The following is an 84,856-nucleotide window of genomic DNA, read 5'->3' as shown; positions in this document are numbered from 1 at the left end:
GGTTCTGGGTCACCAGGGCCATTTGAAAGGAAAACACCGTCTGGGTTCAGAGCAAGTACTTCTTCAGCAGAAGTTTCAGCAGGAACAACCGTTAGGCGGCAGCCGCGGTCAACAAGCATTCGTAAGATGTTTCGTTTTGCACCGAAGTCATAAGCAACAACGTGGTATGGCAATTCAGAGTCTGCTTTCGCTTCAGGAAGTCCACCCGTAAGCGTCCACGAACCTTGTTTCCATTGATACGCTTCTTTTGTTGTAACTTCTTTCGCAAGGTCCATACCTTTCAGGCCAGGGAATTCTTTTGCTTTAGCTAGAGCCAAAGCTTCGTCTAAATTTCCATCGTTTACTGAAGAGCCAGCTACGATACAACCGTTCTGTGCGCCTTTTTCACGAAGAATACGCGTCAGCTTACGAGTATCGATATCAGCGATACCAACAACGTTTTGCGACTTAAGGTAATCAGAAAGGGATTGTTCATTACGGAAGTTAGAAGCGATTAGAGGGAGATCGCGAATCACAAGGCCTTGAGCGTGGATTGAAGAAGATTCTTCGTCTTCGGAATTGGTTCCGGTATTGCCAATGTGAGGGTAAGTAAGGGTAACGATTTGTTGAGAATAGGAAGGATCAGTGAGGATTTCTTGGTACCCCGTCATCGAGGTATTAAAAACGACTTCACCAACTGCAGAACCTACAGCGCCAATGGCTTCACCGTGAAATACTGTCCCATCTTCTAGGACGAGTAGTGCTGACTTCTTCAAGACAACCTCCAGAAATAAAAATGCATTAAAATTGATTTAATTTGCAAATCTACCTTCCTGCAACACCAAAAACTGCGTGTTTATGGAAATTAGACAAATTGGCGGTATTTTAGTGATCTGCGTGATACGTGTCAACATTTAACGCAAAAGAAATTAAACATTTGTAAGAACTAATTCAATTTCCTTTACCAAAGCTTCAAAAGTTCAACTTTCATACTCAATTAATAGGAATATTACGATTTTCTAATTTTCACCCGTCATTTTAGCTAACCATAGAGTGCCAAAAATATCAGCGACAAAACGCAATCGATAAATACCAAGAGAAAACATAATAATTTAAAGATCTAAAACAAAAAACACACTAAGGCCTGCATAAATAGCATAAAAATAGAGGGGAAATGGCGATAAGAAGAAAGTAGAAGGAAGATTGTAGAAGAGAGATTATTAAGGAAAAGCCACCAAATAAAGAAAGCGCCGGCAATTGCCAGCGCATAAATATCTATTTATAGATCGTTTAAACCAAGGACGTCTGTCATGGTATAAAAGCCTGCTGGCTTATCATTTAGCCAAACAGCTGCCTTTATCGCACCATTAGCAAAGGTCATTCTATCCGTTGCTTTATGGGTAATTTCAACGCGCTCACCAATATCAGCAAACATTGCGGTATGCTCGCCAATGATGTCACCGGCACGGATTGTCGCAAAACCAATCTCATCTTTGGTACGCTCGCCCGTAATGCCTTCGCGTGACCATACAGCGACATCGTTTAGCTCATTGCCCATCGCACCAGCGATCGCTTCGCCCATACCAATCGCAGTACCTGACGGTGCATCGACTTTATGACGGTGATGAGCCTCTACGATTTCAACATCACAGTAATCGCCCATCACTTTAGCAGCCTTCTCTAACAGCTTAAAAACCAAGTTCACACCAACGCTATAGTTCGGTGCCATTACGATAGCCATCTCTTTTGAAGCCGCATCGATAACCTGCTTTTCTTCTTCAGAGAAACCCGTAGTGCCGATGATCAGTTTTTTACCGTGACGTTTACAAAGTTCAATATTCGCTAATGTGCTTACAGGTGCGGTAAAGTCGACGATCACGTCAAACTGTTCAATCGCTTTCGAAAGGTCATCAACTAGAGCCACATCAAAACGACCTTCACCGCATAACTCGCCGACGTCAACACCGACCAAAGATGATTCTGGACGTTCTGAACCAGCACCAACGCTTGCTTCTGAATTATGGTGAGCGGCTTTCACCAAGTTACGACCCATACGGCCAGCTGCTCCTGCAATTGCAATTCTTACCACTGCGAATATCTCCATTGTTTTGGTTACCGTTGCCACTTATCTCTTGCAGCAACGTTCAATCGATTAATCTCTTTAAACTAACAACAATCTCAAACTCAGGCTAGCAATTACGAAAACTCTTTTATTACTCGCTCTAAAATTGGCACGTTTGCTTCGGGGAAGGCGTATTGACTCAATGATTCAAGATCGACCCATTCACCTTGTTGACCTTCTTTACCATAAGGCTGTTGCTCGAATTCGGTCACAAGGATGAAATCAAACTTAAGTGACTTATCCGTATAGTCAAACTCAAGGTGTTCAAACAAAGTCTGTTCTGTCACCTTAATACCAATCTCTTCATCAAGCTCACGAGTCATTGCTTGTTCGATGGTTTCGCCCGCTTCAACCTTGCCACCTGGAAATTCCCAAAAACCGCCTTTGTGTTTATCGTCTGGGCGCTTAGTGATAAATACCTGTGACTTATCTTGATTGAAGATGATGCCCGCTACAATGTGGATTCTTTTCATATGATGGTGTTCCTTCTATGTCCCTAGCGTCATTCCCTACAATGAGGAACGAATTAGATAGGGAATCTGCTCTTTTGTTAGTTCGAAAGATCCCCGATTCGCTCGTCCCTCACTCTCGAGGATGACGCTATCGAAACCTTATTATTTTCACATACAAAAAGAGCCGCCTAAGCGACTCTTTTTATCAATAAGTTTGTGTGAAGCTAAGCTGTGACGTGGTAAGTGCAAGGAGGAGGCACGGAGCTTACGTTAGTAAGTGAGTACCTCCGACACTGCAATTATCCGTTACAGCGAAGGTTCACCAAACTTAGTCTATTTTACCGTGACACTGTTTGTACTTCTTACCACTTCCACATGGACATGGTTCGTTACGACCCACTTTACGCTCATCGCGTACTACCGTTTGTGGAGATGCCGCATCCGCTTCATCGTCAGCTAGCTGGTTTTCAGCCGTTGCATGTTGTGCTTGTGCACGACGCGCCGCTTGTTCAGCTTGAGCTTGACGTTGAGCTTCCATCTTTTCAACTTCTTCTTGTTGCTGAACACGAACTTTAGAAAGGATGGTCACAACGTCTGTTTTCAGTACATCTAGTAGGCCTTCAAACAGTTCAAACGACTCGCGCTTATACTCTTGTTTCGGGTTCTTCTGAGCATAACCACGTAAGTGGATACCTTGACGAAGGTGATCCATCGCAGCCAAGTGCTCTTTCCAAAGGCCGTCTAGCGTTTGTAGCATCACAGACTTCTCGAAGTTACGCAGTACTTGAGCACCAACCACTTCTTCTTTCTGTTTGTAAGAATCAACCGCCATACCAAGAATGCGCTCACGCAATGCTTCTTCATAAAGCTTGTCGTCTTCGTCTAACCAACCTTGAATGTCAAAGTCTAGATCGAAGTCATTCTTCAGACGATCTTGCAGACCCGCAATATCCCACATATCTTCAAGAGACTGAGGAGCGATGTATTCATCAATAACTGACGCCAGTACATCTTCACGGTTGTGTTCGATCATTTCACTGATGTCATCTGAACTCATCAGTTCATCACGTAGCTCATAAACAACCTTACGTTGGTCATTGGCTACATCATCGTACTCAAGAAGCTGCTTACGGATGTCGAAGTTACGACCTTCCACTTTACGTTGTGCTTTTTCAATTGAGCGAGACAGCATCTTAGATTCAATCGCTTCGCCTTCGTCCATACCACTTTGGATAAGACCAGCCATACGATCAGACGTAAATATACGTAGTAGAGAATCTTCCATTGATAGGTAGAAACGAGAAGAACCCGCATCACCTTGACGACCAGAACGACCACGTAGCTGGTTATCGATACGGCGAGATTCATGACGCTCAGTACCAATGATGTGCAGACCACCTGACTCAAGTACTTTATCGTGAATGATTCTCCAATCAGCTTTGATCTTCTCGATCTGCTCTTTGGTTGGGTTCTCTATCTTCTCAAGTTGTGCCTGCCAGCTACCACCTAGCACGATATCGGTACCACGACCGGCCATGTTAGTTGCGATAGTTACCGCACCAGGCATACCAGCTTGTGCAACGATCTCAGCTTCCATTTCATGAAACTTAGCATTTAGAACGTTGTGCTTAATTTTTGATTTTTTCAATGCGTTAGACAGCAGTTCAGATTTCTCGATAGAAACTGTACCAACCAGTGATGGCTGACCAGCCGCTACACGGTCTTTGATGTCTTCAATGATCGCATTGAACTTGTCTTCTTCAGTACGATAAACCACATCTGGCATATCGTTACGAACCATAGGCTTGTTGGTTGGGATAACCACCGTTTCTAGGCCGTAGATAGACTGGAATTCGAACGCTTCTGTATCAGCAGTACCTGTCATACCTGACAGTTTTTCATACAGACGGAAGAAATTCTGGAATGTGATCGATGCTAATGTTTGGTTTTCATTTTGAATCTTCACACCTTCTTTAGCTTCAACAGCTTGGTGTAAACCTTCAGACCAACGACGACCTGGCATAGTACGACCAGTATGTTCATCAACGATAACCACTTCGCCTTCTTCAGTAACGATGTAGTCGACGTTTTTCTCAAACAATACGTGTGCACGAAGCGCAGCATTCACATGGTGCAATAGGCTGATATTGGTTGGAGAGTAAAGTGTGTCACCCTCTTCCATCAAGCCGTTTTTGACCATTAGTTCTTCTACAAACTCTTGACCGTTTTCAGTCAGGTGAACCTGTTTTGATTTTTCGTCCATGGTGTAGTGACCTTCACCACGGTACTCTTCTGAATCTTCTTTATCTTGACGCTCTAGAGAAGGAATTAGAGTGTTAATGCGCGTATAAAGGTCAGAACTATCTTCAGCGGGGCCAGAGATAATTAACGGAGTACGAGCTTCATCAATTAAGATTGAGTCAACCTCATCGACTACAGCAAAGAAGCGCTCACGTTGAACTCGGTCTTCAGCACGGAAAGCCATGTTGTCACGAAGGTAATCAAAACCAAACTCGTTGTTTGTTCCGTATAGGATGTCAGCTTGGTACGCTTCTTTTTTCTCTGGCGGAGCCATGTTTGCCACATTCACGCCAACAGTCATGCCAAGGAATTCAAATAATGGGCGGTTTGTTTCCGCATCACGCTTCGCTAGGTAATCGTTCACCGTTATTACGTGAACACCTTTGCTTGGTAGCGCGTTTAGATAAGCTGGTAGGGTTGCGGTAAGTGTCTTACCTTCACCAGTACGCATCTCTGCAATTTGGCCAGCATTTAGAACCATGCCACCAATCATTTGCACGTCAAAATGACGCATGCCGTAAACACGCTTCGACGCTTCACGTACCGTAGCGAATGCTTCAGGTAGAAGTTGATCTAACGATTCACCTTTATCTAAGCGCTCACGAAACTCAACCGTTTTTGCTTTTAGTTCATCGTCTGAAAGAGCTTCAAACGTTGGTTCGAAGTTATTAATTTCTTTTACAATTTTTCTAAGGCGGCGCAGTGTTCTGTCATTGCGACTGCCAATTACCTTTGTCAGCAGCTTAGTAATCATGTGCTTGGAATCTCTTCGTTCTCAGATCGTCCGCGATCTATTTTAAATGCCGTCAGTCTCTACTAGCTATAAACTAGTCTTTAGTTACTAACCAAGGATACTGAGATAAATCTAGTATCTTTGATATTGTACTTGAGAGTAGAGTTTTCAAGGCTTCAGTTAAAATTAATGCCCTCTAGTGTAAGTAATTTTCACACCAACGACCATTTATAACCCCATTTGTTTGATGTGCTTGGTACTTTTCTTTCTAATTGTTGATGGATTAGCCAGACTGTAGCCAAATACTAGGCAACTTTTAAATACTGACGACACTGTATCTGGAAAATAGATACAAAAAAACCAGGTCAATGACCTGGTTTTCAAAATCTTATATTGTCGTAAACAACAATTACGCTAGAACCATTCCTGGTTCAGCAAACGCAACAGGAGAGCCAACCTCTTCTTCGAATGTTGCCCATTCCCAAGCTTCTGCATCAGCAAGTACTGCGCGTAGTAGTTGATTATTTAGGCCGTGACCTGATTTGTATGCACGGAATTCACCAATAATAGCGTGTCCACACATGTAAAGGTCACCAATCGCATCTAGCACTTTATGCGTTACGAACTCGTTTTCGAAACGTAGACCTTCTTCATTAAGAATTCGGTATTCGTCTAGTACGATTGCGCAATCAAAGCTACCACCCAAACACAAGTTTTGTGATTGTAGGTATTCAATATCACGCATGAAGCCGAAGGTACGAGCACGAGAAATTTCTTTCACAAAGCCTTGTGAAGAAAAATCAAACAACAGGTGCTGTTCATCAGATTCAATTGCTGGATGGTTGAATTCGATTTCGAAGTCCATACGGAAGCCGTTAAATGGCACAAACTCTGCCCACTTATCGCCATCTTCAAAACGGATTGGCTTTTTGATTCGAATAAAACGTTTCGCTGCATTCAGTGTTTCTACACCCGCTTGTTGTAGCAAGTATACGAATGGGCTTGCGCTACCATCCATAATTGGGATCTCTGGTGCATCGACTTCAACAATAATGTTGTCAATGCCCATGCCCGCTAGAGCTGCGTTAAGGTGTTCCACTGTAGAGATACGTACGCCTTCGTCATTAACAAGAGCAGTACATAACATAGTGTCACGAACTGACGCTGGATCAGCTGGGAAATCTACAGGTGGATTTACATCTGTACGACGATAAACAATACCTGTATTTGCAGCTGCCGGGCGAAGAGTAAGTGTGACTTTACGACCAGAGTGGAGACCCACACCAGTTGTTTTCACAATTTCTTTCAGAGTACGTTGTCTGATCATCTGCTTGCCTCGTTATCAGTGCTACAAATCACGGTCAGTATTTACCGACCGCGAATTTTACCATTAATTCGACGATAGTCAAACTTTGGGTATTTGTTAATCAGCCTGACGTCGTAAGAATGCCGGAATATCTAAGTATCCACTCTCTTTCTCAGCTTTAGGTGCTGCACTTTGGCTAGCGCCTGTACCTGAAGAAACAGGTGACGTTGTTGGCTGCGGCTTAACTTGAGGTTTTACCTCAGTTTTTTCTTGCAATGGTTGTGCCACTTTATCTTCCACTTTTGGTGCAGTTTGAGCCGCGACCTGTGGTTGAGGAGTTGGTGCAACCTTAGCTTTACCACCAGCAACTAGTGTAATGTCTGGTTTTTTCTCTGTGCCGATACCTGTTGCTACAACAGTTACACGGATTTCATCCGTCATATCAGGGTCTAGAGAAGTACCAATCACAACTGTTGCGTTATCAGATGCGAATGCCTTAACTGTATTACCTACTGTTTCGAATTCATCTAAGCGCATATCTAGGCCAGCTGTGATGTTCACAAGAACGCCACGAGCACCAGCTAGGTCGATGTCTTCTAGTAGTGGGCTAGAAATTGCCGTTTCAGCAGCTTCTTCAGCACGGTCTTCGCCTTTTGCGATACCGCTACCCATCATTGCATGACCCATCTCTGACATTACGGTGCGAACATCCGCGAAATCGACGTTAATCATACCTGGGCGAGTAATTAGCTCAGCGATACCTTGTACAGCATTTTTAAGTACATCATTTGCACTTGCGAAAGCTTCTAGCAGAGTAACGCCGCGGCCAAGTACCTTAAGTAGCTTTTCATTTGGAATCGTAATTAAAGAATCCACATGCTTAGAAAGCTCTTCGATACCTTGCTCAGCAAACGCTAAACGTTTTTTGCCTTCGAAGCTAAATGGCTTAGTTACAACAGCAACCGTTAGCACACCCAGCTCTTTCGCAACTTCAGCAATAACTGGAGCAGCACCTGTACCCGTACCACCGCCCATACCAGCTGCGATAAATACCATATCGGCGCCAGTTAGAACTTCTTTAATTCTTTCTCGATCTTCGAGAGCTGCATCACGGCCTACTTGTGGGTTTGCACCAGCGCCCAAACCTTTAGTGATATCACCACCAATTTGGATCACGCTGCTAACGCTTGTTTTACGAAGTGCTTGTGCATCAGTGTTAACACTGATGAATTCTACACCTTCGATTGATTCACGCACCATGTGCTCAACAGCGTTACCGCCACCACCACCAACTCCAACGACTTTAATTACTGCATCGTCAGACATTTCCATCATCGGTTCAAACATGTGTTATCTCCGTTTTTTCCTGCAACTCAGGTTAAAACTCTTTTTGTATCCAATTTCGCAATTTACCAAATAAACCAGACATAGAAGGTGCTGAACGCTTAGGTTCGCTGTAATCACCTTCATCGCTGATCTGACAATCTCTTGCGTAATGAAGTAAACCAACCGCCGTAGAATGATACGGCTCTTTAACATAGTCGGTTAAACCACTAACTTCTAACGGCTTACCAACTCGAACTTGATTGCGGAAAACACGTTCCGCACACTCTACCAATCCGTCAATTTGTGCCGCTCCACCAGTGAGAACGACGCCAGCTGCAAGGTGGTGTTTAATACCTTCATCTCGTAGCTGTAATTGAACCGTATCAATAGTTTGGTTAACGAGCCCCATAAGTTCAGTGTAACGTGGTTCAATCACTTCCGACAAAGTTTGTCTTTGCAAACTTCTCGATGGACGGCCACCTACACTAGGGACGTTAACAGAATCATCCTTGCTTACGAGTTCACTCAGAGCGCAACCATGGTTTACTTTTATCTCTTCAGCATCGCTCACTGGCGTGCCAAAAGCGAAGGCAATATCACTGGTTACTGCATTTCCTGCGTAGGAAAAGACTTCTGTGTGTCGCAGTGCGCCGCCAGTCCAAATGGAAATATCCATCGTACCAGCACCAATATCAACAACACAGACTCCAAGCTCTCTCTCGTCGTCAGTAATTACCGCATTACTTGAGGCAAGTCCTGAAAACACGATTTGTTCTACAGTGAGACCACATCGTTCAACAGCTTTAATAATGTTTCTCGCCATGTCGCTATGGCAAGAAATTAGGTGAACACTGACTTCCATTCGAACACCAGATAAACCAAGTGGGTTCTTAATCCCTTCTTGATAATCAATGGTAAATTCTTGTGGGATCACGTGCAGAATTCTCTGCTCATCACCTATTTTAATTGATTTCGCGGTATGGATCGCTCGATCCATATCGTCTTGAGACACTTCTTCATCAGAGATAGTGCCCATGCCTTTTTCAATTCGGCTTGCGATATGTTTACCCGATAGCGAGATAAATACATTGCTGATTTGGCATTCCGCCATCAACTCTGCTTGATCAATAGCTCGCTGAACCGACTTAACTACCGACTCTAGGTCGTTTACACCACCTTTATCCATACCTCTGGATGGGCTTTGCCCAGAACCAATGATATTGATTTGACCATCAGGCAATATTTCACCAACTAGAGCTGATATGGTCGCAGTGCCTATATCAAGACCAACGATTATGTTGTCATCTGCGGTCTTAGTCATCTGTACTCTCTTCTAACTCTTGCTCTGGAAACCAGCCTACAGCGGCTCCCGTATCGTACCTGAGGTCGATGTAGCTCACTTGATTCGCCTTACTACCTAATTCGTTGTAAAGCGAAATAAAGCGCTCAACACGCTCATCTAAAAAATCTTTACCTAATTCTAAACGAATACCGTTGTCTAGAATGATTTGCCAGGCGCGACGCTCATTGAGAACGAGCGAGGTAACGGTTAACCCTAGGCTGTTAATTAAAGGCGTTATCTGTCGCCACTTTTCAATCACTTGTTGGCTAGTGCCATCTGGACCGTAAAGTTTAACTCTATCACCCTTCAAAAGGCCAATATCACCATTAAACACCTGACCATCTTCATTCAACAGCATATTGCCATTCCAGATAGCTGCTGCATGATACTCAGTCAAAAATACTTTTATTGTGTCTGGCCACTGCTTACGAATCGAGACAACAGAAACCCAAGGCAACGCTTCTAAACTGTATTGCAACACGCCAATATCTTGAGACATGAATGTTCCAATATGCTCTAGCTCGCTAAAGGCATGTTGAACATCACCAGCGGTTACATAAGTTAAGTCGCCTTGCAGTACTATTTTAGAGAGAGGCAATCGCTGATCGTCCCACATCCAAGTCAGTGTGGTATAGAAAAGAAATCCAATGAATAGCAATACCATGACAAAAAAAGACCCGCCTAAGGCGTGTTTCTTGAGCGACGGTAAACTGAATAGGTGGCGGTTTTCGCTAAAAGTACTTTCTACCAAAGCCCGCATTCCCTGTCGTTGGTTCGCAATTCTATTCCCTATCTTCGTAATAGAGGTAAAAGCACTTACTTTAACCTATGAATTATACTGAGCAAAATTAAACTATCAAACGTTGATAATAAGATTTTTGGTCAATTTTAGGTCAATCGCAAGAAGTGAGCGATTGACCACAGTCTGTAGACAGTATTCTGTTACGCGTTCTGCATTTTATTAATGTCTAACTGTAACGATTCCAACTGCTTCGCTACTCGACCAACATCGCCTGCACCCTGCGTTAAAACAAGGTCACCGCCTTGAATTACGTTGGCTAAAGCCGATGGCAGTGCGTTGATATCGGCAACAAAAATTGGATCTATCTTACCACGCCCGCGAATAGTTCGACTTAATGAACGCCCATCAGCCCCTGCAATTGGTTTCTCACCTGCAGAATAAACATCCAATAGAATAAGTACATCAACTTGCTCAAGAACATTCGCAAAATCATCATATAGATCACGAGTACGGCTGTAACGGTGCGGTTGGAAGATCATAACAAGACGCTTATCAGTCCAACCACTTCGTGCTGCTTGAATGGTTACGTCCACTTCGGTTGGGTGATGACCGTAATCATCGACCAGCATTGCAACGCCTTTACCTGTTTCGTACTCACCTAGGTGATCGAACCGACGACCCGTGCCTTCGGTTCCAGCCATCGCTTTTAGAATCGCTTCATCGCTGATGTCATCTTCCGTTGCAACAGCAATCGCAGCGGATGCATTCAATGCATTGTGACGACCCGGAATGTTTAGCGTAATATCAAGGTTAGCTTTACCTTTGCGTACCACCGTGAACTTGCCTTGCTGACCTTGTTGTACGTAGTTTTCAATACGGATATCAGCATCTTCTGAGAAGCCGTAAGTAATCACTTGGCGGCTAACCTGAGGAATAAGCTCACGCACTACAGGATCATCAACACACATAACAGCCTGGCCGTAGAATGGCAGGTTGTGTAAGAAATCAATAAACGTCTGCTTCAGCGTTTCAAAATCACCGCCGTAAGTATCCATATGATCCGCTTCGATGTTAGTGACAATACTAACCATTGGTTGCAGGTGTAAGAATGAAGCATCACTCTCATCGGCTTCAGCGATAAGAATACGGCTTGAACCTAAACGTGCGTTAGTGCCGGCACTTTTCACCAAACCACCGTTTACGAAGGTTGGATCTAGGCCTGCTTCAGAGTAAATCTGTGTCACTAGCGCAGTGGTGGTTGTTTTACCGTGTGTACCTGCCACAGCAATGCCGTGACGAAAACGCATCAGCTCAGCCAGCATTTCAGCACGACGAACGATCGGTGTGCGCGCTTCACGAGCAGCAATAATTTCTGGGTTTTCTTCGTTGATAGCGGTTGAAACCACCACCACACTTGCATCGGCAACGTTACTTGCTTGGTGACCAACGTAAACAGTAGCCCCCTTGCTAACTAAGCGTTCTGTCACTGGATTTTGAGCAATATCAGAACCTGTGATCTGGTAGCCTTCATTAAGCAAGACTTCAGCAATCCCGCTCATTCCGGCACCACCAATACCAATGAAGTGGATAGATTTAACACGGCGCATCTCTGGCACCATTGCACGGATTTGCGCTAAGTCTTGGGTATGTTCAATCGTCATCAATTCAATCTCATTATTTTGCTAAAGCTTTAATCGCTTCAGCGACAGTCACATCAGCATCAAGCTTGGCGGCTTGACGAGCTTTTGTTGCCATCATTTTTAATTCATTTCTATCAAGCTGCGCGATAGTGTTCGCGAGCTTATCAGCCGTCAGTTGAGGCTGTTCAATCATTAACGCTGCGCCACATTCGACTAAATGATCGGCATTCAACGCTTGTTGTCTGTCTTTGTGCATAAACGGAACGAAAATAGAACCGACACCAGCAGCAGACACTTCAGATACGGTTAATGCACCAGAGCGACACACTAATAGATCTGCCCACTCATAAGCTTGCGCCACATCATCAATAAATTCAGTCACTTGAACATTATCTACAGAATGTGATTTGTATTGTTCAATAACTTGCTGTTGATTGTTCTTACCCGCTTGATGCACCACAGTGAAGCCTTCACCAAGCTGCGCCATCGTTACTGGCAAGGTATCGTTCAGGATTTTTGCGCCCTGGCTACCGCCCATAACCAAGATGCGGATGTCACCATCACGCTCAGCCATGCGTTGCTCGGGGTCAGCTAAGGCAACAACATCTTCGCGTACCGGGTTACCCACCACTTCTGCGGTAGGAAACGCACCAGGAAAAGCTTGGAAAACCTTTTTAGCAATCTTAGACAGCCATTGGTTGGTTAAACCTGCCACTGCATTTTGTTCATGTAGAACCACTGGAATGCCAGATAACCAAGCCGAGATACCACCCGGGCCACTGACGTACCCCCCCATGCCAAGCACCACATCAGGTTGCCATGCTTTAATATGTCGTCTGGCTTGAAGTATGGCATTAATAATCTGGAACGGCGCTTTAATTAATTTACTAACGCCTTGACCACGCAGGCCTTTCACCTTAATGAAGTCGACCTCAATACCATGTTTTGGCACCAGATCTGCTTCCATTCTGTCTGCGGTTCCTAACCAGCGAATTTCCCAACCTTGTTGCTGAAGCTTTTTAGCCACCGCTAACCCTGGGAAAACGTGACCGCCAGTACCACCAGCCATCACTAAAAGTTTTTTGTTTTGTTTCATAACGTTAGATTCTTATTCTACTAATTCGTTTTGATTGTCGGCTTGTTCTTTTTGTTGAACTCGGCATTCATGATCGATACGCAGCAGCATAGAAACCGCTACTGACATCACGATAAGGCTTGAACCACCGTAACTGATCAGCGGTAAGGTTAGCCCCTTGGTCGGAACAATACCTGAAGCGGCACCTACATTAACAAGCGTCTGAAAAGCAAACCAAATACCAATGCCAAACGCCAGATAACCGCTGAACACTTGGTCGTTTTCGAAAGCTTTTTTGCCAATAAAAATAGCTTTAAAAACCAAACTAAAGATCAGCATCAACACTAAGGTTACGCCAACAAAACCCAACTCTTCAGCCAGTACAGCAAAAACAAAATCGGTGTGTGCTTCAGGTAGGTACTCGAGTTTTTGAATTGAATTACCAAGCCCTTGCCCCATCCAATCACCACGACCGAACGCCATCAATGATTGAGTTAGCTGATAACCACTACCAAACGGGTCACTCCAAGGTTCCCAGAATGACGTAACACGTCGAACACGATAAGGCTCAATAACAATCAATCCCACAACGGCAGCAATACCTGCCACCATTAAGGCTATAAATTGTGACAGCTTAGCACCTGCGATAAATAACATGCCAAACAAGGTAACCAACATTACGACAACGGTACCCAAATCGGGCTGGCCAAGTAGCAACACCGCAAAGGCACCGAACACCATGATCGGTTTACCAAAACCACCGAAGAAGGTTTTTCTCACTTCATCCTGTTTACGAACCAAATAGCCCGCCATAAAGATAAACAGAGATAACTTAGCGACTTCAGCAGGTTGTAAGTTAAACAGCCCGAGAGGAATCCAACGTGAGGCACCGTTAACCGACTTACCGACGGCTAACACCACCACTAGCAAAAAGAAGGATAAGCCCAATAGGTACATACTGTATTGAAACCAGCGTTTCATCGGGATTTGTAATATTACGCTGGATACACCTAACGCTAACACCAGGAAAATGGCGTGGCGGAACATGAAGTGAAACGGCTGATCGGTTAAACGAGCACTGATTGGGAACGAAGCCGACGTTACCATCACCAAGCCCGTCAGCATCAGTCCAAGAGCAATCCATACCAACTGACGATCGTAGAGCGCCTCTGGTGTGGCACGGTTAAGCCATTGCCAAATAGATTGATTAATCTCTTTCACTCTTTGCACTGATTGTTAGTCCTTCAACACGTTAGGCATACTCATGAGCAAGTTCAGTGAACGCATCACCTCTCGCCATGAAGTTATTAAATTGATCGAAGCTTGCACATGCAGGAGACAACATCACCATGTCACCCGACACCAATTGTGCAGAGATACTCTCGATGATGTCACGCATGGTATCAAACGTCTTAGCTGATGGATGTAATGGCATAAATTGCGCAGCATCTTCACCGAAGCAACACAGTTGTACGCGGTCTAGTTGCGCCAACACAGGCTTAAGCTCGCTAAAGTCAGCGCCTTTGCCCACACCTCCGACTAAGAGATACAAAGTACCTTGGTACTCTAACCCCGACAGAGCCGCTAATGTACTGGCTACGTTGGTCGCTTTCGAGTCGTTAACCCATTTGATTTCGCGTTTGTTAGCCACTACTTGGCAGCGATGCGTTAAACCATTGTAGGCTTTCAGAGCTTCAAGGCTTTTGTTGTAATCAATACCGACTTGCTTCAATAACGCTAACGAGACTAAAGCATTCGCCACATTATGACGTCCAACCAATGTTAAATCTTGGCTAGGAAGTACAGGCTTGCCGTTGTCTATTAGCCATTCGATACCATCAATCGTCGCTACACCAAACTCTTGGTCATCAAGTCCAAATGTCACCAATGACATCGTTTGATCAGGATAAGTCTCTTTGTCTTCGCGGTTTACGATCGCACACTGAGCGTTATTAAAAATTCTCAATTTAGCGTCACGGTAATCGGCCATGCCTTGATAGCGATCCATATGATCTTCTGACAGGTTCAAAAAGGCCGCTGCTGCAAGGTTTAGACTGAACGTTGTCTCTAGCTGAAAGCTTGAAAGCTCAAGGACATATAAATCGGCATCAAGCTCAAGAAGATCCAAGGCAGGAATACCGATGTTGCCACCAACGCCAACGTTAAGACCAGCAGCTTTAGCAAGCACACCCGTTAGATCGGTCACCGTACTCTTGCCATTGGAGCCTGTTATTGCCACGACGGGTTTGTCTACCGCCCAACCAAAAAGTTCAATATCGCCAACAACCGGAATACCCGCTTGAATAACATCTTGTATTTCAGGGGTCGCTAAGGCGATACCTGGGTTAGCAACCACTAAATCAGCTTCCGCTAACCATTGGCTATTCCAACTTCCAGAATGCAGCTCTACCGATTCAGGCAAAGATTCTTTTCCTGGTGGTAGCTCTCGCGTATCAATTACCTTCACATGCGTATGAGGTTGATATTTTACGAGATGTTTAACGACAGAGAGCCCGGTAATACCGAGCCCCACAACCACTACATTTTGAATATTTTGCCAATGTTCCATTTAAACAAGATGCTCTTAATAGTTTTAAAGAGCCTCTCATTAAGAGGCTCAGATAGGATTAACGAACTTTCAGCGTTGCTAAGCCAACCAGTACTAATACCATTGAAATGATCCAAAAACGCACGATGACACGTGGCTCCGGCCAACCTTTCAGTTCATAGTGGTGGTGAATTGGTGCCATGCGGAAAATACGCTGACCGCGCAATTTGTAAGAGCCAACTTGCAGTATCACTGACAAAGTCTCCATTACAAACACACCGCCCATGATAACCAATACCAACTCTTGGCGAACTAACACAGCGATCACACCCAGAGCACCACCAAGCGCTAGCGAGCCAACATCGCCCATGAATACTTGTGCAGGATAAGTGTTGAACCATAGAAAACCAAGTCCAGCACCTACGATAGCAGTACATACCACAACCAGCTCGGAGGTGTATGGGATGTATGGAATGTGTAAGTATGACGCAAAGTTAACGTTACCGGTCGCCCAAGCAATTACAGCAAAACCAGCCGCAACCATAACCGTTGGCATAATGGCCAAGCCGTCTAGGCCGTCTGTTAGGTTTACCGCGTTACTGGTTCCCACAATAACAAAGTAAGTTAGTACGATATACAGTAAACCAAGTTGTGGCATCACATCTTTAAAGAAAGGAACAACCAATTGAGTTGCTGCAGTATCGTGCCCGTGAGCATACAGAGCAAACGCCACGACTAACGCAATTGCTGATTGCCAGAAGTACTTCCAGCGAGCGATCAAACCATCGGTGTTCTTACGAACGACTTTACGGTAGTCATCAACAAAGCCAACCGCGCCATAACCAGCAAGTACAACTAATACAGCCCAAACATAAGGATTCGAGAGATCAGCCCACATCAATACCGTAATAATGATCGCAGCAAGGATCATCACACCGCCCATGGTTGGCGTGCCACGTTTGCTGAAATGAGATTCAGGGCCGTCATTACGAACAACTTGGCCAATTTGTAGCATTTGCAGACGCTCAATTAAACGAGGTCCCATCCACAGTGACAGACATAACGCCGTCAAAATACTCGCGATTGCACGAAACGATAAGTATTCGAACAAACGGAAAAAAGAAAAGTGTGGCTGTAGTAGCTCTGCAAGCCAAATTATCATGAAAAGTTCTCCTTTAAAGCAGCGGCTATTTTACTCATTCCTGCACTATTCGCGCCTTTTACCAATAAGGTATGTGACACGCTTTCTGGCAAGCTTAGGTGCTGCTCTATGTGCGCGATCATCGCTTGATGCGTTGTAAAGTGGGTACCATTACAGACCTCACTAATCACCTTGGTATCATCACCGTAAGTAAGTACATGCTCAAAAGCGAATGGGGCAGCATATTCACCGACTTGACGGTGAAGTGCAAGGCTTTCATCGCCTAATTCAGCCATATTACCTAAAATTAACCAACGTTGACCTTTGAAGCTCGAGAGTAGCTTCGCTGCCGCCTTCATTGCTGGCACGCTGGCGTTGTAACTGTCATCTATGAGTTTGATATTCTGACTTAATTGTTGAACCTCAACTCGCCCTTTGACAGAGATCAGATTCGCTAAACCATTTTTCACCTCATCAAGCGAGGCTCCAAATTGGATGCTCAACGCTGCAGCTGCTAATGCATTCGCTACGTTATGTTGGCCGATGATACCAAGCTCAACAAATATGGACCCTTGAGGTGTCTGCATATCAAAGCACGCTTCACCTTGCTCATTGATGCAAATATTCTTGGCAAAATAATCCGCCTTGCTGTCGCTTTCTGAAAATGTCAGCACGCTTTTATCTGCAAGCACGTCATTCCAAAAGTCACCACCGTTGCTCTCTAGATTAACAATAGCAGTATCATCAGCAGCAAGCCCCTGAAAGATTTCACCTTTCGCTTGTTTCACACCATCAATCGAACCAAAGCCTTCTAAATGAGCCGCGGCTACATTATTAACTAAGGCAACTTGTGGCTTCACTAGCTGAGTGGTGTAGGCAATTTCACCAATATGGTTAGCGCCTAGTTCGATCACCGCATAGTCGTCGCTAGGTTCACTGCGTAACAAGGTCAATGGCACTCCAATATCATTATTGAAGTTACCTGCGGTAAACAACACCTTGCCACGTTGCTGCAGAATGCTTGCCACCATCTCTTTAACCGTCGTTTTACCACAACTGCCTGTAATCGCCATGGTTGGCACGTTACACTGTTTGTGGATCCAAGCACTTAGCTGACCTAAAGCAAGTTTAGTGTCTTCAACAACCACCTGAGTAATATTTAGGTCAAGTTTTCGTTCGACTAACAACGCGCTCGCATTAGCCTCTACCGCTTGATGACAAAAGTCATGCGCATCAAAACGCTCGCCAACAAGAGCAACAAACAGTGCACCCTCTTCAACGGTTCGAGTGTCAGTAGAAACCGCATTAATAACACTATTGCTCGACTTGCCAGCCTCAATCAGCTGACCGCTCACCGCTGAACAAATCTGCTCGAGTGATACATCAATCATTATGAAATACCTAAAAGTTGTAGCGCGGACTCTCGATCTGAGTAATGGATCGTTTCGTCTTTCAATACTTGGTAATCCTCATGGCCTTTACCAGCCAAAAGAATAATGTCATTACTGCCTGCCTGTTCTAGGGCAAACTTAACCGCTTGATAGCGATCGTGCTCGACGAATGCAGATTCTGGTTCGCTTAAGCCAGCTAGCATGTCTTTAACAATCAAAGCAGGATCTTCGCTGCGAGGGTTGTCATCTGAAATAATAATTTTGTCGGCGAACTGCTCTGCCGTTACCGCCATCATTGGACGCTTACCTGTGTCGCGATCGCCACCACAGCCGAAGATAGCCCACAGCTTTCCTGAGCAGTGTACACGCAGTGCAGCCAATGCTTTTTCTAGAGCATCTGGCGTGTGCGCGTAATCGACAACGACTTTTGCTTTGCTCGGAACTTGAAACAGTTCCATACGACCAATAACAGGTTGAAGCTGAGAAGCGGTGTCGACCAAGGTTTGCTTGTCGATACCCAATGAAAGCAAAGTCGCGAAAGCAACCAGTACGTTTGATGCGTTGAACTGACCAATCAATGGAACCGAAAGATCACCTTGCCCCCAGCTACCATCGAAAGAGAGCTTAATCCCAGTTTCTGCATAGGCGACATCAGATGCCCACACCGACTGTTGGTAACCAGACAACGGAAGCAATGAAACAGCTATTGCATTGGACAAATTTGACATCCACGCTTTGCCGACTTCATCATCCACATTGATCACTGCATGTTTGCATTTGTGTTGAGTAAACAGGCTCTTCTTAGCCAGTGCGTACTCTTCCATCGTGCCGTGGTAATCAAGGTGATCACGACTCAGGTTAGTGAACACACCAACCTCAAAATTCAACGCTTTTACTCGGCCTTGAACCAAACCATGAGAAGAGATTTCCATCGCGGTATAAACTGCACTTTCCTCAGCCAACTCGCTCAGTGTGCGTTGTATTTCAATCGCGCTGCCCGTGGTATTAGCCGCTATTTTTAGGTTATCTAAGAAGCCATTACCCGTTGTGCCCATTACCGCCGAACGCTGGCCGACCAAATCAAGCCACTGAGCAATCAATTGGGTGATGGTGGTTTTACCATTGGTGCCGGTAACACCAATCAACTTAGTCGCTTGAGAAGAATAAACTCGGCCAGCCAGTTCAGAGAGAATTGAATTTAGCTCAGATACATAAACAACAGGAACAGCATTTAACCACTCAACCAAGCCATGAGCTTTGTCATCACTCGCTTGTGCAATGACAGCTTTCGCACCTTGAGCGACGGCTTTGTCGATAAAGCGACGACCATCAATGGCATGTCCAACAATGGCAACAAAAATATCGCCTTCCTTGATGGTACGGCTATCCAACTCCAATTGCTCAACAACAATCGCATCTAGCTCAAGTGAACTAAAGTCCCCCCAAGGAGAAAGTAAAGATGACAGCGTGAGGCTATTACTCATATTGAATCCTGATTGGCTCTATTCTTGAAACTTGTTTTCATCAGCAGGGACATTGAGTATTTGCAGTGCCCCCTTCATGATTTCAGAAAAAACGGGGGCAGCAACAGAACCGCCATAGTAAAGGTCACCTTGCGGCTCATTGACTACGACAACCAGAGCTACTCTTGGATCGCTGACTGGAGCAAAACCCGACGTTATAGCAATATACTCATCACTATAGCCACCCGCAGCGGCTTTACGAGATGTACCCGTTTTTGCCGCAACTCGATAACCCGGAACAGCGGCTCTGGTTGCAGTTCCGCCCTTTTGAGTCACGCCTTCTAACATTTGCAATACCATCTCTGCATTTTCACGTTTGATGATCTGCTTTGAGAAGTCTTGGTCGTTGCTTTTAATGATATGAATCGGTTCATACATGCCTTTGTTGGCTAACGTTGCATAAGCATGAGCCAACTGAAGCGGGGTCACAGATAAGCCATAACCAAACGATAGCGTCGCGATTTCGAACTTAGACCAACGGCGACGATTAGGGAAAATACCACTCGTTTCACCCACGAGATTTAGCCCAGACATTTCGCCTAAACCAACCGAACTGTACATACCAAGTAACGCTTCAAGTGGCATATCAAGCGCTAATTTCGCCACGCCGATGTTACTTGATTTTTTAAGGATCAAGGCTAAATCAGCCTTGCCCACTTTAGAGGTATCACGTACTCGGCTACCTCCAATTTGCATGATGCCATTACCTGTATCAATAATAGATTTCGCATCAGCTGTACCATTTTCTAATGCGGCGAGCACCACAAAAGGTTTCACTGTTGAGCCAGGCTCCATAGCATCGGTCAGCACGCGGTTTCGCATTTTAAAGCTTTGTAAATCAGAGCGGTTGTTCGGGTTGTAAGACGGTGCATTGACCATGGCTAACACAGCGCCCGTTTTCACATCGAGTAATACTGCAGAGCCTGAGGTCGCTTTATGATCGGCCACCGCTTGCTTAATCGCTCGATAGGCTATCGCCTGCAATCGTTGATCGATGGTGAGTTCTAGTGGTTTGCCTTCTTCGCGTTCTTCTAACGCAATGTTTTCGACAACGCGTCCGTAGCGGTCTTTACGAATCGTTCGCTTGCCTGCTTCGCCCGTAAGCCATTTATCGTAACTGCGTTCAACCCCTTCCAGGCCGTGTCCATCAATTCCGGTCACACCGATAAGGTGTGCACTGACTTCACCAGCAGGGTAGTAACGTCGAGATTCCGCTTTTAGGCCCACACCCACCAGCTTAAGTTCACGGATATACTTAGCCATCGCAGGGCTAACTTGTCTTTGTAGATAAATAAATCGACGGGATTTATTGCTAGAGATCTTATCGATCATCGATTGTCGCTGTAGGCCAAGTACATCGGCTAACGCATACCAACGATCAATCTGGGCCATACCATTTTTATCGAAAATCGTTTTTGGGTCGGCCCATACAGCCTCAACGGGAACACTCACAGCAAGCGGCTCGCCATTGCGGTCAGAGATAATACCGCGAGCAGAAGGAATAGCCTTAACACGCACTGAGCGAAGATCGCCCTGACGAATTAAGTTATCGGGTTCAATGATTTGGATGTAAGCCACACGGCCAACGAGTGCAGCAAAGGCTAGAAACACGAAAGCAATAACAACGTTGAAACGCCATTTAATAAGAATTGGATCCGAATCCTTTTCGCTCTTCACTCGCTCTTTCGTTGATTCATTAACGGTTTTTGCGGGTGTTTTTTCCTTTTTACCGGTCATTTCAGTGTGATCACAACTTCTTTGTCGGAGTCTGGACGTTTCATGTCTAGCTCTCTTTTTGCCGATGCTTGAACGCGGCTGTGTTCTGCTAGCGCCGTCTCTTCAAGCATTAAATTTCGCCACTCATCATCAAGTTGTTCCCGCTCCACCAATGCCATGTCTTTTTGCGTAATCGCCTGACGTGATACATGTGTCGTAAGAACGACCCCCATCGCACTCGCAAAGATGCAGATAAGAAGCCCCAATGGGACTTTACCCACGGAGATCAAATCAAAAAAGATTATCTTGGCTAAGTTGGGTTTGGAGGTCTTCATTGACTATAGCTTTTCTGCGATTCGTAGTACTGAACTACGCGAACGAGTATTCTCATCCACTTCATCTTTAGAAGGCTTGATTGCTTTACCAATTGGTTTCAGATCGGCACTGCCTAGCGCTTTGATCTGCTCTTCAGTTAGTGGCAGGCCATGTGGTACTTGCGGTCCTTGGCTCTCTTTACGTATAAAGCGCTTCACCATACGGTCTTCAAGCGAGTGGAAACTGATAACAGAGATACGACCTTGAGGAGCAAGGATGCTTGCCGCGCCTTTCAGTGCGGTATCGATCTCTTCTAGTTCACTGTTAATGTAGATACGGAATGCTTGGAAAGCACGTGTTGCTGGGTGTTTTTTCTCTTTGAAGCTTTTTGGAGCGACATCAGAGATAAGCTTAGCCAGTTGACCAGTGCGCGTTAGCGGTTCGTTCTCTTCATTCTCTTGATAAGCAATGATGCCTTTCGCGATACGACGAGCGTGTTTGTCTTCACCGAACTCACGAATAACCCATGTGATGTCATCAAGATCAGCTTCAACCAACCACTGAGAAACAGGAATGCCGGTTGTTGGATCCATACGCATATCAAGCGGGCCATCTTTCATAAAGCTAAAGCCACGTTCAGCATCATCCAGCTGTGGTGAAGAGACACCTAAATCCAGCAATACGCCATCCACTTGACCGACTAAGTCATAACGCTCTGCATATTCAGCCATACCTGAGAACGGGCCGTGAATAATCGTAAAACGAGGGTCATCAATCTTTTGTGCTTCGGCAATCGCTTGTGGATCGCGGTCGATACTAAAGAGTCTTCCATTCTCGCCCAGTTTAGACAGGATTGTACGGCTGTGACCACCACGGCCAAAAGTACCATCGATATAGGTACCGTCAGGTTTGATCGCAAGTCCGTCAATAGATTCGTTAAGCAATACTGAAATATGTTTGAATGCTTCTGTCATAGTCTTCTCAGTGAATGGATTGAGCCATTAGTTCGGCAATAATATGTTCTATTAACGTTTTAGTTTACTGATTTCACGCCGTATCTCCACCATATTGTGTATAGCCTTTGGGAATTTTTGACCCAAGCTCATATCAAGATGATGGATTCTAAGGAAATCTAAATAATTAACGTCAATATAAAGCAAAAAACCCATCACTACCGTTAAGTAATGATGGGTTCTTTATATAGGTGGAGTTGACACATACGCCGGGTTCTGTTCCGCTTGCGCGGCGGTAACCATTCGTCTAGGCCTGCAATCGCTCACAGGCTCAAGCAATCTACCCGCCCCCATACGCGAGCAGCGCAATGCGAGGGCCTATTTGATCTTGCTCCGGGTGGAGTTTACCTTGCTACGAACTGTTGCCAGTCGCACGGTGCGCTCTTACCGCACCCTTTCAGCCTTACCTGTGCCTCTTCCGAAGAAATGAGGCCATCGGCGGTCTTCTCTCTGCTGCACTTGTCGTGGGCTCGCGCCCCCCAGACGTTATCTGGCACCCTGCTCTATGGAGCCCGGACGTTCCTCCCCTCTACCAGTCTCCCGAAGGACTTCAACGTCAGTTTCCCGAAGGACCTCAACGTCAGTCTCCCGAAGGACATCAGCAAAGCAGCGATTACCCGTTCAACTCCGAGGGCGGATTGTATAGAGATTAGTGTGCAGTGTCTAGCGAGATCACAAATATGCTGCAAACCATTAAGCAAGTGCACGAATTTTACACAATCCAAGCACAAAAAAAGGAGCGACGGTATTACCATCACTCCTCATAAGCTTTTCAATACAGGTTAGCTACTCTATAAATAGGTATCTAGTCTATAAAGAGCTATCTAGTTGTCTAGATGCTCTAGGCCCCATTTGTATAAAGCGTTCTTTTTCAGATTGTAGATTTCTGCCGTCATCGCTGCTGCTTTTTTAAGTGGCAGTTCTTTGGTTAGAATACCCAGCGTGCGAGTCGCTTCGTCTGGCAACTCTGTGCTCGCTTCTTCACGGTGACCGTGAATTAGCAATACCATCTCACCGCGTTTACGGTTTGCGTCTTCTTCAATCCACTCAATAAGTTCACCAAGTGGCAGACCTTGGATGGTTTCGAAGGTTTTGGTTAGCTCACGCGCCAACACAACCTCACGGTCAGGGCCTAAGATCTCTAGCATGTCTTGTAGAGAATCAGTAATACGGTGCGGAGATTCGTAGAAGATACACGTGCGTTCTGCTTTTGCTATCTCTAAGAACTTGTCTTTACGACCTTTGCTCTTTGGCGGTAAGAAACCTTCAAAGCTGAAACGATCAGACGGCAAACCAGACGCACTTAGTGCGGTAATCACAGCACAAGCACCAGGAAGTGGCACAACTCTCACACCCGCTTGACGACATTGTGAGACAAGATGGTAACCTGGATCACTGATTAAAGGAGTACCCGCATCAGAGACTAATGCGATAGACTGACCTTCTAATAACCTTTCGACTAGAACTTGTGCTTTAGTTTGTTCATTATGATCATGTAAAGCGAACGTTCTGGTTGATATATTGAAGTGAGCAAGCAGCTTACCCGTGTGGCGTGTGTCTTCGGCTGCAATAACATCGACACTTGATAAAATTTCAATTGCTCTTTGAGTGATATCTCCCAAATTTCCGATTGGGGTTGGCACAATATAGAGAGTTGGGCTCTCTGTGAGCAAGGTTTTGTTATCTGTCATTTGTTTACCATCACTTCAACGATTAATATAGATACAAATTTATACGGAATTTAAAGAACTCATGGCAACGATGAACCATAAGAGACTCAGTGTACCACGCTTACTCACTCCAATTGCATTAGCAATTACATTGGCGGCTTGTTCTTCAGGTCCTCAAGCACCAACGCGTGTTGATATTACACTAGATCCAGCGCAATCAACTGAAAGTTACATGATGCAGGCGGATAGTAGCAAAGGAAGTCTACAAAACGACTGGTTAATCATGGCGCTTAAGGCTTCTGTGCAAGCTGGAAAAACCGATCAAGCGACTCTGCTGATCAAACGCTTAGCCAAACAAGAGCTGAGTGAAGTTCAACAAGCAGAATGGCAACTAGCTCGCGCTCAACTGCTGGTGAATAACTCGCAACCACAGCAAGCGTACAGCCAACTGAACTTTCAACCTTGGTGGAAGCTTCCGAACGAGCAATGGAAAGATTATCACGAGCTACGCGCCAACATTTCTGAAATACAGAATGAGTATTTCGAAGCGAGCCGTGAGTTAGTCCTTTATTCTGAATATCTGGACGCTAGCGACGAAAGCCAACAGCAAACGGCCGGCCGTATTTGGCAGAACCTGAATAGCTACTCTCAATACGAGATTCTAGAACTGAAAACATCGCCGACAGAAGATGTGCTTTCAGGTTGGTTGCAACTGGCTATCTACATGAAGACGCTGAATTCGAACCTTCCAAACCTACAGGAAACCCTGACTGATTGGTTGGCAGAGAATCCTCAGCACCCTGCGGCTACTTACACACCTCAAGCGATCACCGACATATTAGCGTTAGAAATCAGCAAACCAACCAGCACTGCGCTACTGCTGCCGCTAACAGGTAAGTACGGTAAGCAAGCACAACTTGTGCGTGATGGTTTCATCTTTGCGATGATGAATGACAAAGAGCGTGAAGAAGATGCAACGTTGACCGTAATGGATACCAACGTACAAAGTGCCGCTGAAATTAAAGCGAAACTGGAAGAGAATAACGTTGATTTCATCGTTGGCCCTCTGATTAAGAGCAATATCACTAAGCTTCAACAAGCGCAGAAAAACCACGAAAACTCGATTCCAGCATTAGCTCTTAATATTCCAACTCAGCTAGAACCAGATACTAATATTTGTTATCTCGCTTTATCGCCAGAACAAGAAGTCGCTCAGGCTGCGAAACACCTTTTTGCACAAGGCTATAAGTACCCACTTATTCTTGCACCCAAAGGACGCTTAGGTGACCGCGTTAAGCAAGCATTTAACGAAGAGTGGCAGAAATACAGCAACAACGACGTTGCAATCAGCTTCTTCTCTGACAAACGCCAACTGCAGCGTAATGTGAATCAGATTTTCGGTTTACAAGAGAGCCAACAACGTATCGCTCAAATGGATGGGCTACTTAACCTAGACCTAGAAACAGAGCCACGCAGTCGTCGTGATATCGATTCTGTCTACATTGTCGCTAAGAACTCAGAGCTAACACTCATCAAACCCTTCATTGAAGTTGCAATTAACCCTGATGCTAGCCAACCTGCACTGTTTTCAAACTCACGCAGCAACAGCGGTGACAAGCAATATGAAGACCTAACGGGTGTCTTCTACAGCGATATCCCGCTATTAGTCGAGAACAAAAACGAGCTTAACAAAGCGCTTAATGACCTATGGCCTTCACACTCGAACAGCCAAAAGCGTCTACAAGCTCTAGGAATGGATGCATACTATCTAATGGATGCACTACCACAGATGAAAGCCGTACAAGATTACAGCATTACAGGTGAAACCGGCGTATTAACCATCGACAACAACTGTGTTGTTCAACGTGAAATCAGCTGGGCAGAGCATGGGGCTTTTTAGCCGTAAGTTCCTATCCAAGCCATCAATCACCCACAAACAAGTGGGTGATAAATACGAAGCCGTGGCAAAAAATTATTTAGTTCGCCACGGTTTATCGTTAATTGAAGAAAACTTCATAGCAAAATGTGGCGAAATTGATCTTATAATGCGCCATAACAAAACAGTTGTGTTTGCTGAGGTAAAATACCGCAAGCAAACACGCTACGGACATGCCGCTGAAATGGTGACAGCCAAAAAGTCACAAAAGCTACTCAAAACAGCCAATGTTTGGCTTATGCAGCAAGGCTTGTCGGTACACTCTACAGATTACAGGTTTGATATCATTGCCATCGAAGGGCCGAATGACACTATCGACTGGATTCAAAACGCGATTACCCAAGGATAAACATGCTAGACAGCATCAAAGAAAGTTTTACAGAAAGTATTCAAATCCAAATTGCGGCGGCAGAAGCTCTGCCAGACGCAATCACGCATGCCGCTCAAGCAATGGTTGCAACCCTGCTTAACGGAAACAAGATTCTTTGTTGTGGTAACGGTGGTTCGGCATCGAATGCTCAGCAATTTGTCTCTTGCCTACTTAATCGCTTTGAAACCGAGCGCCCTAGTCTTCCAGCAATGGCTCTCACTGCTGATAACACCACACTAACGGCTGTGGCAAACGACTACCACTATGAAGAGATCTTCTCTAAGCAGGTACGTGCGTTTGGTCAAACTGGTGATATTTTACTGGCTATATCTACTAGTGGTAACAGTAAAAATATCATCAAAGCAATGGAAGCTGCGGTAACACGTGATATGACAATCATCGCCTTTACTGGTAAAGATGGTGGTGAAATGGCTGGCCTGCTTGGTGAGCACGATGTAGAAATTCGTATTCCCTCACACCGTACAGCACGTATCCACGAAGTACACATGGTGACACTACACTGCTTATGTGACCTAATCGATCAAGTACTCTTCCCAGCTCACGAAGAGTGATATACGGAGCATCACGATGAAATCATTAACTTCTATGAAGCTGCTTAAGCTGATTAGTGTTTCGCTACTTACACTGTCGTTATCTGGTTGTGCTGGTCTTTTCATTGCTGGTGCAGCAACTACTGCAAATCTAGTCACCGATACACGAACCACCAAAGAGATTTGGAGCGACAACAATATCGAATTTGAAGTTGCAGCTATGACAAATAAACCGCCATTTCGCGGCAATGTCAGTATCACAGCAAGCTCTTACCGTGGTTCAGTAGTTCTGATGGGGCAAGCAACGACAGATGCTGAACGTCGTGCTTTTGAAAGCCAAGCTAAAGCAGTAACGGGAGTTGAAAGTATACACAACCAGATCCGAGTGAAAGAGCCACTGTCTGTTAGTGCTATCAGCAAAGACAGTTGGATTACCACTAAAGTGAAGTCTGCCCTACTTGCCAAGTCTGAGCTTAACGGTATCAAAGTCAAAGTCATTACTGAAGATTCAGAAGTATTTCTGCTTGGATTAGTTTCTCGAGAACACGCTGATATCGCGACAGAAGTTGCGCGTAATATCTCTGGTGTGAAGCAGGTGATTCGAGCGTTTGAATATGGTGAAGAAGACGCTTCTGTAAACTAACTTACTTTGAATTTACTTAGACAAGTTAGCTAACAAAGCCTAACGAAATGAGTCTAGCAACTAAAAATCAGTTAGCACAAAAAGAAAAAGCAGCGATAAATCGCTGCTTTTTTTGTATTTGGAGTTATTTAAAAAATAACGCTATTTGATAACACGAAGGCTTGGGCGACCTTTCGCTGGACGAGATGGCTCAGGTTCTGAGTCAGACTCTTCAGCATCTACGTCTGCTGTTGCAACACTCAAAGATGGGCCTTTTTCTGGTTCTTCAAAAGGACTTTCTTCAATTCCTTCTTCAAACGCTTCCATGTAAGCCTCTTCAGGTTCAAACATGGTACCAGCACCATTCTCACGAGCATAAATTGCTTGTACTGCGTATAGCGGAACGATCACAGAGTGTGGACGACCACTAAAGCGAGCACTAAACGTCACAGCTTCGTTACCCAGTTCAAGTTGTCCAACCGCACGAGGCGCGATGTTCAGAATGATCTGACCATCTTGAACAAACTCGTCTGGAACTCTCACACCCGGCAATGTTGCTTCAACAACCAAGTGTGGAGTCAGTTCGTTATCAACCAGCCATTCATAAAATGCACGAAGCATGTATGGTCGGCGTGGAGTCATATTTGAAATATCCATAAACGCTTAGCGAACGAGTCGCATCTCACGCTCAGCTTCCGTTAGAGAAGCTAGGAATGAATCACGTTCGAATACGCGGTTCATGTAAATCTTAAGTTCTTTAGAACCAGGACCAATCAGTTCGATACCAAGCTCAGGTAAACGCCATAATAGCGGAGCTAGGTAACAATCAATTAGGCTAAACTCTTCGCTCATGAAGTATTCATACTCAGCGAAGATAGGAGCAAGAGTTAATAGGTCGTTGCGTAATTTCACGCGAGCTGCTTCAGATTCTTCAGCGTTGCCTTTAACGATCTTCTCTGCAACTGAATACCAGTTACGCTCAATTCGGTACATCATTAGACGACTGTTACCACGAGCAACCGGGTATACAGGCATCAATGGTGGATGAGGGAAACGCTCATCTAGGTATTCCATGATGATCTTAGAGTCATATAGAGCAAGCTCACGATCAACAAGAGTAGGTACTGATTTGTACGGGTTCAGTTCAACAAGCTCTGCTGGTAGATTTTTTTCATCAACCAACTCAACTTCAACACTTACGCCTTTTTCAGCAAGAACAATGCGCACCTGATGGCTATACATATCAGAAGCACTTGAGAAAAGAGTCATTACAGAACGTTTATTGGCAGCTACAGCCATGGAGCCCTCCAGTACACTTTAAATAAAAACAATGGAGGCCTAAAGCCTCCATTGAACATTAACATAATTTGGGAATTAGCACGGTATTATAGCACAATTAGTGCACATCACGCCAATACTCTTTCTTCAGCAAAATCACGATGATAGTGAAGATTACTAAGAAGGCCATTACCCACCAACCCATAGCATGACGCTCAAGTTGAACAGGGTCGCCCGAGTAAACCAAAAAGTTAACAAGGTCACGAACTGCTTCGTCATACTCACCAGCACTTAATTCGCCAGAACCATCTGTTTCAGTGCCAACAACAACCTTAACTTCCTCACCATCGACCATGTGAGTATCGTAGATTGGCGTTGGGATACCTTGTAGCTCTTCAAGAACATGCGGCATACCAACACTTGGGAAAACCAGGTTGTTCACACCAAATGGACGAGACGGATCTTCATAGAAAGTACGAAGGTACGTGTATAGCCAATCTGCGCCACGGACACGAGCAACCAATGTTAGATCTGGTGGTGGAGCACCAAACCAACTAGCAGCTTGCTCAGAAGGCATAGCGTTAACCATCAAGCTACCAATTTTCACGTCAGGATCGAAGATCAGGTTTTCCTTCATTAGGTCTAAAGGAATCTCCAAATCATTCGCAACACGTTCATAACGTTGGTACTGCGTTGAGTGACAAGCGAAACAGTAGTTCATGAACATCTTAGCGCCATTTTGCAATGAAGCTTTGTCTGTTAAATCATTGTTTGCTTTGTCTAATGGTACGCCTGCACCCGCTGCCATCGCTAGTGACGGCAACATAGCAAATAAAATTACAATCCACTTTTTCATTTGAATGTCACCCTTTCTGGTAATGGTTTCGTCGCTTCATTTTTACTGTAGAACCACAGCAGAACGAAGAACATGAAGTAACCTAAGCTAAAGATTTGAGCTAATAGCGTGTATGTAGGCGTTGCTGGAAGCGCACCAAGTACACCAAGCGCAATAAAGCTTATTGTGAATTGGATGATGTTAATCAAATGCAGTTTGCTACGGTAACGGTAAGAACGCACTTTACAACGGTCGAACCATGGCAGTAGGAATAGCACAACAATTGAAGCGCCCATTGCAACTACACCTAACAGCTTATCTGGAACAGCACGAAGTACAGCGTAGAACGGCGTGAAGTACCAAACTGGAGCAATATGCTCAGGTGTTTTCAGCGGGTTTGCAGCTTCAAAGTTAGGCGGCTCAAGGAAGTACCCACCCATTTCTGGGTTAAAGAACAGCACGTAACAGAACAAGAATAAGAAACCAGCAACACCAACCATATCTTTTACCGTCCCGTATGGGTGGAAAGGAATAGAGTCAATGATGTCGTATTTCTTAGTGTAATCCTTGTGGAATGGGAACTGAGTTTTGTAGTCGTCGCCCATTGTGCCTTTAGGAAGCTTGGTTTCGATACCGTCTGGGTTGTTCGAACCCACTTCGTGCAGCGCCAGTACGTGAAGTACGATAAGCAGCAGAAGTACAATTGGCAGAGCAATAACGTGCAGTGCGAAGAAACGGTTCAGCGTTGCACCAGAGATGATGTAGTCACCACGGATCCAAAGCGTTAGGTCATCACCTATAACAGGGATCGCACCAAACAGAGAAATGATTACCTGAGCACCCCAGTAAGACATTTGACCCCATGGTAGTAGGTAGCCCATGAAAGCCTCAGCCATAAGCACTAAGAAGATCAACATACCGAAGATCCAAAGTAACTCACGAGGCTTTTGGTAAGAACCGTAGATTAGACCACGGAACATATGCAGGTAGATCACAACGAAGAATGCCGATGCACCTGTTGAGTGCATGTAACGCAGTAGCCAACCGTATTCCACATCACGCATGATGTATTCAACAGAAGCAAATGCGCCCTCACCAGACGGTACATAGTTCATTGTCAGCCAAATACCCGTAAGGATTTGGTTAACCAGTACTAACATTGCTAAAGAACCAAAAAGGTACCAAAAGTTAAAGTTCTTAGGCATTGGGTATTCAGATAAATGCTTCTTGTAAGCATTCATCGCGGGTAGACGTTTCTCTACCCAATCAAGCAATCCTTGCATTACGCGTCTCCCTCGTCCACACCGATCATGATCTTAGTGTCACTCAAATACATATGCTTTGGTACAACAAGATTCAATGGAGCTGGTACGCCTTGGAATACTCGACCTGCCATATCAAACTTTGAACCATGGCAAGGACAGAAGAAACCAGACTTAACACCCTGAACTTGTTCTGCAAAAGAATCTGGCAGGTAAGTTGGAGAACAACCTAAGTGCGTACAGAAACCAACAGCAACGAAGAATTCCGGCTTAATTGAACGAAACTCGTTCTGCGCGTATTCTGGTTGTTGTTCAGCTTCAGATTGAGGGTCACGAAGTTGACCACCGATCGCTTTTAGATTCTCTAGCACCGATTCAGCACGGCGTACAACCCATACAGGCTTACCTTGCCACTCGACACGAACCATTTGTCCCGGCTCTAACTTACTGACTTCCACTTCCACCGGTGCGCCTGCAGCTTTCGCCTTGGCACTCGGATTCCATGATTTAATAAAAGGCACGGCTACAGCAGCTGCTCCTAAACCACCAACAACGGCTGTTGTTGCGGTTAAGAAACGCCTGCGACCGTTATTTAAAGGCGCGTTGCTCATCCAAACATTCTCCCATTTGCTCCTTATGGATTGAAATAATTCCGAATAAAGAGCATGGCTAACAAAATATGTATTTAGTTCTATTTATTGACGGCAAATGATAAATAAAACCCTACTTTTTGACAAGATAAAGCTACCTTTTTGTAACAATCATGAGGCAAAGCGCACATTGGGTTACAAAAGCTTTCAAAATATAAGAATTTGGAAATAAAACGAGGGAGGGAAAGCGTTTAGAGGGGGCATAAAAACAAAAAGCCCGGCATATAGCCGAGCTTTGAACCACAATTCCAGTCGAAAAACTGGGAGCGTGTACTTTTTCGTAAAGAAAAATTAACGCTTAGAGAATTGAGGTTTACGACGTGCTTTACGTAGACCAACTTTCTTACGTTCAACGCAACGAGCATCACGCGTAACATAGCCAGCTGCACGTAGAGCAGGACGTAGAGTTTCATCGTATTCCATAAGAGCACGAGTGATACCGTGGCGGATTGCGCCAGCTTGACCTGAAATACCACCACCAGAAACAGTGATGTAAAGGTCAAGTTTCTCAGTTAGTTCAACTAGCTCAAGAGGTTGTTTAACAACCATACGAGAAGTTGGACGACCGAAGTAAACATCAAGGCTGCGCTTGTTGATTACGATCTCACCAGAGCCTGGTTTGATGAAAACACGAGCTGCTGAGCTTTTGCGACGACCAGTGCCGTAGTATTGATTCTCTGCCATTGTCTTAATCCCCTTAGATGTCTAGTACTTGTGGCTGTTGAGCAACATGGTTGTGCTCAGTACCAGCGTACACTTTAAGCTTACGGTACATCGCGCGGCCTAGTGGACCACGTGGAAGCATACCTTTAACTGCTAGTTCAAGAACCATTTCTGGTTTCTTAGCAATTAGCTTTTCAAAAGTGATAGTTTTAAGACCACCTGGGAACTCAGAGTGACGGTAGTAAACCTTACCCTTAGCTTTGTTACCAGTTACAGCAACTTTCTCAGCGTTAACAACGATGATGTAATCACCAGTGTCTACGTGAGGAGTGTATTCTGCTTTGTGCTTGCCGCGTAGGCGAGAAGCGATTTCACTTGCTAGACGGCCAAGAGTTTTGCCTTCAGCGTCTACAACATACCAGTCGCGTTTTACAGTTTCTGGTTTAGCAACGAAAGTTTTCATGCTAATAATTACCTATTTAAAAAATTTACACTTAAGGAATACTCGCGTATTCCCACTGTCTAAGAGTTACCATTCATCACCCCTTCGAGTGTTGGAAAACTCTTGGCATAACGTGATTTTACTCATCGCTAGAGGCCCGCAGTAACGGTAGGTCGCAGGATTATAGAGAAGAGCGAAGAAAAAATCACCTCTTTTTGAACAAAATCACGATTTTTTTAATTCTCTTTCTTATTCGAGATAATCAAAGCTAACTTAAGTGTTCTTTTGCCAAATACTCATGGCTCTGCATTTCAATTAAACGCGACTGACAACGTTTAAACTCAAACTCTAGTTGACCATGGGTGTATAGTTTTTCTAGCTCCACTTCCGCTGAAATAATCAGTTTCACATTGCGCTCATAGAACTCATCAACTAACGCAATAAAGCGTCTAGCAGCGTCATCGGAAGTCGCGCCCATTTGCAACACATCAGCCAATAGAACCGTGTGATAAACCCGAGACAACTCAATATAATCGTTCTGGCTACGAGCCGACTGACAAAGCTGAGCAAAAGTACCATGCAGCACGCCATCACTCGCTTCGACTACATCTAATTGACGGTGATTAACCTCTATCTGCTTAAGCTTCTCTTTATCTTCACCAACAAGCTGCGCGTAATATGTTTCGAGGTTAATGTTCGCTTGGCTATCCAGTGGGTAATGGTAGATCTCAGCCTGCTCTAAGGTTCTCAGACGATAATCAATTCCGCTATCAACATTAAGAATATGACAGTTATCTTGAATGAGCTTAATAGCGGGTAAGAAACGCGCTCGCTGTAACCCGTTGCGATACAGATCCGCAGGTGGAATATTAGAGGTCGCAACCAAGATAACGTTTCGAGCGAATAACTCTTGGAACAAAGTTCCTAAGATCATGGCATCGGTAATGTCTGAAACAAAGAATTCATCAAAACAAATAATATCCGCTTCTTCTTTCAACTTATCTGCCACTAAAGGCAACGGGTCGCTAACATTACCTAGCGCCCTTAGCTCATCATGGACTCGATACATAAAGCGGTGAAAGTGAACGCGCATTTTTTTTGTGGTCGGTAAGGCATCGTAGAACGTATCCATTAAATAGGTTTTACCGCGCCCGACGCCGCCCCAAAAATAGAGGCCTTTTGGTGGCAGTGGCAGTTCTGGCTTTTTGCCCATTAACTTTTGGAATCGAGTCAGTTGAGGAATAGGGGCATTCATGTAATCTTGGAATTGATGAAAGAGTTCATCTAAAGATTTAACGGCTTGCTCTTGTGCTGGATCTCTTTGAAATCCATGTTCTTTTATATCTTGTTCGTATTTTTTAATGGGATTCATGACGACATTTCCACAATGAAAGCGATATCAGACAGCAAATAAAAATGAGCCCAAACAGTATGAGACATGTCGCTATGCGGTGAATAATGCAGCATCAAACTGCTAACTAGCGCACACGCATTTCTCTTTATACTGCGGCTTTCTCATAGTACCATGGAGCCGTATCACGTGTAACTAAGCAGTAACAAACATGTTAAAAAACAATAATAAGGAGCTGTTATGCCTTGGATGTATGCCGTTGCCGGTTTACTAGTCGGAGTTATTTTAGGGGTCGCTATTTCTCGTCTCATGACACCTGAATACAAAAAACAAAAGAACGTACAGAAAGAATTAGATAGCGCAAAGTTTGCCCTGGAACAGCAGCGACAAGAGCTAGCTGACCACTTTGCGAAATCAGCAGAAATGTTGGACACCTTAGGTAAGGACTATACAAAGCTTTACCAACACATGGAAAAAACAAGCTCAGAGCTACTCCCAAACCTGCCAGAGCAAGACAACCCATTTGTGAAAACAGCCGCTGCTCATTCGGATAAGCCACAAGATAAGTCTTCAGTTAAAGAGTCGACGCTTGAAGAACAACCGAAAGATTACGCTAATGGCGCAACGGGTTTATTTACCGAGCAGAAGAAAGAAATCATGGATGCTCCCGATGTCGTTACAGCAAAAGCATCGTAAACATTTAACACTTCTGTGAACTTTACAAAGGTTTTTGAGTCATAACTTTCACTCAGGTCATTTGAAACTTCTCATACTTATTAAACGTATAAGAGGGTTAAGACCTTAACTAGAGAGGAGTTTATGATGAAAAAACCTTTGCTTGCTTTATCAGTACTGACTTTAAGCTTAAGTTCAATCATCACCCCCATTCAAGCTACAGCCGCACTTCCATTAAGTGTGGGTAATGAACAATTACCAAGCCTTGCCCCTATGCTTGAACAAGTAACCCCCGCTGTGGTTAGTATTGCCGTAGAAGGCAAACAGGTACAACGTCAGCAAATCCCTGAACAATTTCAATTCTTTTTTGGTCCAGAACAAACACGAGAGCGTCCATTCCGCGGGCTAGGTTCTGGTGTGATCATTGATGCCAAGAAAGGCCATATTGTCACCAATTACCATGTCATCAATGGTGCCGACGATATCAAAGTAAAACTGCATGATGGTCGAGAGTACGATGCAGAGCTCATCGGCGGCGACCAGATGTCTGATATCGCGCTATTAAAACTCGAAACAGCCAAAAACCTTACCCAGATAAAAGTCGCAGATTCCGACAAATTGAGAGTCGGCGACTTCAGTGTGGCTATCGGCAACCCATTTGGGCTTGGTCAAACCGTAACATCCGGTATCGTTTCAGCGTTAGGACGTAGCGGTCTCAATCTAGAGAACTTCGAAAACTTCATTCAAACCGATGCCGCGATTAACAGTGGTAACTCTGGAGGTGCGTTAGTGAATCTTAACGGTGAACTGATTGGTATCAACACGGCCATCCTAGGACCTAACGGAGGTAATGTCGGTATCGGCTTTGCCATTCCATCCAATATGATGACAAACCTGACTGAACAGATTCTCGATTTCGGTGAAGTAAAACGTGGCATGCTTGGTGTCCAAGGTGGAGAGGTCACCTCGGAATTGGCTGAAGCGCTTGGTTATGAGTCCAGCAAAGGTGCTTTTGTTAGCCAAATTGTACCCGACAGTGCTGCAGACAAAGCAGGATTGAAAGCGGGCGATGTCATTGTCTCCATTAACGGTAAGCGTATTGATACTTTTAGTGAGTTAAGAGCCAAAGTAGCCACCCTAGGTGCAGGTAAACAGATCGAGTTAGGCGTGGTTCGTGACGGTAAGCATAAGACCTTTGACGTCACGCTTGGTGAATCCACAAATAGTAAGACACAAGCTGAAAAGCTCCATGAAGGACTTGCCGGTGCAGTGCTCACCAACACAACCGACAGCGATTCAGCGACAGGCGTCAAGGTATCAAGTGTCGCTCAAGGTTCGCCAGCAGAAGCTTATCAGCTTCTTAAAGATGACATCATCATCGGGGTAAACCGCCAACCAGTTAAGAACCTTGCTGAATTTAGAAAGATTCTTGAAAAACAACCTGGCGTATTGGCACTTAATATCCAGCGAGACGATAGGACTATCTATCTAGTTATTCGATAGCCATACGTCAGCGTAATTACAGGGAGGCTCAGTAAGTTTGCTTTAAACTTACTCAGTCTCCCTTTTCTTTAGATCAATCAAAATGCTATGCTTCACTGATAATCAAGTCAGTCATCCATTGACGGATGCTTCATACCTTACTTGTTGAAGAGGGAAACATGCTGTCCTTTCTATTTCGTTCTATTTCCCTTGGACTCGTTTCAGCGGCGCTTATTCTTCTCGCATTTCCGAGTTTAAGGCCGGCGATTGTTGCAGACGTCACGAACCCTCAAGTCGATAATATTGGCTCTCTTCAGATCTCATTTAACCAAGCGGTGCGACGAGCTGCACCCGCTGTGGTCAATATTTATAGTCGTAAATACGCAGAAAGCGATCGCAACAAGCTACTAACTCAAGGATTAGGTTCAGGGGTGATTGTTAGTGAAAAAGGCTACATCATTACCAACTTCCATGTTGTTGCTCAAGCTGACCAAATAGTCGTGGCACTTCAAGACGGACGAGTAGCGGCCGCACAACTTGTCGGCTCAGACAAACGCACCGATATTGCGATACTCCGAGTCAGCGGTGACAACTTACCTGTTATTCCACTGAACCCGAATTACAAAGCAAATGTCGGCGACGTGGTGCTGGCTATCGGTAACCCATACAACCTAGGGCAAACGACAACCTTTGGCATTATCTCTGCAACAGGTCGTTCTTCGATCAGTGCAGACGGTCACCAAGCCTTTATCCAGACCGATGCAGCAATCAATGAAGGTAACTCTGGTGGTGCACTGGTTAACTCACAAGGTGAGCTCGTCGGTATCAACACGGCTTCTTTCCAACAAGCTACCGACATGGAAACCTACGGGATCTCATTTGCAATCCCCTACTCACTTGCTAATAAAATCATGGAGAAGATCATCGCCGATGGTCGTGTCATTCGTGGTTATATTGGTATCGACGGACAAGACATCAATTCGGTGACATCACGCTTGCTCGGTACTAAGAACATCGGTGGTATTGTTGTCTTAGGCATTGACCCGAATGGTCCTGCAGCCGATGCCGGCTTTGAAGCACAAGATATCATTATCAGCATCAACAACACCCAAATTAGCGGACGACAGAGCGTAATGGACATTGTTACTGACCTTCGCCCGGGTACTATCATTGATGTTGGTGTATTGCGCAAAGGTGAAAACAAGACACTCAAGGTCACCATTACCGAAGACACACGCCTGTAGTCTTTATTTAGTTTGATTGCTAATAGCGAGTAACTCAAACCGCCAATTACAGAGACAAAAAGTATAGATACAAAAAACCCAGCTCTTAAGCTGGGTTTTCTTTTATCAATCAAAGCTAATGATAAACTCAATCAAAACTAGGCGTCACTAGGTTCATCGATATCGATGCGAGTCACACGCTGCAAACCTCTTGGGAGCAGACCACCACGACGACCACGCTCACCACGGAAGTTTTCAAGGTCCGCAGGTTTCAAGCCAAGTTTACGTTTGCCCGCGTAAATAGTCAGCGTTGCATTCTCTGGAATAGCCATCAGATGCGATACAAACTCTTCACGCTCTTTTGCTTTAGCTGAAGGGATGTTGATGATCTTGTTGCCTTTACCTTTGCTAAGCTGCGGCAGGTCTTTAATAGGGAACAACAACATACGGCCTTGGTTAGTAATCGCCAGAATCTGGTTACTGTCCAAGTCTGCAATAGGGCTTGGCAACATCACTTCAGAAGCTTGTGGCAAGTTAACTAACGCTTTACCGCTCTTGTTCTTAGACAGCAGATCGCTACCCTTACAAACAAAGCCATAACCAGCATCAGAACCGACTAACCATAATTGTTCATTCTCTCCCATCACCACTTGGCGAATAGAAGTACCCGGGCTGACGTTCAAGCGGCCTGTAATTGGCTCGCCTTGGCTACGTGCCGACGGTAATGAATGAGATTCAAGGGAGTAGCTTCGGCCATCACTGCCAAGGAACACCGCTTGTTGGTTACTCTTACCCTTAGCACTCGCTAAGAACTTATCACCAGATTTGTAGTTCAAGCCTTCAGCATCAACTTCATGCCCTTTAGCATGACGAATCCAACCTTTCTCAGACAACACAACCGTGATTGGTTCGCTTGGTACTAAGTCGCGTTCTGTTAGCGCTTTCGCTTCAGCACGCTCAATCAGAGGTGAACGACGATCATCGCCGTATTTATCTGCATCGGCTTGGATTTCTTTCTTGAGCAACGTATTCAAGCGACGCTCTGAACCGAGTAGCTTTTCAAGCTTTTCGCGTTCAGCTTCAAGCTCTTCTTGTTCCGCTCGGATTTTAAACTCTTCTAACTTAGCTAAGTTACGAAGTTTAATATCAAGAATCGCATTGGCTTGAATTTCAGAAATGTTGAAACGGCTCATTAATACAGGACATGGTTCGTCTTCTGTACGAATGATTTCAATCACTTCATCGATATTAAGATAAGCAGCAAGCAAACCTTCTAAGATGTGCAAACGTGCTAGTACTTTATCTAAACGGTACTGCAAACGACGGCGAACGGTCGTGCGACGGAACTCAATCCACTCTTTCAGAATTTGAACTAGGCCTTTAACTTGAGGACGATTGTCTAAACCAATCATGTTCAAGTTAACGCGGAAGTTTTTCTCTAGATCCGTCGAAGCGAATAGGTGACTCATCAATTGGTCACAGTCGATACGGTTTGAACGAGGAACGACAACGATGCGCGTTGGGTTCTCGTGATCCGATTCATCACGCAAGTCGTCAACCATTGGCAGCTTCTTAGCGCGCATCTGGTTAGCAATTTGCTCAAGTAACTTCGCACCTGACACTTGATGAGGTAAAGCCGTGATAACAATATCAGAGCCTTCCTTGTGCCAAACCGCGCGCATCTTGATGCTGCCACGTCCAGTACGGTAGATCTTTTCGATGTCCGACTTCGGCGAAATAATCTCAGCCTCTGTCGGGTAATCAGGGCCTTGAATGAAACCCATCACATCTGGAAGTTCAGCTTTCGGCGTATCAATCAAGTGAATCGCTGCGTTCGCCACTTCACGGACATTGTGAGGCGGGATGTCAGTCGCCATACCTACCGCGATACCAGTGATACCGTTCAGAAGAATATGAGGCAGACGAGCTGGCAACATTTGAGGCTCTTTCATGGTGCCATCAAAGTTTGGTTGCCAATCAACGGTACCCTGACCTAATTCACCTAGCAGAACCTCAGCAAACTTAGACAATTTCGCTTCGGTATAACGCATTGCAGCGAACGATTTCGGGTCGTCCGGAGCACCCCAGTTACCTTGACCGTCTACCAATGGGTAACGGTAAGAGAAAGGCTGCGCCATCAATACCATGGCTTCGTAACAAGCAGAGTCACCGTGTGGGTGGTACTTACCTAGAACGTCACCAACGGTACGTGCTGATTTTTTGTATTTCGATGCAGCTGATAAGCCCAGCTCAGACATCGCGTAGATAATACGACGCTGTACTGGCTTCAAGCCATCACCGATATACGGTAATGCACGATCCATGATCACGTACATTGAGTAATTTAAGTAGGCATCTTCGGTGAACTTGCGCATTGGCAGCTGTTCAACGCCATCATATGTAATTTCGTTAGACATCCATTATACCTCGGCCATATCACCGTTAGTCTGTAGCCATGTACGGCGATCATCTGCACGTTTTTTACCAAGCAGCATGTCCATCATCTCGTTGGTCGCTTCGTTGTCATCAATCGTTAATTGAACAAGACGACGAGTGTTTGGATCCATGGTGGTTTCACGTAACTGAAGTGGGTTCATTTCACCCAGACCTTTGAATCGTTGCACGTTGATCTTAGCTTTCTTCTGCGATAGTCGCTCAAGCACACCGTCTTTCTCTGCGTCATCGAGTGCGTAGAACACTTCTTTACCGCAATCGATACGATACAGAGGGGGCATTGCCACATAGATATGACCCGCTTCAACCAATGCATGGAAATGGCGAGTAAATAGTGCACATAGCAGTGTCGCGATATGAAGACCATCCGAGTCCGCATCGGCAAGGATACAGATCTTACCGTAACGCAGGCCTGATAAATCATCGTTGTCCGGGTCGATACCCAGAGCCACCGAAATATCATGTACTTCTTGTGAAGCCAATACTTGGTCCGCTGACACTTCCCATGTATTTAGGATCTTACCGCGAAGTGGCATAACCGCTTGGAACTCACGATCACGTGCTTGTTTAGCAGAACCACCCGCCGAGTCCCCTTCCACGAAGAAGATTTCGGTACGACTTAAATCTTGAACCGAACAATCGGTTAGCTTACCCGGCAGTGCTGGGCCTGAAGCAATCTTCTTACGCACAACCTTTTTGCTTGCGCGCATGCGACGGTGAGCATTCGCAATACAAGCTTCAGCTAACTGTTCTGCCAGTTGTGGTTTTTCGTTCAACCACAAGCTAAAGGCATCTTTTACCACCCCAGACACAAACGCTGCGGTTTGACGAGAAGAAAGACGTTCTTTTGTTTGACCAGCAAATTGCGGATCTTGCATCTTCACCGATAATACGTACGAACAACGATCGAAAATATCGTCACCCGTTAACTTAACGCCACGCGGTAGAAGGTTACGAAATTCACAGAACTCACGCATTGCATCAAGCAGACCTTGTCGAAGGCCGTTTACGTGTGTACCACCTTGCTTAGTTGGTACTAAGTTCACGTAACTCTCGGTGATCATATCACCGCCTTCTGGCTGCCAAATAATCGCCCAGTTCGCCATTTCTGTTTCAGCAACGAATTCGCCAACATAAGGTTCCTCAGGCAGTAAGGTGTAACCTTTCACACCTTCTGCAAGGTAGTCTTTTAGACCATCTTCATAGAACCATTTATGTTCTTCACCGCCAACCTTGTCGACAAAGGTGATTTCTAAACCAGGGCAAAGTACAGCTTTAGCGCGCAAGTTATTGATAAGACGTAAAACAGAGAACTTAGAGCTATCGAAATATTTTGGATCTGGCCAAAAATGTACCGTCGTACCGGTATTGCGATGACCACAAGTACCTGTAACAGTAAGATCCGTTACGGCATGACCACCTTCAAGGGCAATTTCATGTACCTGACCGTCACGGCGAACCGTCACTTCAACACGTTTTGACAACGCGTTTACCACCGAGATACCTACCCCGTGCAAACCACCTGAAAACTTGTAGTTATTGTTCGAGAACTTACCGCCAGAGTGGAGCTTAGTTAAAATCAGCTCAACACCTGAGATGCCTTTTTCAGGGTGGATATCAACCGGCATACCACGGCCATCATCCGTCACTTCTAACGATTGGTCAGCATGCAACACGACTTTAATCTTCTTAGCGTGTCCCGCTAGTGCTTCATCAACCGAGTTATCAATGACTTCTTGGGCAAGGTGGTTTGGTCTTTCTGTCTCGGTATACATTCCCGGGCGGTGTCGCACGGGGTCGAGACCTTCAAGTACCTCGAGGTCTTTTGCATTATATTGTTCAGTCATAATACGGAGTTTACTCAAAAAGTTTGCGTCAGTTCGCTGGCTCTAGTTTGACTAAAGCGAAATCATTACTATGAACCGTCATAGTAGAGCGAACGAGCGAAGTATTGGGGAATATAGTCTGGAAGCTGAGTAATGATGTCAAGCTAGTTCAAAAACTAAGGCATCAAACTATGATATTTCACCACTGATAGATGAAATAACAGTCAAACAAGAGAAAATTACTTGATTGCTGAAACAGATTAAAGATTTAGAAAGGTGATGATTTGTTGGGGGTAGCGTTCAAAATTAACAAAGCTATGATCCCCGCCCTCTTCTACTGTCTGTACTGCACCTTGGTACTTCTCTACCGCTTGTCGGTAATCCAGAACTTCGTCTTCCGTTTGCTGAAGTAACCAGAAGTCACTCGGCTGAGCGATAGCCGGAACCTCTAACGCCTTCAGTTCATTGATATGTTTTGTTTCCAGAACATATCGCTCTTCTGTATATGGATTTACTTGTTCACCTAAATAGTCAGCAAGAAGCTCATACGGCTTAACAGCTGGGTTCACAACCACAGCTTTAAAGCCATAGTGAGTATTCAGCCATGTTGAAAGATAGCCACCCAAAGAACTACCTACCAACGCTATCTGATATTGCTCTTTATATTGCTCCACCAATTGCTGCAAATAAATGGCCGCTTGCTGAGGAAAACTCGGCAGTTGAGGTGTCATCACCTTGATATCAGGACGATGCTCCGCGCAATAGTCAGCCATCACCGTTGCTTTGTGAGAACGTGATGAACTGTTAAAACCGTGAATATAGAGAAGCAGTGGCGGCTTAGCGGCTTGCTGTTCAGAGTCAAACATCAATAACCTGCCGCTTCAAAATCAGGTAAGAATTGTCCATGAGGTAAACGGCGTACTTGCGTACTTACTGATCCATCTTGATGCAATTCAATCTCTCTCCAACCAGGCGACAAAGTATCAACCGCAAAGTCATCTGAGTTAGGTTTGAATTGCACACAAGTCGACGGTGTTGCCATGACTTGTACACCATGATGATCTCGATTCATGTCTTGATGAACGTGACCACACAGTACCGCTTTCACATTGGTGTGCTGTTGAACCACTTCCCAAAATTGATCAGCATCTTTCAGATTATGTTGATCCAGCCATGCACTGCCAACCAATAGTGGATGGTGGTGCAGCAGAACCAAGGTATTACGTTCGGGAAATTCGGTTAGCTTTTGTTCTAATAGATCAAGCTGTTGATCACTGAGACGTCCGTGAGGCACACCAACCACTTGCGAGTCCAGCATCACCATCTGCCAATTATTACCTAGCAAGACATGCTCAACGCATTGTATTTGTGGTGATGGTAAAACACTGCCCATATTCGGTTTGAAGTCATGATTCCCTGGCAACCAGTAACACGGTTTATCCAAAGGTTGAATTCCTGACTCAAATTTTTGGTACGACTCAGCACTGTGATCTTGAGAAATATCACCGGTTGCTAAAATCGCTTGATAGTCAAAGCCCTGACTAACAATGGCATCGACTACAGCACGAAAGCTATCTTGAGTGTTGATGCTTAATAAGCTGCCATTGCTCGGCGCAAATAAATGCGTGTCCGTTAGCTGTACAAGCTTAATACTGCTCTCATCAAATTTTGAAGTGTGTGATAATTCCAAAATAACAAATCCAGATACGTTACTGTTTAGACTTTAAAAGTGTTTTTAAATAGGCTCAATTAAAAAGAAACTGGAGTTCGGCTGATACCCGTTTTTAAACAAAACGTTAACCATTCCCCAAGAAATTTGTTCAATTGAAATTTCTCATCCTTTTGCAGAAGTTTTGTGTTGGGATAGTCATATTTTGCTTTGACTCGCGAAAAATCCCCGCTAGCGCACACTTCTGCAACTCGAGCGTCGTGATATAGCCTGACAGACATTTTTGGCAAAGGAAACACTGGCATCGCGTCACTCTGACATATATCTATTAATGTGGTGTATTTTGTGACCTCATTCACTGTCAATTGATACACCATATTAACGGCTTGGTAACAGCGAACGTCACCAACCTCATGCTCAACCGGTAACAGAGCATTAAGTTTGGCATAGTTAGTCTCGTAAACTCGCATCAATTCAGCCAAATCGACATGATACGGTTTTTTGACTGCTATATTTGGCATGACGTTAATCTATCCACTCTGACTGTAATTCTTGGTAGTTCAATTGTAGCCACTGCAGCGCAATGATCGTGGCGCCATTTTCAAACACACCGTCTTTTACTAACTGATAAGCCGCTTCGCGACTCATCACTTGCACGCGAATATCTTCACCTTCGTAATCCAATCCGTGAACCCCTTTTGCTGTCGTTGCATCAACACAACCAACAAAGACGTCGAGCTTTTCTGAACAACCGCCGGATGAAGGATAATACGAAGTAATAGGCAATACAGATCCGACGTCGACCCCCGCTTCTTCCATCGCCTCACGACGAGCAACATCTTGTGGTGATTCATCGGTATCAATAATCCCCGCAACAATTTCGTATTGCCACGGGTTCTCATGCTCTAGAGCACCGACACGGATCTGTTCGACGATCACGACTTCGTCACGTATAGGATCATAAGGTAGCAAAGCGGCAGCATGTCCACGCTCAAACATCTCACGCTCGATTGGTTGGCTCCAGCCGCCCTCAAACAGTCTATGTTTAAATGTGTACTTAACCATTTTGAAAAAACCACGAAACAGCGTCTCTTTTGAGACTATTTCCACATCTTGCGGAGTAAACTCATGTCGTTGATTGTCATACTGTTGCATTTGATACCTCACTAAGTGATCTTATAGTTTACTCATTGTCCGAGTTAACTACCAAGGATAAGGTTCAACTTTTAGTATAAAACTTATAATTAAAGTTAAGTTTTAAAAAATAAATATTGCACAAGTGGACAGTTAACTGTAAAAAAGTGCAAAGTTTCGAGTAAATTACCACCAAACTGGGTTAAACTCTTTTAAAGAAAATTCCATTAAAGGCAGGAATAGGAAAATGAAAAAACTGCTTCCACTATTTATCAGTGCAGCAATTGGCAGCCTGAGTTCGTCAGCTTTCGCTGATACGCTAGCTGAGGTTTACGACCAAGCAAAACAGAACGATCCTCAACTTCTTCGTTCAGCAGCGAAGCGCGATGCCGCTTTTGAAGCAGTAACGTCAAACCGTAGTGACTTGCTACCACAAATTGACTTGAGAGCTAACTACGACATCAACCGTGGTGAGCGAAGTGATGTAAATAATGACAGCAATCAATGGGGAGCTGGAATTTACTTTTCTCAAGAGCTGTACAAACGCTCTTCTTGGATCACGCTAGATACAGCAGAGAAAACAGCTCGCCAAGCTGATTCTGCTTATGCAGCAGAGCAACAAGATCTGATCCTTCGTGTTGCTACCGCTTACTTCGAAGTACTTCGTGCTCAAGATAGCCTAGAGTTTGTTCGTGCTGAAAAAGCCGCAGTTGCTCGTCAACTGGAACAAACTAAGCAGCGCTTTGAAGTTGGCCTTTCAGCAATCACCGATGTGCATGATGCGCAAGCTCAGTACGATGGCGTATTGGCAGACGAAGTTTTAGCAGAGAACACTCTGATTAATAACTACGAAGGTCTACGTGAAATCACAGGTCAAGAGCACTCTAACCTAAACATCTTAGATACAGACCGCTTCTCAGCAAGCAAGTCTTCTGAATCTGCTGTTGCACTGGTTGAGCAAGCTCAAGAGAAAAACCTGAAGCTATTGGCATCACGTATTGATCAAGACATCGCTAAAGATAACATCACGCTAGCAAGCTCAGGTCATCTACCTAGCCTAACGTTGGACGGTAGCTACTCTCTTGCCGATCAATCAAGCAGCCCTAGTGATTACGACCAAGATAACCTAAACGTCGGCTTAAATTTAGTTGTGCCTCTATACACAGGTGGTAGTACAACTTCTTTGACTAAACAGGCTGAATACAACTACGTTGCAGCAAGTGAAGACCTAGAGGCGACTTACCGTAGCGTTGTGAAAGACGTTCGTGCCTTCAACAACAACATCAGTGCTTCAATTGGTGCGCTACGCGCTTACGAACAGTCTGTTGTTTCTGCTCAGTCGGCTCTAGAAGCTACAGAAGCAGGTTTTGATGTAGGTACTCGTACTATCGTTGACGTACTAGATTCAACTCGTCGTCTATACGATGCCAACAAGAACCTTTCAGATGCTCGTTACAACTACATCCTAAGTGTACTTCAGCTTCGTCAAGCTGTTGGTACGCTAAGCGAACAAGACATTGTTGATGTAAACGCAGGTCTAAAAGTCGCAAGTAAGTAATGCTTAAATCCTAGTTAAATACTCTAACCAGAGTATTTAATAAAGTGACTAGATTACCGTTACAAAAATGCCGCTCAATGAGCGGCATTTTTATTATCTATTGAAAGCTAATTCTCAGCTTAACCCAAAGGTTAAGCCTTGAGACGAGAAAGCTAGAAGACTAAGAGTTAGCCTCGACCACCTTTAATCGCTTTAATGATTTCAGTCGTAGAGCAACCATCTTCAAAGTTAAGTACTTTAACTTCACCGCCAGCCGCAATCACTTCCGCACCACCAGCAATCTCTTCAGGTTTGTAATCACCACCTTTCACAAGAATGCTTGGAAGAACTTCAGAGATCAAACGTTGCGGTGTATCTTCAGAAAACGGAACAACCCAATCAACCGCACCTAAACCAGCCAGTACCGCCATACGACGATCAGTTGGGTTCACAGGACGACCTGGACCTTTTAAGCGTTTCACTGATTCATCCGTATTCACAGCAACGATCAAACGATCACCCAACTCAGCAGCATGGTTCATGTAAGAGACATGTCCCGCATGCAGAATATCAAAGCAGCCATTAGTCATAACGACTTTCTCGCCTTTCGCACGAGCACGTTTCACCGCTTCAACTAGGGCAGCTTCAGAGATCACACCGTAGTCAGTATCTTGGCTACCATGAATCGCTTCCGCTAACTCAATCGTAGACAACGTCGATGTACCTAGCTTGCCGACTACCACGCCAGCTGCAGCGTTTGCTAATGCACACGCTTCATCAAGTGGCTTACCTGCAGCAACTGAAGCTGCTAATACTGAAATAACCGTATCACCAGCACCAGTAACGTCATACACTTCTTTCGCTTGGGTCGGTAAGTGGAATGGTTCTACGCCTTTGCGGAGCAATGTCATGCCATGCTCACTGCGAGTCACTAACAAGGCTTCAAAATCAAACTCTTCGATTAACGCGAGCCCTTTTTCGATCATTTCATCTTCAGACTTAACCTTACCGGCAACCAGCTCAAATTCCGCCATGTTTGGCGTAAGTAATGTCGCACCACGGTAGCGTTCAAAATCTGCACCTTTAGGATCGATAAACACCGGAACGTTCGCTGCGCGCGCTTTTTGAATAAAGCTCTGCACATGCTCCAAAGCACCTTTCGCATAATCAGATAAGATTACCGAGCGTACATTAGGAAGAGCTTGCTCCATGCGAGATAAAACAAGTTCAGGATCCGTGTTCTCAAATTTGTCTTCAAAATCAAGACGGATCAACTGCTGTCCACGGCTCATGACACGCAATTTTGTGATGGTCGGGTAATCGTCCAACTCAACAAAATCACACTTAACCTTTAATGCACCCAAAGTATTTTTCAACACCTCAGCTGGCTCATCTTTTCCAGTCAAACCAACGATATGAGCATGACCACCAAGAGAGGCAATATTCATTGCTACGTTGGCAGCACCACCAGGGCGCTCTTCGTTATTTTCTACTTTAACAACGGGCACAGGTGCTTCTGGTGAAATACGGCCAGTAGGGCCATACCAGTAACGGTCAAGCATTACATCACCGACAACAAGAACGCCTGATTGGCTGTAGTCAGGTAGAATTGGTTTCATTGTGGATCTCCAAAAATCGAATCTGGCTAGAGTCTAGCACACTGATTACAGTGGCTAAACCATAGAAAAATGAGTGAAAGCCTAACTCGATAGATACTCTAGTAGCTAATAAGCAGCTAAGAAGTCGATAAGCGATCACTAAATGATAATGACGTAACCGTTAAGAAATAGTTCCGTTACGCTTCCATCCATTGCTTCCATGCCTGAACAACATGTTCCCTTTCCATTTTAAATTTATCAATCGCCACGTCCGCATCAAGGTTGAGTAGATTGCGGTGATGGATTTCATCTCTTAATGTTGTATAGGCATTAGTTAATGCCATGCCTTGCTGTTCGTCCATAATCCCTTGTGACAACAGACTTTCAAAGATTCGTACATTGTCACACCAACGAGTCAACTTAGGTTTTTCATTACTGTATCGAAGTACTAAATATTGCGCCAAAAACTCAATATCGGTGATACCACCCGTATCTTGTTTCAGCATGAATCGATCGGCTTTTTTTCCACCGAGGTGCCCGCGCATTTTTTCACGCATATCGACAACGGATTTTTTAAGTACAGCTTCATCTCGAGTCAAACACAAAATCTCATGGCGAGTCTTGTTAAATGCCGAAGCCAATAAGTCATCACCATAAATCATACGAGCGCGAGTCAAAGCTTGGTGCTCCCAAGTCCACGCGTCATTATGCTGATACTCATCAAAGGCATCGGTTGGACTCACTAATAGACCAGAGACACCTGAAGGGCGCAAGCGAGTGTCGACCTCGTACAAAATACCAGAAGCAGTTCTGGTCGAGAAAATATGAATAATGCGCTGTGCCAACCTTAGATAAAACTGGCGTCCATCAATCTCTTTCTTACCATCAGTATAGATGTGTACTGGGCAATCGTGCATGAACACAATATCAAGATCGGAGTTGTAACCCAGCTCCCAGCCACCAACTTTGCCATAACCAACCACGGCAAAACCGCGCCCTTCTCGATCTTTCACATGAGTGGGCTCACCGAACTTAGCCGACACTTGCAGCCATGCTTGATTAATACCCGCCTCAACAATCGCTTCTGCTAAATAGGTTAGATGGTCGCTTACCTTCATAACAGGTAAAACGCCCGCAATATCAGCGGCTGCAATTCTCAAGATACAAGTCTGCTTAAACTGACGCAGACCCTCCATCTGTTGCTCCATGTCATCTTCAGGAATACGGGCTAGATAATCACGTAACTCTGTTTTGTAGGACTCTAATGGCACTGGATTATAGAGTTGCTGCGGATCAATAAGTTCATCTAAAAGAATAGGATAACGACCAAGCTGCTCCGAGATCATCGGGCTCGCTGTACATAAGCGAACGAGTTGAGTGAGGGCCGCGGGGTGCTCATCCAACAGCTCAAGATACGTGGTACGCGTAACAATTTTTTGCAGCAGGTGCAGTACTCGAGACAAACCAAATTCAGCATCCTTGGCGGTGTAGAGCGCTTGAAACACTTTGGGCATTAATCGATTGAGTACCTCACGTCCACGAGGGCCAAGGGTTTTCTTAGCCAAATCAGCTTTGAATTGGATAATGGTTTTCGCCGCTTGCTGCGGGTTAGCAATCGCGATGTCATGCTCTAGAACCTGCTCAATCACATCTTGCTTATGAGCCATATCCCACAACTCACTAAAGTGACTCGCGATTGGGTTAGCATCATCTTCATCAACCCCAATTAGGTCTTCGAATACTGTGTGAACATTCGCCATATGAGCACGGGTCGCATCAATCAAACCGTCCCAATCTGCAAACTGCATGGCGACAGCAAGTTGCAACTGTTCGAAATCGCCATCAGGTAATGTTTGAGTTTGCTTGTCGGCCATCGCTTGTAATAGGTTCTCAAGGCGGCGTAAAAACAGGTATGCCTCACGTAAGTGACCGACCTCTTCTGCTTCTAATAAATGAAGAGATTCAATCGCACTTAACGTCTCCAACAAACCTCGACCACGAAGGCTCGGTTCACGTCCACCACGAATCAGTTGAAAGACTTGAGCAATAAACTCGACTTCACGAATACCACCAGAGCCAAGCTTAATGTTGTTTGATAAGCCGCGACGTCGCACTTCGCTACTGATCATCGACTTCATTCGACGCAAAGATTGAATGGCACTGAAATCAATATAACGACGAAAAACAAACGGACGCAGCATCTGGCGGAGCTCTTGGTATTCAGGGTACATTTCGCTGCCCATCACACGCGCCTTAACCATTGCGTAGCGTTCCCAGTCACGGCCTTGTTCTTGGTAATAGTCTTCAAGAGCAGCATAGCTCATGACCAAAGGGCCGCTCTCCCCGAATGGACGCAAGCGCATGTCGACTCGATAACAGAATCCGTCAAAGGTTTGCTGATCAAGCGCCTTGATAATACGTTGCCCCAAACGCGTGAAGAACTGCGCGTTGGCGATACTTCTTCTTGCTCCTTGGGTTTCACCATTCTCAGGGTAAGTAAAAATTAGATCGATATCGGAAGAGAAATTCAGCTCACCGCCACCTAACTTGCCCATACCTATGATCAACATAGGCTGCGCTTCACCTTGCTCGTTACAAGGTGTGCCCCACTCTTTACAACAAATATCGTACTGCCATTGATAGGTCTCGAAGATCATCGCCTCTGCTAGCATCGACAAATGATTTAAGCTCTGTTCTAGATCCCATGAGCCCATAAAGTCACGCCAAGCAATGTAGGTCATCTCTCGATTACGGAATTGACGCAGTACACGTTGACCGCTCATTTCATCAACACAACCAGAAAGTAACTCGGCCAAACGCTTACGATACCCTTCCGCGCGCTCTTCACATCTCAGCATTTCTGGCAAGGTGCTGGATAAAATCGAGTCACGCTGTAAACAATCACCCACAAAACAGCTCAAGCCTAATACACGCTTGAGCTCGGCAATCAATGACTCAGGCCAAGTGTTAATGGCGTCACTTTGATGCTCTAATAATTGCTCAAAAGCAGACTGGGAATGAGTGACGAGTAGAGAAGGCAATAGCATGTTTCTTCCTTGTGTAAGCTGCGCACCGAACAATTGGCTTGTCGGTTCAATTCTTCAATAACGAGTTCTAAAAACTAATGATTAGTTATACCAAAGTTCTGCCAATAAAAAACGCCCACATTAGCAATGTGGGCGTTTTATCAGTGAACTTATCAAGTAAAGCCTTTATCTCTAATAACAAGTTTCCGTGGCCAAACCTCTAGGAATAGACCTTTAGATCTTACGAACTAGAGCTCAAGACCGAGAACTGGGGATTAAACCTTAAACTGCTTAATCTTACCGTCTAGCTCTTGTGCGTTGCTTTCCATGATCTCAGAAGTCTCGAGAAGCTCACCCACCACCACTACGGAGGCTTCAACAAGCTCACGAACATTGGTCAGGTTGACACTCATCTCTTCCGCGACACTAGTTTGTTGGCCCGCAGCAGTCGCGATCTGGAAGTTCATATCATTAATCTGGTTTACCTGACTTACGATGCCATCAAGCTCAGAACCAGCGTTAGTCACTAGGTCTACGCCTTCAGCGGCTTCAACAACACTCTTTTCCATCAGCTCTACTGCCGAGTTAGCACTGCTTTGTAGATGGCTAATCATATCTTGAATTTCTACTGTCGCTTGCTGAGTACGTTGCGCAAGGTTACGAACCTCATCGGCAACAACCGCAAAACCACGTCCCGCTTCACCTGCACGCGCGGCTTCAATCGCTGCGTTCAAAGCCAATAGGTTGGTTTGCTCTGAAATGCCTTGGATAGTACCAACCACACTGCCAATCGAGTCTACGCGCTCTTCTACTTGGTTTACCGCTGCTGCAGAGGCTGCGATGTCCGAAGAAAGCTCACTCATCTTAGAAACAGAACCTTGAACGAACTTCTGACCTGTTAGTGCTTGACCTGATGCTTGCTCAGTAAGAGAAGAAGCACTTTGCGCGTGCTCAGCCACGGTTTGCACAGTAGACGTCATCTCGCTCATTGCTGTCGCTAGTTGGTCGATTTCGTTAAATTCTTCCTGAGCTGAATCTTTGGTTTCGGACATGCTGATGGTCATCACTTCCGTCAGGGCAAACAACTCATCAGAAGAGGCCACCTGAGTTTTGATCATGTCATTCAACTGGACTCGAGTTTTTTCAAGCTCTCGTGCCACATCACCGTATTCATCTTTACAATCCATATGAATAGGCACTGATAGGTTCTTATCGGCCATCGTTTTAATGGCGTCATTGAGGTATTGAGTTTGGCGAAGCATAACGCGCGCTGCAGCCAATAGAAGAACCACAAACACAATGATCATCAAGGCTGTTTGCCAAGCCACTTGAACTAGGTAAGTCTCGTAATGCTGCTGTGCAACTTGTGCATTGTTAGTGACTGCAAGTAATGAATCGTAAAACGCACTTGCGTCCCATAGCTGCTTCGAAATAATCAAGATAGTGCTGAAAACCATCAGCATGATCATTTTTGGAACGAGACGGATGTCCGAGATAATCCTTTCCCACGGCTTGAATGACAGTTTAGTCATTGTCAGTTCTCCATTAACTCTTATATATTGATGGCTTCTATATCCGCGAGATGGCTATGTCAGTCAAAGTTCGCGATTTATTTTGAGCCTCGTATGAATGTTAAATAGTATCAAAGACACCACTAAGCCGATGAGCTTATTATCACTGATTCTCTCTTTCTTAGCGTTATTTGTGATCTCAGGCTTATTGTTTGCACCGATTGATAAAGAATCGAAACAAGTTCTTATCGGCCTGGACTTTATAATCTGTAGCGTTTTTCTTTTTCAGCTCACTATTGATCTATTCAGATCACAAAATAAGAAAGAATATCTAAAAGTACACTGGATCGATTTCTTGGCAAGCATCCCTATGGTCGAGCCACTTCGATTCGCTCGCATTTTTCAGATCTTGCGCGTGATTCTCGTTCTTCGGTCAGGAAAACGTGTTTTCAGGGAGCTGTTTAGCAATCGAAAAGAAACGACACTCGCCTCAATTATTTTGCTATTGGTTATTCTCCTGACCATAGGTGCAGGAACAATACTGCTGCTAGAGCACAAGGATCCCAATGCCAACATTACCACTGGCCAAGATGCTTTATGGTGGGCTTTCGTAACGATTAGTACCGTGGGGTACGGCGATCATTATCCAGTGACGAGCTCAGGCAAGTTAGTCGCTTCTCTGGTGATCATTTGTGGTGTGGGTGTTTTTGGTATGATTTCAGGGTTGATTACTTCTTTGATCACCTCTCCAACTCGCCATGACAATCAACGAGCTGAAAACAAAGAGAAGCACCTTGAGAAGATCATTGAGCAACAACAGAAAATTCTCGAACGACTAGAAAAGCTGGAACAACAAACAAAAAAATAGGGCCGAAGCCCTATTTTCAATTTCATGTTGTTATGAAACTCAGTCTTGCCAATACGGCTCAACTTCTACACTTATTTGGCGTGTCTGTTCCATCGCATGCAGAATAGACACCTCTTGACGAGCTAACCAACGCTCTAGCTGAACCTTCTCATCGCCTTCTAACTTCTCAGTCAAAGGCTCTAATGTTTTAAGTGCCAGCAAATCGTCAATACCTTGCACCATATCGGCCCATGGCAAGCGGAAACTGTTTCGTTCATCGTCATCATACAAACTCGCGAAACCAACACCAGAATATAGGTTTCTCATCAAACGATATTGCTGTTCAATATACGCTTGGCTAGTCATCACTCGCTCTGGCGGGAAAGCTTCCATCAAGTCGGCCCATGTGCGATCGAGTTGCTTAACCGAAAACCATTCGATACCACGTGCCATTTGTTCACGTGCTTTTTCGTCTAAGAATGGTTGCCAGCCACGAGACAAGATCCAGCGACTCAGATCTAGCAACAAACCAGTGTAACGAGCAGAGCTCAACAGGGTAAGCAGTTCTTCGCGATCGGGAAGTTGCTCTTGCATCTCTTTAAGTTCAGCGACCAAAAACTTACGCGCATCCAATTTACGCAGTACGTGGCCTTTATCTTCGAGCAAATCTTCGAAGTGGTCATAGCTTTTTAGCCAGTCGAGTTCTTGCTCAAGCCACTTAAGCTCTTGGCGTAAAATAGCACTCGCGCGTCTTGGGACAATGCCACCATAGATGGTGAAGGTTTGACGAATAAAACTCAGCGAGTGACTGATCTCATGTAACGCTTCAATGGATTGGCGCTCGGTGAAGATCTGCTCGTGATAATGCCAATGAGCGAGAGCATGCTCTAAAGATTGAATGAAACACGATTCAACAGTATCACTTTTAGCAGTATCAACTAAGGTCAAAGGAGTGACTTCATCTCCTTGATAACCTTGAGCAAGGCGGTAACCCTTAGCGGCTTTGCTTAGATTACCTAAACGCATGCCACCTTGTTCACAGAATTGACGAGACAGTGTAAACAGAGCATCTGTTTGACCGGACTTAAGTTCCAATTCGACTTCACAAATCGGTTCTTGCAGTTCGCCTGATTCAACAAAACCTTGATCGAATGCGACCTCGACTTGACTGCCATCAGGCATACCAATCAACCACTGCTCACGTGTGAAGTTGGTAGAAAATAGAGGAGTCAACTCAGCTTCCAGCGTTTCGATGTCTTTGCCCGCTGGCCAGATGTCCTCTGGATGTAGGGCTAGCTTAGGTTCATTGCTGTCATGTTCTGCATTGTATTCAGGCCTTTGATGCAGGCCTGCAACCACACGACCAGCCGTCTTTACGGTTTGTACAAATACGTCATCAAAGCGTCGAATGCGCAAGCCAGTATCGTGCTTACGTAACCAGTTATCGGGGGTGTCAAAGTAGATGTTACCTAGCTCACGACAACTGTGCTGAAGTACTTTAGTTTCAGCAATTTTATTGCGTAAAGTCTCTGAAAAATCAGGAGAAACAAAAAACTTCAGTTCTATCTCGGTTTCCATAGTTATACCTTTCTGTGAAGATAGGGACAGGATATTGCCAATTTGAAAACTCAGCAAGTCAGAAATATCGCCCTTATGATGATCTAAAACAGTTTTAATGAGACATTGATTAGGTTAACATGCGCGACTTTGTAGCCATCGCTTAACATTTCACCATGAATATGGTGTATGTTGTTTTAAGGTTATTATTTATTAGGTTGGATGACCATGCCAGTAAATACAATTATGGGGTTATTTGCAAAGTCCCCAATTAAACCTTTGCAGCGTCACGTAGTATGCGTGAACGAATGTTGTTCTCACCTAGTTAATTTCTTTGAAGTTTCTTCAAAAGGTGACTGGGAGAAAGCATCAGAAATTCGAGCTCAGATTTCTCACCTTGAGAAAGAAGCTGACGTACTAAAACGTGAAATTCGCCTTAAACTTCCTCGCGGTTTGTTTATGCCAGTTGATCGCACCGATATGTTGGAGCTATTAACTCAACAAGACAAACTAGCAAACCTAGCGAAAGACATTGCTGGCCGTGTATATGGTCGTCAACTTGTCATTCCTGCTCCTATGCAAGAAAACTTCATCGCTTACGTTAAACGTTGTCTAGATGCAGCGAACCAAGCACAAAACGTAATCAATGAACTAGACGAATTACTTGAAACGGGCTTTAAAGGCCGTGAAGTAACACTCGTTGCTGAAATGATTCATCAATTAGATGTAATTGAAGATGACACGGACGCGATGCAGATCGAACTACGCCAACAACTAATGGCGATTGAAGATGGTCTGAATCCAGTTGATATCATGTTCTTATACAAAATTCTTGAATGGGTTGGTGGTATTGCAGATCAAGCACAGCGTGTAGGCGCTCGTCTTGAAGTAATGCTTTCTCGATCTTAAATCATACGTTAACTATATAACGAAGAGCATTTTTTGAACAAACCACTTATGCGCTGAGTATTTCTCTCGCTGAGCGGTTTTTTGCGTCTAAATTTGTTCCGCTTGTTATCAAACAACTAGGTATTACGATGGATATCCTTGCTAACTACGGCACTGTCCTGATTATTGTTGCAGCAGCTTTCGGTTTCTTGATGGCTATTGGTATTGGTGCAAATGACGTTGCGAACGCAATGGGCACTTCAGTAGGCTCTAAAGCTCTAACCGTTAAACAAGCGATCATTATCGCAATGATCTTTGAATTCGCAGGTGCTTACCTTGCGGGCGGCGAAGTAACAGACACGATCCGTAAAGGTGTTATCGAAACATCTCTGTTTGCAGATCAACCTGACGTACTTGTGTACGGTATGATGTCTGCACTACTCGCTGCTGGTACATGGCTACTTCTAGCTTCATACATGGGCTGGCCAGTATCAACGACTCACTCAATCATCGGTGCAATCATCGGTTTTGCTTGTGTGTCTGTGGGTACTGAAGCTGTAGATTGGAACAGTGTTCAAGGCATTGTGGGAAGTTGGATTGTCACACCATTGATTTCCGGTATCTTCGCCTATCTCATATTTGTCAGTGCCCAGCGACTGATATTCGATACAGAAAACCCGCTATTCAATGCGAAGCGTTTTGTACCGGTATACATGTTCATTACTACAATGGTCATTGCACTTGTAACGATCAAGAAAGGTCTTAAGCACGTAGGCCTTCATCTAACCGGTACTGAAGCATGGTTATGGGCTGCAGGTGTTTCTGCTGTCGTCATGATTGGCGGTTACTTATACATTCAGAAGAAGTTTGCTAACCGCGAAGAAGACCACGGTTTTACTGGCGTAGAAGGTATCTTCAGCGTACTAATGGTTATCACAGCTTGTGCAATGGCATTCGCACACGGTTCAAACGACGTTGCGAACGCGATTGGTCCACTATCAGCGGTTGTTTCAACAGTTGAGCACATGGGTGAAATCTCAGGTAAGAGCACTATCGCATGGTGGATTCTTCCACTAGGTGGTATTGGTATCGTTGTTGGTCTTGCAACAATGGGTCATAAAGTAATGGCAACCGTTGGTACTGGTATTACAGAACTAACTCCTAGCCGTGGCTTTGCAGCTCAACTAGCGACCGCGTGTACGGTTGTACTTGCTTCTGGTACTGGCCTTCCAATTTCAACCACGCAAACATTGGTTGGTGCGGTATTAGGTGTAGGCTTTGCTCGTGGTATCGCAGCTCTAAACCTAGGCGTTGTACGTAACATCGTAGCTTCTTGGATTGTGACGTTACCTGCAGGTGCTCTACTTGCTGTTGTATTCTTCTACGCAATTCAGGCTATGTTTACTATGTAATAGCCCTGACGCTAGTCAATATTAGCGTCAGAAAACGGTGAGCTTCAGTAAAGATATGTAAATACCATGTCATTATTGACTCAAACGCACAGAAAGGGAGGCTTTGCCTCCCTTCTTTGTTGCACCATATAAAAAAACTAAATATTATTTGCTCATTGAGGCTGACTCATACGCCTACTCAATTTGAATCGTTAAAGGATTTACTGTGAAAAAACTGATTAGCTTAGTTTTGTTCGCAATGCTTGCGGCTCCAGCTGCCTTTGCTCAAGACCGTTATATTGCTGACAAACTATTTACTTATATGCACTCTGGCCCAAACAATACTTTCCGTATCATAGGTAGTATTGATGCCGGCGAGAAAATCACCTACCTGCAAACTAACAAGAGCACGGGTTACACTCAGGTTCAAGATAGCCGAGGACGTAAAGGTTGGGTTGAGAGTAAGTTCGTAAGCACAAAAGAAAGTATGGCGCTGCGCATGCCTAAGCTAGAGAAAGAACTCTCTGAAGTAAAAGGCAAGCTGGCAAATGCTCGCCAAAGTGCTGATAGCGAAAAAGCAGGTCTCGCAAGCTCTCTAGACTCTCGTAACAAGCAGATTGCTGAACTAGAGCAGAACTACAGTGAGATTAGCCAACAGCTAACGAGCTCTCAAACTGAGAACCGTCAACTACGCGCTAAGCTAGATACTCAAAAAGATGACTTACTATTGAAGTACTTCATGTACGGTGGTGGTGTTGCTGGTATTGGTCTACTTCTTGGCCTTGTTCTGCCACACATCATGCCTCGTCGTAGAAAGTCACCAAACGGCTGGGCGTAAGCCTCGCATTTGCTACAGTAGGTTCAGTATCGAATATCAAAAAGGAGCACCGAGGTGCTCCTTTTTATTTGTCTGGATTTATCATTCAAGTCACAGCGCTAATACCTATCACTGCGCTAACATCAATCACAGTAAGTAATATCGATAGTACTAACCTTTCCACTCATACAAAGCTGGGATTTCTATTTTCTGCTGATTGAATTCAATGATTACCGATTGTGGTTTAATCTCAAGCAACTGAATACCCCGCTCGATCCATTCCCCTTGAGCAACTTCATGTCCATTCACTTTTACCCAACGCTTAGTTTCGCTACTCGAGTACATGTGAGTTTGTAAGTCTAACTTAGGTAATACACCAGACAATCTATTGCCATGTGTTTCTAAACCGATGACCTGAGAATCCATATTCCCCACAGGTCTAGAATCCATCGGTTCAGGTGAAACCGACTGCTCTCCCATCATTGATTCAAGCTTCAACGCTAAATCGGGTGGCAACTCGGTGAGGTCTAACCCTTTCAGTAAATCACGGTCCGATTGCAGCGTGGCATTATCATTATTCGTTCCAGGTTGAACTGACGGTTCAATAGATAATGGCTCTAAATTCGTTGCTGCTTGATTACTAGTATCTACATTTGCCAATATCGCTTTTGAGTCACTAGCGATATTACCGATGTCGGTGCCCATCTTTGCATGTATCTCTTGACGCGGTAGTGCTTTCAAAAGCTGGCTTACCGGTGCCGAGCGAACAGAGAATAATGCTTCATCGTCTGCATCCACTGACACTGCATCCACACTGGCAATGCCAGAACCGGCAATTTGAGGCTCAAAGTCTGATTGAAGCTTTGATTCAGGCAGAGCTCCGGAGGCAACGGGGCTAGCCGAGCCTTGCTGCTGTTGATTATACGACTGATAAACCAGAACGCCGCCCACCAATAAAGAAGGCACCAAGACAAGGACCAGTCCCATTGTTAACGATAAACCTCGTTTGTTGCTAATCCCTTTAGCAGAACTAGGCACGTGATGGTTTTGGTAACCTTTAAAGCTAGGTTTATTATTAGAAGACTGTTTAAGCTCGTGCATAATACGTGACATTAGCTTTCGCCTCCTTCTAATGACATCAACTTAGGCGAGTCGAGTTGAGCTAATCTCTGCAACCTTGCTAAGGTGCGCTTACCTGCGATGCCATCAACAGACATACCCTGCCAAGTTTGAAACGCTTCGATTTTCATTTTCAATTCATAGTCAAATACATCACTGCCCGATACGTCTTCACCCAAGACTTCTGAAAGCAATAGATCAAGTAAAGCAACCGCCTCACCTTGATAGCCCTCTTTCAGGGTCTCTCTTAGCGGCTGTTTCCAAATCGCGACATAATCACCTTGCCAAATTTGCTTTAAGGTGCGCTTAGGCATCACCAATAGCTTTTCGTTGACTAGGAGCTCAACAGACTCCTCAGACGCGCCATAAAGTACAGCAAACACAGGTTCTTGACCTAATTCCAGATTAAGAACCACGGGAACTCCAAGTTCAATCAAATATTCTAAATTGGCTTGATGTTGCTCACATACAAATACACTTTGTTGTTCACTCAAACATAGCCAATCACGAAGCGAAGATTCATACCCCCAAAGCGTGTATAGGTCCCTAATTGCAAGCGTTTGATTATTCCCTTGCCTTAAGTGATTCTGAACATCTTGTGGTAGTGCAAACTTCGAAGCCTTGAGATCTTGAACCGATATAGATTTATCATCCAATATCGGTGCTTCAGCCACAAATGAGCGTTGAGTATTCGCCGCTACTTCCGTTTTCACTTCACTGGAAGTATCCGCAGGCATCCATGAACTAATATAGGTTGGGGCGAAGTTAAAGGTCGCGATTACAAGGCCGACACTTAATGTGGCAATCCCCGCGTATTGGATTAATTTTGGAACTACATGAGTAGCACGAGTTTTCTCGACGTGATACACATCGGCCTGAAAGGACATGACCTGCTGACAAGCTCGGTTAACCGTTTCATTACTCGGTGATTTATCACCATCATGGAAAGCCAATTGCAGCGCTTTATCACACACCAAGTTAATGAGCCTCGGAATACCATGGGTATATTGGGAGATAAGCTTGATTGAACGATTCGAAAACAACATCTGCTCACCACCAGCCGTTTCCAAACGAAACGCGATGTACTTACCCGTTTCTTCGATATTAAGAGGTAGTAAGTGATAGCGACCTGTAATCCGCTGCGCGAGTTGACGTAGCTGTGTGGTTTGTAAGTGTTGCTGTAATTCAGGTTGGCCAACCAACAGCACCTTTAATAGCTTACGACTATCGGTTTCTAAATTGGTCAGAAGGCGTAGCTGCTCCAACACATCAGCTGCAAGGTGTTGGGCCTCATCTATCACCAATAAGGTTTGAATGCCTTCAGCATGGCTATCAAGCAGGAAGTGATAAATTGCCTGACTCAGCTGTTTCAACGACGCTTGTTCAGGGTATTCGACCTCAAACTCATCGCAGATAGCTTCAAGTAAATCTGAATTGGAAAACGTAGGGTTGAGTATAAGGCCAGCTTGAGTCTGATGATCGAGTGATGACAACATCGCTTTGGCGACCGTTGTTTTTCCTGTACCGACCTCACCAGTAAGCATCGCAAAGCCCCCACCCTCACCTAAACCGGCTTGTAGGTTCTGCATCGCTTCTTGGTGACGCTGACTCAAAAACAAATAGCGAGAATTTGGTACAATCGAAAATGGCATCTCAACGAAGCCAAAATATTCCTTATACATGTGCTGCCCTATAATTACGATTAATGGAAAGTACCATTGCTCGCAGTAAAGTCCAGCAGTGATAAAACATTTCGAGGTGATAAGTTGCAAATATACGATAGCCTACCAAAAGACAATGGGCTACAGCGCTATCTAGTCGGTGGAGCGGTACGCGATAAGCTGCTCAATATTGATAGTTATGATAGAGATTGGGTCGTGGTAGGAAGTACCCCTCAAGAGATGGAAAGCCTTGGCTTTACTGCTGTCGGGAAAGATTTCCCTGTATTCTTACACCCAAAAACCAAAGAAGAGCACGCACTGGCTCGTACTGAGAGAAAATCAGGTTCAGGTTACACAGGCTTCGAGTGTTACTTCGCTCCAGACGTGAGTTTGGAAGAAGATCTGATGCGTCGAGATCTAACGATCAACGCCATCGCTCAAGATGATAAAGGCCAGCTTTACGATCCTTATCATGGCCAAAAAGATCTCTCTGATCGTATTCTAAGGCACGTCTCGGACGCTTTTGTTGAAGATCCTCTTCGTGTGCTGCGTGTGGCTCGCTTCGCCGCTAAGCTTCACCACCTTAACTTCACAGTTGCACCTGAAACCATGGTGATGATGAGTGAGATAGTGCAATCCGGTGAACTGGCACACCTCACTGCCGAACGAGTTTGGCAGGAGTGGCATAAATCTCTTAGTACTCCGCACCCTGAAGTGTTCCTTTCTGTACTGAAAGAGTGCTGTGCATTGGCTGTTGTGTTGCCTGAAATTGACGCTCTGTTTGGTGTGCCTCAACCTGAAAAATGGCACCCTGAGATCGACACGGGCATTCACACTCTGATGGTTGCTCAGCAAGCTGCGCTACTAAGTTCATCGTTACCAGTACGTTTTGCAGCTCAAGTGCATGACTTAGGTAAAGGTGTCACGCCAGAAAGCGAGTGGCCAAGCCACAAAATGCATTGCCATACAGGCTTAAAAATCATTAAGAAACTGTGTGAAAGAGTCAGAGTGCCCAATGAATTCAGAGACCTCGCGTTGTTAGTGTGCGAACAGCATTCTAATATCCATCGTGCTGGAGAGTTAAAGCCAACCACCTTTCTCAAAGTTCTCAACAAGTTCGATGTATGGCGTAAGCCAGATAGACTCGACGATATACTGCTTTGCTGCCAGGCCGATCACGCAGGCCGAAAAGGATTAGAAGATCAGCCTTACCCTCAAAAAGCGCGTTTTGAAGTGGCTTACCAAGCAGCGCTTCAAGTCGAAGTGAAATCGATTATTGCCGATGGTTTTCAAGGTAAAGATATTAGAGAAGAACAAGAAAAACGCAGAGCTGCTGCGATTGAGCGCGCGTTATCAGAACTCTCTAATAGTTAATCTTCATTACACTAGTAAACACACATTAAAAAAACCGCGATTAAGCGGGTTTTTCGTTTCAACTTGTAGGGTGCTGCATAAGCGCTTTTTACTGCATCATCAAGAACGCAAACAGACCAAAACCTAGAATCAAGCGGTAGATAACGAACGGTGTCATACCCATGCGTGAGATAAGCTTCAAGAAGAAGTGAATACAGATATAAGCACTAATGAATGACACCACAATACCCGTTAGTAAGGTGCCAACATGAATAGGGTCACCACTGGTCACTAACTTCAGACCTAAGTAACCACCAGCCAAAGTGATGATAGGAATAGACATCAAGAAAGAGAATCGAGCCGCCGCTTCACGTGTGAAACCAAGGTAAAGTGCTGCGGTAATCGTCGCGCCAGAACGAGACGTGCCCGGGATGATCGCCATTGCTTGAGCAAGACCAATAAACAGCGCCTTTTTCCAACCCGCTTGGTATTCGTCATCACGCAGGCTTGAGTTCTTATCCACCCACCATAGCAACAGACCAAAGATAATGGTGGTCGTTGCAATCACCCACGCACTACGCAAGTAAAGCTCAACAATATCTTTCATCAACAAACCAAAGATACACGCAGGAATCGTCGCGAGAATGATCATCCACGCGAGCTTTGCTTCTTTACTGCGATCGCCTTTAAACACGGACCCAAAGAATGCGCTCAACAGAGAGACCACTTCTTTGCGGAAATAGATAACGACGGCAGCCAGAGTACCGACATGGACCGCCACATCAAAAGCCAAACCTTGATCTTCCCAACCTAAAACAGCCGAAGGAAGGATTAAGTGTGCAGAACTGGAAATAGGTAAAAACTCAGTAAAGCCTTGCACCAACGCCAACATAAACGCTTCAAAATAACTCATTACTTACCTTAAAAATTATAGTGTTATATCAACGACAGAGAGCGTATCTAATTGCTGCATCTTCTGCCATATCTCACTGACGGTTCTTCCATCTTGCGGGATCACTCTCGCAGGACAAAGATCATAAAGTGGTTGTGTTACAAAAGGATATTTATAGATATCACTGCGTGGTAATTCTGGATCGCTCTCTGATACCACCTCTCCAAACAGCACAATATCAAGATCGAGCTTTCGATCTTGAAGCTTATGGGCATCTTGAGGGCGACCCCATTTAAACTCAATTTCACGCAGGTGCTGTGAAAATTCAGTCAATGAGAGTGATGTATCGATCTCAACCACAAAGTTATAAAACGAGTGGCTTTTAAACCCCACAGGCTCACAGTGATAGATCTTAGAGCATTTAAGGTTAGTCCCTAATGATTGAAGCTCTGTCCATGCCACCCTTGCATGCTTGTCGCGGTCTATGTTCGTGCCAACACCAACATAGGCTATTGTCATGCTTGGCCTCGTTCGATGATCACACCCACGGCTTTTGCTTGTGGTACTGCGCCAGGCTTCGCTAAACGGATTTTAATCCAAGGCACTGAGAACTGAGTCATAATCAATTCAGCGACTTCTTCTGCCACACGCTCAACCAATAGGAATCGGCCATTCGCAATGTGGTCAAGTACGGCAGTGCTGACTGTCGAGTAATCCAAAGCATCGACAACATCATCACTCTTACCTGCTGGGCGATTGTCATGAGCCATTTCAATATCAAGCACAAGTTTTTGTTTAATCTCTTGTTCCCAATCGTAAACACCGATCGTTGTAATTACTTCTAGCTGTTCAATGAAAACTTTATCCAGTGCCATGACTTGTCCTTTTAGAGGTCGGATACCCATACCGGGGAAAAAAACGTATTATTTGCGTAATTCCAGATATGATATCAATTACTCTTAGATTGAGCATTATTTTCCCATCGTTAGGCTTATAACTGTTTAAGGAAAAACATGACCCCATTGGCACTCATCATGATTATTGCTGCCTATTTACTAGGTTCAATCTCTAGTGCGGTCTTGATATGCCGAGTCTTAAGACTTCCTGACCCAAGAACTGTGGGGTCCAATAACCCCGGAGCCACCAATGTGCTTCGCGTGGGCGGTAAAGGCGCCGCAGCGGCCGTTCTGCTTTGTGACATGCTTAAAGGCACCATTCCTGTTTGGCTTGGCTACTACCTCAAGATCGATCCAATCATTTTAGGTGTTGTGGCGATCGCAGCCTGTCTTGGTCATATGTATCCAATATTTTTTCACTTTAAAGGTGGTAAAGGCGTCGCAACCGCACTCGGAGCTATCGCCCCAATTGGATTCGATCTAACGGGCATGATCATGGCGACCTGGTTGGTTGTGGCATTTTTGTTTCGTTATTCTTCTTTAGCTGCACTGGTTACAGTGTTGCTCGCACCTTTCTACGCTTGGTTAGTCAAACCTCAATACACACTGCCTGTGGCCATGTTGTGTTGTTTGATCGTCCTACGTCACCATCAGAATATCCGCCGCCTACTCGATGGCAGCGAACCAAAACTCGGGCAAAAAAAATCGGCTTAAACTGTCATGTTTAAGCCGAACCATTTTTTAAACTAAGATACGTTTAAACCGACGCTAGTCTAATTCGGTCAATACCATTCGTTCTTTCATTGCTTACAGCAGATGTTTATCTAAAAACGTCTTCAGCATTGTGTTCACAAACTCTGGTTGCTCTAGCGAACTAATGTGACCAGCACCAGGAATCACCACTAACTCACTGCCCGTAATGCAATCGTGCATTAGGTATGACTCTAGTGCCGGACGTGGCTTATCTTCTTGTCCAACGGCAATCAAAACAGGCAGTGCAAAGTTCTCTACCGCTTCAATCATATCGCGACGCCCAAACACCATTCGACCGATTCGAGCCACTTCTTCAGCGTTCTCACCCTTAAGAGCTGATAATTTCTGAGTAAAGCCTTCCACTAAAGTTGGCGTGTTTGTTTGAGCATCATTTGCAAAGAACAATGGAACAACCGCTTCAACAATCGGTTGAGGAACCATCTTGGTTTGAGTAATGGTGTCTAACATGCTGAAGTATTTAGCATGAGCAACTTCTGGTTCTAAACCAACAAAGGTATCCATTAGAACTAAAGATTTAATACGTGCAGGTGCAAGTTCCGCTAACTCGGTTCCCCACATACCGCCAACCGATAAGCCAACCACAGAGAATTCTTCGATTTCTAAATAATCAAGCAGAGCCAAAACGTGCTGAGCGTAATCTTTCAAGTTACGCATCGAAGCTGGTGCAGCTTGTGACTCACCATGAGACCAAAGCTCTGGAACAATACAGCGATACTGAGTTTGTAATGCATCGATCTGCGGCTTCCACATTGCACTGTCCCAAAGGTAGCTGTGGCCTAATACAACAACAGGGCCTTGACCTTCATCTAGGTACGCCATCGATTGATTGTCTACTGTGAACTTGTTCATTTTCTTCCCTAATCTCTATCAGCAATTATTTATCGACATACAGTCGGTAAGCTAGGATATAAAAACGGCCGCACTCAGCGACCGTTTATCGAAATACTATGGTTTATTTGGCGATTGGTTATGATTAAACAATCGGCTCTAGCTGGTCAATTGGCCAACGCGGTGTGGCATGGACAGATAAATCAGCCGTTTCACCATTCTTCAGGCGCTGCATGCCCGCATAAGCGATCATCGCACCGTTATCTGTACAGAACTCAGTGCGTGGGTAGTACACCTCTCCACCGATTTTCTTGGCTAATGCTTCAAGCTCAACTCGTAGTTGTTTGTTGGCACTCACACCGCCAGCAATCACGATACGTTTCATACCCGTCTCTACCAACGCACGCTTACACTTGATTACCAAGGTCGCACAAACCGCTTCTTGGAACGCATAAGCGATGTCAGCACGAGTTTGGTCATCATTGTCATTAGCACGAATGGTATTTGCCGCGAACGTTTTCAAGCCCGAAAAGCTCATATCTAGACCCGGACGATCGGTCATTGGACGTGGGAACTTAAAACGACCTGGCGTGCCTTTTTCTGCGAGTCGAGATAGCAGTGGACCACCTGGGTAATCTAAGCCCATTAGCTTCGCGGTTTTATCAAACGCTTCACCCGCCGCATCATCAATCGATTCACCAAGAATTCGGTATTCACCAATGCCTTTCACTTCTACCATCATGGTATGACCGCCAGACACCAGCAGAGCAACAAATGGGAATGGTGGAGGATTATCTTCTAGCATTGGCGCAAGAAGGTGACCTTCCATATGGTGCACTGGCACAGCAGGCACGCCCCACGCATAGGCAATACTGCGACCAATCGTTGCGCCCACAAGCAATGCACCAACCAAACCAGGGCCAGCCGTGTAAGCCACGCCATCAATATCTTTCGACGTTAGGTTCGCTTCTGCCAATGCCGCTTTAATCAGTGGAATGGTTTTTTTTACGTGGTCACGCGACGCTAGCTCAGGTACCACACCACCGTAATCGGCGTGCAGCTTTACTTGGCTGTATAACTGATGAGAAAGCAGCCCTTGCTCATCATCATAAATTGCGATTCCTGTTTCATCACAAGAGGTTTCAATACCAATAATGCGCATAATTTTCTCGGCACGCTTTCGTCTAAAATGGGAAATTAGCGCAATATTACCCTGCCTAAGCTCTTCAAACAAATATTGTACAGACTATAATCGACAAAGTGCTTTACAAAGCCACTGTGATCGGATTAAAATTCCGCACCATTTTTGATCAAGCTGGTTAATGACCAAACGCGAATAGAGAGTTAGCTCGATGGGTAACTTCTCTGATTTGGTACTGAATAACCAGCGATAATGAATAACCCCTGAGGTGAAAGGCATATGCCAATAGTTAAAGTACGTGAAAACGAACCGTTCGACGTTGCACTACGTCGTTTCAAGCGCTCTTGTGAAAAAGCAGGTATCCTTTCTGAAGTGCGTCGTCGTGAGCATTACGAAAAGCCAACTACAGTTCGCAAACGCGCTAAAGCAGCAGCTCAAAAGCGTCACGCTAAAAAGCTAGCTCGCGAAAACGCACGTCGCGTTCGTCTGTACTAATAACTTAATCCATAAGGACTGAGTTATGGCTCTTATTGAACAACTCAAAGAAGAGCAAAAATTAGCGATGAAAGCCAAGGACAAAGCGCGCCTTGGCACTATCCGCTTAGCTCTTTCAGCAATTAAGCAACGTGAAGTTGACGAACGGATCACTCTGAACGACGACGACATTATTGCTATATTAGTTAAAATGGTTAAGCAACGTCGCGATTCTGTTGCTCAATATGAATCGGCAAATCGTCAAGATCTTGCTGACGTGGAAAAAGCAGAAATTACGGTACTTGAAGGCTTTATGCCTCAACCGCTAACTGAAGAAGAAGTTATTGCACTACTTGATAGCGCAATTGCAGAAGCTCAACCTGCGGGCATGCAAGACATGGGTAAAGTAATGGCTATCTTGAAACCACAAATTCAAGGGCGTGCAGATATGGGTAAAGTTAGTGGTTTAGTTCGTTCTAAACTCGCTTAATCCCAAATCAAATTGCAACAAGCCGTGCAATCCTTCGGAACGCACGGCTTGTTTGTATCTGTAACCTATTCAAACTATTATTATTCACACTCTCAGTTAGTGCATTTTTCTAAGGTTTTATGGCAGGACACATCCCGCGTAGTTTCATCGATGATCTCCTAGCGCGTCTCGACATTGTCGATATTGTGGACGCACGCGTGAAACTTAAGAAAAAAGGCAAAAACTATGGTGCTTGTTGCCCATTTCACAACGAAAAGACCCCTTCTTTCAGCGTAAGCCAAGAAAAACAGTTTTATCACTGCTTTGGTTGTGGCGTACACGGCAATGCTATCGACTTCATTATGGAGTTCGAACGTCTCGATTTTGTTGAAGCGATTGAAGAGCTGGCCTCATTTTTAGGCCTTGATGTTCCTAGAGAACAGCGCAGCGGTGAAATATCTACGGCGCCAAGAGCCAACAGCGAACAAAAACGTAACCTCTACGATTTGATGGGCGGCATCAGTAATTTTTACCGCTCTCAGCTGAAAATTTCAGCTAACAAACCTGCGATTGATTACCTAAAAAATCGCGGTCTTTCTGGTGAAATCGTACAGAAGTTTGGCATTGGCTACGTCGCTGATGAATGGGACTTGGTTCGTAAGAACTTTGGCCAACAAAAAGAAGCCCAAGACATGCTCGTTACTGGCGGCATGTTGATAGAAAACGATAAAGGCAACCGATACGATCGATTCCGTGGACGCGTGATGTTCCCGATTCGTGACCGTCGAGGCCGAGTGATCGGGTTTGGTGGTCGTGTCTTAGAAGACGGCACACCGAAATACCTGAACTCACCAGAAACGCCTATCTTCCATAAAGGCAAAGAGCTTTACGGCCTTTATGAAGTGCTGCAAGCCTACCGTGAACCGCCGCAAATACTTGTGGTTGAAGGTTACATGGATGTCGTGGCATTAGCGCAATATGGTGTTGATTACTCAGTGGCATCACTGGGCACCTCGACAACCGGTGACCACGTTCAAATGTTGTTCCGCCAAACCAGCACAGTGGTTTGTTGTTACGACGGTGACCGAGCAGGTAAAGAAGCGGCGTGGCGCGCACTCGAAAATACACTTGAATACCTGAAAACAGGTAACACGCTCAAGTTTCTGTTCTTGCCAGACGGTGAAGACCCAGACAGCTATATTAGAGAACACGGTCAGGCTGCTTTCGAACAGCTCGTCCACAATGCGACACCGCTTTCTACTTACTTGTTCGATAATCTTATTGAGATACACAAGTTGAACTTGGGAACAACGGAAGGGAAGTCGGCACTGCGAGCACACGCAAGCGCCTTGATTAACAAAATCCCTGACAGTTATTTCCAAGAACTGCTCGAAAAATTATTGGATGAGCGTACTGGTTTTGATAACCAACTGAGACGAGCTCGTGTTCATACTAAGAACCCGACACCTCAACCGCACAAAGAACTAAAACGCACTCCAATGCGAGAAGTTATCGCTTTGCTTATCCAAAATCCGAGCTATGCTGATATGGTACCGGATTTATCAAGTGTCAAAGGCTTACAGTTGCCTGGACTAAGTTTATTCGTCGAAGTACTTGATAAATGCCATGCGCATCCCCATATCAACACAGGCCAATTATTAGAGCATTGGCGACACAATAAACATGAGGCGCTTCTGTCTCGTCTCGCGAGCTGGGAAATCCCCCTCGACGAAGACAATCAAGAAGACATATTTTTAGACTCATTGGACAATATCCTTGCCCAGTGCGTTGAAAAACAAATTGAAAACCTGCAGGCCAAAGCAAGAAGTGTCGGTTTATCAGCCGAAGAAAAAAGGGAGCTACTAGCTTTAATGCTAGATCTAAAAGCGTAACCCTGTTTGATTAGTCAGCATTTAATAAATTTGTTAACATAATTGGTTTGCATTTGAGAATGCAACGTCCTTCACCAGACCTGAAGTTGGATATCATCTATGGATCAAAATCCGCAGTCACAGCTAAAATTACTTGTTATTAAAGGCAAGGAACAAGGCTATCTGACCTACGCCGAAGTAAACGACCACCTACCTGCAGAAATCGTGGATTCTGAACAGGTAGAAGACATCATTCAAATGATCAATGACATGGGTATCAAGGTAGTAGAAACTGCACCTGACGCTGATGATCTAGCACTTAATGATGACGATGCCAATATAGATGAAGATGCAGCTGAAGCTGCTGCTGCTGCGCTGTCAAGCGTAGAAAGCGAGATTGGCCGTACAACTGACCCAGTTCGTATGTACATGCGTGAAATGGGTACAGTTGAACTACTGACTCGTGAAGGCGAAATCGACATTGCGAAGCGTATTGAAGATGGTATCAATACTGTTCAATTATCTGTAGCAGAGTACCCAGGCACTATTCCATACATCTTGGAACAGTTTGACCGCGTACTCGCTGAAGAGATTCGTTTAACAGATCTAATCAATGGCTTTGTTGACCCAGACGACGATGGCACAGCTGCGCCAACGGCGACTCACATCGGTTCAGAACTTGCTAAAACTGATCTAGAAGACGAAGACAAAGAAGAAGCAGAAGACGACGAGGAAGAAGAAGAGGAAGATACAGGTATTGATCCTGAGCTTGCTCTTGAGAAGTTCACAGCACTTCGCACTAGCTACCAAAACCGTCAACTCGCAATCAATGAATACGGCCATGAAAGTCCGAAAGCCACACTTGCAACGACAATGATGCAAGACGTATTCAAAGAGTTCCGTCTAACGCCAAAACAGTTCGATTACCTAGTAAACGAACTGCGTACTTCAATGGATCGCGTACGTACTCAAGAACGCCTAATCATGCGTCAAACGGTTGAGTACGGCAAAATGCCGAAGAAATCTTTCATTGCTCTATTTACTGGTAATGAATCTAGCGAAGCATGGTTGGACGAAGTTCTTGCTTCAGACAAACCATACGCTGAAAAGATCAAACGTAACGAACACGACATCCGTCGTTCTATCCAAAAGCTGGATATAATCGAACGTGAAACGTCTCTTACTGTTCAAAGCATTAAAGATATCAGCCGTCGTATGTCTATCGGTGAAGCGAAAGCTCGTCGTGCTAAGAAAGAGATGGTTGAAGCGAACTTACGTCTAGTAATCTCGATTGCTAAGAAGTACACAAACCGTGGTCTACAATTCCTGGATCTAATCCAAGAAGGTAACATCGGTCTGATGAAAGCAGTAGATAAGTTTGAATACCGTCGTGGTTACAAGTTCTCTACTTACGCTACGTGGTGGATCCGTCAAGCAATCACTCGTTCGATTGCCGACCAAGCTCGTACTATCCGTATTCCGGTTCACATGATCGAAACGATCAACAAACTAAACCGTATCTCTCGTCAAATGCTACAAGAGATGGGTCGTGAACCACTTCCGGAAGAGTTGGCTGAGCGCATGCAAATGCCTGAAGACAAGATCCGTAAAGTACTGAAAATCGCTAAAGAGCCTATCTCAATGGAGACACCAATCGGTGACGACGAAGATTCGCACCTAGGTGATTTCATCGAGGATACAACGCTAGAACTGCCTTTAGACTCTGCAACGGCAACAAGCCTGCGCGGCGCAACTAAAGACGTTCTTGCAGGCCTAACGCCTCGTGAAGCGAAAGTACTGCGTATGCGTTTCGGTATCGACATGAACACTGACCACACTCTAGAAGAAGTGGGTAAGCAGTTCGACGTTACTCGTGAACGTATCCGTCAGATCGAAGCAAAAGCACTGCGTAAACTTCGTCACCCAAGCCGCTCAGAAACTCTGCGTAGCTTCCTAGACGAGTAATTACACACTTTAGTGTGGTTAGCTTTTAAGCATAAAATAAAAAAGGTGAGCGTTGGCTCACCTTTTTTGTGCCTATATGATTTAAGTGGCTAAGATGTAAGCGGAATTGCCCCTCATAGTGTCTAGACACCAATGAATGCTTCCCCTATAATCTATGCCCTACGGCCCCTTAGCTCAGTGGTTAGAGCGCACGACTCATAATCGTTCGGTCCCCAGTTCAAATCTGGGAGGGGCCACCAAATTAGAAAAGCCAGAACAGTTCACACTGCTCTGGCTTTTTGCTTTTCTGAAGCTGTACAACTCACCGCTGTATTTCCTACAAATAACGAATTGTCCCACACGCAATTCCAATTCCCTCTCTGTGACTAAATATACTTTTCTTTTATAAAAAAATCGGCAATATGAGAGTACACAAATCATTCAATAGTTCAGGGAAGACTCATGAAAGACGAAACGCTCTCGATTCACTTCGGCTACGAAACTGATCCAACAACCAAATCAGTTGCGACCCCTATTTACCAAACCGTTGCTTACGAATTCGATGACGCACAACACGGTGCAGACCTGTTTAATCTTGCGGTACCCGGTAATATCTACACTCGCATAATGAACCCAACCAATGATGTGTTGGAAAAACGCATGGCAGCCTTAGAGGGTGGTATTGCAGGCTTAGTGGTGAGTGCGGGCAGCGCGGCGATCAACTACGCCATTCAAACGTTGGCACAAATCGGTGACAACATCGTTTCAACGCCTCAGCTTTACGGCGGTACTTACACTCTATTTGCTCACATGCTGCCAAACCAAGGGATAGAAGTTCGCTTTGCCAAAGACGACAAACCTGAAAGCTTAGCGGCACTGATTGATGAAAAAACCAAAGCGGTTTACTGCGAAAGTATCGGTAACCCCGCTGGTAATATTATCGACTTAGAACGAGTTGCTGAGCTTGCTCACGCACAAGGTGTACCTGTGATTGTCGATAACACGGTGGCGACACCTGTGTTGTGTAAACCTATCGATTTTGGTGCTGATATTGTGGTGCACTCACTCACCAAATACGTTGGTGGTCACGGAACAACATTGGGTGGCGTGATTGTCGACTCAGGCAAATTCCCATGGGCAGAGCACAAAGATCGCTTCCCAGTATTTAATCAGCCAGAACCTTCTTACCACGGTGTGGTGTACACCGAGGCTTTTGGTGAAGCCGCGTTTATTGGTCGTGCTCGAACGGTTCCACTACGTAATACAGGCGCTGCACTGTCGCCTATGAATGCCTTCATGCTAATGCAAGGTCTAGAAACGTTGTCGTTACGCATGGAGCGACACACAGAGAACGCACTAAAAGTAGCAGAGTACCTTCAGCAACATGAGAAAGTGAGTTGGGTGAGCTACGCTGGTTTACCAACGTCTGAGTTCTATCCGCTGGCTGAGAAATACATGCAAGGTAAGCCGTCTGCCATTTTATCTTTTGGCTTGAAAGATGGTTATGAAGCCGGTGTTCGTTTCTATGATGCGCTACAAATATTCAAGCGCTTGGTGAACATTGGCGATGCAAAATCTCTCGCTTGTCACCCTGCTTCTACAACACACCGTCAACTAAGCGAAGCGGAACAAAAGCAAGCAGGTGTGTCACCAGAGATGATTCGCCTCTCAGTCGGTATTGAGCACATTGACGATATCTTGGCTGACCTAGAGCAAGCACTTAGCGCTTAATGCTTAATGCTTAATGCTTAATGCTTAATGACGCTACAGCTAGCTCTAACACGAATCGTTAACTAGCAGACACAAAAAAGCCCATCACAGGATGGGCTTCTTATTATCTAATTTTCTTAGATAAGCTAACGATTACTCAACAGTAACCGCTTTCGCAAGGTTACGAGGTTGGTCAACATCGGTACCTTTGATTAGCGCTACGTGGTAAGACAGCAGCTGCATTGGTACTGTGTAGTAGATAGGTGCTGTTACTTCACTTACATGAGGCATCTTGATGATCTTCATGTTCTCATCGCTTTCAAAGCCTGCATCTTCATCTGCGAATACGTAAAGTAGACCGCCACGAGCACGTACTTCTTCAACGTTTGATTTCAGCTTCTCTAGCAAGTCGTTGCTTGGTGCAATAACGACGACTGGCATATCTGCATCGATAAGAGCCAAAGGACCGTGCTTAAGCTCACCAGCCGCGTATGCTTCTGCGTGGATGTAAGAGATCTCTTTCAGTTTCAGAGACGCTTCCATCGCGATTGGGTAGAACTCACCACGACCCAAGAATAGTGTGTGGTGCTTATCAGCAAAATCAGGAGCCAGTGCTTCGATCTCTTTATCAAATGCCAATGCTTTTTCAATATCAGCAGGCAATTGATGCAGTGCTTGAACGATTTCCGCTTCTTTCTCTTCATTGATGCGACCTTGTAGACGACCAATTGAAGTCACCATCATCAACATAGCCGCTAGCTGTGTTGTGAAGGCTTTAGTTGAAGCAACACCGATTTCAGTTCCTGCGCGAGTCATGAAGGCAAAATCAGATTCACGAACTAACGAAGAACCTGCAACGTTACAGATTGTCATTGCTGACATGTAACCCTTCTCTTTTGCAAGACGAAGTGCAGCAAGCGTATCCGCCGTTTCACCAGACTGAGACAGAGTCACCAATAGGCTATTCGGACGAACAACGAAATCACGGTAACGGAATTCAGAAGCAATCTCTACGTCACAGCTTACGCCTGCTAGAGATTCAAACCAGTAACGCGCAGCCATGCCTGAATTGTAAGACGTACCACATGCGATGATCTGTACGTGTTCAACCTTGCTTAGGATCTCTTCCGCTTTAACACCAATCGCGTTAGTGATAACCGAAGTGTCAGAGATACGGCCTTCCATTGTGTTGATCAGCGCTGTTGGCTGCTCAAAGATCTCTTTCTGCATGAAGTGACGGTATTGACCTTTGTCACCTGCATCGTGTTCTGCGTTTGATTCAACGATTTCACGCTCAACACGCTCACCCGCCACATCAAATACCGTAACATCACGACGAGTTACCTCAGCAACATCCCCCTCTTCTAGGTACATGAAGCGACGAGTCACGCTTAATAGTGCTAGTTGGTCAGAAGCAAGGAAGTTCTCGCCCACACCAAAACCGATAACGATTGGGCTACCAGAACGAGCAACAACGATACGGCTAGGATCTTTGCGATCAACCGCTACTGTGCCGTATGCACCGTCTAATTGTTTGGCTGTTTTTTGCAGAGCTTCAACCAAAGAAGCTGACGTGCGAAGTTCCCACTCAACTAAGTGAGCGATAACTTCAGTATCTGTTTGTGAAGTAAACACGTAGCCACGCTCTTGCAGCAGAGCGCGCAGTGTTTCGTGGTTTTCGATAATGCCATTGTGTACAACAGCAATATCGCCAGACATGTGTGGATGTGCGTTTGCTTCTGAAGGCTCACCGTGTGTCGCCCAACGTGTATGCGCAATACCAGTACCGCCAATGACATGTTGTTGATCGACTGCGTCTGCTAGCTCTTGTACTTTACCAAGGCGGCGTACACGAGTTAGGTTAGATTCGCTATCAACTACAGCGACACCCGCTGAATCGTAGCCTCGGTATTCTAGGCGGCGAAGGCCTTCTACTAAAATTTCAGCTACATCACGCTGTGCTACTGCACCAACAATTCCACACATAGTTTCACTCCATCAATTTCGTTTTATTCCTATTGGCAGCAAGCAAAGGCCAGATCTTTATTAAGATCAATTATAGGAAGGTAAATGCATAATACTTAAATTTGTTTTTACGCTGGATCGGTCAGGATCACTCGAACATCATGTGATTCGATACTTGCTTTGGATTCTTCGCCTAAGTCTGTATCGGTAATTAAGATGTCAATATGTTCCCATGCCAGCTCTAAGTTCGGGATCTTTCGTCCCACCTTTTCCGACTCAACCATCACGATCACTTCTCGTGACACTTCAGCCATTACTTTACTTAGACCAACCAATTCATTGAACGTGGTTGTGCCTCTATCAAGGTCGATACCATCAGCCCCGATAAATAGTTGATCAAAATCGTAAGCTCGAAATACTGATTCTGCGACTTTGCCTTGAAAAGAATCCGAATGGGTATCCCAAGTGCCGCCGGTCATTAGCAGTGTTGGTTCGCTTTCCAACTCATTAAGTGCATTAGCAACGTGCAACGAGTTGGTCATCACAACCAAACCACGCTTGCTATTGAGCTGCTGAATTAGCGCCCCTGTCGTGCTACCGCTATCGATCACAATGCGATTATGGTCGCGAATTAAATCTGCAGCGGCTTTCGCTAATGAAATCTTTCGAGTCGAAACTTGTGGACCCAGTTCTTCGTTCACAACCTCTTTCGGTAATGAAATCGCACCACCATAACGGCGCAAAAGCTGACCGTTTTTCTCTAAAGACGCTAAGTCCTTTCTAATCGTGACCTCTGAGGTTTCGAATTTAGCGGATAGTTCATCAACACTAACCTCCCCCTTTTCATTAACGAGGTTAGAAATAGCATGTCTTCTGAGCTGGGTGTTTCGTTTCGACATTTAAAAAAGGCCAGTAAGTTTCGATTTGAAACATATTATAGTTACAACGAAACTATTTAGTCCATTTATTTTGATCCAAAAAATTAATAAATAGCGATAAAACCTTGTCCTAAGACAATTGTTAAGCAGTGATATTGAACTCATTAGGTGGTAGAATCCGCACCCGAAAAGAAAAAAAATTACAAAACTGACTGTTATTTTTTTGCAACTTACCGCCTATATAGTGGGGTAAGTCACAGAAAACCGATATTGAATCAAAATCTTTTGGTCATAAAATGACTAAAATTGATGAAAGACTTACAACTCTGAAGGACATATTGGAAGTCCCGCGCTTTTACACAACAGGCACAAAATGTTGATGTAGCGGACCAATCTTCAGAACTTAAATAAATTTCAAATTGTAACAATACTTACCGGAGAGTACCTTCCATGAAAAAGACCAAAATCGTATGTACGATTGGCCCTAAAACTGAATCTGTAGAGAAGCTAACTGAACTAGTAGATGCTGGCATGAACGTTATGCGTCTTAACTTCTCTCACGGTGATTTCGCAGAGCACGGCACTCGTATCGCGAACTTCCGTAAAGTAATGGAAAACAATGGTGAGCAACTTGCGATCCTTCTAGATACTAAAGGTCCAGAAATCCGTACTATCAAACTTGAAGATGGTAACGACGTAGATCTAGTAGCTGGTCAAGAGTTCACTTTCACAACTGACGCAACAGTTGTTGGTAACAAAGACGTAGTAGCAGTAACTTACCTAGGTTTCGCTAAGGACCTAACAGCAGGTAACACTATCCTTGTTGATGATGGCCTAATCGAAATGGAAGTTATCGCAACAACAGAAACTGAAGTTAAGTGTAAAGTTCTTAACAACGGTGCTCTAGGCGAAAACAAAGGTGTTAACCTTCCTGGCGTTTCTGTTCAACTTCCAGCTCTTTCTGAGAAAGACAAAGCTGACCTTAAGTTTGGTTGCGAGCAAGGCGTTGATTTCGTAGCTGCTTCTTTCATTCGTAAAGAAGAAGACGTTAAAGAAATCCGTGAGCTTCTAAACGCTAACGGCGGCGAGAACATCCACATCATTTCTAAGATTGAAAACCAAGAAGGTGTAGATAACTTCGATTCAATCCTTGAAGCTTCTGACGGCATCATGGTTGCTCGTGGTGACCTAGGTGTTGAAATCCCAGCTGAAGAAGTAATCTTCGCTCAGAAGATGATGATCGAGAAGTGTAACCGCGCACGTAAGATGGTTATCACTGCAACTCAAATGCTTGACTCTATGATCAGCAACCCACGTCCAACTCGTGCAGAAGCGGGTGACGTTGCGAACGCAATCATGGATGGTACTGATGCAGTAATGCTTTCTGGTGAAACTGCTAAAGGTAAGTACCCAGTTGAAGCTGTTACTATCATGGCTCAAATCGCGAACCGTACTGATTCAGCTCTTAAAGCTGAGCTAGGTTCTCGTCTAGACAGCCCACGTCTACGCATCACTGAAGCAGTATGTAAAGGCGCTGTAGACACAGCAGAGAAGCTAGCTGCTCCTCTAATCGTTGTTGCAACTGAAGGCGGTAAGTCTGCACGTTCAGTACGTAAATACTTCCCAACTGCAAACATCCTTGCTCTAACAACTAACGAAAAGACAGCTGCACAGCTAGTTCTTACTAAAGGTGTTAAGCCAGTTCTTGTTGACTCTATCGAGAACACAGACGCGTTCTACATCAACGGTAAAGAAATCGCTCTACAATCTGGCCTAGGTAACAAAGGCGACATCGTAGTTATGGTTTCTGGTGCTCTAGTCGCTTCTGGTACTACAAACACAGCATCTGTTCACGTTCTATAAGAATGAACCGATTCGCATAAAATATAAAAGAGGGCTTCGGCCCTCTTTTTTTATGAAACAAAATCTTGCCTAACTTTTCAGTACGCTGTATTATCAATCACATTAGAACTACGTACTGTTAAACTCCAATAAACTCTTCCTAAGAAACGGATTAGCAGACTAGAAATCAAATATACATGAGGTTTGTAATGTCTAGTCCTACGCTTACTGACAAAGTATCAAAGATGATTCGCCAAGATATTCTCAATGGTGAATTAACCCCAGGTAAAAAACTCGTTGTAGCTGATCTCAAAGCACGATACAACGTCGGCGCATCTCCAATTCGCGAAGCCTTAGTGCAGCTATCTTGGAGTAAATACGTAAAGCTAGAGCCACAAAAAGGCTGTTGGGTATCACCGGTATCAAAGAAAGAACTCAATGACCTATATGAAAGCCTTCGTGTTGTCTCTTCTGTTCTGCTTAAAAAGGCAATTTCAGCAGGCGATGAAAGCTGGGAATTGGAAGTATTAACCTCCTACCACAAGCTATCACGCATACAATATGTCTCAGAAGAGTTTGATTGTGTTGAGTGGGAAGAGCGTCACCAGCAATTCCATGCAGCGTTACTTGAAGGCGCAGACTCAGAGAACATGTTTAAGTTCTTTGATGATCTTATCAATCAAGTAAAACGCTACCGCTTCCTAGCGATGTCAGCGAAAAGCGCGACTGATGATCTGTTCAATATTGATGAGCATGAAATGATCATGAAACTAGTACTTGCGAAAAATGTCGATCAAGCGACAGAGCTCTTGGATCAACACCTGTTAAGTTCAATGAAACGAATTGAAGAAGTTATCGAAGCCGCATAATGCCAAGATAGATTCTAACCACATAAAAACGGAGCCTAATAGCTCCGTTTTTTATTTCCAGCATTACGGCTGAACTACCACCCAAAAAACTCTTTGTGATGAGTATTGAGTAGCACAACCATAGGTAAAAAATACAATGCACTCAGTTGAAAGCCAAGAACGGCTAATATACCTATGGTTAACCTCACTAAAAAATCGACAAACATACCACGCCTCTTTCAATCAGACTGTATGGTTATCGTTCAGTTTAGTTCAAATCATCGAGAGCATTAGACTTTAGTCTAATCATATAAACTTTGTGGATAAACGATGCTTACTTCCAGAAAGCAAAACGGCCCAAATTAAGGGCCGTTCGTATCAGTAAAATCGCTATTTTTTCAAACGATTAAATGCTCTGTTTTAGCTTAAAAGCAGCTTTAAATCTTTCTTCGTTAGGCTTTCAACGCTCGTTCACCACGTGCGATGCCAACAACCCCACTTCGAGCCACTTCAAGTACTTCCGTTACTTCAGACAATGCCTGAATGAAAGCATCCAGCTTCTCGCTAGTGCCGGCCATTTGAACCGTATATTGCGAAGCCGTCACATCAACGATTTGACCACGGAATATATCCGCTGTGCGTTTCACTTCAGCGCGAGCAAAGCCGCTAGCGCGTACTTTTACCATCAGAAGTTCACGCTCGATATGCTCAAGCTCAGACACTTCTTGTACCTTAAGTACGTCGATTAACTTGTGTAGCTGTTTTTGGATCTGCTCAAGCTGCATTTCGCTTGAGTTAGTGGTGACATTCAGACGAGAAAGCGTTGGATCATCCGTAGGGGATACATTCAAAGACTCGATGTTGTAGCCACGCTGAGAAAACAAGCCAACCACACGAGATAGTGCACCTGGTTGGTTTTCCATTAATAGTGAAAGGATGTGTCTCATATTATGTTCTCTCCGTTTTGCTTAGCCACATGTTATCCATACCCTCGCCTTTGATCTGCATTGGGTATACGTGCTCGGTGTCATCCACACTAATATCGACAAATACCAAACGGTCTTTCATCGCCAGTGCTTTTTCCAAACCTGATTCCAATTCATCCGGAGATGAAATACGCATGCCAACGTGGCCATAAGCCTCAGCGATAGCAGCAAAATCAGGAACAGAGTCCATATATGAATTAGAGTAACGACCTTGATAAACAATGTCTTGCCACTGTTTTACCATGCCTAAGAAACGGTTGTTAAGATTAATAATCTTAACGGGAATATTGTATTGCAGCGCAGTCGACAGCTCTTGGATATTCATTTGAATACTGCCGTCACCAGTAACAATCACAACTTCTTCATCAGGTTTCGCAAACTTAACGCCCATACCAGCAGGTAAGCCAAAGCCCATCGTGCCTAGACCACCAGAGTTAATCCAACGACGCGGCTTGTCAAACGGGTAGTACAAAGCAGCAAACATTTGGTGTTGACCTACATCCGAAGCAACATAGGCATCGCCATTGGTTACTTTATGCAGTGTTTCAATAACTTGTTGTGGCTTAATTCGACCCGACGTTTTGTCATACGCTAAGCAGTCACGTTCTTGCCACTGTTTAATTTCATTCCACCAGCTTTCCATCGCTTCTGCATCGTTAGTTCCACCTTGCTCAATAAGCAGGTTAACCATGCTTTCTAATACTTTTTCCGCTGAACCTACAATCGGAAGATCCACTTTAACGTTCTTAGAGATAGAAGATGGATCGATATCAATGTGCATGATCTTCGCATCAGGACAGTATTTATCTAGGTTATTGGTCGTTCGATCATCGAAACGTACGCCAATACCAAAGATCAAGTCCGCATTGTGCATCGCCATATTGGCTTCATACAAACCATGCATGCCCAACATACCCAAAGAGTTCTTATGAGTACCAGGGAAAGCGCCAAGCCCCATTAGGGTACTTACCACGGGTAAATTCAGTGCCTCTGCTAATTTTAACAACGGCTTATCTGCCTCAGAAATAACCGCACCACCACCGACATAAAGTACCGGCTTCTTCGCTTCAAGAAGGGCTTTCAGCGCCTTTTTGATCTGACCTTTATGACCCGTAACCGTTGGGTTATATGAACGCATTTTGATCGTTTCTGGGTATTCATAAGGAAGCTTAATTTGTGGGTTTAAAATGTCTTTTGGCAGATCAATAACCACAGGACCTGGACGTCCTGTCGTTGAAATATAGAATGCTTTTTTAACGACTTCAGGGATATCTTCCGCTTTCTTAACGAGGAAGCTGTGTTTAACGATCGGGCGTGATACACCAACGATGTCACACTCTTGGAAGGCGTCGTTACCAATAAGGTTATTTGGTACGTTACCAGAAATAACAATCATTGGGATTGAGTCCATGTAGGCTGTTGCAATACCAGTAACGGTATTGGTCGCACCTGGACCAGAACACACAAGTACTACACCCGGCTTACCGGTAGAACGAGTATAGCCATCTGCCATGTGGGTAGCGGCTTGTTCGTGTCGTACTAATACGTGTTTAATTTCAGCAGTTTTAGCATGCAGCGCATCGTAGATATCAAGTACAGAACCACCTGGATAACCAAAGATTTGTTCTACACCCTCTTCAATTAGAGACTGCACCACCATCTCAGCGCCGGATAACATTTCAGCGCCGGATGACATGGCTGTTTCAGGTTTTGTTGTCATATTGCTCTCCTCACCAGTTTCCAATCACATTTGGTGAACATGTTGGGCTGGTTTTTCATAGTCTAGGGCTTATTCGTAGCCTAATTCGAAATACTTCCACTTTTTCGGCTATGGCTGTCTGTTGTGATAACAACAAACAGTAATACGAAACAACTTTAACGCTTTATTATCATCTGGTCTAACGCCTGTTATTCGGCAACTGTGCCAAAAAACCAACTATTAGCTCAAAGCATCAAATAAAACCCAATACAGGCTTTCACACCAGGTTTAAACACTGCCTACTTGATAAAAAAAAGCACTTAATATTTCAACAGTTCGCTATTTATCGATAAACAGCGAGCTTGTTGGTGTGCGCTTTCGCACATTGTGCTGTGTCATTAGATACAAAAAATCCCCCTAAAAATGCAATCACATTCGTAGGGGGATTTTTAAACAACTGAAAATTTATCTAAACAGAAAACTACTTATCTTTAGGCTTTTCGTTGTACATTTCTTCGATTTCGTCTTGATACTTATCGTTAATAACCTTACGACGCAGTTTCTGGGTCGGTGTTAGCTCACCATCATCCATAGAAAACGCTTTTGGCAGCAACTTAAACTTCTTCACTTGCTCAAACTTCGCTAGCTCTTGTTGTAAGTCATTCACACGCTTCTCTAGCATCTCTACTATTTGGTGATTTTTAACAAGTTCCACACGGTCATGATATTTGATATTAAGCTCTTTGGCATACTCTTCTAGCGAGTCATAACAAGGAACAATCAGTGCAGAAACGAATTTGCGCGTATCAGCGATAACAGCAATCTGCTCGATAAAGTGATCTTTACCAATTGCGCCTTCAACCACTTGCGGTGCAATGTACTTACCGCCAGAAGTCTTCATTAATTCTTTGATGCGATCAGTAATGAATAGATTACCATTTTCATCAAAATGACCCGCATCACCCGTTTTCAGGAAACCATGCTCGTCAAATGTCTTAGCTGTCTCTTCTGGCATCTTGTAGTAGCCACGCATCACCATTGGGCCACGAACAAGGATCTCATCCTTAGCGCCAATTTTCACTTCAGCGCCCGGCATCGACATACCGATCGAATCAGGGTTAAAACAACGGTCATCCCAGCACGATACTGTTGCCGTGGTTTCTGTCATGCCGTAGCCAAGTTTTACATTGATACCAATCGCGTGGAAGAAGCGACCAATGGTTTCATCAAGCTTCGCGCCACCACATGGCATGAAGTTGATGTTACCACCTAACAGAGCTCGCAGTTTAGATAACACAAGCTTGTCAGCAAGCGCATGGCTCTTCTTCAGCATGAATGATGGTGTACGACCTTCTTGATGACAAACAGAAAGCTTCGCGCCCATGTTCACCGCCCAAGTAAAGAGTACTTTACGAATAAACGGTGCTTTAGATACTTTCTCGTGAATCGCTGAGAAAATCTTCTCGTAGAAGCGAGGAACAGCAGACATAACCGTTGGTTTAACATCACTCAATGCATCACGAACTTGCATGGTGTCTTGCAAATAGCAGTTGATTGCGCCTTTATAAAGGACATAGAAAGTCCAAGCGCGCTCAAATACATGTGATAGAGGTAAGAAACACAATGAGACGTCGTCTTTGCTTAAGCTGAGACGCTCATCATGGCCTTTTAGTTGATAGCCAACATTAGTGTAATCAAGCATTACACCTTTAGGCTGGCCCGTTGTACCAGAGGTATAGATAAGCGTCAGTAAGTCATCCATGCTGGCATCCGCAAGACGAACATCAAGCTCAGCTCGCTGCTCTTCAACACCACGAGCCATGAACTCTTTCCAAGAGACGGCAAAGCGATGTCCTTGCAGATCGATATCATCAGACATCGCCACAACAACTTCTAGCTGTTCACACTCTTCAAAAAGGCTAACCGCCGCATCGAACTGAGCTTGCTCGCCAACGAATAAGATCTTCACATCTGCATTTTGGATAATGTAAGAAGACTGCGCCGCTGTGTTGGTTGGGTAGATTGGTACCGTTACAAGACGCGCTTGTAAGGATGCGAAGTCAGCCACAGTCCACTGAGGCATATTGTTCGAGAAGATACCGATCTTATCCTGAACTCTCAATCCTTGAGCCAATAGCGCTAATGAAAGCGTATCGATTTGTTGTCCAAATTGTTCCCAGCTAATACCTTGCCATACATTGCCTACTTTGTGCTTCAAAGCTGTACGGTTGCCACCTTGGGCAATTTGGTCACGAAGTCTTTTTACGATATGAAAATCTAAATTGGCCATCTCTTTACCTTTGGCTTACACCTGTAAGCTTTTTTGAGCGCACAAGTGTACCTCTGATCATGGAAAAGGCAACTGATGAAGCTCAAAGTTATAAGTAATAGTACGTCTCACGCTAAGTTTTCTATCAACAAAAATAGCAGGTACAAAAAAACCCCAAGCCAGACTCATAGCTTAGGGCTTATAAATCATAGGAATTAGTGTCTAGTTAAGCGCCACTACTTCGCCACAGATCATCATTAACTGATCTCGTAACCAGATGTGTCCTTTGTCCTTTTCACTTGATTCGTGCCAGCTAAGGAAGCCAGAAATCGCCGCATTATCGAATGGGAAATCTAGAATCTGAAGCTGATCTTTGTTTGCTGCATGTTCTACCATCCAACGAGGAGCTATCGTCACAAGTTCAGATTGACCAACAACGTAAAGTACGTTGCTTAAGCTCGTACCTTCGTAGAAAGGTGTGCAATCGAGGTCACGGTAAGCTTGCTCAGAGAAGCTACGTTGACCATGGATGCGAGACAGTTTAGCGTGCTTTTCGTTAAGCAACTCTGCCGCTGAAACTTCACCGTTGATGCGTGGGTGAGAAGCAGAAGCGACCACAACCAATTCATCTTGGAAGATTTCAGTGCTTGAGAAACCTTGCTCATCAAAACGCGAGTAATCAATAACGAAGTCAATTTCTTGGTAACGCATGCGCTCAGAAAGTTGACGGTCAAATTCCGCATCCATGTGCAGATTAACGCTAGGTGCTTGGTCGTTGATTGTCGACATAATCTTAGGTGCAAAACGCATGTCGCAAGGGCTACAAATTGCAAGTTTGAACAAACGAGAAGACGACTCTGGTGAGAATACAGAACTTGGCAATTCGTTGCGTACTAACTGCAGCGCTTGGCGGATTGGGCCAAACAACTGACGAGCACGTTGAGTCGGTTGAATACCACGACCTTGACGCATGAATAGCTCGTCGTTGAACATTACTTTCAAACGAGCAACAGCATTACTTACCGCTGGCTGAGACATGCCCAGATTATGAGCTGCACGTGTAATATTTTGCTCTTGCATAACTGCATCAAATACAGTCAAAAGATTTAAGTCGACTCCACGAAGTGTGCTTTCCATTCTGTAGCTTGCAATTGCACTCATTGCGTCTTTTTTCTCTAACATTCAAGTTGCCTCTTGTCGGTTCGACAGGGTTAAATTGGTAATGGTGTGGGAATAGATAACCACTAATTCTTATATTTATCAGACCGATGTTTTTCGGATTGCCATTACTATTAACCAATAAATCT

The 84,856-nt window shown here is 44.7% G+C and carries 71 protein-coding genes, 1 tRNA gene and 1 other RNA gene; 22 read left to right on the top strand and 51 right to left on the bottom strand.

Annotated features, from left to right (window positions below; translation table 11 throughout):
• The 20 genes from ACED25_RS13950 to rsmI all read right to left on the bottom strand — a co-directional run.
• A partial coding sequence (locus tag ACED25_RS13950; protein WP_371695469.1) for a carbamoyl phosphate synthase small subunit occupies positions 1-755 on the bottom strand: 755 nt, incomplete at its 3' end.
• Between the two features lie 503 nt (positions 756-1,258).
• Positions 1,259-2,083, bottom strand: coding sequence for a 4-hydroxy-tetrahydrodipicolinate reductase (gene dapB, locus ACED25_RS13945; RefSeq protein ID WP_020477212.1), 825 nt, complete (start codon positions 2,081-2,083; stop codon positions 1,259-1,261).
• Between the two features lie 92 nt (positions 2,084-2,175).
• Positions 2,176-2,574, bottom strand: a complete 399-nt coding sequence (gene mutT, locus ACED25_RS13940) for an 8-oxo-dGTP diphosphatase MutT (RefSeq protein WP_009848390.1) — start codon at positions 2,572-2,574, stop codon at positions 2,176-2,178.
• A gap of 307 nt (positions 2,575-2,881) precedes the next feature.
• On the bottom strand, positions 2,882-5,608 hold the full coding sequence (gene secA, locus ACED25_RS13935) for a preprotein translocase subunit SecA (protein ID WP_009848389.1): 2,727 nt from the start codon (positions 5,606-5,608) through the stop codon (positions 2,882-2,884).
• 388 nt (positions 5,609-5,996) lie between these two features.
• Positions 5,997-6,914 carry a UDP-3-O-acyl-N-acetylglucosamine deacetylase gene (gene lpxC, locus ACED25_RS13930; RefSeq protein ID WP_009848388.1) on the bottom strand — a complete coding sequence of 306 codons (918 nt, stop codon included), beginning with the start codon at positions 6,912-6,914 and terminating at the stop codon, positions 5,997-5,999.
• A gap of 96 nt (positions 6,915-7,010) precedes the next feature.
• Positions 7,011-8,240, bottom strand: a complete 1,230-nt coding sequence (gene ftsZ / locus ACED25_RS13925; RefSeq protein ID WP_012603216.1) for a cell division protein FtsZ — start codon at positions 8,238-8,240, stop codon at positions 7,011-7,013.
• Positions 8,241-8,271: 31 nt separating this feature from the next.
• Positions 8,272-9,540 carry a cell division protein FtsA gene (gene ftsA, locus ACED25_RS13920; RefSeq protein ID WP_004729844.1) on the bottom strand — a complete coding sequence of 423 codons (1,269 nt, stop codon included), beginning with the start codon at positions 9,538-9,540 and terminating at the stop codon, positions 8,272-8,274.
• Positions 9,533-10,312 carry a cell division protein FtsQ/DivIB gene (locus ACED25_RS13915; RefSeq protein ID WP_029225533.1) on the bottom strand — a complete coding sequence of 260 codons (780 nt, stop codon included), beginning with the start codon at positions 10,310-10,312 and terminating at the stop codon, positions 9,533-9,535. The genes ftsA and ACED25_RS13915 overlap by 8 nt, the downstream gene beginning before the upstream one ends.
• A gap of 191 nt (positions 10,313-10,503) precedes the next feature.
• Positions 10,504-11,964 carry a UDP-N-acetylmuramate--L-alanine ligase gene (gene murC / locus ACED25_RS13910; protein WP_135382844.1) on the bottom strand — a complete coding sequence of 487 codons (1,461 nt, stop codon included), beginning with the start codon at positions 11,962-11,964 and terminating at the stop codon, positions 10,504-10,506.
• A gap of 13 nt (positions 11,965-11,977) precedes the next feature.
• Positions 11,978-13,039, bottom strand: a complete 1,062-nt coding sequence (gene murG / locus ACED25_RS13905) for an undecaprenyldiphospho-muramoylpentapeptide beta-N-acetylglucosaminyltransferase (protein ID WP_371695468.1) — start codon at positions 13,037-13,039, stop codon at positions 11,978-11,980.
• A 12-nt stretch (positions 13,040-13,051) separates the two neighbouring features.
• Positions 13,052-14,248, bottom strand: coding sequence for a cell division protein FtsW (gene ftsW / locus ACED25_RS13900; protein ID WP_009848956.1), 1,197 nt, complete (start codon positions 14,246-14,248; stop codon positions 13,052-13,054).
• A gap of 22 nt (positions 14,249-14,270) precedes the next feature.
• Positions 14,271-15,587, bottom strand: a complete 1,317-nt coding sequence (gene murD, locus ACED25_RS13895; RefSeq protein ID WP_371695467.1) for a UDP-N-acetylmuramoyl-L-alanine--D-glutamate ligase — start codon at positions 15,585-15,587, stop codon at positions 14,271-14,273.
• Between the two features lie 58 nt (positions 15,588-15,645).
• Positions 15,646-16,728, bottom strand: coding sequence for a phospho-N-acetylmuramoyl-pentapeptide-transferase (gene mraY, locus ACED25_RS13890; protein ID WP_009848954.1), 1,083 nt, complete (start codon positions 16,726-16,728; stop codon positions 15,646-15,648).
• Positions 16,725-18,098 carry a UDP-N-acetylmuramoyl-tripeptide--D-alanyl-D-alanine ligase gene (gene murF / locus ACED25_RS13885; protein WP_135382841.1) on the bottom strand — a complete coding sequence of 458 codons (1,374 nt, stop codon included), beginning with the start codon at positions 18,096-18,098 and terminating at the stop codon, positions 16,725-16,727. The genes mraY and murF overlap by 4 nt, the downstream gene beginning before the upstream one ends.
• Positions 18,098-19,582, bottom strand: a complete 1,485-nt coding sequence (murE, locus tag ACED25_RS13880) for a UDP-N-acetylmuramoyl-L-alanyl-D-glutamate--2,6-diaminopimelate ligase (protein ID WP_371695466.1) — start codon at positions 19,580-19,582, stop codon at positions 18,098-18,100. Before murE ends, murF begins: the two co-directional genes overlap by 1 nt.
• Before the next feature lie 18 nt (positions 19,583-19,600).
• Complete coding sequence (locus tag ACED25_RS13875; RefSeq protein WP_009848951.1) at positions 19,601-21,358, bottom strand: penicillin-binding transpeptidase domain-containing protein; 1,758 nt, start codon at positions 21,356-21,358, stop codon at positions 19,601-19,603.
• Positions 21,355-21,672 (bottom strand): cell division protein FtsL, encoded by a 318-nt coding sequence (ftsL, locus tag ACED25_RS13870; protein ID WP_009848950.1) that lies wholly within the window; start codon positions 21,670-21,672, stop codon positions 21,355-21,357. Before ftsL ends, ACED25_RS13875 begins: the two co-directional genes overlap by 4 nt.
• Before the next feature lie 3 nt (positions 21,673-21,675).
• A complete protein-coding gene (gene rsmH / locus ACED25_RS13865) occupies positions 21,676-22,626 on the bottom strand; it encodes a 16S rRNA (cytosine(1402)-N(4))-methyltransferase RsmH (RefSeq protein WP_009848949.1) in 951 nt (316 codons plus the stop codon).
• 228 nt (positions 22,627-22,854) lie between these two features.
• Positions 22,855-23,294, bottom strand: an RNA gene (gene rnpB, locus ACED25_RS13860) — RNase P RNA component class A.
• A 195-nt stretch (positions 23,295-23,489) separates the two neighbouring features.
• Positions 23,490-24,356, bottom strand: coding sequence for a 16S rRNA (cytidine(1402)-2'-O)-methyltransferase (gene rsmI / locus ACED25_RS13855; protein WP_009848948.1), 867 nt, complete (start codon positions 24,354-24,356; stop codon positions 23,490-23,492).
• 61 nt (positions 24,357-24,417) lie between these two features.
• Here rsmI and ACED25_RS13850 point away from each other — a divergent pair, with 61 nt between their 5' ends.
• The 4 genes from ACED25_RS13850 to ACED25_RS13835 are packed head-to-tail and all read left to right on the top strand — an operon-like array spanning position 24,418 to position 27,835.
• Positions 24,418-26,235 carry a penicillin-binding protein activator gene (locus tag ACED25_RS13850; RefSeq protein WP_371695465.1) on the top strand — a complete coding sequence of 606 codons (1,818 nt, stop codon included), beginning with the start codon at positions 24,418-24,420 and terminating at the stop codon, positions 26,233-26,235.
• On the top strand, positions 26,222-26,620 hold the full coding sequence (locus tag ACED25_RS13845) for a YraN family protein (RefSeq protein WP_135382847.1): 399 nt from the start codon (positions 26,222-26,224) through the stop codon (positions 26,618-26,620). Before ACED25_RS13850 ends, ACED25_RS13845 begins: the two co-directional genes overlap by 14 nt.
• A gap of 2 nt (positions 26,621-26,622) precedes the next feature.
• Positions 26,623-27,213 (top strand): phosphoheptose isomerase, encoded by a 591-nt coding sequence (locus tag ACED25_RS13840; protein ID WP_004729817.1) that lies wholly within the window; start codon positions 26,623-26,625, stop codon positions 27,211-27,213.
• Between the two features lie 16 nt (positions 27,214-27,229).
• Positions 27,230-27,835 (top strand): BON domain-containing protein, encoded by a 606-nt coding sequence (locus tag ACED25_RS13835; RefSeq protein WP_012603205.1) that lies wholly within the window; start codon positions 27,230-27,232, stop codon positions 27,833-27,835.
• A 141-nt stretch (positions 27,836-27,976) separates the two neighbouring features.
• Here ACED25_RS13835 and sspB read toward each other — a convergent pair whose 3' ends face one another.
• From sspB to zapE, 8 genes are all read right to left on the bottom strand, one after another.
• A complete protein-coding gene (sspB, locus tag ACED25_RS13830; protein ID WP_012603204.1) occupies positions 27,977-28,471 on the bottom strand; it encodes a ClpXP protease specificity-enhancing factor in 495 nt (164 codons plus the stop codon).
• A gap of 6 nt (positions 28,472-28,477) precedes the next feature.
• Positions 28,478-29,113, bottom strand: coding sequence for a stringent starvation protein SspA (sspA, locus tag ACED25_RS13825; RefSeq protein WP_009848943.1), 636 nt, complete (start codon positions 29,111-29,113; stop codon positions 28,478-28,480).
• A 97-nt stretch (positions 29,114-29,210) separates the two neighbouring features.
• Positions 29,211-29,948: a cytochrome c1 gene (locus tag ACED25_RS13820; RefSeq protein WP_371695464.1), complete on the bottom strand. Its 738-nt coding sequence runs from the start codon at positions 29,946-29,948 to the stop codon at positions 29,211-29,213.
• Positions 29,945-31,210 (bottom strand): cytochrome bc complex cytochrome b subunit, encoded by a 1,266-nt coding sequence (locus ACED25_RS13815; protein ID WP_009848941.1) that lies wholly within the window; start codon positions 31,208-31,210, stop codon positions 29,945-29,947. Before ACED25_RS13815 ends, ACED25_RS13820 begins: the two co-directional genes overlap by 4 nt.
• Positions 31,210-31,800: a ubiquinol-cytochrome c reductase iron-sulfur subunit gene (petA, locus tag ACED25_RS13810; RefSeq protein ID WP_010434692.1), complete on the bottom strand. Its 591-nt coding sequence runs from the start codon at positions 31,798-31,800 to the stop codon at positions 31,210-31,212. Before petA ends, ACED25_RS13815 begins: the two co-directional genes overlap by 1 nt.
• Positions 31,801-32,130: 330 nt before the next feature.
• A complete protein-coding gene (gene rpsI / locus ACED25_RS13805; RefSeq protein ID WP_004740758.1) occupies positions 32,131-32,523 on the bottom strand; it encodes a 30S ribosomal protein S9 in 393 nt (130 codons plus the stop codon).
• Between the two features lie 13 nt (positions 32,524-32,536).
• A complete protein-coding gene (gene rplM, locus ACED25_RS13800) occupies positions 32,537-32,965 on the bottom strand; it encodes a 50S ribosomal protein L13 (protein WP_010434689.1) in 429 nt (142 codons plus the stop codon).
• Between the two features lie 247 nt (positions 32,966-33,212).
• A complete protein-coding gene (gene zapE / locus ACED25_RS13795) occupies positions 33,213-34,316 on the bottom strand; it encodes a cell division protein ZapE (protein WP_017102961.1) in 1,104 nt (367 codons plus the stop codon).
• Between the two features lie 219 nt (positions 34,317-34,535).
• On the opposite strand from zapE, the gene zapG reads away from it, so the two are divergent.
• The 3 genes from zapG to degS all read left to right on the top strand — a co-directional run bounded on the left by zapG (position 34,536) and on the right by degS (position 37,696).
• A complete protein-coding gene (zapG, locus tag ACED25_RS13790) occupies positions 34,536-34,991 on the top strand; it encodes a Z-ring associated protein ZapG (protein WP_009848969.1) in 456 nt (151 codons plus the stop codon).
• A gap of 126 nt (positions 34,992-35,117) precedes the next feature.
• Positions 35,118-36,473, top strand: a complete 1,356-nt coding sequence (locus ACED25_RS13785; RefSeq protein ID WP_371695470.1) for a DegQ family serine endoprotease — start codon at positions 35,118-35,120, stop codon at positions 36,471-36,473.
• Positions 36,474-36,631: 158 nt separating this feature from the next.
• Positions 36,632-37,696 (top strand): outer membrane-stress sensor serine endopeptidase DegS, encoded by a 1,065-nt coding sequence (gene degS, locus ACED25_RS13780; RefSeq protein WP_029225535.1) that lies wholly within the window; start codon positions 36,632-36,634, stop codon positions 37,694-37,696.
• A 137-nt stretch (positions 37,697-37,833) separates the two neighbouring features.
• Here the strand turns inward: degS and parC are convergent, their stop codons facing one another.
• The 6 genes from parC to nudF all read right to left on the bottom strand — a co-directional run bounded on the left by parC (position 37,834) and on the right by nudF (position 44,779).
• The gene (gene parC, locus ACED25_RS13775; protein WP_371695463.1) at positions 37,834-40,092 is read right to left on the bottom strand and encodes a DNA topoisomerase IV subunit A; all 2,259 of its coding nucleotides are present in this window, start codon (positions 40,090-40,092) and stop codon (positions 37,834-37,836) included.
• A 3-nt stretch (positions 40,093-40,095) separates the two neighbouring features.
• Positions 40,096-41,976 carry a DNA topoisomerase IV subunit B gene (parE, locus tag ACED25_RS13770; protein WP_009848965.1) on the bottom strand — a complete coding sequence of 627 codons (1,881 nt, stop codon included), beginning with the start codon at positions 41,974-41,976 and terminating at the stop codon, positions 40,096-40,098.
• 239 nt (positions 41,977-42,215) lie between these two features.
• Positions 42,216-42,821, bottom strand: coding sequence for an esterase YqiA (gene yqiA / locus ACED25_RS13765; protein WP_017098295.1), 606 nt, complete (start codon positions 42,819-42,821; stop codon positions 42,216-42,218).
• Positions 42,821-43,645, bottom strand: coding sequence for a 3',5'-cyclic-AMP phosphodiesterase (gene cpdA / locus ACED25_RS13760; protein WP_009848963.1), 825 nt, complete (start codon positions 43,643-43,645; stop codon positions 42,821-42,823). The genes yqiA and cpdA overlap by 1 nt, the downstream gene beginning before the upstream one ends.
• A gap of 59 nt (positions 43,646-43,704) precedes the next feature.
• Positions 43,705-44,145 (bottom strand): DUF1249 family protein, encoded by a 441-nt coding sequence (locus tag ACED25_RS13755; protein WP_009848962.1) that lies wholly within the window; start codon positions 44,143-44,145, stop codon positions 43,705-43,707.
• Positions 44,146-44,149: 4 nt separating this feature from the next.
• On the bottom strand, positions 44,150-44,779 hold the full coding sequence (nudF, locus tag ACED25_RS13750; protein ID WP_135382924.1) for an ADP-ribose diphosphatase: 630 nt from the start codon (positions 44,777-44,779) through the stop codon (positions 44,150-44,152).
• Positions 44,780-45,005: 226 nt separating this feature from the next.
• Between nudF and tolC the strand changes: the two genes are divergently transcribed.
• Positions 45,006-46,316 (top strand): outer membrane channel protein TolC, encoded by a 1,311-nt coding sequence (gene tolC / locus ACED25_RS13745; protein WP_102257736.1) that lies wholly within the window; start codon positions 45,006-45,008, stop codon positions 46,314-46,316.
• Positions 46,317-46,483: 167 nt separating this feature from the next.
• Here tolC and hldE read toward each other — a convergent pair whose 3' ends face one another.
• From hldE to ACED25_RS13730, 3 genes are all read right to left on the bottom strand, one after another.
• On the bottom strand, positions 46,484-47,914 hold the full coding sequence (hldE, locus tag ACED25_RS13740) for a bifunctional D-glycero-beta-D-manno-heptose-7-phosphate kinase/D-glycero-beta-D-manno-heptose 1-phosphate adenylyltransferase HldE (RefSeq protein ID WP_009848977.1): 1,431 nt from the start codon (positions 47,912-47,914) through the stop codon (positions 46,484-46,486).
• 176 nt (positions 47,915-48,090) lie between these two features.
• Positions 48,091-50,940, bottom strand: coding sequence for a bifunctional [glutamate--ammonia ligase]-adenylyl-L-tyrosine phosphorylase/[glutamate--ammonia-ligase] adenylyltransferase (gene glnE / locus ACED25_RS13735; RefSeq protein WP_371695461.1), 2,850 nt, complete (start codon positions 50,938-50,940; stop codon positions 48,091-48,093).
• A gap of 254 nt (positions 50,941-51,194) precedes the next feature.
• Positions 51,195-52,451: a methyl-accepting chemotaxis protein gene (locus ACED25_RS13730; protein WP_012603193.1), complete on the bottom strand. Its 1,257-nt coding sequence runs from the start codon at positions 52,449-52,451 to the stop codon at positions 51,195-51,197.
• 97 nt (positions 52,452-52,548) lie between these two features.
• Here ACED25_RS13730 and ACED25_RS13725 point away from each other — a divergent pair, with 97 nt between their 5' ends.
• The gene (locus ACED25_RS13725; protein ID WP_017100419.1) at positions 52,549-53,298 is read left to right on the top strand and encodes a potassium channel family protein; all 750 of its coding nucleotides are present in this window, start codon (positions 52,549-52,551) and stop codon (positions 53,296-53,298) included.
• Between the two features lie 39 nt (positions 53,299-53,337).
• Here the strand turns inward: ACED25_RS13725 and ACED25_RS13720 are convergent, their stop codons facing one another.
• Positions 53,338-54,855: an inorganic triphosphatase gene (locus ACED25_RS13720; RefSeq protein WP_009848973.1), complete on the bottom strand. Its 1,518-nt coding sequence runs from the start codon at positions 54,853-54,855 to the stop codon at positions 53,338-53,340.
• A gap of 207 nt (positions 54,856-55,062) precedes the next feature.
• Between ACED25_RS13720 and ACED25_RS13715 the strand changes: the two genes are divergently transcribed.
• The 3 genes from ACED25_RS13715 (at position 55,063) to ACED25_RS13705 (ending at position 57,951) form a co-directional block, all read left to right on the top strand.
• Positions 55,063-55,743: a TIGR00153 family protein gene (locus ACED25_RS13715; RefSeq protein ID WP_029223984.1), complete on the top strand. Its 681-nt coding sequence runs from the start codon at positions 55,063-55,065 to the stop codon at positions 55,741-55,743.
• Between the two features lie 128 nt (positions 55,744-55,871).
• Entirely contained in the window at positions 55,872-57,134 is a 1,263-nt protein-coding gene (locus ACED25_RS13710; RefSeq protein WP_012603189.1) for an inorganic phosphate transporter, read from the top strand.
• Positions 57,135-57,339: 205 nt separating this feature from the next.
• Positions 57,340-57,951 (top strand): TIGR04211 family SH3 domain-containing protein, encoded by a 612-nt coding sequence (locus ACED25_RS13705; RefSeq protein WP_017098289.1) that lies wholly within the window; start codon positions 57,340-57,342, stop codon positions 57,949-57,951.
• A gap of 150 nt (positions 57,952-58,101) precedes the next feature.
• On the opposite strand, the gene ACED25_RS13700 is transcribed toward ACED25_RS13705, so the two are convergent.
• Positions 58,102-59,043, bottom strand: coding sequence for a general secretion pathway protein GspB (locus tag ACED25_RS13700; protein WP_122046565.1), 942 nt, complete (start codon positions 59,041-59,043; stop codon positions 58,102-58,104).
• Positions 59,043-60,731 carry an ExeA family protein gene (locus ACED25_RS13695; protein ID WP_206208293.1) on the bottom strand — a complete coding sequence of 563 codons (1,689 nt, stop codon included), beginning with the start codon at positions 60,729-60,731 and terminating at the stop codon, positions 59,043-59,045. The genes ACED25_RS13700 and ACED25_RS13695 overlap by 1 nt, the downstream gene beginning before the upstream one ends.
• A 36-nt stretch (positions 60,732-60,767) precedes the next feature.
• Here ACED25_RS13695 and ACED25_RS13690 point away from each other — a divergent pair, with 36 nt between their 5' ends.
• Positions 60,768-62,084 (top strand): multifunctional CCA addition/repair protein, encoded by a 1,317-nt coding sequence (locus tag ACED25_RS13690; RefSeq protein WP_371695460.1) that lies wholly within the window; start codon positions 60,768-60,770, stop codon positions 62,082-62,084.
• A gap of 88 nt (positions 62,085-62,172) precedes the next feature.
• Here ACED25_RS13690 and ACED25_RS13685 read toward each other — a convergent pair whose 3' ends face one another.
• The 3 genes from ACED25_RS13685 to folB are packed head-to-tail and all read right to left on the bottom strand — an operon-like array spanning position 62,173 to position 63,830.
• Positions 62,173-62,976: an undecaprenyl-diphosphate phosphatase gene (locus ACED25_RS13685; protein WP_004735967.1), complete on the bottom strand. Its 804-nt coding sequence runs from the start codon at positions 62,974-62,976 to the stop codon at positions 62,173-62,175.
• 15 nt (positions 62,977-62,991) lie between these two features.
• Positions 62,992-63,474 (bottom strand): 2-amino-4-hydroxy-6-hydroxymethyldihydropteridine diphosphokinase, encoded by a 483-nt coding sequence (gene folK / locus ACED25_RS13680; protein ID WP_012603184.1) that lies wholly within the window; start codon positions 63,472-63,474, stop codon positions 62,992-62,994.
• The gene (gene folB, locus ACED25_RS13675) at positions 63,471-63,830 is read right to left on the bottom strand and encodes a dihydroneopterin aldolase (protein WP_004735969.1); all 360 of its coding nucleotides are present in this window, start codon (positions 63,828-63,830) and stop codon (positions 63,471-63,473) included. Before folB ends, folK begins: the two co-directional genes overlap by 4 nt.
• 138 nt (positions 63,831-63,968) lie before the next feature.
• Between folB and plsY the strand changes: the two genes are divergently transcribed.
• Positions 63,969-64,565 (top strand): glycerol-3-phosphate 1-O-acyltransferase PlsY, encoded by a 597-nt coding sequence (gene plsY / locus ACED25_RS13670; RefSeq protein WP_009847793.1) that lies wholly within the window; start codon positions 63,969-63,971, stop codon positions 64,563-64,565.
• Positions 64,566-64,658: 93 nt separating this feature from the next.
• Here plsY and ACED25_RS13665 read toward each other — a convergent pair whose 3' ends face one another.
• Together ACED25_RS13665 and tsaD are read right to left on the bottom strand one after the other, a co-directional pair.
• Entirely contained in the window at positions 64,659-65,474 is an 816-nt protein-coding gene (locus ACED25_RS13665) for an alpha/beta fold hydrolase (protein WP_371695459.1), read from the bottom strand.
• A gap of 124 nt (positions 65,475-65,598) precedes the next feature.
• Positions 65,599-66,615, bottom strand: coding sequence for a tRNA (adenosine(37)-N6)-threonylcarbamoyltransferase complex transferase subunit TsaD (gene tsaD / locus ACED25_RS13660; protein WP_009847795.1), 1,017 nt, complete (start codon positions 66,613-66,615; stop codon positions 65,599-65,601).
• Between the two features lie 258 nt (positions 66,616-66,873).
• Between tsaD and rpsU the strand changes: the two genes are divergently transcribed.
• The 6 genes from rpsU (at position 66,874) to ACED25_RS13630 (ending at position 73,083) form a co-directional block, all read left to right on the top strand.
• The gene (gene rpsU / locus ACED25_RS13655) at positions 66,874-67,089 is read left to right on the top strand and encodes a 30S ribosomal protein S21 (protein ID WP_004396009.1); all 216 of its coding nucleotides are present in this window, start codon (positions 66,874-66,876) and stop codon (positions 67,087-67,089) included.
• Between the two features lie 25 nt (positions 67,090-67,114).
• Positions 67,115-67,558 carry a GatB/YqeY domain-containing protein gene (locus ACED25_RS13650; RefSeq protein ID WP_371695458.1) on the top strand — a complete coding sequence of 148 codons (444 nt, stop codon included), beginning with the start codon at positions 67,115-67,117 and terminating at the stop codon, positions 67,556-67,558.
• Positions 67,559-67,677: 119 nt separating this feature from the next.
• Complete coding sequence (dnaG, locus tag ACED25_RS13645; protein ID WP_371695457.1) at positions 67,678-69,429, top strand: DNA primase; 1,752 nt, start codon at positions 67,678-67,680, stop codon at positions 69,427-69,429.
• A gap of 99 nt (positions 69,430-69,528) precedes the next feature.
• Positions 69,529-71,373, top strand: a complete 1,845-nt coding sequence (gene rpoD / locus ACED25_RS13640; protein WP_009847799.1) for an RNA polymerase sigma factor RpoD — start codon at positions 69,529-69,531, stop codon at positions 71,371-71,373.
• A 163-nt stretch (positions 71,374-71,536) separates the two neighbouring features.
• A tRNA-Ile gene (locus tag ACED25_RS13635) sits at positions 71,537-71,612 on the top strand.
• A gap of 202 nt (positions 71,613-71,814) precedes the next feature.
• A complete protein-coding gene (locus ACED25_RS13630; RefSeq protein ID WP_010434545.1) occupies positions 71,815-73,083 on the top strand; it encodes an O-acetylhomoserine aminocarboxypropyltransferase/cysteine synthase family protein in 1,269 nt (422 codons plus the stop codon).
• 132 nt (positions 73,084-73,215) lie between these two features.
• Here the strand turns inward: ACED25_RS13630 and glmS are convergent, their stop codons facing one another.
• Together glmS and ACED25_RS13620 are read right to left on the bottom strand one after the other, a co-directional pair.
• Positions 73,216-75,048, bottom strand: a complete 1,833-nt coding sequence (glmS, locus tag ACED25_RS13625) for a glutamine--fructose-6-phosphate transaminase (isomerizing) (protein ID WP_004736010.1) — start codon at positions 75,046-75,048, stop codon at positions 73,216-73,218.
• 107 nt (positions 75,049-75,155) lie between these two features.
• Positions 75,156-75,926, bottom strand: coding sequence for a DeoR/GlpR family DNA-binding transcription regulator (locus tag ACED25_RS13620; RefSeq protein ID WP_371695456.1), 771 nt, complete (start codon positions 75,924-75,926; stop codon positions 75,156-75,158).
• 429 nt (positions 75,927-76,355) lie between these two features.
• Here ACED25_RS13620 and pykF point away from each other — a divergent pair, with 429 nt between their 5' ends.
• Both pykF and ACED25_RS13610 read left to right on the top strand, forming a co-directional pair.
• Positions 76,356-77,768, top strand: coding sequence for a pyruvate kinase PykF (pykF, locus tag ACED25_RS13615; RefSeq protein WP_012603178.1), 1,413 nt, complete (start codon positions 76,356-76,358; stop codon positions 77,766-77,768).
• 176 nt (positions 77,769-77,944) lie between these two features.
• On the top strand, positions 77,945-78,616 hold the full coding sequence (locus ACED25_RS13610; protein ID WP_371695455.1) for a GntR family transcriptional regulator: 672 nt from the start codon (positions 77,945-77,947) through the stop codon (positions 78,614-78,616).
• Between the two features lie 431 nt (positions 78,617-79,047).
• Here the strand turns inward: ACED25_RS13610 and ilvN are convergent, their stop codons facing one another.
• From ilvN to leuO, 4 genes are all read right to left on the bottom strand, one after another.
• Complete coding sequence (gene ilvN / locus ACED25_RS13605; protein ID WP_004735875.1) at positions 79,048-79,542, bottom strand: acetolactate synthase small subunit; 495 nt, start codon at positions 79,540-79,542, stop codon at positions 79,048-79,050.
• A gap of 1 nt (position 79,543) precedes the next feature.
• Entirely contained in the window at positions 79,544-81,301 is a 1,758-nt protein-coding gene (locus tag ACED25_RS13600) for an acetolactate synthase 3 large subunit (RefSeq protein WP_371695454.1), read from the bottom strand.
• 460 nt (positions 81,302-81,761) lie between these two features.
• Positions 81,762-83,570 (bottom strand): long-chain fatty acid--CoA ligase, encoded by a 1,809-nt coding sequence (locus ACED25_RS13595; RefSeq protein ID WP_371695453.1) that lies wholly within the window; start codon positions 83,568-83,570, stop codon positions 81,762-81,764.
• 201 nt (positions 83,571-83,771) lie between these two features.
• Positions 83,772-84,731 carry a transcriptional regulator LeuO gene (gene leuO, locus ACED25_RS13590; protein ID WP_017100430.1) on the bottom strand — a complete coding sequence of 320 codons (960 nt, stop codon included), beginning with the start codon at positions 84,729-84,731 and terminating at the stop codon, positions 83,772-83,774.
• Positions 84,732-84,856 lie beyond the last annotated feature (125 nt).

Source organism: Vibrio sp. 1F263 (assembly GCF_041439035.1).
Lineage (GTDB): Bacteria > Pseudomonadota > Gammaproteobacteria > Enterobacterales > Vibrionaceae > Vibrio > Vibrio tasmaniensis_A.
Note: the sequence above shows the minus strand (reverse complement) of the source record. Positions and strands in the feature narration are given on the sequence as shown.

What these genes read in the sequence shown, in the direction of transcription:
- ACED25_RS13610 (WP_371695455.1), top strand. Translation starts at nt 77,945, where the DNA reads ATGAGGTTTGTAATGTCTAGTCCTACGCTTACTGACAAAGTATCAAAG.
- murG (WP_371695468.1), bottom strand. Translation starts at nt 13,039, where the DNA reads ATGAAACAAAACAAAAAACTTTTAGTGATGGCTGGTGGTACTGGCGGT.
- rpsU (WP_004396009.1), top strand. Translation starts at nt 66,874, where the DNA reads ATGCCAATAGTTAAAGTACGTGAAAACGAACCGTTCGACGTTGCACTA.
- rsmH (WP_009848949.1), bottom strand. Translation starts at nt 22,626, where the DNA reads ATGACAGAAGCATTCAAACATATTTCAGTATTGCTTAACGAATCTATT.
- murC (WP_135382844.1), bottom strand. Translation starts at nt 11,964, where the DNA reads ATGACGATTGAACATACCCAAGACTTAGCGCAAATCCGTGCAATGGTG.
- leuO (WP_017100430.1), bottom strand. Translation starts at nt 84,731, where the DNA reads ATGTTAGAGAAAAAAGACGCAATGAGTGCAATTGCAAGCTACAGAATG.
- hldE (WP_009848977.1), bottom strand. Translation starts at nt 47,914, where the DNA reads ATGAAACCAATTCTACCTGACTACAGCCAATCAGGCGTTCTTGTTGTC.
- petA (WP_010434692.1), bottom strand. Translation starts at nt 31,800, where the DNA reads ATGAGCAACGCGCCTTTAAATAACGGTCGCAGGCGTTTCTTAACCGCA.
- tsaD (WP_009847795.1), bottom strand. Translation starts at nt 66,615, where the DNA reads ATGCGCATTATTGGTATTGAAACCTCTTGTGATGAAACAGGAATCGCA.
- dnaG (WP_371695457.1), top strand. Translation starts at nt 67,678, where the DNA reads ATGGCAGGACACATCCCGCGTAGTTTCATCGATGATCTCCTAGCGCGT.
- murE (WP_371695466.1), bottom strand. Translation starts at nt 19,582, where the DNA reads ATGAGTAATAGCCTCACGCTGTCATCTTTACTTTCTCCTTGGGGGGAC.
- ftsL (WP_009848950.1), bottom strand. Translation starts at nt 21,672, where the DNA reads ATGAAGACCTCCAAACCCAACTTAGCCAAGATAATCTTTTTTGATTTG.
- ACED25_RS13875 (WP_009848951.1), bottom strand. Translation starts at nt 21,358, where the DNA reads ATGACCGGTAAAAAGGAAAAAACACCCGCAAAAACCGTTAATGAATCA.
- nudF (WP_135382924.1), bottom strand. Translation starts at nt 44,779, where the DNA reads ATGCAACAGTATGACAATCAACGACATGAGTTTACTCCGCAAGATGTG.
- sspA (WP_009848943.1), bottom strand. Translation starts at nt 29,113, where the DNA reads ATGGCTGTAGCTGCCAATAAACGTTCTGTAATGACTCTTTTCTCAAGT.
- glnE (WP_371695461.1), bottom strand. Translation starts at nt 50,940, where the DNA reads ATGCTATTGCCTTCTCTACTCGTCACTCATTCCCAGTCTGCTTTTGAG.
- ACED25_RS13755 (WP_009848962.1), bottom strand. Translation starts at nt 44,145, where the DNA reads ATGCCAAATATAGCAGTCAAAAAACCGTATCATGTCGATTTGGCTGAA.
- ftsA (WP_004729844.1), bottom strand. Translation starts at nt 9,540, where the DNA reads ATGACTAAGACCGCAGATGACAACATAATCGTTGGTCTTGATATAGGC.
- ACED25_RS13685 (WP_004735967.1), bottom strand. Translation starts at nt 62,976, where the DNA reads ATGAGTTATTTTGAAGCGTTTATGTTGGCGTTGGTGCAAGGCTTTACT.
- folK (WP_012603184.1), bottom strand. Translation starts at nt 63,474, where the DNA reads ATGACAATAGCCTATGTTGGTGTTGGCACGAACATAGACCGCGACAAG.
- dapB (WP_020477212.1), bottom strand. Translation starts at nt 2,083, where the DNA reads ATGGAGATATTCGCAGTGGTAAGAATTGCAATTGCAGGAGCAGCTGGC.
- ftsZ (WP_012603216.1), bottom strand. Translation starts at nt 8,240, where the DNA reads ATGTTTGAACCGATGATGGAAATGTCTGACGATGCAGTAATTAAAGTC.
- yqiA (WP_017098295.1), bottom strand. Translation starts at nt 42,821, where the DNA reads ATGTTTGACTCTGAACAGCAAGCCGCTAAGCCGCCACTGCTTCTCTAT.
- ACED25_RS13815 (WP_009848941.1), bottom strand. Translation starts at nt 31,210, where the DNA reads ATGCAAGGATTGCTTGATTGGGTAGAGAAACGTCTACCCGCGATGAAT.
- ACED25_RS13725 (WP_017100419.1), top strand. Translation starts at nt 52,549, where the DNA reads ATGTTAAATAGTATCAAAGACACCACTAAGCCGATGAGCTTATTATCA.
- ACED25_RS13595 (WP_371695453.1), bottom strand. Translation starts at nt 83,570, where the DNA reads ATGGCCAATTTAGATTTTCATATCGTAAAAAGACTTCGTGACCAAATT.
- ACED25_RS13835 (WP_012603205.1), top strand. Translation starts at nt 27,230, where the DNA reads ATGAAATCATTAACTTCTATGAAGCTGCTTAAGCTGATTAGTGTTTCG.
- ACED25_RS13715 (WP_029223984.1), top strand. Translation starts at nt 55,063, where the DNA reads ATGCCAGTAAATACAATTATGGGGTTATTTGCAAAGTCCCCAATTAAA.
- parC (WP_371695463.1), bottom strand. Translation starts at nt 40,092, where the DNA reads ATGTCTAACGAAATTACATATGATGGCGTTGAACAGCTGCCAATGCGC.
- tolC (WP_102257736.1), top strand. Translation starts at nt 45,006, where the DNA reads ATGAAAAAACTGCTTCCACTATTTATCAGTGCAGCAATTGGCAGCCTG.
- degS (WP_029225535.1), top strand. Translation starts at nt 36,632, where the DNA reads ATGCTGTCCTTTCTATTTCGTTCTATTTCCCTTGGACTCGTTTCAGCG.
- ACED25_RS13620 (WP_371695456.1), bottom strand. Translation starts at nt 75,926, where the DNA reads ATGTCGAAACGAAACACCCAGCTCAGAAGACATGCTATTTCTAACCTC.
- ACED25_RS13850 (WP_371695465.1), top strand. Translation starts at nt 24,418, where the DNA reads ATGGCAACGATGAACCATAAGAGACTCAGTGTACCACGCTTACTCACT.
- rsmI (WP_009848948.1), bottom strand. Translation starts at nt 24,356, where the DNA reads ATGACAGATAACAAAACCTTGCTCACAGAGAGCCCAACTCTCTATATT.
- ACED25_RS13695 (WP_206208293.1), bottom strand. Translation starts at nt 60,731, where the DNA reads ATGTATAAGGAATATTTTGGCTTCGTTGAGATGCCATTTTCGATTGTA.
- mutT (WP_009848390.1), bottom strand. Translation starts at nt 2,574, where the DNA reads ATGAAAAGAATCCACATTGTAGCGGGCATCATCTTCAATCAAGATAAG.
- ACED25_RS13720 (WP_009848973.1), bottom strand. Translation starts at nt 54,855, where the DNA reads ATGGAAACCGAGATAGAACTGAAGTTTTTTGTTTCTCCTGATTTTTCA.
- pykF (WP_012603178.1), top strand. Translation starts at nt 76,356, where the DNA reads ATGAAAAAGACCAAAATCGTATGTACGATTGGCCCTAAAACTGAATCT.
- zapG (WP_009848969.1), top strand. Translation starts at nt 34,536, where the DNA reads ATGCCTTGGATGTATGCCGTTGCCGGTTTACTAGTCGGAGTTATTTTA.
- murD (WP_371695467.1), bottom strand. Translation starts at nt 15,587, where the DNA reads ATGGAACATTGGCAAAATATTCAAAATGTAGTGGTTGTGGGGCTCGGT.
- folB (WP_004735969.1), bottom strand. Translation starts at nt 63,830, where the DNA reads ATGGCACTGGATAAAGTTTTCATTGAACAGCTAGAAGTAATTACAACG.
- parE (WP_009848965.1), bottom strand. Translation starts at nt 41,976, where the DNA reads ATGACTGAACAATATAATGCAAAAGACCTCGAGGTACTTGAAGGTCTC.
- ACED25_RS13650 (WP_371695458.1), top strand. Translation starts at nt 67,115, where the DNA reads ATGGCTCTTATTGAACAACTCAAAGAAGAGCAAAAATTAGCGATGAAA.
- mraY (WP_009848954.1), bottom strand. Translation starts at nt 16,728, where the DNA reads ATGATAATTTGGCTTGCAGAGCTACTACAGCCACACTTTTCTTTTTTC.
- rpsI (WP_004740758.1), bottom strand. Translation starts at nt 32,523, where the DNA reads ATGGCAGAGAATCAATACTACGGCACTGGTCGTCGCAAAAGCTCAGCA.
- glmS (WP_004736010.1), bottom strand. Translation starts at nt 75,048, where the DNA reads ATGTGTGGAATTGTTGGTGCAGTAGCACAGCGTGATGTAGCTGAAATT.
- zapE (WP_017102961.1), bottom strand. Translation starts at nt 34,316, where the DNA reads ATGAATCCCATTAAAAAATACGAACAAGATATAAAAGAACATGGATTT.
- ilvN (WP_004735875.1), bottom strand. Translation starts at nt 79,542, where the DNA reads ATGAGACACATCCTTTCACTATTAATGGAAAACCAACCAGGTGCACTA.
- ACED25_RS13730 (WP_012603193.1), bottom strand. Translation starts at nt 52,451, where the DNA reads ATGACTAAACTGTCATTCAAGCCGTGGGAAAGGATTATCTCGGACATC.
- ACED25_RS13600 (WP_371695454.1), bottom strand. Translation starts at nt 81,301, where the DNA reads ATGACAACAAAACCTGAAACAGCCATGTCATCCGGCGCTGAAATGTTA.
- plsY (WP_009847793.1), top strand. Translation starts at nt 63,969, where the DNA reads ATGACCCCATTGGCACTCATCATGATTATTGCTGCCTATTTACTAGGT.
- sspB (WP_012603204.1), bottom strand. Translation starts at nt 28,471, where the DNA reads ATGGATATTTCAAATATGACTCCACGCCGACCATACATGCTTCGTGCA.
- ACED25_RS13840 (WP_004729817.1), top strand. Translation starts at nt 26,623, where the DNA reads ATGCTAGACAGCATCAAAGAAAGTTTTACAGAAAGTATTCAAATCCAA.
- ACED25_RS13820 (WP_371695464.1), bottom strand. Translation starts at nt 29,948, where the DNA reads ATGAAAAAGTGGATTGTAATTTTATTTGCTATGTTGCCGTCACTAGCG.
- secA (WP_009848389.1), bottom strand. Translation starts at nt 5,608, where the DNA reads ATGATTACTAAGCTGCTGACAAAGGTAATTGGCAGTCGCAATGACAGA.
- ACED25_RS13845 (WP_135382847.1), top strand. Translation starts at nt 26,222, where the DNA reads ATGGGGCTTTTTAGCCGTAAGTTCCTATCCAAGCCATCAATCACCCAC.
- ACED25_RS13710 (WP_012603189.1), top strand. Translation starts at nt 55,872, where the DNA reads ATGGATATCCTTGCTAACTACGGCACTGTCCTGATTATTGTTGCAGCA.
- ACED25_RS13785 (WP_371695470.1), top strand. Translation starts at nt 35,118, where the DNA reads ATGAAAAAACCTTTGCTTGCTTTATCAGTACTGACTTTAAGCTTAAGT.
- lpxC (WP_009848388.1), bottom strand. Translation starts at nt 6,914, where the DNA reads ATGATCAGACAACGTACTCTGAAAGAAATTGTGAAAACAACTGGTGTG.
- rpoD (WP_009847799.1), top strand. Translation starts at nt 69,529, where the DNA reads ATGGATCAAAATCCGCAGTCACAGCTAAAATTACTTGTTATTAAAGGC.
- murF (WP_135382841.1), bottom strand. Translation starts at nt 18,098, where the DNA reads ATGATTGATGTATCACTCGAGCAGATTTGTTCAGCGGTGAGCGGTCAG.
- ACED25_RS13630 (WP_010434545.1), top strand. Translation starts at nt 71,815, where the DNA reads ATGAAAGACGAAACGCTCTCGATTCACTTCGGCTACGAAACTGATCCA.
- rplM (WP_010434689.1), bottom strand. Translation starts at nt 32,965, where the DNA reads ATGAAAACTTTCGTTGCTAAACCAGAAACTGTAAAACGCGACTGGTAT.
- ACED25_RS13665 (WP_371695459.1), bottom strand. Translation starts at nt 65,474, where the DNA reads ATGAACAAGTTCACAGTAGACAATCAATCGATGGCGTACCTAGATGAA.
- ACED25_RS13700 (WP_122046565.1), bottom strand. Translation starts at nt 59,043, where the DNA reads ATGTCACGTATTATGCACGAGCTTAAACAGTCTTCTAATAATAAACCT.